This is a genomic window from Streptomyces sp. NPDC006879 (genome assembly GCF_042869595.1).
Taxonomy (GTDB): Bacteria; Actinomycetota; Actinomycetes; order Streptomycetales; family Streptomycetaceae; genus Streptomyces.
Genome location: NZ_JBIAGC010000001.1, coordinates 9,110 through 124,452, shown reverse-complemented (window position 1 = coordinate 124,452; position 115,343 = coordinate 9,110). Strand labels below are relative to the sequence as shown.

Here is a 115,343-nt window from a genome sequence, read left to right as displayed (position 1 = left end):
GGCGAACGAATACTGGTCGAACAGAGTGCGTCGTCGGCCGTGCCTGGCGAGGTCCGCGGTGTACGTCTCCGGGGGGACGTGGATGAGTCGACCTTCACTGCGCCACGCCGCGCCACGCTGGCCCTCGACCGCCGACGTCCAGGCTCGGCGAGCGGCGGGTTGGGAGCCCCTCCCGTTCCGTTCCTTCGTCCTGAAGGTGCACAGTCGGTGCGACCTGGCGTGCGATTACTGCTACATGTACCGGTCCCACGACCAGACTTGGCGGAACCAGCCGCGCACGATGACCCCGGCCACCTTGGATCGCACGAGCGAACGCATAGCCGAGCACCTGTTCGCCCACGGTGTGGAGCGAGCGGGCGTCGTCCTCCACGGAGGTGAGCCGCTCCTCCTCGATGACCACATGCTCGCTCGCACGGTGGACGTGCTGCGAAGCGCCGTCGGCAACACGGCCCGCCTCCACTTCACCCTGCAGACCAACGGTGTCCGCCTCAGCCGTGAACGGCTCGACCTGCTGAGCGGGTTGGACGTACGCATCGGAGTCAGTACCGACGGGGGGCGAGTCGCCCACGACCGCCATCGGCGCGGCGCGGACGGGCGCGGCAGCCACTCCCGGGTCGAGGCGGCACTGGAACTCCTGGGAAGTAGCGCGTACCGCCACCTGTTCGGCATGCTGCTGTGCACCGTCGACCTGCGCAACGACCCGGTACGCACCTACGAGGCCCTGCTCCTCCACCGCCCGCCAGCCGTCGACTTCTGCCTTCCCCTGGGCAACTGGCGCACCCCGCCACCCGGCCTTCACCCAGGTGCACGTGGCACCCCCTACGCCGACTGGTTGTGGGCGGTCTTCCAACGCTGGTACGAAGCGGCCTCCAAGGAAACCTCTGTGCGGCTGCTGGACGACCTCCTGGCCCTACTACTCGGTTCCCGACCTCGGACGGAGGCGCTGGGCCTGTCGCCGGTGCGCTACGCCGTCGTCGAGACGGACGGCTCCCTCGCCCTTGACGACGCCCTGCGCACCGCCTACGAAGGCGCCAGCCACACGGGGCTCGACATCTGGCGGCACGCCTTCGACGTCCTGCTGGAACATCCCGGGGTCGCCGCACGCCAGTGGGGCACCAGCGGACTGTGCGAGACCTGCCGGACGTGTCCTGTGCACCGGATCTGCGGCGGCGGACACTACGCCACCCGATACCGGCACGACACGGGATTCGCGAACCCGAGCGTGTACTGCGCCGACCTGGCAGAGCTGATCGTCCGCGTGCGGGGCCGGCTGCACGCGGACCTGACGGATGTGGTCCGGCGGCCCATGTCCACGGAGGTGATATGACACCGTTGCCGCATCGGATGCCAGGCGCCCTCTTCGACTCGGTCGCTGCCGGCGGCGGCGGGGCCGACGCCTTGCGGCTGCTGGCTCGCGCAGAGCACAGTAGACGGCTGGCCTGCGTGTACGCCGTGACTGCCGCCGCACGTGAGTTCGGAGGTGAGGTGGGCGAGGGAGCCGAGGAGGCCTGGGCCGTGCTTTCGGCGGCAGCCAGCGCGGCCCCCGAGGAGGCAGCGGCCGTACTGGTCCACCCGGCGACCGGGCCCGCCCTCTTCAACGAGCTGGCGCGCCTGATGCGGCCGGATGGGCAGCGGCGCCCGAAGACGACCTGGTTGACGGCCCTGGCCGCGGCCTCGGCGGTCCGCGCGGGGCTGCCCGGGCAGCTGCGATGGGCTGCCAACGGTCCCTGGCTGACCTTGCCCTCCTTGGGCCGGGCGCATTTCCCGAACGCTGGCCGCGGCGCCCGGGCGCAGGTACACACCGACTCGGCCGGCCTGTCCCAGATCACCGTGTCGGGCCCCGCGGGAGCCCATGACTCGGTCGTCGTCCCCGAGTCGCGGTACGGCCGAGTGGGGCGTTGGCACGGGGCCTACCCGCTGACCCCCATGGACAGTGATGTGCGCCTGCTGTTGGACGTCCTCGAACAGCCTCGGTTCCCGCACGCCGCCCCCTACCCTGGAGGTCTTGGTGCGCGGGAAGTCCGCCGGTGGACCACCGTGGCCCAGAACGGCTGCCGGCTCCTACGCGAAGAGCACCCCGAGGCCTTCGCCGAACTGGCGGCCGGGACTCGGCTGCTCGTACCACTGGCAAGACCCAGCCAGGGAATCGTCAGCGGCAGTAGTGAAGAAACGTTCGGCTGCCTGGCACTGTCGCTGCCCGGCAGTGCGGCGGAGTTCGCCGTCACAGTGACGCACGAAATCCAGCACAACAAGTTCTCCGCGGTACTCCACCTCTTCGACCTCTTCGAACCGGGAGGACGAGAAAGGTTCTACGCCCCCTGGCGCCCCGACCCCCGCCCGCTGCTCGGCCTCTTCCACGGTGCTTACGCCCACCTCGGCGTGGCCCACTTCTGGGACCGACGCCGCGAGTCGGAACCTGACCCGGCCCTGCGTACCGCCGCACACATCCAGTTCGCCCGCTGGCGTCTGGCTGCCCGTGAGGCGACGCTCGTGGTCCTGTCCTCGAACCGGCTCACCGACCTCGGCAAACGCTTCGCGGAAACCATGCTGCACAGCCTGGACGCCCTCTGCCGCCGCCGCGTGCCCGCAGTGGCCCAGCGCCGCGCCGAGGCCGCATCCCGCGCCCACCTCGCCGCCTGGCAGCTCCGCAACGGCAACGCCGAACAGATGCTGTCGGCCTGAGGTCGAGCCGGCCAGCCCGCGGCGCCGGCGTCACGGATCCCCTTGGCGCAGTTCGGGTTTCGTCAACTCCCCAGCAGGGCGACCCGTCTTGCCTACTCTGGAACTCCTCGAACCCCTCGGAGGGCACGGACGATAGAGCGGAGCGGACCATGGTCATGAGCAGCGGCGACCGGCGGCGCGTCTGGCTCGCGGGGTTGGCCACCTTGACCGCGATCGCGGGGGTGTTGGCGACACTGTGGGCCACCGAGACCATCGGCGGGGACCGCAACGAGTGCCGGGACCACTCCGTCTGCGGCCACCACAACCGCACCGACTTCGACGGGGACCAGCGCCCCTCAGGACTGAAGGACGGCGAATGAAGGCGCGCCCTTCGTTGGCCGCCCTGCTCCTGGGCCTCTCCTCGATGCTCGCAGGCTGCGCTTCGAACGACTGCTCATCGGGCTCGGTCTGCGGAAACGGCAACGCCATCGGCTCCGCCGTCACCGGCAGTTCCTCGCCCACCGAAGCGTCAGATCCGCTGACCTTCACCGTCGAGGAGAACGACCCATGGGACGCCTGCGACAACGGCCAGGGCATCGTCTTCGACCCGCCGGTGCCAAGACGGGAACTGAGCACCGAACTGGCAGCCAACACATCCGTTGGCACGCCGCAGGAGGCCCGCAGCTACCGTGAGCGCCTCGCGGCCTTCGACGACGGCCACCACGGAACTCCCGCGAACTACACCCTCATCGGTCTCAACGTGCAAGGCACGAGCCGCCGTGCGGTAACCATCAAGGACGTCACCGTCCACCGTCTGACGAGCTTGCCCGTCCCCGCCGGGGCGGTGCGCGTCCAACGCATGGGCGCTTGCGGAGGCGCCAACCTCAACCGCTTCGCCACGGATATCAGCTCCTCCCACCCCGTGCTCACCTTCACGGAAGGGGAAAGCGCGGCGGGAACCATGCGCACGCGCGGGTTTCCAGTGCAGGTCTCGGAGAGCGACCCCGAGAACCTGGTGGTCTTCGCCTATGCGCTCAGGGACTCGCACACCTTCGTGCTCTCCATCGAATGGTCCAGCGAAGGAGTGACGGGTACCACCGAGGTGCGGCGCCACGACGGCAAACCCTTCGCGGTGACCTCGGCCCGGACCGTCGAACAGCTCGGGTACGGCCAGGACGGAGGCTTCGAGTCGCTGGTAGGGATCTTCGACCCCGACAACCCCTTCTGAGGGCTGTGCCGAGGTCCAGCCGGACCGGGGCCCGGGGCTGATGGGCCCGGACGCGGATCGGGCCGCCGGAGACCCGGCATCGGGTCCGGGCATCGAGCGGCGCTCTCGGCCTACCCCTTCGTGGTCGGAGCCGAAAGCCCGGTATAGGCGTCGGGCGCGGCGTCGACGGGAACCCCGGTCGAATCGACGAAACGCGTCAACATGTGGAACCAGGCCATGGTCATGATGGCCTGTGCGGCCCTGTCCTGACTGCCGTAGTGCGCCACCAGTTCCTGCACCTCCGTGGCGTTCAGCTTGGCTCGGGCAGCCATCTCGTCCACCATGTGACACAGCCGTCGGCGCCACGGTGTGAGCCGGTCGAGATCGTCCTCCAGCACTGCCCGACTGTCCTCCTGGGAGAGTCCCACGGTCTGCGCCATGACGAGATGCTGCGGGACCTCGTAGTCCGAATCGTTCTGCTGGAACGTCCGCAGGGCGATGACCTCGCGGTCGGCGCCAGGAATCCACTCCGGCCCGAACATCACCGACAGCAGGGCCTGGTACTCCCGGGCCATGCCAGTTCGAGCGATCATCCGCCACACGTTCAACTGCGGCACCGACCCGAGAAACGCCAACGTCTCCTCATCAAGCTCCGAATCCACCGGCAGGTCGATCTTCGGCAGGTTCTCCGGGCGTAGCGAGGACATGGGTACCCCTGTTCTGAACGTGGTCTGCCGTCCGTACGCACCGGCAAGCGGGCCCGGCGCGGCTCCGCAGGCCGTCCACGGGACGGTGCGGGCCGATCGACCACGCACCAGCCGCCTTCGCGACCAACGGTGCACAGACTGGCCGCCCCATCCGGACGCCCCGCCCCATTGCGCCGTCAGCGGCATGTCACGCGCCACCACTTCAAGCGGATCTCATCCCTGTCGAGAGGCCCCCTCTGCCGACCTCGGCACCCCACCAGGACCGCTCCCCGCCTCGCCCACGTGCCGGTGTCCGCCCGGAGCCGCCGGGGAAGGGTCCGGTATGGCGGCTGGCGCATCGACGATCAGGAGAGCCAGACACCGGCTGCCAGGCTGATGGCGCGACAGACCCCGGAAACGCCAAAGCCGCAGGTGAGATCGTTTCTTCACCTGCGGCTCGCAGTGGGGCGGGTGGGACTCGAACCCACGGCCGACGGATTATGAGTCCGCTGCTCTAACCGGCTGAGCTACCGCCCCTAACGGCGCGTCGCGCACATTTGTGCGCGCCGTCTGCCGCAGCATAGCCGCTCATACGATCTCCTGCTTCGGATGGTCGGCTTCGCCTGCCCATGAGGACTTCACCGCCCCCCTGGGTGGTTCCGGCAAGCGCACGGAATCACACGCACAGGTTGCTCAGCGGGCGGAAAAGGAAAAAGGACCCGCAAGGGGCCCTCCTTCGATGTGCTCCCCCGGCTGGACTCGAACCAGCAACCCTCCGGTTAACAGCCGAATGCTCTGCCAATTGAGCTACAGGGGATCGCGCTCCCCCGACTGGACTCGAACCAGTAACCTGCCGGTTAACAGCCGGCTGCTCTGCCAATTGAGCTACAGGGGATTGCTGCGTTGCACCGAACAGACGCACATCCGGCCTTGCCGGGCGGCGGGTGCTCGTTGCGGGACCTACATTAGCGCAAGCAGGGGGGTGCTCCGCCAATCGGTTCCGCCCCGGGTGATCTCGACCGTCGGCGGGTAGGCGGCCCCGGACGGACTCAGGAAGGGTGGCTGCCATGAGGTACAAGCTCACGTTCGTCGCCGGACTTGCCCTCGGATACGTGGTGGGCACGCGGGCCGGCCGAGAGCGCTACGAGCAGATGAAGAAGTCCCTGCGCGAGCTGTCGCAGAACCCGGCGGTCCGTAACGCTGCCGAGACAGCCGGCCAGCAGGGCCGACAGTTCGCCGGTCGCGCGGCGTCCGCGGTGGGTGAGAAGGCCGGGAGTCTGCCCGGCTCGATCAGCGTCAAGATCACCGCGCTGCGGGAACGCGGACAGAACCTCGATGACGACTGGGGTACCAGCAACACCTGAGTCGTGCGGCAGAATCTCCGGCATGGGGATAGTCGCCGGGCTCGATAGCTCTTCCACCTACACACGCATCGTCGTCTGCGATACCGAGACGGGCGCCGTACTGCGCCAGGGGTACGCACCCCATCCACAGCCGTCGGGCGAGGCTTCGCACCACGAACTCGACCCCCAGGCATGGCTCCTCTCCCTCGGCGAGGCCGCGAGCGGTGGACTGCTGGAGGGTGTCCAGGCCATCGGCGTCTCGGCACAGCAACACGGGTTGCTGCCACTGGACGCTCAGGGAGCCCTGGTGCGTCCCCCGCTCCTCGGCAACGACAAGCGCGCCCAGGTGGCCGCCGCGGACCTGGTCGATGCCCTGGGCGGCCGGACGGCCTGGGCTGAGGCCGTGGGCTGCGTCCCGCAGGCCGCCCAGCCGGTGGCCAAGTTGCGCTGGCTGGCCCGCAACGAACCCGAGGCGGCCCGGCGTACCGCGTTGCTCATGCAGCCCCACGACTGGCTGGTGTGGCAGCTGCTGGGCAGGCCGGCCCGGCGCACCACCGACCGTGGCGCGGCTTCGGGGACCGGGTACTGGTCTGCGGCGACCGGCTCCTACCGTCCTGACCTGGTGGAGCTCGCGCTCGGTCAGCGGGTGGCCCTTCCCGAGGTGCTCGGCCCGGCCGAGCCCGCGGGGAGCACGCCCGAGGGGCTGCTGATCTCTGCTGGAACGGGCGAGACGATGGCCGCTGCACTGGGTCTCGGCCTGGGGCCCGGAGACGTGGTGGTCTCCCTGGGCGCGTCGGGCTCGGTGATGGCCGTGCACCACGAACCGCTCTCCGACCCACACGGAACGATCACCTCCCTGGCCGACGCCACGGGCATGCACCTTCCCGTCGTGTACACCTCCAACGCGGTCCGGGCCCTGCGGGGTACCGCGGAGTTGTTGGGCACCGACCTGGAGGAACTCTCCGATCTGGCCCTGAAATCGACTCCTGGCTCCCATGGCCTGGTGATGCTTCCCTACCTGGAGGGCGAGCGGACCCCCTATCTGCCGCATACCGCGGGCACCCTGAGCGGGATGCGGCGGGACTCGATGAAGCCGGAGCATCTCGCGCGGGCCGCCTTCGAAGGCATGCTCTGCTCACTCGTGGACGCCTTGGACGTACTGCGCGGACGCGGCGTGGAGGTGCGTCGGGTGGTGCTGTTGGGCGCGGCTGCCGATCTCCCGGCGGTGCAGGCGGTGGCCCCGGCGCTGTTCGGGGCACTGGTGGTGGTGCCGGCGCCCGCCGACTACGCGGCGCTCGGCGCGGCACGGCAGGCGGCCTGGGCGTGGGGGGTTGCGCAGGGGACGTTGTCGGCGCAGGGCCCGCCGGTCTGGCAGGTGGCTCCGGCTCAGGTCTTCGACGTGAGTGATGAGGATCTCGCAGTGGGGCAGGCGGTGCGCCAGCAGTACGTGGCTACCCGTGAGCAGTTGCATCCCGGCGCCTTCTGAGGCCCGAACTCGACGGACGACCTCAGTCGAACGGTGCGTTTTGACCGTGCTTTGAGAAAAAGGAGTAAGCACGGCGACTCGATGTGGCCGAAGATGGATTGCCCCCTCGATCTTGCCGACCCGGAGAGCCTGCGCGTGCTCATACGACTCCTACGGACCCATCTGGATCCGTACAAGAAGACGATCGCCGTCCTGGTGCTGCTCCAGTTGCTGCAGACCAGCGCGACGCTCTATCTGCCGACCCTCAACGCGGACATCATCGACCAGGGTGTCGTGAAGGGGGACACCGGCTACATCCTCAGTTTCGGTGCGCTGATGGTCGGTGTCAGCCTGGTGCAGGTGGTCTGCAACGTCGGGGCCGTCTTCTTCGGGGCGCGGACCGCCGCGTCCCTGGGCCGCGATGTCCGGGCCGCCGTGTTCGATCGGGTGCAGAGCTTCTCCGCACGAGAGGTCGGGCAGTTCGGCGCCCCGTCACTGATCACCCGGTCGACCAACGACGTACAGCAGATCCAGATGCTGGTACTGATGGCCTTCACGCTGATGGTGTCGGCGCCGATCATGTGTGTGGGCGGCATCGTCATGGCCCTCGGCTTGGATGTTCAGCTGTCCATGGTGCTGCTGGCTGTCGTGCCGGTGCTCGGGATCTCCGTCACCGTGATCGTGCTCAAGACGCGTCCGCTCTTCCGCCAGATGCAGGAGCGTCTGGACACGGTCAACCGGGTACTGCGCGAGCAGATCACCGGGAACAGGGTGATCCGGGCTTTCGTACGTGACGAGTTCGAGCGCAATCGTTTCGCCCGGGCCAACGACGAGCTGACGGACGTCTCGCTGTCGGCCGGGCGACTGATGGCCCTGATGTTCCCCACGGTGATCCTGGTGGTGAACATCTCCAGTGTCGCCGTGGTCTGGTTCGGTGCTCAGCGCATCGACAGCGGCGGGATGGAGATCGGGGCGCTGACCGCGTTCCTGGCCTATCTGATGCAGATCGTGATGGCCGTGATGATGGCCACCTTCATGTTCATGATGGTGCCCCGGGCCGAGGTCTGCGCCGAACGCATCAAGCAGGTGCTGGACACCAAGTCCAGTGTGGTGCCACCAAGCGAGCCGGTGACACGCCTCGGTACCGGGGGACACCTGGAGCTGCGCGGGGCCGACTTCGGCTACCCGGGTGCGGAGGCCCCGGTGCTGCGCGGGGTCGACCTCGTGGCAGGGCCGGGAGAGACCACTGCCGTGATCGGCTCGACCGGAAGCGGGAAGTCCACCTTGCTGGGCCTGGTTCCCAGGCTTTTCGACGCCACTGGCGGTGAAGTCCTCGTGGGGGGCGTGGACGTGCGCAGGATCGACCCGCAGGTACTTTCCCGCACCGTGGGCTTGGTCCCGCAGAAGCCTTACCTCTTCTCCGGCACGGTGGCCTCCAATCTGCGCTACGGACGGCCCCAGGCGACGGACGAGGAGTTGTGGCGGGCACTTGAGGTAGCCCAAGCCAGGGAGTTCGTGGAGCGGATGGAAGGCGGCCTGGACGCGACGATCGCCCAGGGCGGGACCAACGTGTCCGGCGGCCAGCGCCAGCGACTGGCGATCGCCCGGACCCTGGTGCAGCAGCCGGCGATCTACCTGTTCGACGACTCCTTCTCGGCTCTGGACTATGCGACGGACGCGGCCCTGCGGGCAGCGCTCGGCCGCGAGACCTCGGACGCCACCGTGGTGATCGTCGCCCAGCGGGTGTCGACGATCCGCGAAGCCGACCGCATCGTCGTCCTTGACGAGGGACAGGTGGTGGGCGTGGGCCGGCACCACGAGCTGATGGCGGACAACGAAACCTACCGGGAGATCGTGCTCTCCCAGCTGACGGAGGCGGAAGCCGCATGAGCGGTCCCGGTGGACGCATGATGGCGGGGCCGGCTCAGCGGTCCCTGGACTTCAAGGGATCCAGCAAGCGGCTCCTGCGCATGCTGGCCCGGGACCGCGCCAAGCTGTGGGGCATGGTCCTCGCGGTCTTCGGCAGTGTCGCGATGTCAGTCGTCGGTCCGAAGATCCTGGGTGCGGCCACGGACCTTGTGTTCGCGGGGATCGTGGGACGACAGCTGCCCGCCGGCCTGACCAAGGAACAGGCGCTCCAGGGGTTGCGGGACCGCGGCGAGGGCGGGATGGCGGAGATGCTTTCCGGTACCGCCTTCACACCCGGTCAGGGAATCGACTTCACCGCGGTGGGGCGGGTCGCGCTGTGGGCGGTGGTCGTCTTCACCCTGGCCGGCCTGCTGATGCTGGTGGCGACCCGGGTCTCCAACCTCGTGATCAACGGAGCGATGTACCGGCTGCGTGAGGAGTTGCAGGGGAAGCTCTCACGGCTCCCGCTGTCGTACTTCGACGGTCAAAAACGCGGCGAGGTGCTCAGCCGGGCTACCAACGACATCGACAACATCGGCCAGACCCTGCAGCAGACGATGGGGCAGTTGTTGAACTCGTTGCTCACCATCGTGGGCGTACTGGCGATGATGATCTGGATCTCGCCGCTGTTGGCACTGGTGGCCTTGGTGACGGTTCCGCTGTCGGTGGTTGTCGCCACCCGCATCGGAAAGCGTTCCCAGCCCCACTTCATCGCGCAGTGGAAGTCCACGGGCACCCTCAACGCCCACGTGGAGGAGATGTACTCGGGTCACTCCCTGGTGAAGGTCTTCGGGCGCCAGAAGGAGTCCGCACAGGTGTTCGCCGAGCACAATGAGGAGCTCTTCCGGGCTTCCTTCAAGGCCCAGTTCGTCAGCGGGATCATGCAACCGGTGATGTTGTTCATCTCCAACATCAACTACGTGCTGGTGGCGGTCGTCGGCGGACTGCGGGTGGCCTCCGGCACCCTGTCGATCGGTGACGTCCAGGCGTTCATCCAGTACACCCGACAGTTCTCCATGCCCCTGACCCAGGTGGCCTCGATGGCGAACCTCGTACAGTCGGGCGTGGCGTCCGCCGAGCGGGTCTTCGAACTCCTCGACGCCGCGGAACAAGATCCGGACACCTCCGTTCCGGAACGGCCTGCCGAGTTGAAGGGCCAGGTGACCCTTGACGGCGTCGCCTTCCGCTACACCCCGGACGAGCCGCTGATCGAGAACCTCTCCCTCCAAGTGGAACCGGGCCACACGGTCGCGATCGTCGGACCCACGGGGGCGGGCAAGACCACCCTGGTGAACCTCTTGATGCGGTTCTACGAGGTGACCGGCGGCCGGATCGCTCTCGATGGGGTCGACATCGCCCGGATGACCCGGGAGGAGCTGCGATCCGGCATCGGCATGGTGCTCCAGGACACCTGGCTGTTCGGGGGCACCATCGCGCAGAACATCGCCTACGGAGCGACCCGGGACGTGTCCCGCACCGAGATCGAGGAGGCGGCGCGGGCCGCACACGCCGACAGGTTCATCCGCACGCTGCCCGACGGCTATGACACGGTGCTGGACGATGAGGGCGCCGGAGTCAGCGCCGGCGAGAAGCAACTGATCACGATCGCGCGGGCGTTCCTGTCGGATCCGGTGATCCTGGTGCTGGACGAGGCGACAAGTTCGGTCGACACCCGCACCGAGGTGCTCATCCAGAAGGCGATGGCAAGGCTCTCGCACGGGCGTACGTCCTTCGTGATCGCACACCGGCTCTCCACCATCCGCGACGCGGATGTGATCTTGGTGATGGAGCGCGGGTCCATCGTCGAGCAGGGCACGCACGAGGAACTGTTGGCGGCGGAGGGCGCCTACGCCCGACTGTACGCGGCCCAGTTCGCCCAAGCCGTCGTGGAGGTCGACTGACCTCAGTCGAGGTATCCGCGGAGCTGGTCCGCGAAGGCATGGTCGCGCAGCTTGTTCAGGGTCTTGGACTCGATCTGACGGATCCGCTCACGCGTCACACCGAAGATGCGCCCTATCTCCTCCAAGGTCCGGGGGCGACCGTCCATCAGCCCGTAGCGCAGCTGAACCACCTTGCGCTCGCGCTCTCCAAGGGTGGACAGCACCGCCTCCAGATGTTCGCGCAGGAGGAAGAAGGCAGCCGACTCCACCGGGGAGGCCGCGTCGCCGTCCTCGATGAGGTCTCCCAGGGCGACATCGTCCTCCTCGCCGACCGGTGCGTGCAGGGAGACCGGTTCCTGGGCGAGCCGCAACACCTCGCTGACCCGCTCCGGGGGCAGCCCCAGTTGGGTCGCGACTTCCTCGGAGGTCGGTTCGTAGCCGCGTTCTTGCAGGATGCGGCGTTGGACCCGGACGACCCGGTTGATGAGCTCCACGACGTGGACCGGGACACGGATGGTCCGCGCCTGGTCGGCAAGGGCCCTGGACATCGCCTGGCGGATCCACCAGGTCGCGTAGGTGGAGAATTTGTAGCCGCGTGCGTAGTCGAACTTCTCCACTGCCCTGATCAGGCCCAGGTTTCCCTCCTGGACCAGGTCGAGCATGGTCAGCCCGCGACCCACGTAGCGCTTGGCGACCGAGACGACGAGCCGGAGGTTCGCCTCGATCAGGCGGCGCTTGGCCATCCGGCCGAGGACGACGAGCCGATCGAGGTCCACGGCGAGGAGCGAGTCGAGGTCGGATGCTCCGCTGAGCTTCTCCTCCGCGAAGAGACCTGCTTCGACTCGTCGCGCCAGCTCCACCTCCTCGGCAGCCGTCAGGAGCGGAATCCTGCCTATTTCCCGCAAGTACTGGCGGAAGAGGTCGGCCGAGGGACCACTGGCCTCGGCCCGCGCCGTACGCGGCGCCGGCACCCCCTCGGCCTCGGTGTCCATCGCGACCACCGGTTCGGTTTCGGGGTGCGCTTCGGCTCGGCTCTGCGGGGGCACGACTTCGGGCGTGGTCTGGGTCTGCACGGGGGCGACCTCCAGGACTCCGAGGGCTCAGGCACCGCAACTCAGTGTGGGGGACGACACATGGCTGCTACGAGGGGCGTGCGGGCACTTTCTGAGTCCGGTGCGTGACCGGACGGTTACCCGCTGGACGGGTGCCCCATGCCGCCTAGAACGGTTGTCCCCTCCACTCAGAGGGCCTCGGCACCCCGGTTGCGAAGCGCCTGCCCGTACTGCTGGAGCACCCACAGGTCCTGCTGGACCGCTGCCAGCTGCTGTGAGCTTCCGTGGGAGCCCAGGCGCGCCATGGTGCCCTGGATATCGTGGACACGGCGGTCCACGGCGCGCAGCCGAACCTGCACCAATTGCACGCCCGCATAGGCCTCGTCCACGGTCTTGGCGTGGATCGCCTCGACGGCAAGCTCGGTGATCATGGCTCGGACCGTGTCATTGGGGGCCGCGTCCCGAACCCGCGCGAGGTAGTCGGGTGCGTCCTGACCGGCGCCGCCGGCTTCCGCGATGGCCTGACGGACCGTGGCGTACGGAGGAGCGGTGAACTCGTCGGCTCCATAGGCGTCAAAAGCGGGTGAGACCAACTCAGGGCGCTGGAGCGCCAGCTTGAGCAGTTCGCGCTCGGTGCGATGGGCCGGGCTGCGCAGGTTGAGCGCGGGACCGGCGGGCGGGGTCGCGGCAGCGGACGCCCCGGCGTGCTCCGATCCCCCCGGCCCGCCTTCGCCGCGGGGGCCGCCGGTGCGCTGCGGCGGTGCCGGGCGGCCCCCCCGCTCGCGGGCCCATCGGGCCAACTGAGCCACTCGCTTCACCACGAACTGCTCGTCGCGGACGCCGAGCATCCCGGCGAGCTGGACCGCCGACTCGTGCTGGATCGCGATGTTCTTGATCCCGGCGACGATGGGGGCGGCTTCGTCCAGGGCGGCAGCCCGACCAGCCGGCGTCTCCAGGTTGTGGCGGCGCACGACATGGCGGATGGCGAACTCGAACAGCGGCGTGCGGTTGTCCACCAGCGCGCAAACCGCCCCATCGCCCTCGGCCAGCCGCAGCTCACAGGGGTCCATGCCGCCCGGGGTGATCGCGATGGATGTCTCCGCCGCGAACTTCTGGTCGTCCTCGAAGGCTCGTAGGGCGGCCTTCTGCCCTGCGGCGTCACCGTCGAAGGTGAAGACCACCTCAGCGCTGGCGTTGTCCATCAACAGGCGGCGAAGGATCTTGATGTGGTCACCGCCGAAGGAGGTTCCGCAGGTGGCGATCGCGGTGGTCACTCCGGCGAGGTGGCAGGCCATGACGTCGGTGTAACCCTCGACGACCACGGCCCGGCTGGTCTTCGCGATCTCCTTCTTCGCCAGGTCGATTCCGTAGAGGACCTGGGACTTCTTGTAAATCGCCGTTTCCGGGGTGTTGAGGTACTTCGGTCCGTTGTCGTCCTCGCGCAGTTTGCGTGCGCCGAAGCCGACCACCTCGCCCGTGATGTCGCGGATCGGCCACATCAATCGGCCCCGGAAGCGGTCGATCGGCTTACCGCTACGGCTGTCCTGGGCCAGGCCGGACAGCAGCAGCTCCTTGTCGCTGAATCCCCTGCCCCGGAGGAACCGGGTCAGGTGGTCCCAGCCGGCCGGGCTGTAGCCGACCCCGAAATGTGCCGCTGCGGCCTGGTCGAAGCCGCGTTCCGCCAGGAACCTGCGGCCGATTTCGGCCTCTGGGCTTTCCAGCTGATCGAGGTAGAAGGCAGCGGCGGCCTTATGGGCCTCGACCAGCCGGATGCGCTCACCCCGACCGCTCTGCCCCGGGGTGTAGCCACCCTCTTCGTAGCGCAGGGTGATACCGGCCTGACCGGCCAGACGCTCGACCGCCTCGGAGAACGAGAGGTGGTCGATCTTCATCACGAAGTCGAGGGTGTCCCCGCCCGCCTGGCAACCGAAGCAGTGGTAGAGCCCCTTACTCGGGCTGACCTGGAAGGACGGGGACTTCTCGTCGTGGAAGGGGCACAGGCCCTTGAGGTTGCCACCGCCGGCATTGCGCAGCTGGAGGTATTCGGAAACCACGGCGTCGATCGGGACTGCGTCCCGGACCGCCTTCACGTCGTCGTCGTTGATCCTGCCTGCCACGCGTGAAGTCTACGGTGAGGGACGGACAACGCTCTCGGTCGGCTCCGCCCCTGCCTCGGTGAGCTGCGGCGGGGCGGAGCTCAGATCACTGGCCGAGGTCCTCCAGCGGCACGGAGGGATCGGCCAGCTTCGCCTGGTCCACCCGGGATCCGGAGCGGATGAGGCACTGAATGGGCTCGGTCACACCCCACACGTTGACGTTCATCCCGGCGAGTACCCGGCCCTCAGAGAGCCAGAACGCCACGAACTCCCGCTTACCGGCGTCTCCGCGCACCACCACCTGGTCATAGGACCCGGGGGCGGCGTAGCCCGAGTACTCCATCCCGACGTCGTACTGGTCGGAGAAGAAGTACGGGACACGCTCGTAGGAAACCTCCCGGCCCAGCATGGAGCGGGCAGCAGCCGGCCCGCCGTTGAGCGCGTTCGCCCAGTGCTCCACGCGCAGTCGGCGGCCGAGCAACGGGTGCTCCGCGCAGGCCACGTCACCTGCGGCGAAGACATCGGGGTCGCTGGTGCGCAGGGCGCGGTCCACGGCGATGCCGCCACCTTCCCCCCGGTCCGCGAGCGCCAGGCCCGAGGCCTCGGCGAGCGCCGTGCGGGGGGCCGCACCCACTGCGGCCAGCACCACGTGAGCCGGGTGCTCCTCGTCCTCGTCGGTACGTGCGGCGAGGACCATACCGTCCTGGCCGATGATCTCGGTGAGGCGCGCGCCGAAGCGGAAGCGCACGCCGTGCTCCTGATGGAGCTCGGTGAAGAACTGACCGAGCTCCGGGCCCAGCGCCCCGTGCAGCGGAGTGGGTTCGGGTTCGACCACGGTGACCTCCGCCCCGTACTCGCGTGCCGCTGCCGCGACCTCCAGGCCGATCCAACCGGCCCCGGCGACGACCAGGTGCCCGTTGTCCCGACCGAGGCTGGCCAGTACGCCACGGAGCCGTTCGGCGTGGGCCAGCCGGCGCAGATGGTGCACACCGGCGAGGTCGGTGCCGGGGATGTCCAGCCGGCGCGGTTCGGAGCCGGTGGCCAGGAGTAGCCGGTCGTAGTGCACCACGGCACCGTCACCGAGGATGACCGACTTGCTGGCGCGGTCGATCTGGACGACCGGCTGGCCGAGGTGAAGCTCGATGTCGGCAGCTGCATACCAGGCGGCCTCGTGGACGAAGACGCTGTCCCGATCTTCCTTGCCCAGGAGGTAGCCCTTGGACAGTGCCGGTCGTTCGTACGGATGGTCGAGCTCATCCCCGATCAGGATGACCCGGCCGGTGAAGCCCTCTTCTCTGAGTGCCTGGGCGGCCTTTGCGCCGGCCAGCCCTCCGCCGACGATGACGAATGTCCGGTGTGCGTCGACCACTTGATGCCTCCTCATAACCATTCGGCCACATGCGAGCGTCCCGCACTGAGCCTGCCCCGTGAAGGGGGGATGGCGCGATCAGGTCAGGCCCGGCGAGTCGTGAGCCGGGCGTGCAGCGAGCGCGCCGAGGCGTCGGTCAGCGAGGCGATCTGGTCGACGACTGCGCGTTTGCGCGCCGGCTCGTCGGCCGCCGCGTCGAACAGCGCCCGGAACTGGGGGTCCAAACCCTCTGGGGCCCGTCTGGTGAGGGCCTCGGCCAGTTCGGCCAGGACGATGCGCTGGTCGGCGCGCAGCCGCTCCTGTTCGTCGCGCTGCATGACGTAGAGATCGGCAACCGCCTTGAGGACGGCACTCTCGTTGCGCGCGGTGCGCGGCACCACCAGCTCCGCCGCATAGCGGGTGAGCCGACCAGGGCCGAAGGCCTCTCGGGTCGCGCTCTCGGCGGCCAGGCAGAAACGGCCGATGAGCTGACTGGTGGCGTCCTTCAAGCGGGCCTGGGCAACCGCCGAGCCGTCGTACCCGTGCGGCCACCACGCCTCCCCCATCAACCGGTCCAGGGCGTCTAGCAGCTCCTGCGCGGCCGTGCCGGCCGGTACGTAGCGGCCGATCGCCACCTCGCAGATCTCTTCGCGCTCGGGGTCGGCGAACAAGAGGTTGGGGTCCAGGTGGCCGGCGTGGAGCCCGTCCTCGAAGTCGTGTACGCAGTAGGCGACGTCGTCGGCCCAGTCCATCACCTGTGCTTCGAAGCACTTGCCGTGCGGCGGGGCTCCCCGCCGAAGCCAGTCGAACACCGGGAGGTCGTCCTCATAGACACCGAACTTGACCGACTCGGGATCACTGGGATGGCCACCGCGCGGCCACGGGTACTTGGTGGCCGCGTCGAGGCAGGCACGGGTGAGGTTCAGGCCGACGCTGATCTGCTCGCCACGCTCGCCGGTGACGAACCGCTTGGGTTCGAGCCGGGTGAGCAGGCGCAGCGACTGGGCATTGCCCTCGAAGCCACCGCAGTCCTGGGCGATCTCGTTCAGTGCCGACTCACCGTTGTGTCCGAAGGGTGGGTGCCCCATGTCGTGCGAGAGACAGGCGGCCTCCACAAGATCGGGGTCGCAGCCGAGGGCTGCGCCGAGCTCGCGTCCGACCTGCGCGCATTCGAGTGAGTGCGTGAGCCTGGTGCGTGGGCTGGCATCCCAGTCCTGTGCGCTGACACCCGGGGTGACCACCTGGGTCTTGCCTGCGAGGCGCCGCAGCGCCGCGGAGTGCAACACCCGGGCGCGATCGCGCTGGAAGGCGCTTCTCCCGGGCCGCTTGTCGGGTTCGGCGGCCCACCGCTCGGTGGCGGAGGGGTCGTACGCGGCCGAGTCGGGGAACGGGTCGTGCGTGGCGCCTTCCATGTTGAGACGTTAACCGCAACTGCTGACAATCGGGGGATGTGAGGTGCCTCAGGCCGTGGCCAGTTCCCGCCCGGGCGCCATCGCGGGCTCGCCGACGAGGGCCTGGTCGTAGCGCAGCAGAAGGAGACGGGCCAGGGCAGGGTGAGCGCCGAGGGGCGCGGCAGCGATCCAAGGCGCGGCAGCAGCGCTCTGCGTGGCGAACCGCCCGGGGGCGGTGAAGTAGGAGGCGAGCGCGACGCGATGGTGTCCGCGAGCGGTCAGCGCCCGAACGGCACCTGGGACGGTGGGCGCCGCAGCTGAGGCGAACGCGGGGACGACGGGGACTCCGCCAAGGCGCTCGCTGAGCAGTACCGCGGTGCTGTGCGTGTCAGCAACGGACTGCCGGTCGCGGGAGCCGGCGGCCGCCAGGACCACGGCCGGGCCCCGGCGCCCCGGGCCGGTGGCGGGCCAGCCCGCCTCCGTGAGCCGGTCATGGAGGGCCTCGACGAGCAGCGGGTGGGGTCCAAGCGCGGCGGCCACCTTGATGTGCAGCCAGGGCGCCGCGGCTGCGGCGCGCGGCAGGTCCTGCTTGACGTGGTGGCCACGGCCGAGGAGGAGCGGGACGAGGACGGCCCGGCCGGACGGGAGGGAGGCGAGGGCCTCATCGAGGCGTGGCGCGTTCAGTTCGATGTGTCCCAGGCGGACGGGAAGCTGGGGACGCAGTTCCTGGACCGACTGGAGCAGGGAAGTGACAGTGCGTAGGGCGCGCGGGTCACGACTCCCGTGGGCGACGAGGACGAGGGCCGGTGCCGGGTGCGGGTGAGCGGGCATGCGGGTGCCTTCGTTCGTCGGGTTGGTGGTGGCTGCATCGGGGTGGACCGGGCGGGGGCGCAGACCGCTGAGTTGGGTGCCGAGCTGGGCGGTGATGCTGGTCAGCAGCTCGGCGGTGCTGCCGAGGGCGGGCGGCTCCGTCATGGACCGATCCTGACGGAGCCAGGTTGCGATGCCGTTGCCAGAGAGTGACGGGGGTTTTCCGAGTGCTCACGTCCGCACTCGGGAGGGTGAAAGGTGCCCTGGCCGGAACTTCGGTCACGCGAGGGCCGCATTCATCACAGAGAGTAACGCATTGGCTCGGGCTGACAGCCCGATCGACTTGGAGGTGGTGGCGTGATGGTTGAGCGACGGGGCGCTTCGGTGACCACGAGGCAGCGGGAAGATCAGCCGGATCGGGTGGGACGCTTTGCCGTACCCTGCCCGCTGGAGGAGTCGGAACAGCGATTTCAGGTTGCCCCTCACCACGGTGACGTCACGGTGCTGAGCGGTTCCTGCCTCGTCTGTAACCCGCAGGGCCCATCGGGTGTAACACCGCAGCCGCACGCTGGGCAGCATGCACACCGCGATGCCCCCCACTGCGACCCACTGCCCTTACTGCGCCCTGCAGTGCGGGATGAACCTGCGTCCCGTGCCGGGCGCCGGTGTCGAGGTGGTGGAACGCCCGGACTTCCCGGTCAACCGGGGGGCGCTGTGCGGGAAGGGGCGCACCGCCCCGGAGGTGCTCTCCTCTCGGGTACGCCTGACCGAGCCACTCGTGCGCTCACGGGCCACGGGCCGGCTCGAACCGGCCACCTGGCAGGAGGCCCTCGGGCTGGTGGCCGAAAGCCTGACCCGCACCCGTCAGGCACAGGGAGCGGACGCCGTAGGGGTGTTCGGCGGTGGAGGGCTGACCAACGAGAAGGCCTACGCCCTGGGCAAGTTCGCTCGCGTCGTGCTGGGAACCTCTCAAATCGACTACAACGGCCGCTTCTGCATGTCCTCGGCAGCAGCAGCCCACCAACGTGCTTTCGGCCTCGACCGGGGGCTGCCCTTCCCGCTGGAGGACATTCCCCGCACCGGTTGTGTGATCCTGGTCGGCTCCAACCTCGCCGAAACCATGCCTCCGGCCCTGCGCTACCTCACCGAACTACGGGAAAACGGGGGACGGTTGATCGTTGTCGACCCTCGCCGAACCCGGACCGCGGCACAGGCAGACCTCCACCTGGCCCCGCGACCGGGCACCGATCTCGCGCTGGCCCTCGGACTGCTGCACCTGGTGATCTCAGAGGGCCGCGTAGACGAGGCATTCGTCAAGGAGCGCACCAGCGGCTGGGAAGAGGTTCGGGCCACGGCCATGGCCCACTGGCCGGAGCGAGTGGAACGCATCACCGGAATCCCAGTGCCGCGGCTTCGCGAAGCCGTGCGGATGTTCTGCGCACCGCAGTCCGCGATGGTGCTCACCGCTCGCGGACCGGAGCAACACACCAAGGGCACCGACACTGTCAGTGCCTGGATCAACCTCTGCCTTTCCACCGGCCGCGCCGGGCGCCCCCTGTCCGGCTACGGCTGTCTGACCGGCCAGGGAAACGGACAAGGTGGTCGAGAGCACGGCCAGAAAGCCGACCAACTCCCCGGCTACCGGAAGTTGACCGACCCCGCGGACCGGGCTCATGTGGCCCGCGTCTGGGGCGTGGACCCTGACGACCTCCCCGGACCTGGCCGGAGCGCCTACGAGCTCCTGGACGCCCTGGGAAGCGAGGTGCGCGCTCTGTTGCTCATGGGCTCGAACCCGGTGGTCTCAGCGCCCAGAGCCGGTCACGTCGAGCAGCGACTGCGTTCGCTGGACTTCTTGGCCGTGGCCGACGTGGTGCTCTCCGAGACGGCGGCACTGGCCGATGTGGTGCTCCCCGTCACGCAGTGGGCGGAGGAGACCGGCACCACCACCAACCTCGAAGGGCGGGTGGTGCTGCGCCGACAAGCGGTCGACCCACCACCCGGAGTGCGCAGCGACCTGGAGGTCCTGCACGGCCTGGCAGCTCGAATGGGCTGGGAGAAGGGGTTTCCCACCGATCCACAGGAGGTGTTCGAAGAACTCGGGCTGGCTTCCGCCGGAGGAGCGGCCGACTACTCCGGCATCGACTACGGCCGCATCGACCGAGAAGACGGCATTTTCTGGCCATGTCCAGCACCGACCGATGGAAGAGCGGAACATCCTGGCACTCCGAGGCTGTTCCTCGAACGGTTCGCGACCGACGACGGTCTCGCCCGCTTCATCCCGGTGGAACACCGCGAGGCGGCGGAGGAACCAGATGCCCTCTACCCCGTCCTCCTCACCACCGGCCGCGTGGTCTCCCAGTACCAATCAGGCGCCCAGACCAGGCGGGTGGCAGAGCTCAACGCGGCGGCGCCCGGGCCGTTCGTGGAGCTGCACCCCAGGCTGGCCGAGCGGATCGGAGCGGTTGAGGGCCAACCGCTGGCGGTGGTGTCCCGCCGTGGACGAGCCGTGGCCCCTGCACGGATCACGGACACCATCCGCGCCGACACGGTGTTCATGCCCTTCCACTGGCCAGGGGAGGGCCGAGCGAACTCCTTGACCAATCCTGCACTCGACCCGACCTCCCGCATGCCCGAATTCAAGACCTGCGCGGTACGGGTGGAGCTGGCCGAGGAAGATCAGCAGGCCGCACGGGGCGAATAGCGCAACAGGTGGGCAGAGGGGACCCTGGCGGTTTCCAAGCCGCTCTCAGACCAAGGGGGGCACGGGGAGTCGGGTGTCGATCCGACGAGCCAGCCCCGGGTAGTCAAGGACCATACCCTCGGTGTCGAATTCGATGTCTCGGCGAAAGGTGCCCGATTCGAAGCGGATCAACGCTCCGCTCTCACCCTGCTCAACGGTGGAATACCGTTGCGTAGCAGCCACCACGGACAGTTCGGGCACGCTGACCCACGCCACGAGGAACTCCCGGTCGCCGCCCGAACGGTGCAGCTCATGGCGCAGGACCGGCATCGTGTTGGTCAGGGGGCACAGGCCTAGATCGCAGTCCAGCGCTCCGTCGAGTTGAGGCAGGGGCTCGCCGGCAGCGGTCCACCGACCGGCCTCGTCACGGCGCAATCCGAGTTCCTCGGTGCCGGCGGCCCTCTCCACTGTCACTCTCAGCCGACGGGTCACGAAATCCTCACCGGTCTCCAGCTTGTAGGAAACCCAGTAGGGCTCAGGCCCCGTGCCGACGGCGCGCCCCCGTGCACGCAGGACAGTGCCTTCACGCTCCGTCCAGGCGGTCTCATAACCGCCGGTTGCAACGACTTCCCAGGTAAGGACCCTAGAGACGATCACGTTTTCAGGCTAATCGCTAACCGGTTCCCTCGGGGGGACCTTCTTGTTGCGACAGCCGCCGCGGCGCCCCGCGTACCACTGAGGACTTCCGCGGCGGCTGTCGGCCATACAACCAGTCCCCACCCGGTATCAGCGTCCCTTCGGCTCGGAGCCGCCGCGCGAGGGGTTCCGCAGCCAGGTAGACCCAGGCGAGTACGATGCCGCCTTCCGCCCCCACTACGCGCAGAGCCGACCGGTCGTACAGGTTCTGGGGGTGGCCTGGGCCGTGGTAGTCCTCCAGGCGATCCAGCGCCCGCAGCAGTCCCCCGTAGTGCGCAGGGATGGCGGTGACCAGGTCACCAGCGATCATGGAGGCCCTCGCCCGTACGGCATAGGGGTAGCCGGGGCCCTCGTAGAGAGCCGCGCCGGGAAGACATGCCCGCTCCTCCCGGACGGCCCTGCCGAGCACGTAGCGGTCGTGGTTGACCTGGCCCGGACGCAGGGTCCCGTACACGAAGAAGGGCAGCTCGTTCATCACGAGTTCCGGGCCGTCTCGGCCGCGACCCATTCAAGGTAGTCCGCGCTCCCGTGAACCACGTGGGCGGCAAGGATCTCAGGCGTGTCGTAAGGGTGGGCGGCCAGCAGGTGGGCTTCGAGGTCCGGGTAGCGGGCGGCAACGGTCTTGAAAGTGACCTGCCATTCCTGAGCGGTCTCGACCGCTCCCCGCCAGCGATATACGGAAGTGACCGGTCCGGTGATCTGTGCACAGGCCGCGTATCGCGCCTCGACCGCGCCCGCGGCCAGGTGCCGCGCGGCATCGGTCGAGTCCACGGTGGTGGTGACGGCCAGAACCGTCTGCTCGTCCGGCGTCACGGCACTCTCCTTCGCCTTCGTCGGGTGCTGGCGCACCAGACGGGCGCCCGGTGCAGCGGCCGGCATCGGGAGCCAGGGCGCTCCTCTGATTGTCGGTCGCCCACGGCCGGCTGGTTCATCCACCCCGGGCGTGTCCCCTCACTCGTTCGGCGCCGCGGCACCGAAACGGCCCACGCTCCTCTGGAACAGTGGCGGTGACCTGGCGAAATGCTGGGCTCCGGGGCGTATGACAACTGGTCAAAGGAGCACGTGGAGGTAGGGCCGGGAGGCACCGCTGGCGCTTCCGGTCTTATCTCGACATCAACAGCGCAGAGTTCTCAAGGGAGTGCCCATGCCCCGCCGCACCGTACGCGTCCTCAGTGGCACCCTCCTGAGCGCGTCCCTGCTCCTCGCCGGGTCGGCCGCCTCCCTTGCCGCCCTGAGTCCGCAGGCCCATGCCGGGCAGGACAGTGACCCGGCGGTCGACGTCAGGCCCGTGCTCACCGAGCCGCCGAGCAAGCCGCAGGGCTCAACGCCGGCTGACGCCACCGAGAAGGACCGCCCGGTCGCCGGTACGAAGACCAGCCATGAGTCGACTGCGAGTGGTGGCCGGCTCGAAGTGTTCCCGAGCACGGCGGCCCCCGGCACGACCGTCACCGTCAGCACCACCGGGTGCGGTACGCACGCCAAGGCTGAAGGGGACGCGAGCACCGTGGGTGGGGGTCGTTTCAAACTGACCGCCGGTACCCACAAGGAACTGGTCGTGGGCCAGTTCACGGTTGGTAGGGAGGCTCGGTCGGGTACCCATCGGATCCGTGTGACCTGCCAGGACGGCAAGTCCATGCACGGCGATCTGAGCGTCGCCGACCAGGGCCCGAAGGGGCACGTCCAAACCGGTGTGGGCGGCGGCGCCTCCTCGTCTCCCGATCCCACCAAGATCGCGGCGGGAGCGGCCTTCCTGGCCGTATCCGCCGTCGGCGGTATCCGTCTCCTGCGTCGCCGGGCGAGCGGCACGCGGTGAGCGAGGACCGGCCGCACCGTCGTGCCGGAACCGGTACCGCCCCAGTCGTCCGCCCCGGAGGGCCCCCGAGCCGGGGCGGACGACACGGACCGCGTGCAGTGGGGGGTTGGGGTGCGCGCCCAGACTTCGGACGGGAAACGGTAGGTGATTCCAGTGGGTGAGGGCACCCGTTGCCATGCTGGCCGCGGTGGGCTTCTCGCGATCGCCGCCCTGACCGGTTTCTGGCTCATCAGCAGTGGCGTCGCCGACAGGTCGACGCCACCCCAGCCCTCTTACGCTCAGGCGGGGCATCCTGCGACGGCCGGTGTCGGGCGTGGTTCCAGCATCGCACCGCTGCCAGGCGCCGCCCCGAACCGCATCCGGATCCCGTCGATCGCGGTGGACGCACCACTCACCGGGCTGGGCCTCCAGCCGGACGGGCGCCTACAGGTGCCTCCCACCGGGCGTCCCGAACTCGCCGGCTGGTACCGGGAGGGAACTCCTCCCGGTGCGCGGGGCACTGCCTTGATCGCAGGGCACGTGGACCATTCCGGTGGGCCGGCGGTGTTCTACGCCCTGGGGTCGGTGCGACCCGGCGCGCTGGTCGAGGTGGTGCGGACGGACGGTCGAACAGCGGTGTTCACGGTTGACGCCGTCGAGTCCTTCGAAGCGACGGACTTCCCCGACACGCGCGTCTACGCACCGTCCTCCCGTCCGGAACTACGCCTGATCACCTGCGGGGGTTCCTTCTCTCCACGGGCCGGGTACGGAGGCAACATCGTCGCCTTCGCCCATCTGACGGGTACCTACGGTGGGGCTTGAGGATGCCCACCCGAAGTACGCCCGGAGGTCGGCGCAGCAGCGTATCCCCCTCGAACGTCAGGCGATCCACTGGTCGAAGGCAAGCTTGGCGACGAGCGAGACGACCACGGTCAACAGGACGCCCCGCACGAATCCGCTCCCCTTCTTCAGCGCCGTCCGCGCTCCGGCCATGCTGCCGATCAAGTTGAACAGGGCGAGCAGTCCGGCTAGTTGCCACAACACTGTGCCCTGATAGGCGAACATGGCGAGCGCGCCGCCGTTGGTGCAGACGTTGACGACCTTCGCAGTGGCCGAAGCCGTGACCAGGTCCATGTGCAGGAGGGCGGAGAGGGCCAGCACGAGGAAAGTGCCGGTGCCGGGTCCGAACAGGCCATCGTAGAAGCCCATTCCCAGGCCCGCAAGGGCGATGGCTGCGAGGATCCGCTTCCGGGTGACGGGACCGCCGGGAACAGCGGTCCCGAAGCTCGGTCGAAAGATCACGAAGGCGGCCACGGCCAACAGCACCACCATGATCACCGGCCGGAGCACCTCGCTACTGATACCACCGGCGAAGAACGCCCCGAGCATGGACCCCGCGAGGGCCGCCATGCCGATTCGAACTGCGAGGCGGAGGTCCAGCGGTGCTTTGCGGAGGTAGGTGATGGCGGCGCCCGAAGTTCCGACGATCGCCACGGCCTTGTTCGTACCGAGGACGTAGGAGGGGTGCGCTCCCGGCACCCCGAGTAGCAGGGCGGGTAGAAGCAGTAGCCCACCGCCCCCGACTACCGCGTCGATCCAGCCGGCCGCAGCTGCCGCGAGGCAGAGCGTGATGATCATCGTCAGTGATATGTCGGGCATGATCGTGACCCTATGAAGTTGATGGATGTAACGTCCATGCACTCCCTGGAAACTTGCGCAAGGCTTGAGCTTCGGCCGCCCTGAACACGGTTGCCCGTGACGCCACCGACCGCGCGCAGCCTCACACGGGCACCGGCCCACGATGAGAGGGCAGCGTTCCGCACCGGAAACCGGCGGGATGCCGAGGGGTAACAGCAGACCCGCAGGCTGCGAGCATGACCTCGCAACCACGGGTGGTGGTGATCGGCAGCGGCCTCGCCGGCCTGCGGCTCGCACAACGCACCCTCGCAGCCCAGCCCACCGCTTCGGTGACGGTGCTCGGGGAGGAAAGCCGCCGGCCCTACAACCGGGTGCTCCTCGCCGAGGTCCTGGCCGGCCGGTACGGGCCCGAGGTCACCGAACTCCCCTGGATCGGATCAGCACTGCTCCGGGACGCACGCGCCGTCCGCATCGACCGCACCACCCACACCGTGACCTGCCAGGACGGGCGCGTCATCGGCTACGACCGGCTGGTCCTCGCCACCGGATCGCGGCCGGTACTACCGCCACTGCGCGGCTTGGTCGACACCGAAAGCAGGCAGCTACCCGAAGGGGTCCACTCCTTGTGGACGATGGACGACTGCTTGGCGCTGACCGCGGCCGTCCAGCCGGGCCTACCAACCGTGGTGATCGGCGGGGGCCTGCTGGGCGTCTCCGCAGCCCGGGCACTGGCCGAACGCGGAGCCGAGGTGGTCCTCGCCCAGCAAGGAGACCGCCTGATGGAACGCCAGCTCGACCCAGAGGCTTCAGCGCTGCTGGCCGCCCACCTCACCTCGCTCGGCGTGGAAGTCCACACCGAATGCCGCGCCCGCGGTCTGGTCACTTCGCCCCGCGCGCCCACGCCCGACGACACCGTCCCGTCCGGCACCCGCACCTCCCGCGTCCCCACCGCGGAAGGCACGGGCGCCCGACGGGTCATCGCGGTGGAACTCGCGGACGGCTTCCGTCTGGATGCCGCACTCGTGGTCTTCGCGTGCGGCATCCGCCCCCGCGTCGGGCTGGCCCGGGACGCGGGCCTCGCCGTGCGCGAGGGAATCGTCGTCGACGACGAGCTACGCACCTCCGACCCGGACATCCACGCCATCGGAGACTGCGCCGAGCACCAGGGCCACTCGTACGGTCTCGCCGGTGCGGCACTCGACCAGGCAGACGCCCTGGCGGCCCGACTCGCCACCGGCACCGGGCGCTACGCGGGAACCCGCGCCCTCACCAGGCTGACCTTCAGTGGCGGCGAGCGCGCCCTCGACCTCGCCGCCTTCGGTGAGCCGACTCCCCGACCGGGCGACGACGTACTGCGCCTGACGGACGCCACCCGTGGCACCTACCGGCAGGTGGTGGTCCGTGGTGACCGGCTCGTCGGCGGGGTGCTGCTCGGTGAACTCTCCGCGGTGGGGACGCTGGCCCGCGCCTGGGAGGGCGACCAACCACTTCCGGATTCCCCCGGGAGTCCGCTGCTCCACCTGCTCACCGACGATGGAGGCTCCTGAGATGGCCACCCGCACACCCGCCCCCACCCGTCCCGTCATCCTGCTCATCGGGCACGGCATGGTGGGCCAGCGCTACCTGGAGGCGCTCGCCGAACACGGGGTGCCCGAACGCGCCCGCGTCGTCGTACTGTGCGAGGAGCCCCGGCCTGCCTATGACCGCGTGCATCTCACCTCGTACTTTTCCAAGAGCACGCCCGAGGACCTGTCCGTCACTCCGGACGGCTTCTTGGAGCAACACGGCATCGAGATCCACCTCGACGATCCGGCCATCGCGATCGACCGCGATCTCCGGAGCGTGACGTCCCGATCTGGCCGTGTCTTCCGTTACGACACCCTCGTACTGGCCACGGGCTCTTCGCCCTTCGTACCGCCGGTCCCCGGCAGGGAAGCGCCCGGCTGTTTCGTCTACCGGACCATCGAGGACGTACGCGCCATCGAGGAATACGCGAAGGGCCGTACTCGGGGGGCCGTGGTCGGCGGCGGGCTGCTCGGACTGGAGGCGGCAGGCGCCCTGCAAGGCCTCGGACTGGGCACCCGGGTAGTCGAGTTCGCCCCCCGGTTGATGCCGGTGCAGGTCGACCAGGGTGGTGGTGCGGCCCTCCTGCGCACCATCGAGGGCATGGGGCTGAGCGTGCACACCGGGGTGGGCACGGAGGAGGTGCTCACCGGAGCGGACGGTTCGGTCAACGGGATGCGCCTGTCGGACGGGGCGACGGTCGACACCGATCTGGTCGTCTTCTCGGCGGGTGTCCGGCCCCGTGACCAGTTGGCCCGGGACTGCGGTCTTGCCGTCGGCGAGCGAGGCGGCATCGTGGTGGACGCGCACTGCCGTACCTCCGACCCGGACGTCTACGCGATCGGCGAGTGTGCCCTGGCGTGCGACGGCCGGGTGTACGGCCTGGTCGCCCCGGGCTACGAGATGGCCCTCACGGCAGCAGCCGCGTACGCGCAGGAGGCCGCACCCACCGGGGCGGGGGGCGGGCGCCAGTTCACCGGTGCGGACCTCTCTACCAAGCTCAAACTGCTGGGCGTGGACGTGGCCTCCTTCGGCGATGCGCACGGGACCACCAAAGGCAGCCTGGACGTGGTCTATTCCGATTCCCGGTCCGGGATCTACAAGAAGCTCGTGATGGCCTCCGACGGCCGACTGCTGGGGGGCGTCCTGGTCGGCGAGGCTGACGCCTACGCCCTGTTGCGCCCGCTCACCGGTTCCGTTCCGCCGGCCGCCCCCGAACAACTGGTGCTGCCGGCCGGGGCCGGTGCGCCCGCCGCCCTCGGGCCGTCCTCCCTTCCCGACGAGGCGGTCATCTGCTCCTGTCACAACGTGACCAAGAAGGCCATCGCCGCCTGCACGGACCTTCCCCAGGTCAAGAAGTGCACGAAGGCCGGCACCGGTTGTGGCAGTTGCCTGAAGGTGATCGGCCAACTCCTGCCGGCTCCGGCGGACGAGGGGCTGTGCGGGTGCTTCGGCTACACCCGGGCCGAGCTCTACGAGATCGTCCGCACCCTGCGCATCACCTCCTACGCCCAACTGTTGGACAGCCACGGCCGCGCCCCGGCCCGCGGCGGCGAGGGCTGTGAGATCTGCAAGCCAGCCGTGGCGTCGGTGCTCGCCTCGCTCGCGCCGTCCATCGGCGCAGCCGGCTACGTCCTGGACGGCGAGCAGTCGGCCCTCCAGGACACCAACGACCATCACCTGGCCAATATGCAGCGCAATGGCTCGTACTCGGTGGTCCCCCGCATCCCCGGCGGTGAGATCACCCCCGAGAGGCTGATTGTCATCGGCGAGGTCGCCCGTGACTTCGGGCTGTACACCAAGATCACCGGCGGGCAGCGGATCGACCTCTTCGGGGCCCGCATCGACCAGCTCCCGGCGATCTGGAGTCGGCTGGTCGACGCCGGCTTCGAGTCCGGCCACGCCTACGGGAAGGCACTGCGGACGGTGAAATCCTGCGTGGGACGGACCTGGTGCCGCTACGGGGTGCAGGACAGCGTGCGGATGGCCATCGATCTGGAGTTGCGCTACCGCGGACTGCGGGCCCCGCACAAGCTGAAGTCCGCGGTCTCCGGCTGCGCACGCGAGTGCGCTGAGGCGCAGAGCAAGGACTTCGGCGTCATCGCCACGGCCCAGGGCTGGAACCTGTACGTCGGTGGAAACGGCGGCGCCACACCCCGCCATGCGGACCTGCTGGCGCAGGACCTGAGCGACGAGGAACTGGTGCGGCTCATCGACCGGTTCCTGATGTTCTACATCCGCACCGCCGACCGCTTGGAACGCACGGCCGCTTGGCTGCAACGACTGGAGGGCGGACTGGAGCACCTGCGCGATGTGATCGTGCGGGACTCGCTCGGTCTGTGCGCGGAGTTGGAGGCCATGATGGCCGACCACGTGTCCCACTACCGTGACGAATGGGCGGAGACTCTGAGGGACCCGGATCGGCTGCGCCGCTTCGAGTCCTTCGTGAACGCCCCGGGGGCACCGGATCCGACCGTCCGCTTCGTCCCCGAACGCGACCAGGTCAAACCCGATCTGGAGATCCTCACGCTCAGGCCGCTCGAAGGGAGCTCAGCGCGATGACCTTGGAACTCTGCATGGACGACGACTGGTTCGCGGTATGTGAGGTGACTTGTCTCACGCCGGGCCGCGGGGTGGCGGCCCTCCTCCCCGACGGCACCCAGGCCGCGCTCTTCATGGACCGGTCCGGTCGGGCGTATGCCATCGGCAACCAGGACCCCTTCACCGGAGCGCAGGTCCTCTCCCGCGGTCTGCTGGGGTCCCTCGCCGGACGTCCGTTCGTCGCCTCGCCGCTACTCAAGCAGCGGTTCGACCTGCAGTCGGGACGCTGCCTGGATGATGAGGAGGTGGCGGTGCGGACCTTTCGGATCCGCACCAGCACCGCCGTCTGAAGGCGCCGCCCCGGTCAGCTCTGAGCGGATTCGCCCTGGAGCACTGCCGGGTCCATCCACATGACCTCCCAGTTGTGACCGTCGAGGTCCTCGAAAGCCCGGCCGTACATGAATCCGTGGTCGCTGGCGGGGCGCAGCTCGGCACCGCCGGCGGCCAGCGCCTTCTCTGCGAGTTCGTCCACCTCGGCACGGCTCTCGGCGCTGAGGCAGAGCAGAGCCTCAGTGGTGGCAGCGGTGTCCGCGATGTCCTTGTCGGTGAAGTCCGCGAACCGCTTGTGCGTGAGCAGCATGACGAAGATCGAATCGCTGATCACCATGGATGCGGCGTTGTCGTCGGTGAACTGGGGGTTGAAGGTGTAGCCGAGCTTGCCCCAGAAGTCCTTGGCGGCGTCCAGGTCCTTGACCGGCAGGTTGACGAAGATCTTCGTGGCCATGGTGCCTCTTCCTCTCGTTGCCCGCCCCGAGGCGGTGCTTTCAAGGGGTAGACCGCCGTGCCCGGCACAACTCATCGCGATCCGGCGAACTTTTTCAGGAGCTTCCCCACGACCGTCCTCCTGCCGCCCACCCGTCCAGGGGAGCGCCCTTCCCGCACCCGCACGGCCATCGCCAAGTCGACGCACGTTGACCTGTCGTCAGTCCCCGTCCTCCGGGTTCCTCGGCGCACCACGGCCCGGCGCCGTCCGGCTCCGAGGCCTGCACCTCGCGGACAGCACCTACGAACTCGCCTACGAAGATTCGCTGGTGGCCGGGGGAAGAGCCCCAGCGACGGCGTGGACAACGTCACCGGGTCCAGCTACGGAGACCTACGGCGCGCAGGGTGGCAGCGATCTGGAGATCTGTGGATCACCCAGAACGAGGTGGTGGCGCCGCCCTTCCTCAAGGTGCTCGGCCAGTCCTCCTCCGAGTGGTCGTCCAGGAACACGGTTCAGGAGCCCGCTTTGAGCAATGCGGCACCGAGCGGGGTGACCGTGTGGAGTACGGCGTTCCCGTGCCGCAGGGTGGTCACCAGCCCGGCCTCACGCATCACACAGGCGTGTTGGCTCGCGCTGGCCAGCGACACCCCGGCTCGACGGGCGAGCTCACTGGTGGTGGCACCGTCACCGATGGCCCGCAGCACCACCGAGCGGGTATGTCCCACCAGCTTCCCCAGGCCGCGCAGTCCGTCGCGCGCGCGGCTCGGCTCGGCACCGACCGGCGAGGACGCGTGCTGGGCCGGGTAGACGAGCACCGGCGAGAGTCCCGGATCGTGGAGGGTCACCGCGGTGCGGCGGCAGAAGAAGGAAGGCTGTAGGAGCAGACCCCGCCCGCCGAGTTGGACATCGCGGTCGACCGGATAGTCACACTCCAGGACCGGCGGATTCCACCGCAACATCGGTGGCAAGGAGGCAAGGAGTTCGTCGGCGCCACCGTCGAGGACCGCTCGGCCGCGAGCGGCTCGCTCAGCCTCGACCTGCGCTTGGATGCGCGCCCAGTAAGGCTCGACCGCCGCACGGTGGTAAGCCCTCAGCACGCTCGCCAGCCGGGCCAGGGCGGGCCCCTGCCCGTCGGCTATCTCCCGCAGCCGGGTAGGCTGTTCCTGCTCGGTGGTCAGCAGCGCCAGTTCGGCGCGCAGTCGCTGCGGGCGTGTCTCCCGTAGCGCATCGAGCCCGGCGTCCATCCCGTACTGTCCCTCCATCGGGGTCAGAAAGTCCGGGAAATAACCCCTGCTGGGTATCAATGCACCCAGCAGCCTTGTTTCACCGTTCAACCGGGTACGCGATTCTGTACGCCATTCACCAAACAGCCGAGCATCGCGCCGGTCCCTTATTCGGTGAAAGCTCAGAATGGTTTCCCACAACGCGTCGGGTCTCCCCGCCATCCGTACCCGTGCTAGGTCCACTCCAGTGAAATGGATGCGCAGCACCGAACCCCCACACCTGTGCACTCGCAATGCCCCCGCCCCATGAGTATGCACGCCATCACAGGCCGTCACCACGCCCTTTCAGCCACAGTTGAAACGCCTTTCGTCATCGCCCGGGCAAGCGAAATGCTGTACTCCGCCGGGCACACTCCGGGGCGACCGGAAACGCTCCGCGAAGGCCGTGGGGGGCTTTGCGGGGCCTGGCGGTCGGTCGACTCGGGAAGCGTCGACGTGTCTGGCAGATTGACAGGAGGCGACGGGCGGGTGGGGATCCGCCCGTCGCCTTCTGCTTGAAGTGCCCGAAGTGCTTGAATTCCGGCAGAAATTAAGCGGATACACGCCAGTAACCTCACACAAATGACGTATTCGCGTGTACTGCCGACGTCGCACGGAAGCCATGCAGGCCACCCGAACGCACCGGAGCCGTCGTCGGCCCCGGTGAGGGTTCGGGTAGACCGACGACGGCTCCGGAGTCTGTGGTTAAGCCGGACTCGGCGGCCCCGTCCAGGCTCAGCGACTGTCGGACCCCTTAGCGGCAGCCGCCGCGCGACCGGCCTCAAGTCGGGCGACCGGGATGCGGAACGGCGAGCAGGAGACGTAGTCCAGGCCCACCTCGTGGAAGAAGTGCACCGACTCGGGGTCACCCCCGTGCTCACCGCAGATACCGAGCTTCAGGTCGGGACGGGTGGCCCGGCCTGCTGCGGCGGCGCTCCGCACGAGCGAGCCCACACCATCCTTGTCGATGGTCTCGAACGGCGAGACCCCGAAGATGCCCTTCTCCAGGTACGCGGTGAAGAAGCTCGCCTCCACATCGTCCCGTGAGAAGCCCCACACGGTCTGGGTCAGGTCGTTGGTACCGAACGAGAAGAACTGTGCGGCTTCCGCGATCTGACCGGCCGTGAGCGCGGCACGAGGCAGTTCGATCATCGTGCCGATGGTCAGCTTCAGGGAGGTCCCGGTCGCGGCCTCCACCTCGGCGATGACCTGGTCCGCCTCCTCTCGCACGATCTCCAGCTCCTGGACGGTACCGACCAACGGGATCATGATCTCGGCGCGCGGGTCACCCTTGGCGTTCTTGCGCTCCGCCGCGGCCTCGGCGATCGCGCGGACCTGCATGGCGAACAGCCCCGGAATGACCAGGCCCAGCCGCACCCCGCGCAGCCCCAACATCGGATTCTGCTCGTGCAGCTTGTGAACCGCCTGGAGCAGACGCAGATCGTTCTCGTTGGCGTCCTTGCGGGATTCCGCGAGGGCCACCCGGACCGACAGTTCGGTGATGTCGGGCAGGAACTCGTGCAGCGGCGGGTCGAGCAGCCGCACCGTGACCGGCAGCCCGTCCATGGCCTCGAACAGCTCGACGAAGTCCTTCTTCTGAAGCGGCAGCAGGGCACTGAGCGCCGACTCCCGTTCCGTGTCCGTGTCGGCGAGGATCAGTCGCTCGACCATCTCGCGGCGCTCGCCGAGGAACATGTGCTCGGTGCGGCACAGGCCGATGCCCTGGGCCCCGAAGCGACGCGCACGCAGCGCGTCCTCGGCGTTGTCGGCGTTGGCGCGCACCCGGAGGCGGCGCACCCGGTCCGCGTAGGCCATCACACGATGAACGGCTTGGACCAGCTCGTCGGCATCGTCGGCGCCGGCGTGCATGCGGCCCTCGAAGTACTCGACGACCGGGGAGGGCACGACAGGGACCTCGCCGAGGTACACCTTGCCGGTGGACCCGTCGATCGAGACGACGTCGCCCTCCTCGATGACGGTCCCGTTGACCGTCATCCGGCGACGCTTGGTGTCGACCTCCAACTCCTCGGCGCCACAGACACAGGTCTTGCCCATTCCTCGGGCGACGACCGCGGCATGCGAGGTCTTCCCGCCGCGGGAGGTCAAGATGCCCTCGGCCGCGATCATCCCGTCGAGGTCGTCGGGGTTGGTCTCGCGGCGGATCAAGATGACCTTCTCACCCGAGCGGGACCATTTGACGGCGGTGTAGGAGTCGAAGACCGCCTTGCCGACCGCCGCGCCAGGGGAGGCGGCGATGCCGCGACCGAGCTTCTCGACCTTGGCGGACTCGTCGAAGCGGGGGAACATCAGCTGGGCGAGCTGGGCGCCGGTGACCCGCTGGAGGGCCTCGGCCTCGTCGATCAGCCCCTGGTCGACGAGCTGGGTGGCGATCCGGAAGGCAGCGCCCGCGGTGCGCTTGCCCACCCGGGTCTGGAGCATCCAGAGCTGGCCGCGCTCGATGGTGAACTCGATGTCGCACAGGTCCTTGTAGTGCGTCTCAAGCGTCTCCATGATCGACATGAGCTGGTCGTACGACTTCTTGTCGATCTGCTCCAGATCGGCGAGCGGCACCGTGTTGCGGATGCCGGCGACGACGTCCTCGCCCTGCGCGTTCTGCAGGTAGTCGCCGTAGACGCCCTGGTGGCCGCTGGCGGGGTCGCGGGTGAAGGCGACTCCCGTGCCGGAGTCTGGCCCGAGGTTGCCGAAGACCATGGAGCAGATGTTGACAGCGGTACCGAGGTCGCCGGGGATGCGCTCCTGTCGGCGGTAGAGCTTGGCACGGTCGCCGTTCCACGAATCGAAGACGGCGCGGACTGCGAGATCCATCTGCTCGCGCGGGTCCTGCGGGAAGTCACGGCCGGCTTCCCTGGCGACGATCTTCTTGAAGTGCTTGACGAGCTTCTTGAGGTCAGCGGCATCGAGGTCGGTGTCCACCGTGACCTTCTTGGCCGCCTTGGCCTCGTCCAGAGCGTCCTCGAAGAGCTCTCCGTCGACGCCGAGCACCGTCTTGCCGAACATCTGGACGAGGCGGCGGTAGGAGTCCCAGGCGAAGCGCTCGTCGCCGGACTGCTGAGCCAGCCCCTGCACCGATTCGTCGGAGAGGCCGATGTTCAGCACCGTGTCCATCATGCCGGGCATGGAGAACTTGGCGCCGGAGCGTACGGATACCAGCAGGGGGTCGTCGGACTGCCCGAGTCGCTTGCCCATCCTCCCCTCCAGGGCGTCGAGGTGGGCGCTGACCTCGGCGCGCAGCGCGTCGGGCTCTTCGCCCGATTCGAGGTAGACCCGGCAGGCCTCGGTGGTGATGGTGAAGCCGGGAGGGACCGGCAGGCCGAGGTTGGTCATCTCGGCGAGGTTGGCGCCCTTGCCGCCGAGGAGGTCCTTGAGGTCCCGGTTGCCCTCGGTGAAGTCGTAGACGAACTTCTGCTCTTTGTTCTCCGACACGGGTCTCGACTCCTTGAGGACTCGGTGGCTGCCCTGACGGCGAGGAACATACCCAGATCGAAGGCATCTGGGTACGTCCACTTGGTCGTCATGGGACTGCAACCACCCATCCGCCAGTAGATCGAAAGTAACTCAACGGTAGCCATGCAGAGGCGGAAGGCTTCACCTCCCGAAGGGTGCAGGTGCCCAAGTGACCCATTGCCGCTCACTTGAGCGATGATCGATACAATTGTTTTCAAGTCTTGAACACTCAAAGGGTGGCACCCAGTGCCACCCTTTGAGAAGTGCATCGGAGAATTCCGCGCTCATCTGAGCGCAAGCCCTCGCATGCGTGGCGCATATCACGCCGCTCGTTCAGCCTCCGGACGTATCCAGTTCGGCTTCCTCGCCCACTCCGGCACAGTCGTAGGGGTCCCGCAGCCAACCGTCCGGAAGCACCACGCGGTTGTTTCCCGACGTGCGACCGCGCGGACCGTCCGCCCCGACCGGCCACGGCTGATCCAGGTCCAACTCGCTCAGATGAGCGTCCAACTCGGCCAGCGAAGAAGTCACCGCCAACTTCCGACGCAGCTCGGAGCCGACGGAGAAGCCCTTCAGGTACCAAGCGACGTGCTTGCGGAAGTCGATCACCCCACGCGTCTCGTCACCGATCCACTCCCCCAGCAGCCGCGCATGACGCAGCATGGCCGTCGCGACCTCGCGCATGCCCGGAGCAGTACGCTCCGGGTTCCCCTCGAAGGCTGCGACCAGATCCGCGAAGAGCCAGGGCCTGCCGAGGCAGCCACGGCCGACCACCACTCCGTCGCAGCCCGTCTCCCGCACCATCCGCAGCGCGTCCTCGGCGCACCAGATGTCGCCGTTGCCCAGCACTGGAATCTCCGGGACGTGTTCCTTGAGCCGGGCGATGGCCTCCCAGTCGGCGGTGCCCCCATAGTGCTGAGCAGTGGTGCGGCCGTGCAGGGCTATGGCGGTGACGCCTTCCTCGACGGCGATCCTGCCCGCATCGAGGTACGTGAGGTGGTCCTCGTCGATGCCCTTGCGCATCTTCATGGTGACCGGCAGATCACCGGCACCACAGACCGCCTCGCGCAGGATGGCCCGCAGCAGCGGACGCTTGTAGGGCAGGGCCGACCCCCCGCCCTTGCGCGTGACCTTGGGGACCGGGCAGCCAAAGTTCAAGTCGATGTGGTCGGCCAGGTCCTCCTCCACGATCATCCGAACGGCCTTACCGACGGTTGCGGGATCGACTCCGTACAGCTGGATCGAGCGGGGGGTCTCACTCGGGTCGAAATGGATCAGCTGCATCGTCTTCTCGTTGCGCTCGACCAGCGCCCTCGTAGTGATCATCTCGCTGACGAACAGACCCTTGCCCCCGCTGAATTCACGGCACAGGGTGCGGAACGGAGCATTGGTGATGCCGGCCATGGGGGCGAGCACGACCGGCGGCTGCACCTGGTGCGGGCCGATCATGAGGGCCTGGGGAAGCGTGGACGGGGCGAGCGTGCTCATCCCGCCATTGTCGCATCGTGCTGCGGTGTCCATGGGTTGGTCGTACTGTCCGACCATGGCTGAGCTCGGTAACCGGCAACGCTTCGTGGTCCTGGCGATCTGCTGCATGAGCCTTCTCATCGTCAGCATCGACAACACGGCACTCAACGTCGCCCTGCCCTCGATACGTCGGGAGCTCGGGGCCAGCGTCTCGGGGATGCAGTGGACCATCGACGCCTACACCCTCACTCTCGCCTCGCTGCTGATGCTCTCCGGCTCCACCGCGGACCGGATCGGCCGGCGCAAGGTGTTCACCGCGGGCCTGGTGATCTTCGTCCTCGCCTCGCTGCTCTGCTCCGTGGCGCCGAACCTGGAGTCCCTGGTGGCTTTCCGGGCCCTCCAAGGCGTGGGCGGCTCGATGCTTAACCCGGTGGCGATGTCGATCATCACCAACACCTTCACGGATCCCGCCCAGCGCGCCCGGGCGATCGGCGTATGGGGCGGGGTGATCGGGATCTCCATGGCCGCCGGTCCGCTCGTCGGTGGACTGCTGGTGGACACCCTCGGCTGGCGGTCCATCTTCTGGATCAACCTGCCGATCGGACTCGTCGCCCTCATCTTGACCTGGCGGTTCATCCCCGAGTCGAAGGCTCCGCGCCCCAGGCGCCCGGACCCCGTGGGACAACTGCTGGTAATGGCTCTGCTCGCCTCGGTCACATACGGGATCATCGAGGCGCACGCAGCGGGTTTCGGCTCGGTCCTCATCCTCGGGTGCGCCACCACCGCACTCCTCGCCCTTATCGCGCTCATCCGCTACGAGAGACGCCACCCGGAGCCGCTGATCGACCCTCGGTTCTTCACCAGCGCGCCCTTCAGCGGCGCTGTGGTGATCGCGATCTGTGCCTTCTCCGCTCTCGGTGGCTTCCTCTTCCTCAACACGATCTACCTTCAGGAGGTTCGTGGGCTCTCGGCGATGAACGCCGGTCTGTACATGCTGCCGATGGCCGGGCTGACGCTGGTGCTCGCCCCGCTTTCGGGCCGCGTGGTCGGAAGCCGCGGTCCGCGCGGGCCGTTGCTGGTCGCCGGCGCGGGTATCGCATCCAGCGGTCTGCTGTTCGCCCTCCTGACCGCGGAGACCTCCACCCCCCTGCTGTTTACCGGATACGTGCTATTCGGCATCGGCTTCGGGGTGGTGAACGCTCCAATCACCAATACGGCCGTGACCGGGATGCCCAGGGCCCAGGCCGGGGTCGCCGCCGCTGTCGCTTCGACGAGTCGCCAGACCGGCCAGACCCTCGGAGTCGCACTGATCGGCGCGATCCTGGCAGCCGGGGTGCACTCCGGAGGCGTCGCGCAGGAGTTCACCACGGCGGCGCAACCCGCCTACTGGGTCATCACCGGCTGCGGGCTGCTCGTACTGGTCATGGGCGCTGTCACCACCGGTGCCTGGGGACAACGCACAGCGGCCCGGACCAGCGCCAAGTTCGAGACCCCGAAGCCTCCCACCCTGATAACGAGTGACAGATATTGAAATCTGTCACTCGTCATGCCATGCTGTCTCCATGACTCCCGACGACCGCACCCTCGGCAGTACCGGCCCCACCGTCTCCGCCCTCGGCCTCGGCTGCATGGGCATGTCCGCCCTGTACGGCGAGAGCGACCGCGCCGAGTCCATCGCCACCATCCATGCCGCCCTGGAGGCCGGCATCACCCTCCTGGACACGGGTGACTTCTACGGCATGGGCCACAACGAACTACTGATCCGCGAAGCACTGCAAACGGCCCCGGCGGCCAGTCGGAGCAAGGCGCTCACCAGCGTCAAATTCGGCGCCCTGCGCACGGTCGAGGGGGGCTTCACCGGCTACGACGGCCACCCGGCGGCCGTACGGAACTTCCTGGCCTACTCGCTCCAAAGGCTCGGACTCGACCATATCGACATCTATCGAATCGCCCGAGTGGACCCTGACGTCCCGATCGAAGAAACCATCGGGGCGATGGCCGAGGCGGTCCAGGCCGGCCACATTCGACACATCGGTCTCTCCGAAGTCGGCGCGCACACCATGCGCCGGGCGGCGGCGGTAGCCCCCATCTCGGACCTACAGATCGAATATTCGCTGCTCTCCCGTGGCATAGAGGCGGAGATTTTGCCCACAGCACGGGAGCTGGGCATCGGGATCACCGCATACGGAGTGCTCTCCCGTGGCCTGATCAGTGGCCACTTCACGCGCGACCGGCAACTCTCGGCCGGAGACTTCCGTGGGATGAGCCCCCGCTTCCAAGGCGAGAACCTGCACCACAACCTCGACCTCGTCGACGCACTTCGAAAGGTCGCTACTGCCAACGGAGCCTCGGTCGCGCAGATAGCCATCGCCTGGGTACTCGCCCAGAATGCGCGCCGCGGCCTGGGCATCGTGCCTCTGATCGGAGCCCGTCGAAGGGACCGGCTGGCGGAGGCACTCAGTGCCCTCGACCTCTACCTGGACGACGCCACTCTCGCAGAGATCGAGACAGCCATACCGGCAGGGTCGGCAGCCGGTGAGCGCTACCCCCAGGCGCAGATGGCCCACCTCGACAGCGAGCACTGATCGCCCGGTACCGTCGTGTCATGCCCGCTGAAGCCCTGACACCCGAGCGCATCCTCGAAGCGACGGAGGACGTCCTGCGACGCTACGGCCCGGCGAAAGCCACCGTCGTCGACGTCGCACGCGCCCTAGGGGTGAGCCACGGCAGCGTGTACCGCCACTTCGCCAGCAAGGCGGCGCTGCGCGAGGCCGTAACCAACCGGTGGCTGGGGCGGACGGTCGTGCAGTTGGAGCGGATCACGGAGGGCAGCCTGGATCCGCAGCGCAAGCTCCACGACTGGTTGGCGGCACTCTTCGAGGCCAAACGACACAAGGCCGGCGATGACCCGGAACTCTTCGCCACATACACGGTGCTTCTGGCCGAGAACAGTTCGGTGGTGGAGGCACACCTGGCCGAGTTGGTCGAGCAACTCGGCGAGATCGTGGGTGAGGGTGTGACTGCGGGAGCATTCCAAGCACCGGATGTGGCGTCCACAGCCCGGGCAATCTTCGATGCCACCGGTCGGTTCCACGACCCCCAGTACGCGGCCGAATGGTCGCGCCCCGAGATCGGCGCCGAGTTCGAGGCCGTCGCCAGCCTCGTGGTCCGCGGGTTGCGGGCCTGATCTCTTCACCCAACGAGCGCCGCCAACTGCTGGGCTGGAGTGCCCTGGAGCCTGGCCGCCGCCCACCGTCCCGGATGGGTTCCTGGCCACAGCGGGCTCTGCCAGGGGAACCTCGTGCCTGAAGCCTTCGCACCAACGCTACGCACTACCGAGCCCACCGGCTCAAAGGCAGCAACCGTGCCGGGTAGGACGTTCACCCTTGGTTTCAACGTCGCCGCTCCGATCCTCACCTACCACGCACTCACCGATCACAGCTGTAGCAAGTTCGCCGCCCTGATCACCAGACGCGCCGCCTGTGCTGGACAACCTCATCCATCTCGTCTGGCGTCGGAAGCTGGACGAGTTCGCCCTGGTCACCTCGCGATCCTGACGATCACGGCCGCGGTTTCCCCGGCGGGCACCCACACCGCCCGCGCTTTCGCGTCGCGACTGAGGCCAAGGCTGAGCGGGCAGGCGCACGCGGCGGGCCGGACACCACAGACTCCCCCGCTCTTGCAGTGCGTACAAGCACCATTGGTCCGGCGCGCAGTTGTGCACGCCGGACCAATGATCGTCACAGGGCTCCGGGACCGCGCTGGATCAGCACCGAACCCGGCAGGGTCAGGACCGAGGCTCAGCAGCCGAGGAGACGGCCACCGAGGTAGGACTGAATCTGGTCCAGCGAGACCCGCTCCTGCTTCATCGTGTCGCGCTCGCGCACGGTCACCGCGTTGTCGTCGAGCGTGTCGAAGTCAACGGTGACGCAGAACGGGGTGCCGATCTCGTCCTGACGACGGTAGCGGCGACCGATGGCGCCCGCGTCATCGAACTCGATGTTCCAGTTCTTACGCAGGTCCGTCGCCAGGCCCTTGGCCTTCGGCGAAAGCTGCGGGTTCCGGGAGAGCGGCAGCACGGCGACCTTGACCGGAGCCAGACGCGGGTCAAGGCGCATCACGGTGCGCTTCTCCATGACGCCCTTGGCGTTCGGGGCCTCGTCCTCGATGTATGCGTCGAGCATGAAGGCGAGCATCGCGCGGTTCACACCGGCCGCGGGCTCGATCACGTACGGCGTCCAGCGCTCCCCGGCCTCCTGGTCAAAGTACGACAGGTCCTGGCCGGAGGCTTCCGAGTGGGACTTCAGGTCGAAGTCGGTGCGGTTGGCCACGCCCTCCAGCTCGGAGAACTCACTGCCACCGAAGTTGAAGCGGTACTCGATGTCCGCGGTGCGCTTCGAGTAGTGGGAGAGCTTCTCCTTCGGGTGGTCGTACCAGCGGATGTTCTCCTCGCGCAGACCGAGGTCGCGGTACCAGTTCCAGCGCTGCTCCATCCAGTACTCGTGCCACTGCTCGTCCTCACCCGGCTTGACGAAGAACTCCATCTCCATCTGCTCGAACTCGCGGGTGCGGAAGATGAAGTTGCCCGGAGTGATCTCGTTCCGGAAGGACTTACCCATCTGCGCGATGCCGAACGGCGGCTTCTTACGGGAAGTCTGCTGCACCTGGGCGAAGTTGGTGAAGATGCCCTGGGCGGTCTCGGGGCGCAGGTAGGCCTTGGAGCCGGTGTCCTGGGTGGGGCCAAGGTGGGTCTCCAGCATGCCGGAGAACTGCTTGGGCTCGGTGAACTGGCCCTTGTTGCCGCAGTTGGGGCAGTTGATATCGGCAAGGCCGTTCTCGGGGAGGCGGCCGTGCTTGGCCTCGTACGCCTCCTCCAGGTGGTCGGCGCGGTGGCGCTTGTGGCATGCGGTGCACTCGGTAAGCGGGTCCGAGAAGGTGGCGACGTGACCGGAGGCCACCCACACCTCGGGGGCCAGGATCACGGAGGAGTCGATACCGACGACATCCTCGCGGGAGGTGACCATCGCGCGCCACCACTGGCGCTTGATGTTCTCCTTGAGCTCGACACCCAGCGGCCCGTAGTCCCAGGCGGCACGCTGACCACCGTAGATCTCGCTGCACGGGTAGACGAAGCCACGGCGCTTGCTGAGGCTGACGATGGTCTCGATCTTGTCGGCCACGGTGCTCTCTTCATTACGAGGACGAACGGCGAATGCTTCAGATTACCGGCGCGCGCACCCCCCGTTTCAAATCTGAGCTTGTTGACAATCGTTTCCACTTTTGTTGAAAATGACTGTCATGAACGTACGAGGCCTCATACCCACCGCCGCCCTCGCCGGAGCCGTCGCGCTCGCCGCGACCACCCTCTCCGCTTGCTCGGACTCCGCGGCGACCGATCGGGCCGAGGGCAAGGTTGACGTGGTGGCGTCGTTCTATCCGATGGAGTTCCTCGCCCGGGAGATCGGCAAGGACCACGTCTCGGTGACCGGGCTGACCAAGCCGGGCGTGGAGCCGCACGACCTGGAGATCACCCCCAAGCAGACCGCCCGTCTCAGCGAGGCCGACCTCGTCCTCTACCTGAAGGGACTCCAACCCGCCGTCGACGAGGCCGTTGCGCAGTCCGGCGCGCACACCGCCGTGGACGCCGCACAGCTCACCACGTTGGAGGCCCATGGCGACGGTGGCCACGACCACGAGAGCGGCGAGCACGACGGGCACGATCACGGCAACACCGGCAAGGACCCGCACATCTGGCTGGACCCCACGAAGTACCGCGAGGTGGCCCGGGGCGTCGAATCCGCCCTCACCAAGGCCGACCCGCAGCACGCCGACGCGTACCGGAAGAACGCCGACGCACTGGTCGGCAGGCTGACCTCGCTGGACAAGGACTTCCAGGAAGGCTTGAAGGACGCAGGCACCCGCACCTTCATCACCACCCACGCCGCGTTCGGCTACCTCGCCGAACGCTACGGCCTGGACCAGGAGAGCATATCCGGCATCGACCCCGAATCCGAGCCCAGCCCGGCGCGGATGAAGGAGCTCCAGTCCCTGGCCCGCGAAGAGAAGGTCACCACCGTCTTCTTCGAGACCCTCGCCAGCGACAAGACCGCGAAGTCGCTGGCCGCGGACACCGGTCTGAGGACGGATGTCCTGGACCCGCTGGAGGGAATCACGGACGCCTCCCAGGGCGCTGACTACTTCGAGGTCATGCGGTCCAACCTCAAGAACCTCCAGAAGGCGCTCGGCGCGAAGTGACGGAAACAGCGACAACGGAGGCGCGAGCGATGGCCAGCCGCGGCGGATCCCCGCAACAGAGCGACCAACCCGTCATATCCATGCGGTCAGTCACTGCCGCCCTCGGATCCCGCCCCGTGCTGCGCGGCGTCGACCTGCGGGTGGCGCGCGGTGAGGTCGTTGCGCTGCTCGGCGCCAACGGGTCGGGGAAGTCGACCGCCGTGCGGGCCGTGGTGGGGCAGGTACCGCTCAGCGGCGGAGAGATATCCCTGTTCGGCACGGACCAGAAGCGCTTTCGCTCCTGGTCGCGGGTCGGATACGTACCGCAGCGCACCACAGCCGCCAGCGGCGTCCCAGCGACCGTCCGGGAAGTCGTCTCCGCCGGGCGCCTGGCCCGCAGCCGCTTCGGAATGCTGGGCCGGGCCGACCGGGCCGCCGTGACCCGAGCCCTGGCCCTGGTCGACATGGGCCAGCACGCCGAGTCCTCGGTCAACGCGTTGTCCGGTGGCCAGCACCAGCGGGTGCTGATCGCCCGCGCACTCGCCGGCGAACCCGAGCTGCTGATCATGGATGAGCCGATGGCCGGAGTGGACCTGGCCAACCAGGAAGTACTGGCCGCCGCGGTGCGGGAGCAGGTCTCCGCCGGCACCACCGTGCTGCTGGTCCTGCACGAGCTCGGCCCACTGGAGCCGCTGATAGACCGGGCCGTGGTGCTGCGGGACGGCTGCGTCGTACACGACGGAGCCCCACCGGAAGCGGTGGGGCAACACGCGCTGCCCGGCCACGACCACGTACACCCGCATGCGGCTCATGACGCCGAACCCATCCGGACGGGACTGCTGAGCTGATGGACCTCCTCAACTACGCCTTCATGCAGCGGGCCCTGCTCGCCGCCGCACTGGTTGGCATCACCGCACCTGCCATCGGCACCTACCTGGTCCAGCGTCGACAGGCGGTCATGGGAGACGGCATCGGCCACGTCGCCATGACCGGCGTCGCCCTCGGTTTCCTGCTCAACGCCAGCCCTGTGTGGACCGCCACCCTGGTCGCCGTCCTCGGCGCCGTCGGGATGGAATGGATCCGCTCCCGTGGCAGGACCAGCGGTGACATCGCGCTGGCCCTGCTCTTCTACGGCGGTCTGGCCGGCGGCGTCATGATCATCAACTTGGCACCGGGCGGCTCCACGTCCAACCTGACCAGCTACCTCTTCGGTTCGATCACCACCGTCTCGACGGCGGACGTCACCGCCGTGGTGGTGCTGGCGGCCTTCGTCATCGCGGTGACCATCGGACTGCGCCGACAGCTGTTCGCCGTCTGTCAGGACGAGGAGTTCGCCCGGGTCACCGGCCTCCCGGTGCGGGCGCTGAACCTGCTGATCGCCGTCACCGCGGCCGTCACCGTCACCGTCGCCATGCGCATCGTCGGCCTCCTGCTGGTGAGCGCCATGATGGTGATCCCGGTCGCGGCTGCCCAGCGGGTCACCCGCGGGTTCACCACCACCTTGGCCCTGTCCATTGCCATCGGCGTGAGCGTCTCCCTGACGGGTACGGTCACGACGTACTACATCGACGCGCCCTCGGGCGGCACCATCGTGCTACTGGCCATCGCGGTGTTCCTCGTGATGTCGCTGGTCTCGGCTCCGCTGGCAGGCAAACGGGCCCGCGCCGCCCAGTCCGCCGAGACGGTGTGCACACGCGATGACGTGAAGGTGTGAGGCGCCGGGCGCCTGGCACAATGGCCGCACGGCCGATCTGAGGAGGAACCGGTGGCGACTGCCCCTGGCGAGACGAATACCGCGCCAGTACGAGGCCGATCGACCAGACAGCGGGCCGCGGTGGCGGCGGCGCTCGACGAGGTGGACGAGTTCCGCAGCGCGCAGGAGCTGCACGACATGCTCAAACACCGGGGCGCCTCCGTGGGCCTGACCACCGTCTACCGCACCCTTCAATCGCTCGCTGACGCCGGTGAAGTCGACGTGCTGCGTACCAGCGACGGGGAGTCGGTCTACCGCCGGTGCTCCACCGGCGAGCACCACCACCACCTGGTCTGTCGGATGTGCGGCAAGGCCGTCGAGGTCGAGGGCCCGGCCGTGGAGAAGTGGGCCGACGCCATCGCGGCCGAGCACGGTTTCGTCAACGTCGCGCACACCGTGGAGATCTTCGGCACCTGCGCCGACTGCGCCGCCAAGGACTGAGCAGGTAAGAGTGGGCCCCGACCGGAAGGAGGCTTCTGGTCGGGGCCCACTCGCGATCCGGATGCTCGCTACTGCTGGGGGATCTGGACTTCGTTCGGCAGTGCCCCACCGAAGCGGCGGTCACGCTGGGCGTACTCGTAGCAGGCCCGCCAGAGGTCACGGCGGTCGAAGTCCGGCCACAGCACGTCCTGGAAGACCATCTCCGCGTAGCTGCTCTGCCAGATCAGGTAGTTGGACGTCCGCATCTCGCCACTGGGCCGCAGGAAAAGGTCCACGTCCGGCATATCGGGGTAGTACAGGTACTTGGCGAAGGTCTTCTCGTTGACCTTCGCCGGGTCCAGGCGGCCGGCGGCAACATCGCGTGCGATCGCCTGAGCGGCGTCGGCGATCTCTGCCCGACCACCGTAGTTGACGCAGAAGTACAAGGTCATCGCGTCGTTGTCGACGGTCTGCTCCTGGGCGATCTGGAGCTCTTGGACCACCGACTTCCACATCTTCGGCATCCTGCCGACCCAGCGGATCCGAATGCCGAGCTCGTTCATCTCGTCACGGCGGCGGCGGATGACATCGCGGTTGAAGTTCATCAGGAAGCGGACCTCTTCCGGAGAGCGCTTCCAGTTCTCGGTGGAGAAGGCATAGAGGGAGAGGTTCTTCACGCCCATTTCCAGGCAGCCCTTGAGCACGTCGAGGACGACACCCTCGCCGACCTTGTGCCCCTCGGTGCGCGGCAGACCCCGGTCCTTGGCCCAGCGGCCGTTGCCGTCCATGACGATCGCGACGTGGCCCGGCAGCAACTCGCCGGGGATCTTCGGCGGACGCTCTCCGGACGGATGCGGCTCGGGCAGTTTGTAGTCCCGGCGGGCGCGTCCCAGGATCCCGCGTCGTGCCATATCGCCTCGCTCCTTATTTCTCTACGTAACGCAAGGAGCGTAGCCCGCGCTCCAGATGCCAGTGCAGGTAGGCGGAGACCAGACCGCTGCCTTCCCGCACGTACCGAGGCTCGGCGGCGTCCGCGGTGTCCCAGTCTCCAGTCAGCAGGGCGCTGAGCAGTCTGACGGCTTCCGCCGATGGTACGACGCTGCCCGGCACCCGGCAGTCGCCGCATATGACCCCGCCGGCCGCCATCGAGAAGTGTCGGTTCGGCCCGTGGATCCCGCACTTCGCGCAGTCGTCGAAGCTCGGCGCGTAGCCGTTGACGGCGAGCGAGCGCAGGAGGAAGGCGTCGAGGATCAGGTGTGGCTCGTGCTCGCCGCGGGAGAGCGTGCGCAGTGCTCCGACCAACAGGAGGTACTGCTGGACCGCGGGCTCACCCTCCTGGTCGGTGAACCGTTCGGCGGTCTCCAGCATCGCGGTGCCCGCGGTGTAGCGGGCATAGTCGCTGACGATCCCCCCGCCGTAGGGGGCGATGATCTCGGTCTGGGTGCACAGCGGAAGGCTGCGTCCGACCAGTTCGCTTCCGCGCGCGAAGAACTGCACGTCGACGTGGGAGAACGGCTCCAGTCGGGCACCGAACTTCGACTTGGTCCGCCGCACCCCGCGGGCCACCGCCCGCACCCGACCGTGTCCACGGGTCAGGATCGTGATGATGCGGTCCGCCTCACCCAGCTTCTGGGTGCGCAGCACGATGCCGTCGTCGCGGAACAGACTCATGCCACTCATTCTCGCCCACCGAATGCCCCGGCGGTCTCCACGGGGCGCTCGGACCGGCTCGCCGGAGGGCAGCGCCGATCGGGACCGGTCAGGACGGTGTACGGGCGGCTGCCAACAGCCGGGCCACCTCCTCCGTGCCCAGGTGCAGGGCGTTGCCGATGGTGGCGAGGGCCTCGTGCTCCGCCGGCAGGTAGGGGCCGTCGGCGAGAGCGATCCGGGCGCCCTGGAGGAGCAGCGACTCCCGGCCGACTGGAGCCAGATGCCCGGTGAGGGGTTCCAGGGCCTCGTGGAGTTCGATGGAGAGCGCCACGGATCGCAGGTCCTCGGGGAAGCGCTCGGTCCCGGCCGCGAGCCCTTCGGCGAGGGCGGTCAGTTGCTCGCTGGTGGCGTCCTCGAAGCCGGCCGCCCGTACGGCGCTGGTCGCGGCCGAGACCGCGGTGCGGGATCCGGTGCCGCCAGCTGTGAGCACGGCGAGGGCGATGGTGTGCACGGCGTCGCGGAGCATGCTGGCGAACCGGGTGGTGGTCGGCTGGTCCAACACCTCGGGGGCATAGCGTTCGTGGCAAGCACCGCATTCGACGACCGGGCCGGCCAGGCCGCGGGGCAGCAGGGGAACGCCCAACAGGGCGAACCGACGGCGTCCGGTGCGGCGCCGGTAGTTGCGGTCCCCTCCGCAGGCGGGGCAGAAGAACTCACCGTCACTGTCCGTGCTCCAGGTGATGCGAATGCCGCAGAACCTAATCCTTCGTCCGGTCCGACCCCGAGCAGGGAGCACGGTCCACCTCCGCAACATTTCGGCAACATCGCCGCGCTGGCGTGATGTTAACCACATCCACGGTGTCGCGTCAGTCCTGTGACGAGACAACTCCGTGGCGTGCGCGTGCACATGGCCGAAGAACACCGCGGCATCGACGGCGCCACGCCCTGCAACGGGAGCGCCCCGCCCCCGCCGGAGCGGGAGGCGGGGCGCGGGGAGAGAGGACGCCGTACCGGGTGGTGTCAGCGACCGGCGCGGTTGACGGCGGAGATGACGGCCTTGAGGGAGGCGCGTGTCGTGTTGGCGTCGATACCGATGCCCCACAGGACCCGACCGTCGATGGCGCACTCGATGTACGAGGCGGCCTGCGCGGAGGCTCCCTCACTCATGGTGTGCTCGGTGTAGTCCAGCAGTCGGGCGTCGACGCCGATGCCGGCCAGCGCGTCGAAGAAGGCCGAAATCGGACCGTTGCCACTGCCGGCCAGGACGGTTTCGGCCCCGTCGACCACGGCCTCCACCGTCAGGGTGTCCGTGCCGTCCTTATCGGTGGTGGTCTGGCCGGAGCGCAGTTGGATGCGGCCCCAGGCGTTCTCCGGGTTGGGCAGGTACTCGTCCTGGAAGACGGACCAGATCGCCTTGGGGGTGACCTCGCCGCCCTCGGCATCGGTCTTGGCCTGAATGATCCGCGAGAACTCGATCTGCATGCGCCGCGGCAGGTCCAGTTTGTGGTCGTTCTTCAGCACGTAGGCGATTCCGCCCTTGCCGGACTGCGAGTTGACCCGGATGACCGCCTCGTAGGAGCGGCCGACGTCCTTGGGGTCGATGGGCAGGTAGGGCACCGCCCACTCGATCTCGTCCACTGTCTTGCCCTGGGCTGCCGCATCGGCCTCCATGGCGTCGAAGCCCTTCTTGATGGCGTCCTGGTGGGAGCCGGAGAAGGCGGTGTAGACCAGATCGCCCGCGTAGGGGTGGCGCGGGTGGACCTCCATCTGGTTGCAGTACTCGGAGGTCCGGCGGACCTCGTCGATCTGCGAGAAGTCGATCTGCGGGTCGACGCCCTGCGAGAACAGGTTCATGCCCAGCGTGACCAGGTCCACGTTGCCGGTGCGCTCGCCCTGGCCGAACAGGCAGCCCTCGATCCGGTCGGCGCCGGCCATGATGGCCAGTTCCGCGGCGGCGACCGCCGTTCCGCGATCGTTGTGCGGGTGGACGGACAGGCAGACGTACTCGCGCCGAGTGAGGTTGCGGGCCATCCACTCGAAGCGGTCCGCATGGGTGGAGGGCGTGGACCGCTCGACCGTGGCGGGCAGGTTCAGGATGATCTCGCGGCCCTCTTCGGGCTGCCATACGTCACAGACCGCTTCGCAAACCTCCAGAGCGAAGTCCAGCTCGGTGTCGGTGAAGATCTCCGGGCTGTACTGGTAGCCGAAGGTGGTCTCCGGCCCCAGGATCTTCTCCGCGTACTCCATCACCAGGCGGGTGCCGTCGACGGCGATCTGCTTGATGTCTTCCTTGGAGCCGCGGAAGACGACCCGGCGGAAGGTGGGGGCGGTCGCGTTGTACAGGTGCACCGTGGCCCGGTGGGCGCCCCGCAGGGACTCCACGGTGCGCTCGATCAGGTCCTCACGGGCCTGTGTCAGCACGGAGATGGTGACGTCCTCGGGGATCGCGCCCTCTTCGATGATGGAGCGTACGAAGTTGAAGTCGGTCTCGCCCGAGGAGGGGAAGCCGACCTCGATCTCCTTGTAGCCCATGCGCACCAGCAGGTCGAACATCTCACGCTTGCGGGCCGGGGACATCGGGTCGATCAGCGCCTGATTGCCGTCGCGCAGGTCCGTGGACAGCCAGCGGGGGGCCTTGGTGATCCGTTGGTTCGGCCAGGTGCGGTCGGCGATGTCCACCTGCTCGTACACGCCGTACTTGTGGACCGGCATGCCGGAGGGTCGCTGGTGGTGGGTCGCGTTGGTGACGGGCGTGGGGCGGCCGACCGAGGTGGGCTGGGACATGACGTGGGGCTCCTCGAGAGTCCGTGGGTATCCGCGGAAAGGTCCGCTGGGACGGCCGACGGTGAATCCGCAACACCAGACTCCGCGGGGAGGGGGTCGGCCTACGACTACAGGCCCTCGCCGCGGCAGCTAAGGAGAAGCAGCCCGAAACGCATGATGGACGGCAGCCTAGCCGAGCCGTTCCGTCCTGTGAGGACCCGTATCAGCATGCGGGACCGCAGTGTCCGATTTGCATGTTATGTGATGCACGCCTCGATGAGGTGTTTGATATCCATTCGATCCGTCAACCTGAACTCGCGAGTTTCAGACACTCGAATGAATCATGGTTGCACCTAGTGACAGAGGCGTGACCCAGTGCCACATTGCCGGGCATGGATTCCGCCAACCGCCATCCCGTCTTCTGCACCATCGTCCCTCCCCACCTCCTCGACCGAATCGCCCAGGCCCAGCGGTCGGACTGGGCCGGGATCGGCCGGAGGACCTTGATCACCGACGCCGCCCAGCGCACCGCCCGGCGGCTGACAACCGTCGTCGGGGCCGCCCCCACCCTGACGGCCGCACCCCTCGTGGACAAGCCACAGCGGACCGTCCACGACGCCGAACACGGCCTGCGGCTGCCCGGCCGTATCGTGCGCTGCGAAGGCTCCGAGCCCGGCCAGGACGCATCCGCGAACCGCGCCTACAGCGGACTCGGCGCAACCTTCGAGTTGTTCCTCAACGCCTTCGGCCGCAACTCGATCGACGGCGACGGCCTCCCGCTGATCGCCACCGTCCACTACGACGAGAACTACGCCAACGCCTTCTGGAACGGCGAGCAGATGGTCTTCGGCGACGGTGACGGAGAGCTCTTCCTCGACTTCACGGTCCCGGTGGACGTCATCGGACACGAGCTCGCCCACGGTGTCACCCAGTACACGGCGAACCTGGAGTACTTCCGCCAGCCGGGCGCCCTCAACGAATCGATGTCGGACGTCTTCGGCTCCCTGATCAAGCAGTACACGCTCGACCAGAGCGCCACCGAGGCGGACTGGCTCATCGGAGCCGGGCTGCTGGGACCGGAGGTCACGGGTGTCGCCCTTCGCTCGATGAAGGCCCCGGGCACCGCCTACGACGACGACGTCCTCGGCAAGGACCCACAACCGGCAACGATGGACGACTACGTCTACACCGGCCGGGACAACGGCGGTGTCCACATCAACTCGGGCATCCCCAACCACGCCTTCTACTTGCTGGCGACCGAGCTCGGCGGCAAGGCGTGGGAGCGGGCGGGGCAGATCTGGTACGACGCCCTCGCGGGCGGGCAACTGCGCCAGAGGGCCTCCTTCGCGGACTTCGCACGGCTGACCGTGGCCGCCGCGGTGGCTCGCTACGGCGAGGGCGAGGAACTCCGGGCGCTGATGAAGGCATGGTCCACCGTGGGTGTGCCGACGAGCTGAGCGAGGTAGGAGACCTCCCATGCGCATCGAAGTACGCCGCACGGGCGGTTTCGCGGGTATCGAACGCCGGGCCGAGGTGGAGACCGCGGACCGGCCGGACGCAGACGAATGGCTGGCGCTCGCCGAGCGGGCGCTGGCCCCGGCAGACGTGGACGCGCCCGGCGGACGGGTGGGAGTGCCGGACGGCTTCTCGTACACGATCACCGTGGGTGGGCGAACGGTGCACTGCGCGGACCCGCATCTCACCCAGGCCCAGAGACAGTTGATCTCACGGGTACTCAAAGAGGGTGCCTGAGCAGCTGTCAGGGTGCTTGTATGAGCCTGTGACGACCTCCTCAATCGACCGGCTGGAACAGCTGGAGCAGTACTACGACAGTGTCCCGCGCCGTGGTGGCGCGCGGGCTGAGGACTTCGGCCCGCTGACCCTCTTCGTCCAGGAGGGCAGTGGCTGGCCCTACTACGCCCGCCCCACACCGGGCACCGCCGCGACGGTGACGAGCGCCGATGTCGAACGGGTCCTGGCCCGGCAACGCGCACTCGGCATACCCGAGGCCTTCGAGTGGGTGGACGAGACGACACCGACGCTGCGCGCCGCCGCGGAAGCCAGCGGTCTTACGGTCCACGCACACCCGCTGATGATCCTGGATCCCGAGGTCGCGCCGGCACGACCACATCCGGCAGTCCGCATGCTGGATCCCGGCGATCCCTTTCTGCACGCAGCCCTCACCGTTCCACAGCTGGCCTTCGCCGCCCCCGGCACGGCCACCGGTCCCGTCGGCACCGCCGAACTGGCCACCCGCATGACCGAGGACCTCGGCAACGGGCGCACCACATACGTCTCCGCGCGGCTGGCAGCCGGCAGCACCGCTGTCGCCGCCTACATAGAGGACGGCACCGTACTGTCCTCCGGCCAGCACCAGCCGGTCGGTAGGGTCTGCGAGATCGTCGGTATCGGCACGCTCCCCGCCGCGCGCCGCCGAGGGCTGGCGCTGGCAGTGACCTCGGCCCTGGTCAGCGATGCCCGGGCGAGGGGAATGGAGACCGTCTTCCTGTCCGCGGGGGACGAGGATGTGGCCCGGATATACGCGCGAGCGGGTTTCCGCCGGGTGGGAACGGCCCTGATCGCGGAGCCCGCCGCCCCCTGAGGCGCCCCGACGGACGCCAGCGGTCGCCCCGGGGTGGGGCGAAGCCCATGGGCCGCACGACACGACGGAGGTCCAGGGCCCGGTCCTGGAACGGTCTAGAAGCCGAGCTTGCGCAACTGCTTGGGGTCTCGCTGCCAGTCCTTGGCGACCTTGACGTGCAGGTCCAGGAAGACGGGTGTACCGAGCAGGGCTTCGATGTGCTTGCGCGACTTCATCCCCACTTCCTTGAGCCGCGAGCCCTTCGGGCCGATGATGATGCCCTTCTGACTGGGCCGCTCGATGTACACGTTCGCATGGATGTCCAGGAGCGGCCGGTCCTTGGGGCGGTTCTCCCGGGGCAACATCTCCTCCACCACCACCGCGATGGAGTGCGGCAGCTCATCACGGACGCCTTCCAACGCCGCCTCACGGATGAGCTCGGCGACCATCACCATCTCGGGCTCGTCGGTGAGATCGCCCTCGGGGTAGAGCGGCGGGCTCTGCGGGAGCATCGGTGCGATCAGATCCGCGAGGAGCTGGACCTGCTGGTCACCGACGGCCGAAACAGGCACGATCTCGGCCCACTCGATGCCCAGTTCGGTCCCCAGCTGGGAGACCGCCAGCAGTTGCTCGGCCAGCGTCTTGGAGTCGACCAGGTCGGTCTTGGTGACGATGGCGATCTTGGGGGTCTTCTTGATCCCGGCGAGCTCCTTGGCGATGAACTTGTCACCGGGGCCCAGCTTCTGGTCAGCGGGCAGACAGAAGCCGATGACGTCCACTTCGGCCCAGGTGGTCCGCACGACGTCGTTGAGGCGCTCACCGAGCAGGGTGCGCGGCTTGTGCAGGCCCGGGGTGTCGACGAGCACCAGCTGGGCGTCCGGACGGTGGACGATGCCGCGCACGGTGTGTCGGGTGGTCTGCGGCCGGTTGGAGGTGATCGCCACCTTCTGGCCGACCAGAGCATTCGTCAGGGTCGACTTGCCCGCGTTGGGTCGGCCGACGAAGCAGGCGAAGCCCGCGCGGTGCGGGGCCGGCTGCGGCACTTCGGTGCGGGACGAGGAGGATCGATCGCTCATGTGGGCCATTCTCCCCGATGACGCCGCCGACGCCGACCAGCACCGCCACCCGCCCGGCGCGGTGGCCTGCGCGGGTACGGCGCGGGACCTGCGGTACGGGCTCAGCCCGCCGGCGTCTGCGAGCGCAGGGCGCCGTCGGCCCCGGCGAGCAGGACGGGGGTGTCCGGACCACCGAGGTCACGGACCGCAGCGCGGTCGCAGGCCGCGGGGGACGTGGCCTCGGTGACCACCGCGGCAGCCTCCAGCGACTGCGCGCCGCTGGCCACCGCCATGGCGACGGCGGTCTGCAACGCCGTCAGTTTCAGGGAGTCCAGGTCCACGGTGCCGGCGACGTAGGTGCGGCCCGTCTCGTCACGCACGGCCGCGCCCTCGGCCACCCCGTTACGGGCGCGGGCGCTGCGGGCCAATGTGATGATCTTGCGGTCCTCGGGGTCCAGCCCCGTGCTTTCGGTCATGCCCCGAGCATAAGGAGCGTCTCGGCGGGCCCGCGCAGTGGCCTACGCTGCGGCCCGCCGAGACGCCCTCCCCTCCGACCCCGTCAAGGTAGAACCAAGGCTAGGGGTTAGATTTCCTCAACTTCAAAGGCTGCGGTGAACTATGACCTTGATCTCGATGGTCGCCGTCATGTAGAGGGTGGTCACTCCCGGTCCAGTCGGAGCCGCTCCGCCCGCGGCAGACCGGCCACCACGAGGTCATAGCTGTCTTCGATCAGCTCCCGCACCAGAGCAGCCGGGAGCTGGTCCACAGTGACCGTGTTCCAATGCCGCTTGTTCATGTGCCAGCCCGGTGCGATGGCCTCGTACTGGATGCGCAGTTGAACCGCCAGGTCCGGATCACACTTCAGGTTCACTTTCAACGGCCGCGCGTCCAGCGCCGAGAGCGCGAACATCTTGCCCTGCACCTTGAAGACGGAGGTCTCGGAGTCGAAGGGGAACTCCTCCACCGCAGCAGTGCGGGCCAGACAGAAGGAGCGCAGCTCGGCCGGGGTCATCCGAGCTCCCCCGGGCCGGCGGAAGTGATCTCGTCCGATTCACCGGCAGGCTCCACCAAAACCGTGACGATCTTGTTCCGACGGCCCGCGGGGGCTTCCGCAGTCAGGCGCAGCGCGCGCCCGTCCGGCAACTCCACCTCCGCGCCGGCACCCGCGATGGGCACCCGCCCCAGAGCCTTGGCCAGCAGTCCGCCGACCGTCTCCACGTCCTCGTCGTCGAAGTCCTCCAGGCCGAACAGCTCTCCCAGATCCGTGATGTCAAGGCGCGAAGTGACGCGGTAACGGTCGTCCCCCAACTCCTCCACGGGCGGCAGCTCCCGGTCGTACTCGTCGGTGATCTCACCGACGATCTCCTCCAGGATGTCCTCGATGGTGACGATTCCGGCCGTGCCCCCGTACTCGTCGATGACCACCGCCACGTGGTTGCGGACCTGCTGCATCTCCCGCAGCAGGTCACCAGCGTTCTTGGTGTCGGGCACGAACACGGCCGGCCGCATCGCCGTGGAGACCAGGTCGGCCTCGGCCCCCCGGTTGATGTGCGTCTTACGCACCAGGTCCTTCAGATACACCATGCCGACGATGTCGTCCTCGTTCTCCCCGGTCACCGGTATCCGCGAGAACCCCGAACGCAGCGCCAGCGTGGTGGCCTGCCGGATCGTCTTGAAGCGTTCGATGCAGATGAGGTCGGTGCGCGGCACCATCACCTCGCGCACCAGGGTGTCCCCGAGTTCGAAGACCGAGTGCACCATCCGGCGCTCCTCGTCCTCGATCAGCGACTCCTGCTCGGCCAGGTCAACCATGGCGCGCAGTTCCGCCTCCGAGGCGAACGGGCCCTTGCGGAAGCCCTTGCCGGGCGTGAGCGCGTTGCCGATGAGGATCAGCAGCTGAGGTACCGGCCCCATCACCCGGGCGAGCGGCACCAGGGCGTAGGCCGCCGCCGTCGCGGTGTTCAAGGGATGCTGACGACCGATGGTGCGCGGGGACACCCCCACCGCGACGTACGACACCAGCACCATCACCACGATCGCCACCAGCAGCGCGGTCCAGTTGTCGCCGATCTCGTCCAGACACACGTAGGTGACGAGCACCCCCGCGGCCATTTCGCAGGCCACCCGGACCAGCAGGGCCACGTTGAGGTAGCGGGTGGGGTCGGAGGCTACCTGGGCCAGCTTCGCGCTTCCGCGCCGGCCGGAGCGAACCGCCTCGGCTGCCCGGAAACTGGAGACTCGGGCGATGCCCGCCTCGGCGCATGCGGCCAGCCAGGCGACGATGACCAGCAGCACCGCCCCGGTGATCAGCTGCGGGGCGTTCACGAGACGGTCGGGGCGGGCGAGGGACCGGTCATGCCGCGCTCGGCGCGCCAGCCGTCCACGATGGCCGCCTGGAGTCCGAACATCTCGGTCTTCTCCTCCGGCTCCTCGTGGTCGTACCCGAGAAGGTGCAGCACTCCATGAACGGTCAGGAGCTGGAGCTCCTCGTCCATGGAGTGCCCCGTCGGAGCGTCCTGGCCCTGCTTGGTGGCCACCTCTGGGCAGAGCACGATGTCACCGAGGAGCCCCTGCGGGGGCTCCTCCTCGTCCTTCGACGGCGGACGTAGCTCGTCCATCGGGAAGGACATGACGTCGGTGGGGCCGGGCAGGTCCATCCACTGGATGTGCAACTGCTCCATCGCCTCGGCGTCGACGACGATCACCGAGAGCTCGGACAGCGGGTGGATCCGCATCCGGGCGAGCGCGTAGCGGGCGATGTCGAGGATCGCCTGCTCGTCGACCTCGGTTCCGGACTCGTTGTTGACGTCGATCGACATGGTGCGCTTTTGCTACTTCCCGTTTCGGCTGTCGTACTGCTCGTACGCGTCGACGATACGGCCGACGAGCTTGTGCCGTACGACATCCTGCGAGGTGAGGCGGGAGAAGTGGACATCCTGGACGCCTTCCAGGATGTCCTGGACCTGACGTAGGCCCGACTTGGTGCCACCGGGCAGGTCGACCTGGGTGATGTCGCCGGTGATGACGATCTTCGAGTCGAAGCCCAGCCTGGTGAGGAACATCTTCATCTGCTCGGGGCTGGTGTTCTGAGCCTCGTCCAGAATGATGAAGGCGTCGTTCAGCGTCCGACCGCGCATGTACGCCAGCGGCGCGACCTCGATCGTGCCCGCGGCCATCAGCCGCGGGATGGAGTCGCCGTCGAGCATGTCGTGCAGCGCGTCGTACAGCGGACGCAGGTAGGGGTCGATCTTCTCGTAGAGCGTGCCCGGCAGGAATCCCAGGCGCTCACCGGCCTCCACCGCGGGCCTGGTCAAGATGATGCGGGTGACCTGCTTGGACTGCAGGGCCTGCACCGCCTTGGCCATGGCCAGATAGGTCTTGCCGGTACCAGCGGGCCCGATGCCGAAGACGATCGTGTGCTTGTCGATGGCGTCCACATAGCGCTTCTGGTTCAGCGTCTTGGGACGGATGGTGCGCCCTCGGTTGGAGAGGATGTTCTGGGTGAGGACCTCGGCCGGGGTTTCCTGAGGTCCTTCACCGTTCTCGCTCGCCTTCAGCATGGCGATCGAGCGTTCCACGGCGTCCTCCGTCATTGGCTGGCCAGTGCGCAGCACCAGCATCATCTCGTCGAACAGGCGTTGGATCAGTGCGACTTCCGTCGCCTCTCCGATCGCACTGACCTGGTTGCCCCGTACATGGATGTCGGCCTGCGGAAACGCCTTCTCTATCACGCGCAGCAGGGCGTCACCCGAACCGAGCACCGTCACCATCGGGTGCTTGGCCGGGACGGTGAAATGGGCTCGCGCCTGCCCTGGCGCGGGGGTGTGGGCTGTCGGTGTCTGAGTCATGGGCCGGCTCTGTGGCCTGCACATACCTCCCGTTGCGGGGGTCGCCGCTCGACCGCCTCTGGAATGTCAAGCGTACGACGCCGCGCCGACCAGGCCGAGAGGTTTTCCCCGCGGTCCCCGAACTCGCTTCAGGCCGTGTGACGAAATCCGATGGTGGGCACGGCGCGACGGCGGGGCCAGGGTCGAGACCGCGACGGAAGCAGCTCCTCCAAGAACGCGTAGTGGCGCAACGGCCGGGGAACGCCGCCCGGCCGAGCGGTCAACGCCCGCCACCACTGGGCCACCTCCTCCCAACCGGGTGCGGAGAGGGAACCTCCGAACTCCTGCACCGAGAGCGCGGCGGTCAGACAGGCGAAGGCCAATCGATCGGCCAACGGCCAGCCCGCCAGGGTCCCGGTGAGGAAGCCCGCGACGAACACGTCGCCCGCCCCGGTCGGATCCAGGGCTTCCACCGTGATCCCCGGGACCTCGGCGCTCGCACCACTGCCGGCGTCCACCGCGTAGGCGCCCTGGGCGCCCATCGTGACCACGGCGAGCGGCACCACCTCCGCAAGGGCGCGGGCGGCGGCCCGCGGACACTCGGTGCGGGTGTAGCGCATCGCCTCGTCGGCATTGGGCAAGAACGCCTCGCAGTGGGCGAGGTCGCCGAGCGCGCCCAAGTCCCAGCGTCCCGTCTCGTCCCAGCCCACGTCGGCGAAGACCTTCGCCCCGCGACGGGCCGCGGCGGCGATCCACTCCTCCTGCCGGCCGGGTGCCAGCGAGGCCACCGCCGCGCGTGCCCGCGGCGGGCACTGCGGGAACGGGTCGGGGCCGGCGGGCGGTGGTGCCTCATGCCCGTGCGAGACCATGGTGCGCTCGCCCTCGTAGGCCATGGAAACCGTCACCGGGGAGTGCCAGCCGGGAACCGTGCGCGACATTCCCAGGTCGATCCCCTCGCCCTGCTCCAAAGCGTCCCAGCAGTACTCGCCGTAGTGGTCGTCACCGAACGCGGCGGCAAGGGAAGTGCGCAGACCGAGACGGGCCAGTGCAGTGGCCATGTTGGCCACGCCGCCGGGGCTCTGCCCCATCCCGCGGGCCCAGGACTCGGTGCCCCGCACCGGCGCCGAGTCCAGTCCGGTGAAGATGATGTCGAGGAAGACCGTGCCGGTCAGGAAGACGTCGCAGTCCGGGTCCAGCGGGGCGCGCACAGAGCCGAGGGGGTCGAGGTCCATCCGGCCCTCCTGCTGCACTGGCTGTCCTTCGAAGCTGGTCACGGCATGCTCCCGGTCATGGTGCGGCGCTACGGGAGCACACGGGCGCGGCACACCGCGGGCACGGGCGCTCCCCCTCTCAGGTTGACGCAAACCCAGTGTGTCCCACCTGACCGCCAAAGCCCCTTCCGGGCGGGATCAGCCGCCCGGCGGACGCCCGCTCAGCGGGCCGTGCCGGCAGCGGCCGGCCGCTGCCGCTTGGGGAGCGGCACGTGCATCAGGTCGGCCGCGATCGTCAGCTCCCCTTCGAAACCGGCCGCCCTCGCCTGACGCTCGAACTCGGCGGGGTCGTTGTACCGCTGGGAGAAGTGCGTCAACACCAGGTGGCGCACCCCCGCGTCACGGGCGGCCCCCGCCGCCTGGCCTGCACTGAGGTGCCCGTGCTCGGTGGCCAGTGCCACGTCCTCGTCCAGGAAGGTGGATTCGATGACCAGCATGTCCACGCCCTCAGCGAGGGCGTGGACACCCTCGCAAAGGCGGGTGTCCATGACGAAGGCGAAACTCTGCCCCGGGCGGTGCTCACTGACCTCTTCGAGGCCGATGCCGTTCCAGGACCCCTCGCGCTGGATGCGCCCCACGTCCGGCCCCCGCACACCGTGCCGGGCAAGCAGGTCGGGGCGCATCCGGCGGCTGTCGGGTTCGGTGATGCGGTAGCCGAACGACTCAACCGGGTGGTCGAGCCGTTGGGCGTGGAGCGCGTAGGACGACCCGGTGGCCAGCAGGCCGCCCTCGGTCACCGGCGCCTGCCCCAGTGGGACGGTCTCGCGGTAGGCCGTCGCGTAGCGCAGCCGGTCGAAGAAGACCTGGCCACTGGCCGGGTAGTGAACCGCGACCGGGTGCGGCACCCGGTCGAGGTTGATCCGTTGGATCACCCCGGCCAGTCCGAGGCTGTGATCCCCGTGGAAGTGCGTGATGCAGATGCGGTTGATGTCGTGGGCGGCGACACCGGCCCGCAACATCTGGCGCTGGGTGCCCTCGCCTGGGTCGAAGAGGAACCCCTCGCCGTCCCAGCGAAGGAGATAGCCGTTGTGGTTCCGGTGCCGGGTGGGAACCTGGCTGGCGGTGCCGAGGACCACGAACTCACGTGCGGACACGGTGCGTCACCCGTTCTCTGATGCTGTGTTGGACCAGTGCCGCCCGGATGCCAAGGCTCCGCCCGCACCGCCTCGATCGCGCTTCACTACCCGGGCGGCCACTGGAGGCCGCGGCCACCCAACACATGGGCGTGCGCATGGAACACGGTCTGGCCGGCCCCCGCGCCCGTGTTGAAGACGACCCGGAATCCGCTGCCGTCGATCTTCTCCTCGGCTGCCACCTCACCGGCCTCACGCAGAACGTCCGCAGCGAGCGTCGGCTCGGCGGAGGCCAGCGAGGCGGCGTCCGCGTAGTGCGCCTTCGGAATCACCAGGATGTGTGTGGGTGCCTGGGGGTTGATATCGCGGAAGGCGACGGTCGTCGCGGTCTCCCGCACGACCGTGGCGGGCACCTCCCCAGTGACGATCTTGCAGAACAGGCAATCGGCCTGCGGTTCCCCTGCCATGGGCTTCGCCTCTCGTGCCGGTGATCGGTAACGGCATGGTAGCGGCCCCGGGCGCCCCCGCCGGGCGCCGGTCGGCTCCTCAGGACCAGCGGCCGGTACGAGCCAGCACGACGGCGACTGCGGCCGTCCCCGCGGTGGAGGTACGCAGGACCGAGCGCCCCAACCGGTAGGGGCGGGCGCCTGCTTCGGCGAAGATCGCGAGCTCCTGCGGAGAGACGCCTCCCTCGGGGCCGACGACCAGCACGATCGAACCCGAGGAGGGCAGTTCGGCAGTGGCGAGCGCCTCGGAGGGGGCTTCGCGGTCCTCGTGAAGCACCACCGCGAGGTCCGCCGACGCCAGCAGTGTCGCCACCTGCTTGGTGGTCATCGCCGACGCGACCTCGGGAAAACGCACCCGACGCGACTGTTTGCCCGCCTCCCGAGCGGTGCTGCGCCATTTGGCGAGTGCCTTGACGCCTCGGTCCCCACGCCACTGGGTGATGCAACGGGCCGCCTGCCAGGGCACGATCGCATCGACGCCCGTCTCCGTCATGGTCTCCACGGCCAGTTCACCGCGGTCGCCCTTGGGGAGGGCCTGGACGACGGTGACCCGCGGCCCGGGCTCGGCGTCCTCGGTGCGTGCCTGGAGATCCGTCAAGACCAGTCGGTCCTTGCCCTCCGCCGACCGCACCACGCCCTCGGCCCAGCGTCCAAGGCCATCGGTGAGCACCACGGGCTCGCCGGGCTCCAGCCGCTTCACGGACACCGCGTGTCGCCCCTCGGGGCCGTCCAGGACGAAGTCCGGGCCGTCCGGGACCCGTTCCACGACGAACACCGGTGCGGTCATGATCCACTCTCCGTCAGCAGGGTGCCCTGTGCTTCGGCGAGTTCCGCCGCCAGCACCTCCACGAGCTGCGCGGCTGGAAGTTCCCGGGCCAACCGGTGGCCCTGCCCCGCCCACAGTGCCATGGCCTGCGGGTCACCGGCGGCAGCCGCGGCCTTGCGCAGCGCCGAAGTCAGGTGGTGCACCTGGGGGTAGGCGGCCGGCGCGTACGGGCCGTGCTCGCGGATGAAGCGGTTGACCAGGCCCCGGGCCGGGCGCCCGGAGAAAGCTCTGGTGAGCTCGGTGCGGACGAACATGGGGTCCGTCAGCGCCTTCTTGTGCAGGGGATGAGCGCCCGATTCGGGGCAGACCAGGAAAGCGGTGCCCAGTTGTGCGGACTCCGCTCCGGCGGCGAGCACGGCGGCGATCTGCGCGCCGCGCATCAGCCCGCCGGCAGCGATGATCGGCAACCCGACCGATTCCCGCACCTGGGCCACCAGCGACAGCAGGCCGAGTCCCGCACCGGCACCGTCGTTCTGCGGATCGTCACGGTGGGTGGACTGGTGTCCGCCCGCCTCGATCCCCTGCACGCACACGGCGGACGCCCCGGCCGCCTGAGCAGCCCGTGCCTCCTCGACATCGGTGACCGTGACGATGGTGAGCGTGCCCGCCGCGGCGAAGGCGTCCAGTACGGACGGGTCGGGACAACCGAAGGTGAAGGAGACCACCGGCACCGGATCTTCGAGGAGGATCGCCAGTTTCGCCTCGAAGCCGTCGTCGCCACCCACGGAATCAGGCGCGCCGAGCGCCGTCTGGTACCACTTGGCCTCGCCGGCGAGCTGCGCGGCGTAGACCTCGACGGCAACCGGGTCCACGGCCGCGTTCTGCGGCATGAAGACGTTGACGCCGAAGGGGCGGGCGGTCAGCCCGCGCATCAGCTTGATCTCCTGGTACATGCCGTCGGCCGTCTTGTAGCCGGCTGCCAGGAAGCCCAGTCCGCCCGCGCCTGACACGGCGGCGGCGAGCTGGGGGCGCGAAGCGCCACCCGCCATGGGCGCCTGTACGACCGGATACCGGGAGAGATCGCTCAGAGCGGAGGACATGCCCTGCATCGTGCCACGTCCCCCGCGCGCCGCCGAATCGGGGCGTTCATGGCCCAGGGGGCCCAACCCGGCGGCCGATGGGGGCGGTGTCCTCAGTGCAAAGACGCCGGCGGCGGCCCGACGGGTCATCCCCGCAGGCCGCCGCCGGTTCAGGAACCCACGGGCGCCGCTCAGCGCCCGTTGAAGGCGTCCTTCAGTCGGGAGAACAAGCCCTGCTGGCCGGGCTGGAACTGACCCAGGGGCCGTTCTTCGCCACGCAGTTTGGCCAGTTGGCGCAGCAGGTCCTCCTGCTGCGGGTCGAGCTTGCTCGGGGTCTGCACCTCGACATGCACGATCAGGTCGCCGCGACCACCACCGCGCAGGTGGGTGACTCCGCGGCCGTGCAGCGGGATCGACTGACCGGACTGGGTGCCCGGCCGCACGTCGATCTCCTCTACGCCGTCCAGGGTCTCCAGGGGGCACTTGGTGCCCAGCGCGGCTGCCGTCATCGGGATGGTGACCGTGCAGTGCAGATCGTCGCCCCGCCGCTGGAACACCGAGTGCGGCAACTCGTGGATCTCGACGTAGAGGTCACCGGCAGGACCACCACCCGGGCCGACTTCGCCCTCGCCCGCGAGTTGGATGCGGGTGCCGTTGTCGACGCCGGCCGGGATCTTGACCGTGAGCGTGCGGCGGGAGCGGGTGCGACCGTCGCCCGCGCACTCGGGGCAGGGGGTCGGAACGACCGTGCCGAACCCCTGGCACTGCGGGCAGGGGCGGGAGGTCATGACCTGGCCCAGGAAGGACCGCGTCACCTGCGACACTTCACCGCGACCGCGACACATGTCACAGGTCTGGGCGGAGGTCCCGGGGGCAGCACCCTCACCGGAGCAAGTGGTGCACACCACAGCGGTGTCGACCTGGATGTCCTTCGTGGTGCCGAAGGCCGCCTCGTTCAGGTCGATCTCCAGCCGGATCATGGCGTCCTGGCCGCGCCGCGTCCGCGAGCGCGGCCCACGCTGGGAGGCCGTGCCGAAGAAGGCGTCCATGATGTCCGAGAAGTTTCCGAAGCCACCCGCACCGAACCCGCCGGCGCCACCGCCGCCGCCGGAGGAGGACAGCGGGTCGCCGCCGAGGTCGTAGACCTGCTTCTTCTGCGGGTCCGACAGCACCTCGTAGGCGGCGTTGATCTCCTTGAAACGCTCCTGCGTCTTGGGATCAGGGTTCACATCCGGATGCAGCTCGCGGGCAAGCCGCCGGAAGGCCTTCTTGATCTCGTCCTGCGATGCGTCGCGGCGTACGCCAAGTACGGCGTAGTAGTCGGTGGCCACTTACGACTCCGCCAGGATCTGTCCGACGTAACGTGCCACTGCGCGTACCGCTCCCATCGTTCCGGGGTAGTCCATGCGGGTCGGTCCGACCACGCCGAGTTTGGCGACTGCCTCGTCGCCCGAACCGTAACCGACCGAGACCACCGAAGTGGAGTTCAGGCCCTCGTGGGCGTTCTCATGGCCGATACGTACGGTCATTCCCGACTCCTTGGCCTCGCCGAGCAACTTCAGGAGCACGACCTGCTCCTCAAGTGCCTCCAGCACCGGCCTGATCGTCAGGGGGAAATCGTGTCCGAAGCGGGTCAGGTTGGCGGTACCGCCGATCATCAACCGCTCCTCGGTCTCCTCCACCAGCGTCTCCAGGAGAGTCGCGAGCACGGTGGAGACCGTAGCCCGGTCCTCCGTATCGAAGGACTCGGGCAGGTCTTGCACCAGTTGTGGGACGTCGGCGAAGCGACGGCCCACGACCCGGCTGTTGAGCCGGGCCCGCAGATCGGCCATCGAGGTGTCGGAGAACGGCGCCGGGCAGTCCACCAGCCGCTGCTCCACCCGTCCGGTGTCCGTGATCAGGACGAGCATCAGCCGGGCCGGGGCCAACGACAACAGCTCGACGTGACGCACGGTGGAACGAGTCAGGCTCGGGTACTGCACGACGGCGACCTGCCGGGTCAGCTGCGCGAGCAGCCGGACCGTGCGACCGACGACGTCATCGAGGTCGACCGCACCGTCGAGGAAGTTGTGGATGGCGCGCCGCTCGGGGGTGGACAGCGGCTTGACGCCCGCCAACCGGTCGACGAACAGACGGTAGCCCTTGTCCGTGGGGATGCGCCCCGCGCTGGTGTGCGGCTGGGCGATGTAGCCCTCGTCCTCCAGTACGGCCATGTCGTTGCGCACCGTGGCGGGCGAGACGCCCAGCCGGTGCCGCTCGGTGAGCGCCTTGGAGCCCACCGGCTCCTCGGTCCCGACGTAGTCCTGGACGATCGCGCGCAACACTTCGAGTCTGCGTTCGCTGAGCATCGCGCGCACCTCCACCTTGACGTCTTGATTCTGCCGGGCAACCACCTGTCGGAACCTGCCAGCCGATCCACTCACCCGATCCGCGTTCCTGGCACTCTGTGCGGGCGAGTGCCAGCGATCCCCCGGCCAGTGTACGGCGGGGTGGTACGCCCGTAGCAAGGGCGGCCCACCCCGACATCGCGCAACGTACCTCGCGGCGGCGACTCCCGAGGGGCAGCGGGCTGCCGCGTTGGTCTAGCGTCTCGGTATGGACGTGCGTTGGGAAGAGGCCGGCTGGGAGCGGCTCGGCAGCAGGGTCGGCAGGCGCCGCCTACCGGGCTGGGACTGCACCGTCGGGCTGGTCGTGGGGGACGCGGCGGTGTTGCTGGTGGACGCGGGGAGTTCGCTGCGCGAGGGGGCCGAGCTGCGCACCCAGACCCAGTGGATGCTCGCCGGTCCAGGGACGGATGAGGGCGTCGCCACCACCCCCCGGGGACCCGGGAGAGTGACGCACCTCGCACTGACCCACGCCCATTTCGACCACGTCCTGGGCGCCGCGGCCTTCGCCGGTGTCGAGGTGTACGGGGCCGTGGGGCTCGACCGGCTGCTCGACGCCGACCGTGACGTCCTGCGCGAGGACGCGGTGCGACACGGTCTGGCGCCCACCGACGCCTCCGAGGCGGTGGATTTGATGGTGTTGCCCCAACACCTGGTCTCCGGCGAATGGACCCTGGAACTCGGCGGCGTCCAAGTCCTGCTGGCCAATGTGGGTCCGGGCCACACCGGCCACGACCTCGCGGTTCTGGTCCCCGGCCACGCGAGCACCGACCGCGAGGTGGTCTTCTGCGGTGACCTCGTCGAGGAGTCGGGAGAGCCACAGGCCGGCCCGGACGCGGTCCCCCAGCAGTGGCCGGCCGCCCTGGAGCGGCTCGTGGCCCTCGGCGGGGAGGAAGCGCTCTACGTGCCCGGGCACGGGGCTGTGGTGGACGCTGCCTTCGTGCGCACCCAGCGGGAGAACCTCGCCGAGCGGTTCGCCCCGGGCCTGCCGGCCACCACTGGGACCCCGCCCCTCCCGTAGTCTGTGCCGGATGCGCGAGTACTCACCGGACCTGACCCCCGCGTGGAAGCGGACCCGCCCGGTGCCGGAGGTGCCTGCCGACCCCGACCTGGTCGTGGAGGAGGTGGCCACCGGCTTCTGCGGGGCGGTGGTGAGCTGCGAAGGCGGCACCGTCACCCTTGAGGACCGGTTTGGTAAACACCGGGTCTTCCCACTGGAACCACGCGGATTCCTCCTGGAAGGCGCCCCGGTCACTTTGGTCCGCCCGGTCCGGGCCCCGGCCCGCCCCACCCGCACCGCCTCCGGGTCCATCGCGGTGCCCGTCGCCCGCGCCCGGGTGGCCCGCGCCGGCCGCATCTACGTCGAGGGACGTCACGACGCCGAACTGGTGGAGAAGGTCTGGGGCGACGACCTGCGCGTCGAAGGCGTCGTCGTGGAGTACCTGGAGGGCGTCGACGACCTACCTGCGATCGTCGACGAGTTCGCCCCCGGCCCGCGAGCCAGGCTGGGCGTGCTGGTCGACCATCTGGTGCCCGGCTCCAAGGAGTCCCGTATCGCCGCGCAGGTCTCGGACGCCGACGTCCTGGTCCTCGGACACCCCTACGTCGACGTCTGGCAGGCCGTGAAACCGTCCGCTCTGGCCATCCCCGCCTGGCCGGTGGTGCCCCCTGGTCAGGACTGGAAGCGCGGCGTCTGCACGGCCCTCGGTTGGCCCTCCCACACCGGAGCGGCCTGGCAGCACGTCCTGTCCCGGGTCGGTTCCTACCGGGACCTGGAGCCGGCGCTGTTGGGCGCTGTGGAACAGCTCATCGACTTCGTCACCGCACCGGCCTAAGGGCTGTCCCGTAATCCCCGGTGGATCAGCGCACGGCGTCAGATGCGGTGCATCGCAAGGCGGAGGGGCGAACCCATACTGGGCGTATTCGGGCGTTCCGACAACGCAGCGAGGTGCCGTAGCTGTCGCCGTGCGCCCGCCGGGGACTACGGGACAGCCCTTAGCGGGCCTGGCGCCGCCCCCTTCGCACCGCCCGGGACGCGCGGAGCAGCGGCGGGCCGACAACCGCGTATCGCCGGCGTGAGGGGACGTCCAGGAGTTCAGTCCACCAGGTCGCGGACCACCGCATCGGCCAGTAGCCGCCCACGTAGCGTCAGGACGGCTCGCCCCTCGGCGAACGGGCCCGGGGACAGCAGGCCGTCGGCAAGTGCCCGGTCGGCCGCGGCCCGGCCGGCCGCGGCCAGCAGGGTCAGCGGGCAGCCGTCCACCAGACGCAACTCCAGCAGGACCCGCTCGACCCGGCGGTCCTGCGCGCTCAGCACCTCGCGACCGGCGCCGGGCGAGCGGTTCTCGGTGAGCGCCTGCGCGTAGGCGCCGGGGTGCTTGACGTTCCACCAGCGCACCCCGCCCACGTGGCTGTGAGCGCCCGGACCCGCACCCCACCAGTCGGCGCCCCGCCAGTACAGCTCGTTGTGCAGGCATCGGCCGGCCTTGGAGGTGGCCCAGTTGGAGACCTCGTACCAGGAGAAGCCCGCGGCGGCGAGGGCTTCGTCCGCGATCAGGTAGCGGTCCGCGTGGACGTCGTCGTCCGTCATCGGCACCTCACCGCGTCGGATCCGGCGGGCCAGTTGCGTACCTTCCTCCACGATCAGCGCATAGGCGGACACGTGGTCCGGTCCGGCGCCGATCGCCGCGTCGAGGGACGCCCGCCAGTCCTCGTCCGACTCGCCAGGGGTCCCGTAGATCAAGTCGAGGTTGACGTGCTCGAATCCGGCGGAGCGCGCCTCGGCCACGCAGGCTTCGGGGCGCCCCGGGGTGTGCGTGCGGTCCAAGATCTTCAGGACGTGCTGCTTGGCGCTCTGCATCCCGAAGGAGACACGGTTGAAGCCGCCCGCACGCAGTTCGGCGAGGTAGCGCGGGTCCACGGACTCCGGGTTCGCCTCGGTGGTCACCTCGGCATCGGGGGCCAGGCCGAACTCGTCCCGGATGGCCGCCAGCATCCGCACCAGGTCCCCGGCGGGCAGGAGGGTGGGCGTACCGCCTCCGACGAAGACGGTGCGCACTTCGCGCGGGTCGTCACCGAGGACCTTGCGGGCCAGGCGCACCTCCTCGACGAGGGTGCCGGCGTAGTTGTCCCGGGACGCCAGGGCCCCGCCCGAACCGCGCAACTCGGTTGCGGTGTACGTGTTGAAGTCGCAGTACCCGCAGCGGGTCGCGCAGTACGGCACGTGCAGGTAGAACCCGAGGGGCCGCTCCCGCGCGTCCTTGAGGGCGTGGAACGGCAGCGCCCCGTCATCGGGTACGGGCTCACCATCGGGCAGTACGGAAGGCATGCGCCCATTGTCCCGTACGCTCGGGGTGAGCCGGCCAGCCGAGCACTCCCGACGGTCAGTCCTCGCGGGTTCCCGCGTACATCTCGTCGATGAGGTGCTTGAACTCACGCTCGACCACCGGTCGCTTGAGCTTGAGGCTGGGCGTGAGCTCCCCGTGCTCGACGTCGAGGTCGCGCGGCAGCAACTGGAACTTCTTGATCGTCTGCCAGCGCTGCAGACCTTCGTTGAGGGTGTTCACATAGCCCTGGATCAGCTCCCGGGTCTGCGTGCTCGTCGACACGTCCGCGTAGCTGGCGCCACCCATGCCGTGGTCGGCCGCCCAGGCGAGGATCGCCGGCTCGTCGAGGGCGATCAGCGCCGTGCAGAAGTTCCGGTCGGCTCCGTGCACCAGGATGTTGGAGACGAACGGGCAGACCGCCTTGAACTGGCCCTCGACCTCCGCGGGCGAGATGTACTTGCCGCCCGAGGTCTTGATGAGGTCCTTCTTGCGGTCGGTGATCCGCAGGTAGCCGTCGGCGGAGAGTTCTCCGATATCACCGGTGTGGAACCAACCGTCCGTCTCCAACACCTCCGCGGTCTTCTCCGGCAAACCGTGGTAGCCCTCCATGATGCCGGGGCCTCGCAAGAGGATCTCGCCGTCGTCTGCGATCCGCACCTCGGTGCCGGGCAGCGGTTTGCCCACGGTGCCGGTGCGGTAAGCCTCGCCGGGGTTCACGAAGGAGGCGGCGCTGGACTCCGTCAGGCCGTAGCCCTCCAGGATGTGGATGCCGGCGCCGGAGAAGAAGTAGCCGATCTCCGGGGAGAGAGCGGCCGAGCCGGAGACCGCGGCGCGCAGCCGGCCGCCGAAGGCCTCCCGGAGCTTGGCGTAGACGAGCGCATCGGCGACCTTGTGCCGGGCGCTGAGGCCGAACGGGGCGCTGGCCGTACCGGTCCGCCGGAAGTTGTCCTGGGTGACCTTGGCGTACTCACGAGCCACTCCAGCAGCCCATTGGAAGATCTTGTACTTGGCGCCGCCCCCGGCTCGCGCCTTGGCGGCGACGCCGTTGTAGACCTTCTCGAAGATCCGTGGGACCGCGGCCATGTAGGTCGGCTGGACCACCGGAAGATTCTCGATGATCTTGTCGACCCGGCCGTCGACGGCAGTGACGTGACCGACCTCGATCTGGCCCGAGGTCAACACCTTGCCGAAGACATGGGCGAGCGGTAGCCACAGGTACTGCACGTCGTCGCCGGTGACCAGCCCGGTGGCCGCGATCGCCTTCGCCATGTACGACCAGTTGTCGTGCGGAAGCCGCACGCCCTTGGGGCGGCCGGTGGTTCCCGAGGTGTAGATCAATGTGGCCAGCTGGTCGGCGGTGATGGCGCTGACGCGCTCCTTGACCGCTTCCGGATGCAGGCTCAGATACTCGGCGCCCCTGGCCTCGAGCTCCGCGAGGGACAGCACCCAACCCTCCGGGTCACCGTCGGCGGCGACGGCGTCCGCGGCCTCCAGGACGATCACGTGAGCCAGGTCAGGGAGGTCCCCACGACGCTCACGGGCCTTCGCGAGCTGCTCGGCGTCCTCCGCGATCAGCACCCTGCTGTCGGAGTCCTCCAGGATGAAGGCCGACTCCTCCGCGTTGGTGCTCGGGTAGATGGTCGTCGTGGCGGCTCCCGCACACATCACGCCGAGGTCAGCGAGGATCCACTCCACCCGGGTGCTGGAGGCCAAGGCGACCCGCTCTTCGGAACGCAGCCCCAGACTCACCAGACCCGCGGCGATGGCGAAAACCCGCTCCGCCGCCTGCCCCCAGCTCAGCGACTTCCACTCGTCCGGACCCTGACCGGACGCAGCCGGTACGGGGTACCGGTAGGCCTCGGCATCTGGGGTAGCTGCGACCCGCTCAAGGAAGAGTGCCGCCACGGTGGGCGGACGGTTCTCGATCAAGGTCTGTGTGTCGCTCACGACATCCTCCGGACCAACGCGGCGTTCCGCCTCGTACGTGGGACTGGCTGGTTGCTTAACTTGCGAGTAACCATCGAGCAGTGATCAGGGTAGAGGCCGCCCGGCCGGTTCGTAAGGGTCCGCGGGCTGCCGCTTGGTAACGAACCAGACCCGACCCGGCACGACGTGAGGGGGGGGGCGCCCCCCCCCCGCGCGGGGCCCCCCCCCCCCCCCCCCCCCCCCCCCCCCCCCCCCGCCCCCCCGCCCCCCCCCCCCCCCCCCCCCCCCCCCCCCCCCCCCCACCACGGACTGCCCAAGGCCCGCACGGATGGCTACTTCTTCGCCTTTCCACCGGATTCGTCGCTGGAGAGCACCGCGATAAAGGCTTCCTGGGGGACCTCGACGGAGCCCACCATCTTCATCCGCTTCTTGCCCTCCTTCTGCTTCTCCAGCAGCTTCCGCTTACGGGAGATGTCACCGCCGTAACACTTGGCGAGGACGTCCTTGCGGATGGCCCTGATGGTTTCCCGAGCGATCACCCGCGAACCGATCGCCGCCTGGATGGGGACCTCGAACGCCTGCCGCGGGATGAGCTCGCGCAGCTTGGCGACCAGACGCACACCATAGGCGTAGGCGGCGTCCTTGTGAGTGACCGCGGAGAAGGCGTCGACCTTGTCTCCGTGCAGCAGGATGTCGACCTTGACCAGGCTGGAGGACTGCTCGCCGGTGGGCTCGTAGTCCAACGAGGCGTACCCGCGGGTCTTGGACTTCAGCTGGTCGAAGAAGTCGAAGACGATCTCGGCGAGCGGCAGGGTGTAACGGATCTCGACTCGGTCCTCGGACAGGTAGTCCATGCCGAGGAGGGTGCCGCGACGGGTCTGGCACAGCTCCATGATGGCGCCGATGAACTCACTGGGCGCGAGGATCGTGGCACGCACCACCGGCTCGAACACGTCCGAGATCTTGCCCTCGGGGAACTCGCTCGGATTGGTGACCGTGACTTCCTTGCCGTCTTCCATGACCACGCGGTACACGACGTTGGGGGCGGTGGCGATCAGGTCGAGGCCGAACTCACGCTCCAGCCGCTCCCGGACGACGTCCAGATGCAGCAGGCCCAGGAAGCCGACTCGGAAGCCGAAGCCGAGGGCCGCGGAGGTCTCCGGCTCGTACACCAGCGCGGCATCGTTGAGCTGGAGCTTGTCCAGCGCCTCACGCAGGTCGGGATAGTCGGAGCCGTCCAGCGGATACAGGCCGGAGAAGACCATCGGCTTCGGGTCCTTGTATCCGCCCAGCGGCTCGGTGGCCCCCTTGTGGAGGCTGGTGATGGTGTCACCCACCTTGGACTGGCGGACGTCCTTCACACCGGTGATCAGGTAGCCCACCTCGCCCACGCCCAGGCCGTCGGCGGCGGTCATCTCCGGAGAGGAGACACCGATCTCCAGCAGTTCGTGGGTGGCCCCTGTGGACATCATCCTGATGCGCTCACGCTTGTTGAGCTGGCCATCGACCACTCGGACATAGGTCACGACGCCCCGGTAGGAGTCGTAGACCGAGTCGAAGATCATCGCGCGGGCGGGGGCGTCGGCAACACCCACCGGAGCGGGGACGGTGGCCACCACCTTGTCGAGCAGGGTGTCGACCCCGACCCCCGTCTTGGCGGACACCCTCAGAACGTCCTCGGGCTGGCAGCCGACCAGGTTCGCGAGTTCCTCAGCGAACTTCTCCGGCTGCGCGGCCGGCAAGTCGATCTTGTTCAGTACCGGGACGATCGCCAGGTCGTTCTCCATCGCCAGATACAGATTGGCGAGCGTCTGGGCCTCGATGCCCTGGGCGGCGTCCACCAGCAAGATCGTGCCTTCGCACGCGGCGAGGGAACGCGAGACCTCGTAGGTGAAGTCCACGTGCCCGGGAGTGTCGATCATGTTGAGGACATGGGTCTTGCCCTGGCCCTCGCCACTCGTGGGCGCCCAGGGCAGACGGACCGCCTGGGACTTGATGGTGATGCCGCGCTCACGCTCGATGTCCATGCGGTCGAGGTACTGGGCACGCATCTGCCGCTGCTCGACGACGCCGGTCAGCTGGAGCATCCGGTCGGCGAGCGTCGACTTGCCGTGGTCGATGTGCGCGATGATGCAGAAATTGCGGATCAGCGCCGGGTCGGTACGGCTCGGCTCGGGCACGTTGCTGGGGGTCGCGGGCACGCAGGGTCCTGATTCTTGAGACGCGAGCGCGAAGACTCGGGTCGATGTCGGATCGATACGCAGGCCCCCATGCTCCCATGGCCAGGCCAGTGCGACCGGTTTGGGCCGGTCGGAGCGTGGCTGGTAGCCTGAACAGCTGTGCCTCGTGTGCCCTCTCAGCCACGGGACGCAATCCGAAGATCAACCCCTGAACCTGAAAAGGCTCTTTCGTGGCGAACATCAAGTCCCAGATCAAGCGGAACAAGACGAACGAGAAGGCGCGCCTGCGCAACAAGGCCGTCAAGTCCTCGCTCAAGACCGCTATCCGCAAGGCCCGCGAGGCTGTCGCCGCCGGCGACGTCGAGAAGGCCACCGTTGCCGCCCGCGCCGCTTCGCGCGCGCTCGACAAGGCCGTCTCGAAGGGTGTCATCCACAAGAACGCCGCCGCCAACAAGAAGTCGGCGCTGGCCACCAAGGTTGCCACCCTTCAGGGCTGAGCACTGATGTGATCGCCGGGACGGACCCAGCGGGCCCTCTCTTCCGCTCCTGACCGGCACTCCGCGCCGTACACGAAGCGTTCGCCACGCGGGTACGGCGCACCCCGCGTGAACCCAAGACCCCGGTCCCCCCTTCCCCAGGGGGCGGCCGGGGTCTTCGGCGTGCCATCGACCCCGCGGCGGGGCTGTTCAGGACCCGGGGTTTGCTCAGTGGGCTTCGCGGCGGGTCCGAGCAGCACGAGCCACCGAGACCACGGCCTTCTCCAGGGCGTATTCGGGATCGTCACCGCCGCCCTTGACCCCTGCATCGGCCTCCGCAATGGCACGCAGCGCCACTGAAACGCCCTCTGCCGACCAACCCCGCATCTGTTGGCGTACCCGGTCGATCTTCCAGGGCGGCATCCCGAGGTCCCGCGCAAGATCCCCAGGGCGGGCTCCGCGGGGCGCTGAGGCCAGCTTCCCGATCGCCCGCACAGCCTGCGAGAGTGCACTGGTGATCAGTACGGGTGCCACCCCGGTCGACAGTGACCAGCGCAGTGCCTCCAGGGCGTCCGCCACCCGGCCCTCCACGGCTCGGTCGGCGACGGTGAAGCTCGACGCCTCGGCCCGGCCGGTGTAGTAACGAGCAACGACGGCCTCGTCGATGGTGCCCTCGACATCGGCACACAACTGCGCCACCGCGCTGGCCAGCTCCCGCAGGTCACTACCGATGGCGTCGACCAGTGCCTGTCCCGCCTCCGGGGTCGCCGAACGCCCCAGCCCTCGGAACTCCGAACGCACGAAGGCCAGCCGGTCCGCGGGCTTGGTCATCTTCGGGCAGGCGACTTCCCGGGCTCCAGCCTTGCGCGCGGCGTCCAGCAGTCCCTTCCCCTTTGCCCCACCCGCGTGGAGCAACACCAAGGTGATCTCTTCCACGGGGGCGGTCAGGTACGCCTTGACGTCTTTGATCGTGTCAGCCGACAGGTCCTGGGCACTGCGCACGACCACCACCTTGCGCTCTGCGAAAAGTGAGGGGCTGGTCAGCTCCGCCAGGGTGCCGGGCTGAAGCTGCTCGGGAGCGAGATCGCGCACATCGGTGTCGGCGTCCGCCGCCCTGGCCGCCGCCACCACCTCCCGCACGGCGCGGTCAAGCAGCAGGTCCTCCTGGCCCACCGCGAGGGTGAGGGGAGCGAGGAGGTCGTCGGTGGAGTTCTTCCTGGTGGCCATCGCCGACCAGCATCCCACGCCGCACTGACAACGCCCCGCCCCGGGAGGCCAACCGCGCCCGTACCGGACAATGGTGCGGTGAACGAACGACACGTGCTGGTCCTGCCCGACCGCGACACCGCGCAAGACGTCGCCGAGGAGCTGGCGGACCGCTTCGGGGTCACCCAGGAGCCCCAGCTGGTCCGCGATGCACTCGCCGGAGAGGACGACGCGGAGGACGCCCAATGGCTGGTGGTGGTCGAAGACCCGGGGCGGCGGCTGGACCCCCGCCTGCTGGACTCCTTCGCAGCCGAGTACGAGGGCTGGCTGGAGGCCGACTAGGTGCCTGACCGGAAGGGCTTGACCCCAAGGCCAACCGCGTCCGGCTCAGGCATCGGCCACGTACGGGAGACTGCGGTGTGTGCCACAACGCGGCGAAATGCCCTTGTGGGCCCCGCCCCGCAAACCGTCACCCCATCCAGTCGCCCCGCCAGCTGGCCTCCAGCCCCCGCGCTCAGCCTTTGCGAACGATCTGGATATCGAGTTCCACCATGATGCTCGGCCCCATTGCCGCCATGCCCTGTGCCACCGCCGAGACCCCGATGAGGCCGTAGTCCGCGCGTTGGAGTTCCACCGAGGCCCGGCAGGCCGCCCGGGGCTCCCCGTCCGACCCTGAGCCAAGCCCCAGGTACTCGGTGTCGAGGGTGACCGATCGGCTGACTCCACGCAGGGTGAGCGTTCCCGGTACCGCCCAGCGGGTGCCACCACGGTGGATGAAGCGCTCACTGTGGAACTCGACTCTCGGCTGCCGCACGGCATCCAGGAACTCATGAGACCGCAAGTACTCGTCCCTCATGTGAAACCCGGTGTCGATTCCCGCCGCATCGATGATCACCTGTATGGAGGAGGACTCCATGTGGTCGGCGATGCGTACCGCGCCAGCGAAGGTGTTGAATCTGCCGTGGAGACGGGCCAACCCGGTGTGGTGGGCGGTGAAGCGGATTGCGGAATGCGTCGGCTCCATCTCCCAGTGGCCGGGGGCCGGCAACAGAGGCGGATCCACGGACTGGAGCACGATCTCGGCCGGCTCCGCCGGTCCGTCCTCGCTGACCTGGACACCTCCCGCATGCGCGGCGTAACCCTCAGCCGAGATCTCTATCCGGTAGGGCCCGGCCGGCACCGTGGCGATGAGGCAACCGAAAGGATCGGTCTGTCCGCGAAGGACCAGTCGACCGATGGGATCGGTCACCTCGTAGCGGGCCTGTCGCAGCAGCTCTCCCTGCGGCCCCGCCACCCGGCAACTCAACACACCAGCAGTTGGCGGTAGCGCCAGCTCCAGCGTCTGAACCGAGCCCGCGCTGCTCGCCGTCTCGCTCCCCCGTCGACGACCGAACATCTTTCACACACCCCCGTGGTGACTGGTTGACATTTCTTTTACCTTTCGCGGTGAGGCATTCGATCACTGATGGCGCGTCAGGGCAAACAGGGCCCGCCCCCTTCCACTGAGCGCGATGGCACCGTCCGTGTCCGTGCGCAGCACCCGGGTACCCGACGCCTTCAGCGCGGCCAACGTGCTGGCCGCGGGATGGCCGTACGGGTTTCCCGCGCCGACCGGGATTACTGCCACACGTGGGCGCAACCTCTCCAAGAGGGCGGGCTCCTGGTGGGCGGAGCCGTGATGGGCCACCTTCAGCACATCCACCCGGCCCAGCTCGGGATGTGCCCGCAACAACCCTTGCTGTCCACCCGGTTCCAGGTCACCCAAGAGCAGGAGCTGGAGGCCAGCGGTGCGGACCAGGAGCGTGACACTGGCGTCGTTGGCCGTCGTTGGCTGCGGAACGGGCCCGACGGCGGGCGGCGGCCAGAGCACCTGCCAGTCCAGGGCGCCGATTCGCCGCCGCTCCCCCGGTCGGGCGGGACGAACCGGGACTTGCGCGGCCGTCGCCGTACGACGAACGAGGGCGGCCTGCGCTTGGGGTTCTTCGAGTACGGCGGTTTGGATCAAACCCACACTGCGGTTGCGCAGCACACCCCCGAGACCTGCCACATGGTCGGCGTGGAAATGGGTGAGGAGCAACAAGGGCACCCGGATGACGCCCAGCGCACGCAGACAGCGGTCGACGAGCACCGGATCGGGGCCCGCATCGACCACCACGGCCGTGCCGGGGCCCACGGCGATCACCGCCGCGTCCCCCTGTCCCACGTCGCATTGCGCGTATCGCCACTGCGCCGGCGGCCAGCCAAGGACGGACCTACTGAGCGGCTCCGGACGAAGCACCGCCAGCAGCAGGAGAACAGCCAGGGTGGCCGCACTCCACGGATGGTGGGCCAGCCGCCGGGCCGAGGTCAGTGCCACCACGGCCAGCAGGGCCAGGAGGAATCCGCCAAGGGCTCCGCCGGGCCAGTCGATCCCGGCGCCGGGCAGGTCGGCGCCCACGCGGGCAACACCTGCGATCCAGCTGGCCGGCAGGCCTGCGCCGCGGGCCAGCAGTTCGGCCACGGGCATCGCCACCGGCGCCACGGCCAGGGAGGCGAACCCGAGCACCGTGGCCGGCCCGGCCGCGAACTCGGCGAGCAGGTTGCACGGAACCGCGACCAGGCTGACCCGGGCGGCGAACATCGCCACCACCGGAGCACACACCGCCTGCGCCGCGAGGGCCGCGGCCAGCGCGTCAGCCCACCGCGGCGCCAAGCCTCGGCGGTGTAGGGCGTCGCTCCACCGGGGAGCCAACACAAGGAGTGCTGCGGTGGCCAGGACGGAGAGGACGAACCCGTAGCTCCTGGAGAGCCAGGGGTCGTAAAGGACGAGCAGCAGGGCGGCCGAGGCGAGCGCGGGAACGAGCGAGCGCCGGCGTCCGGTGCCGATGGCCAGCAGGGCGACGGCGCCGCAGGCAGCAGCTCGCAGCACGCTGGGCTCAGGTCGGCACACGATCACGAAGGCGAGCGTCAAGGCACCACCGCACAGAGCTGTGCCCCGAAGCGACAACCCGAACCACCGGGCGAGACCACGCCGCTCAGCCCGCATGGCCCTACCCGGCGGACCGAGCAGTACGGTCAGCACGATGGTGAGGTTGGAACCGCTCACTGCCAGCAGATGGAGCAGGTCGGTGGCGAGGAAGGCTTCGAAGAGGTCGGGGGGTACCCGGGATGTGTCGCCGACCACCAGCCCGGGAAGCAGTGCCCGGGCATCTGGGGGGAGGTCCTTGCTCGCCTCCAGCAGGCCGGCTCGCAGGCGGCCGGCCAGGCGCTGCACCAGATTCGGCGCGTCCGTCACCTCGGGCTGGTCGCTCGCGGGCACTCGCAGTACTGCCGCCACGGGTCCACCGGCCTCCGCCGGAGCCAGCCGCCCGGTGATCCGCACATGGGTGGAAGGAAGCAGTCGGGACCACTCGGGGTGCCGGGCGATCAAGAGGACCGGGGCCCGGGTGGCGGTGCCCGCGGCTGCACCCGGCCGAGCCACCACTATCACCTCGGCCGGCAGCACAAACGTCGTCGAGCCCCCACCGGATCGGGCGCGGCGGGCATCTGCGGTCACCTCCAGTACAGCGGTGATCTGAGCGTGCTGCCTGGCGAGTTCGGGAACCGGACCACGACGGACCTCAGCTGCGTGCAGGCCGGCCACACCCGCCCCGGCGGCTGCGCACAGCAGGGCAGCGGCGATCGCCGTGCCCTTGGCCTGGCGCTCCAAGTGCCTGGGTCCGGCGTGCGATCGAGAGCGGCCATGGAGGTGGAGCACGGTGGCGCCCGCGGTGGTGCACGCGCCCACGCCGGCCAGGATCCACGGAGTGGGGGCTTCGAGAGCCCAAGCGGCAGCGGCCCAGACCGAGAGGGCGGGGCAGACCAGTCTCAGATCCGTGGGGCCTTCCCGGTGTACCGGCTCGCTCGGGGAAGGACATGTCGAGCCGATGGACGTCGCCGGGGCAGGGGCCGCCCTCATGGCCTCACCAACGCGCGCAGTTCGGCGAACCTGCGCTCGCCGATTCCGGCCACCTGCCGCAGCTCTTCGACGCTGCGGAAGCCGCCACGCTCCGTGCGGAACTCCACGATGTTGCGGGCCAGTACCGGGCCGACGCCGGGGAGGGCATCGAGCTGTTCCACGGTGGCCGTGTTGAGGCCGAGGGGGCCCGCCGGTGATGCACCCGCGACCGCGGTCCCGCCCTGCCCGCCGGAGGCCAAGCCGTCCACACCGACCAGGACCTGCTCTCCGTCGCCGAGCAGCCGAGCGCGGTTGAGCTGAGTGATGTCCGCTCCGGGCGTCACCCCGCCGGCAGCGTCGATCGCATCACCCACCCGGGCGCCAGCAGGAAGTCGGTGCAGACCGGGATCGCGCACCTTGCCGCTGACGTCGACGACGATCCGGGGCGCGGCGCCCGGAGAGCTTGCCGTGGGGAGAGGTGGGGCCTGGCCCGCCGAGACGACCTCGGGGGCCGGCACCGGGACCGGCACCGATCGACCGGAGAAGAGGTGGTAGCCGGCGAACACCGCTGCGGCTACCAGGACCACGGTCAGTGCGGCCAACGATCGCGGTTCGAGGCCGCATCTCAGCTGTACCCACAGGGGCGTTCGCTCCCACAGGCCGACCCAGCGGGAAGGCAGCCGGCGATCCGGAACGGCGCCGCCCGGCGGGGACAGGGCCGCCGCGGCCGACGTCCCCCCACGGTCCCTGGCTCCTGGCTCCCCGCTCGGGGGTGCCGGTGGGCCGCTACTCGGCGTCTGTGGGGTCGCCGAGCCGAGCAGCGCCTCGGCACGGCGCAGCGCTGCCGCGGGGGGTTCCTGCCGGAGGCGGCCGGGACGGGCCCGCAGGGATGGCGAGGACCTCCACCGCCCGTCGCGACCGGGCCGAGTGTGGTGCCTGGACCTGACGTCGGATGCGGGGGCACGCCCCGGTCCGCTGGTTGCGTGCCGTGATCGAAGAGCCATGAACCCGACGTTAGGGACCCCTGGCGCCTCAGACCGGGACTACTCAACTTCGGTGGAAATCCGGCGCGTTGTGGATAACCCAGCTATCCGATCGGGTGACTACTTGTCTGATGTTGACGCCCGGCGGTGGCGGTCAGCGTGGTGAGACCACGACGGCCAGCAGACCCGGCCCGGTGTGTGCTCCGATCACTGCCCCCACCTCGCTCGTGTGGAGCTCTACCAGACCCGGTACCCGTTCCCGCAGTCGCTGCGCCAAGCGCTCTGCCCGTTCGGGCGCCGCGAGATGGTGCACGGCGACATCGACGTCAGCTGCCCCGGCCCGCTCCACGGCCAGCTCCTCCAGCCGGGCGATGGCTTTGGACGCCGTGCGCACCTTCTCCAACGGTCCGATCCGCCCGCCTTCCAACTGCAGGAGGGGTTTGACCGCCAGCGCGGAGCCCAGGAGCGCCTGAGCGGCCCCGATACGGCCCCCTCGGCGGAGGTATTCCAGGGTGTCGACGTAGAAGAACGCGGACATCGCGGCGGCCCGCTTCTCGGCGGCGGCCACGGCTTCGTCCAGGGTGCCACCTGCTTCTGCGCTCTGGGCCGCGGCGAGAGCGCAGAAGCCGAGAGCCATCGCCACCATGCCGGTGTCCACGACCCGCACCGGCACCGGGGCCTGCTCGGCGGCGAGGCGGGCCGCGTCATAGGTGCCGGAGAATTCGGCCGACAGGTGGAGGGAGACGATGCCTCGCGCTCCGCGCTCGGCGGCGGCGCGGTAGGCGCGGGCGAAGTCCTCGGGGCTCGGCCGCGAGGTCGTGACGGGGCGGCGCTTTTGGAGCGCGAGGGCCAGGGAACGGGCCGAGATCTCGGTGCCCTCCTCCAGCGCCTCGTCGCCAAGCACCACGGTCAACGGAACGGAGGTGATGTCGTGCCGCTGCATCTCCCCGACCGGTAGGTAGGCCGTGGAGTCAGTGACGATCGCGACAGGGCATGACATGAGGCGGAGGTTACCCGTAGCTGCAGGTGGATCGCAGTCGGGCCCCCTGGCCGCGCTGCATCGAGGTGACCGCCACCGCTGCGGCACCGGGCGCGCAGGCGCTGCGGCTCAGGTGGTGCCCTCGGGGCGGGGCGTCTTCTGCCAGGAGTACCCGCCGAGGGCGGGCCCCTCGCCAGACCCCTCGATCGACCGTGGAACGGCCGGCCCGGCGTTCTCCTCGGGAGCGGCGGGGCCTGCGGGTGCTGGCCCCTCAGGGGTGTCCAGGTCAGCCCAGGACACCCCACCACCGGGATCCTTGGACCAGTCCCGCAAAGCGCCGGATTCCACCTCGATCTGGGCGCTCAGCGCGCTCAGGTCATCCTCGGCGAATCGCCGTGCCCGGTCCCGGACCGCCCAGCGCAGCGAGTCGGCGGAGCCGGTGATCTGCTTGGTGCGTTTGGCCAGCTCTGGCAGGCGTTCGGAGATCCGGTCCTTGTCGGGATCGCCCTCCAGCCGCCTGAGCTCCTCGTCGAGCTCGTGTCCGTGGTGGTTGAGCCGTTCGAAGAGGGCGATGGACTCCGACAGTGAGCTGTCTTGCTGGAGCCCGGTGTAGAGCGCTTCCTGGGTGGCACGCATGGACATCCGCAGATCCAGTCTCAGCTGGGCCAGACTGCCGCTGACCCCGACCTGACCGAGGCTGCGGGCGCGCAGGGTGGTGTCCTCGACCGTCCGACGGGCGTGGTGGAGCGTACGGTCGACACCGCGCTTGGCGGCCGTGACCGCCTTGACCGTGACGAAGACGCCCAGGCCCAAGAGCGCGAACAGGACCATCAGCGGCATGATGATCAACGCGGCTTCCATGGGTGCCCCTCCTCCCCAGCTGCTTCCTACTCCCACCGTAAACGGAGCGGGCAGGCTAGAGGTTCCAAAGGAACCCCCAACCTGCCCGTACGGGGAAACCCTCACCCCCGTGAAGCACCTGGATGGTGCAGTTATGCGGGAACGATGTTGACCAGCTTCGGTGCCCGCACGATCACCTTGCGAATGTCTGCGCCGCTCAGTGCGGCCACCACGGCCGCGTCGGCGAGGGCCAGCTTCTCCAGCTCGTCCTCGGCGATCGACGGGGACACCTCCAGACGTGCCCGCACCTTGCCCTTGATCTGCACCACACAGGTGACGGCTTCGTCGACGACATAAGCCGGATCGGCCACCGGGAAGTCCTGGTGGACCACTGACTCGGCGTGCCCCAGACGGTGCCACAGCTCCTCGGCGATGTGCGGGGCCAGGGGCGCGATCAGCAGGACCAGCCGTTCCGCGACCGAACGCTCCAGGGGCTTGCCGGCCTTGGTCAGGAAGTTGTTCAACTCCGTGATCTTGGCGATGGCCGTGTTGAAACGGAGGCCGGTCAGGTCGCCCGCGACGCTGTCGATCGCCTTGTGGAGGGCACGCAGGGTGTCCTCGCCCGGCTCGGCGTCGACCACGGTGACGGCGCCCGTCTCCTCGTCGACGATGTTGCGCCACATTCGCTGGAGCAGCCGGTACTGGCCCACCACGGCCCGGGTGTCCCAGGGGCGCGAGACGTCCAGGGGGCCCATCGCCATCTCGTACAGGCGCAACGTGTCGGCCCCGTACTCCTGGCAGATCTCGTCCGGGGTGACCGCGTTCTTCAGGGACTTGCCCATCTTGCCGTGTTCGCGACGAACCGGCTCTCCCTGGTGGAAGTAGGCGCCCTCGCGTTCCTCCACCTCCGCCGCCGGGACGTACACGCCGCGTGCGTCGGTGTAGGCGTAGGCCTGGATCATGCCCTGGTTGAACAGCTTGTGGAACGGTTCGGCCGAGGAGACGTGCCCCAGGTCGAAGAGCACCTTGGACCAGAAGCGCGCGTACAGCAGGTGCAGTACCGCGTGTTCGGCCCCGCCGACGTACAGGTCGACGCCGCCGTGCGGCTGCCCCTCGCGCGGACCCATCCAGTACCGCTCGATCTCGGGGTCGACGAGGCGGTCCGCGTTGTGCGGATCCAGATAGCGCAGCTCGTACCAGCAGGAACCAGCCCAGTTGGGCATCGTGTTGGTCTCTCGACGGTAAGTCTTCAGACCGTCACCGAGGTCCAACTCGACGTTGACCCAGTCCTCGCGGCGCGAGAGGGGCGTCTCCGGCTTGGAGTCGGCGTCGTCGGGCTCGAAGGTGCGCGGCGAGTAGTCCTCCACCTCCGGCAGTTCCAGCGGCAGCATCGACTCCGGCAGAGCGTGGGCGACCCCGTCCTCGTCATAGACGATCGGGAAGGGCTCGCCCCAGTACCGCTGGCGGCTGAACAACCAGTCACGCAGACGGAAGTTGACCGTGCCCTCCCCGACGCCCTGCTGCATCAGCCACTCGGTGATGGCGGCCTTGGCCTCCGGAACGCTCAGGCCGTCGAGAATGACTCCGGGGCCAGCCGAGTCGACCAGCTTCGCGTCGCCGGAGACGAAGGCGTCTTCCCAGCTTGTCGGGTCGGTGCCCCGGTCGTCCGAGGGGGCGACCACGCAGCGCATCGGCAGTTCGAAGGCCCGCGCGAAAGCGAAGTCACGGCTGTCGTGGGCCGGCACGGCCATGATGGCGCCAGTTCCGTAGCCCATCAGCACGTAGTCCGCGATGAAGACCGGTACCGGCTCGCCACTGACCGGGTTCACCGCGTAGGCACCGGTGAAGACGCCGGTCTTCTCCTTGGCGTCCGCCTGCCGCTCCACGTCGGACTTGGCGGCGGAGAAGGCCCGGTAGGAGGCCACCGCGTCTGCCGGGGTGGCGTGGCCACCGGTCCACACGTCGTGCGTGCCCTGCGGCCACTGGGCGGGGATGATCGAGTCGACCAGGTCGTGCTCGGGCGCCAACACCATGTACGTCGCGCCGAACAGCGTGTCGGGGCGGGTGGTGAAGACGGTGATGGCCTCTCCCTCGCCGACCGCGAAGTCGACACGGGCACCCTCACTGCGTCCGATCCAGTTGCGCTGCTGGAGTTTGATGGCCTCGGGCCAGTCCAGGGCGTCCAGGTCGTCAAGCAGGCGGTCGGCGTAGGCGGTGATGCGCATGTTCCACTGGCTCAGCCGCGCCTTGAAGACGGGGAAGTTGCCGCGCTCGGACCGGCCGTCGGCGGTGACTTCCTCGTTGGCCAGCACGGTGCCAAGCCCCGGGCACCAGTTCACGGGCGCGTCGGAGGCGTACGCGAGGCGGTACTCGCCCAGGACCGCCGCGCGCTCCACCGCGCTCAGGTCGTTCCACGCCCTCCCACCGGGCACCTCACGGGAGCCGTCGGCGAAGGAGGCCACCAGCTCGTCGATCGGACGCGCGCGCTTCGCCTCGCCGTCGTACCAGGAGTTGTAGATCTGCAGGAAGATCCACTGGGTCCACTTGTAGTAGTCCGGGTCGATGGTCGCGAAGGAACGGCGCTTGTCGTGGCCCAGTCCCAGCCGGCGCAGCTGCGCCTTCATGTTCTCGATGTTCGCCTCGGTGGACACCCGCGGATGGGTGCCGGTCTGCACGGCGTACTGCTCGGCGGGCAGGCCGAAGGCGTCGAACCCCAGTGTGTGCAGCACGTTGTGGCCGGACATCCGCTGGTGACGGGCGTAGACGTCCGTTGCGATGTACCCCAGGGGGTGGCCGACGTGGAGCCCCGCACCCGAGGGGTACGGGAACATGTCCATGATGAACTTCTTGGGCTTGGCGACCAGCTGCGGGTCCCCGGCCAGGTCGCCCTTGGGGTTGGGCGCCTCGTACGTGCCCGCCGCGTCCCAGGCGTCCTGCCAGCGTGCCTCGATGTCGGCGGCCACGGCAGCCGTGTAACGGTGCGCCTCGGCCGCCTCGGGCGCCGGGGAATTCGTCTCGCTCATGATTCTGGAAGCTCCATCGATCGTCTCTGCCGTCGGTTTCCGCGCTCAAACGAAAAAGCCCCTCGCACAGGAGGGGGCGCCGCGCCGAGTCCGACCAGGTCCGTCCATGTGGACCGGTCGGTGCTGTTCAGCGCGGCTCGGTAAGCAGAAGGCGTACGGCACGCATGGCGTCAGGGTACCGCAGCGCCGATGACGACTGCACGGACGACCGCACAACGAGAAGTGGGCCATCCGAATCGGATGGCCCACCTACTCACTGTGGAGCTAAGGAGAATTGAACTCCTGACCTCCTGCATGCCATGCAGGCGCTCTACCAACTGAGCTATAGCCCCTTGCCTGGATGCCCCCGGTCTTCCCTGGCCAGTCTCGCTGGCCGGTTCCCCCGGCGACGTCCCAAACATTACACGCTGATGCGCCCGCTCCCAAAATCGCGCTGCACCACGGGCTTCCAGCCCCCGCACCAGCCCGAACCCGGGGCAGGAGGACTGACACGCAGCGCCTGGAAGGGGAAGGGGTCAGGCCCGGGCGAAGGAGTAGAAGCGTTTGAGCGTGCAGTGCTCGTCAAGGAGCCGGCCGTAGATCGGCTCTCCCTCAAGCTCACGGTAGGTCTCGATCGGGTCGCCTTTTATGATCAACGCCCGCGCGCATTCTTCGCACCAGTACTGGTAGTCGGGATTGACCGGATCCATGTCCCGAACGATCGGCGTGCCGCTGTCGCACCAATCGCACCGCCGCCGGTGTGCACCCATGCGTCAGCGACTCCCTCCCTGTTCGGGCCGTCGTCTCCCCCTCCGGCTGTCCGATTCTGCCATGACCTGCTGTGGCAGGTCAGCCGCGACCGTGCAGTCGACCCCGCTGGTTGCCACCCGATGGGCGGGGGGCGGCGCATTGGGCACGCCCCCCTCCACGCGAGCCAACGCCAAGAATCCCGCCCCCTGTTGGGGACGGGATTCTTCGAATGTGGAGCTAAGGAGAATTGAACTCCTGACCTCCTGCATGCCATGCAGGCGCTCTACCAACTGAGCTATAGCCCCGCTCTCCGCTTGCGCTTCCCGCAGTTCCCTGCGCTCCGCGTTGCGAACAAGAAGAACTCTAGCCTGCGATCAGCCGGAAAGTGAAATCAGGGCCGGCGAGGTCCTCCGCCGGTTCCTCAGTCGTCGTCACCGAGCACCGGTACGGGCAGAGTGCCCGCATTGTGCTCCAGCAGCCGCCAGCCGCGGGCTCCTTCACCGAGCACCGACCAGCAGCAATTAGACAGGCCGCCCAAACCCTCCCAATCGTGCGGTTGCAGGCCGAGGAGCCGCCCGATGGTGGTGCGGATGGTACCGCCGTGGCTCACCACCACCAGGGTGCCGCTCTCGCCGAGTCGCGCCGCGTGGCGCAGCACTACCGGGGCGGCACGGTCGGCGACTTCGGTTTCCAGTTCCCCACCGCCGCGGCGTACCGGCTCGCCGCGCTTCCACGCCGCGTACTGCTCGCCGTACTTCGCGAGGATCTCCTCATGGGTGAGCCCCTGCCATTCGCCTGCGTAGGTCTCACGCAAGTCAGCGTCGTGCTCGACCGGCAGCCCCGTGATGGCGGCCAGCTCGGCGGCCGTCGCGGCGGCCCGCCGCAAGTCGGAGGAGACGATGGCAGCCGGCTGTAGCGAGGCGAGCAACCGGGCGGCCCGACGGGCCTGGGCCACTCCGGTCCCGGTGAGCTCGATGTCGGTCGAGCCTTGGAATCGTCGTTCCAGGTTCCACGCGGTCTGGCCGTGCCGCCACAGAATGATCTTGCGGCTGGTGCCGCTCCGGGCGGCGCTCAGAACTCACCGTCCAACTCGTCCTCACCCGCTGCCGCACGCAGCTTGGCGTGTTCCTCGGCCTTGCCGCGCGTCTGGATCGCGTCCTCGGGAAGCGGCAGCTCGGGGCAGTCCTTCCACAGTCGCTCCAGCGCGTAGAACACCCGCTCTTCGCTGTGCTGGACGTGCACGACGATGTCCACGTAGTCGAGCAGGATCCAGCGGGCGTCCCGGTCCCCCTCGCGGCGCACCGGCTTAGCGCCGAGTTCCTTGAGCAGGCGCTCCTCGATCTCGTCGACGATCGACTTGACCTGACGGTCGTTGGGGGCCGAGGCCAGCAGGAAGGCGTCGGTGATGGAGAGCACGTCGCTGACGTCGTAGGCGATGATGTCGTGCGCGAGCCGGTCGGCAGCCGCCTGTGCGGCGGCGTTGATGAGCTCGATGGAGCGGTCGGTGGCGGTCACTAGCCATGCTTTCGGGTCGGGTGGCAGATCACCTCCAGGGTCTCACGTACCGCCGGTCCCGCTCGCGCATTTGTCCGCCGGGCGGCCAAGGACCCCGGGACGGGGGCCCCTGGCCAGCTACCGGGGCACCTCGTAGTCCTGGCCCAGGACCACTGTGACCTCGGCGTTCAGCCCTCCGGCAGCCTTGCCCACGGCACTCTCCGGGAGCCCCAGCGTCTTCGCCACATCCACGGCTCGCTCGCGCTGGGCGTCGTCCGCGTAGGTGATTCGCGTGCTGGCCGCAGCAGTCGCCTTGCCTCCGTCGACGAAGGTGTAGCCACCATTGAGCAGGGCCGCACGGGCGTGGCTGGCCGCCTTCTCGTCACCACTGGCGTCCTTGAGCCCGACCCGGACCGCCGCGCCCGGCTCCGGATTCTTCACCGCTCCGCCGAGCAGGTCCTTGACCAAACCGCCGGTGGCCGCCTCCGTGAGGGCGCCGTCCTCGACCGGGAGCGCTTCGGTGCGGTAGTCCCCGACCTTGGCGTGCTCGGCGAGCTTGGCCAGTGAAGCCCCGAGGTCCTTCTCCGTCAGGGAGGGATCGAGGATCTGGGCGAGGGTCTCAATCGTGACCGTCATGGACTTCGGGTCATCGGGCAGCTTCCGGAGCACTCCGTACATGACCCGACCGAACCGGTCCAACTGCTTGGTCTCGGGTTCGCCGGAAGCCCGGTAGGTGGCGTAGGCGACCGCCATCGAACCGTTGAGGGTCTGCTTCTCGCCCTTCGGGACGCCGGGCCGCTTGGCCTTGCGGTCCTCGGGAACGGCGACGTCGGTGTCGACTTCGATGCCGCCCACCATTTCGACCAGGTTCTCCAGGTACGGGGTGTCGAGCCGCCAGGTGCCGCCGATCTCCGTACCCAGCAGTGTGTCCAGCGACTCCCTGGTACCGGCCAGGCCGTCCTCGCCCACTGACTTGCCAAGGGTGGTGACCTCGCCGTCCTCCCCCGTGACCCGCAGGGAGTTGGGCAGCAGGACGGTGGCGCCCTGTTGGGCGGTGGCATTGTCCACGAGCAGCGCGGTGGAGGTGCCGCCCGCCTTGGTGTGGTGCAGGTGCACGACGATCATGGCCCGCTTCTGTGGTCCGCCTGCCGTCGCGCTCTTGCCCTCGGTCTCACCGCCGAGTCCGGGCAACCGGTCGGTCAGGAAGAGGTAGCCCAGGCCACCGATGACGAACAGGGCGAGCACCACGATCAACGCGACCACGCGGTTGCGACCGCGACGTCGCGCCTCTTCCCGCCGTTCGCTGCGGCTTTCGGTGAACTTGAGCCAGTCGATGACGTCCTCGGCGCCCTCGTCGGGCTCCTCCAGGAAGGAGAACTGCTCGGTGCGGTAGTCCGGGGTGGGTTTGCGCTGGCCCGGCAGCGAGCCGGTCGCCTCCGCCTCGGTCGGTTCCGGGGCCGGCTCGGGCTGAGCTTCCTCCTGCGGGTGATAGCCGGAGTGCTCGGGTGCCTGCTGCTGGGGGATCCACTGCTGCTGGGTCTGCTGCGGGACCTGCGGGTATGTGCCGGTGGAGGCCTGGTGGGCGTAGGAGTCCGGGGAGTAGGCATCGTAGGAGCCGGTGGCCTGGCCGTACTCCTGCTGCGGATGTCCCTGGCCGTAGCCCTGCTGTGGTGGCGGTGCCTGCTGCGGCTGGCCGTAGGCGTCGTAGCCGTACCCGGCCTGCGGCTGCTGCGCCGCCTGCTGATAGGGGTCGTGGCTCTGCACGGGTACCGGTCCGTACACGGGTTGCCCGTAGGCGTCGTAGCCGATGAGTTGCTGCTCGGGCGCGGCGTACGGGTCGTACGGACCTTGCTGCGGGTACAGGTTTCCTCGCTCGTCCACCGGTGCCCCTCTCTTGTGGAACCTCAGTTGCCCCGGTACAGCGAACACTTGTCGATGTAGCGCACGACGCCGTCGGGCACCAGGTACCAGACCGGATCGCCCACCGCGACCCGCCCCCGGCAGTCCGTGGACGAGATCGCGAGGGCCGGCACCTCGACCAGGGAGACGCCGCCCTCGGGCAGCCCGGCGTCGGTGAGGACGTGACCGGGGCGGGTGACTCCGATGAAGTGGGCGAGCGAGAAGAGTTCCTCGCCGTCGCGCCACGTCAGGATCTGGGAGAGGGCGTCGGCGCCGGTGATGAAGAAGAGGTCCGCATCGCGGTGTATCGCCCTCAGGTCCCGGAGGGTGTCGATGGTGTACGTGGGCCCGCCCCGGTCGATCTCGATCCGGCTGACCGAGAACTGCGGGTTGGAGGCAGTCGCGATGACCGTCATCAGATAGCGGTCCTCGGCAGGGGAGACCTCCTTGTGGGCCTTCTGCCACGGCTGCCCGGTCGGCACGAACACCACCTCGTCGAGGTGGAAATGAGCGGCCACCTCACTGGCGGCCACCAGATGTCCGTGATGGATCGGGTCGAACGTCCCGCCCATCACGCCGATGCGGCGCTTAACCGGACCGGTAGGCACTTCCTGCTCTCCCATGCGTGCAGAGCCTACTGGCCCGGCGCTGCGGGCTGATCTCGGCGTCCCCGGACTCAGCGGTCGCGGTTGAGACGGGTGGTGATCCACAGCAGGAGCAGCAGGGCGAGGAGGGCGCCGCCGCCGGTCAGGTACGGGCTCAGGCTGTCGTGGTTGCCACCGTGCTCGCCGCCCTCGGAGGCGAGGGTGACCAAGTCGTGGGCGGTAGTCATGAGGCTCATCAGGCAGGTACCTATCGGTGTCGGGAGACCGTCGTCGGGAAACCGTCGGGCACATCGTATGCGGGCGGTGCGGGCACGCTCACGCCGACTCATGCGTTGTCGTAACGACACGGCTCACGAAAGGCGGGGGAGGACCATGACGGACACAGATCGAGACGGCTTGCCCGAGCGTAACCGCAGGAGGTTCCCGGGCATCTCGTCCCGGGCGTACGAGCATCCGGCGGACCGTTCGGCGCTGGTGGCCCTGCGCAAGCTGAGCGGATTCGACACCGTGTTCAAGGCGCTGAGCGGGCTACTGCCCGAGCGCAGTCTGCGGCTGCTCTTCCTCTCGAACTCCGTACGGGTGAGCGAGGCCCAGTTCGCCCACCTGCACACCATGCTGCGGGACGCCTGCGACATCCTGGACCTGGAGAGGGTCCCGCAGATGTACGTCCAGCAGGATCCGAGTCCCAATGCGATGTGTATCGGCCTGGACGAGCCGATCATCGTGGTGACCACCGGGCTGGTCGAACTGCTCGACGAAGAGGAGATGCGCGCCGTTGTCGGTCACGAGGTGGGGCACGCGCTGTCCGGCCACGCCGTGTACCGGACGATCCTGCTGTTCCTGACGAACCTGGCGCTGCGGGTGGCGTGGATCCCGCTGGGGAATGTCGCGATCATGTCGATCGTGACGGCACTGCGGGAGTGGTTCCGCAAGTCCGAACTGTCCGCGGACCGGGCCGGCCTCCTCGTGGGACAGGACATACAGGCTTCGATGCGCGGCCTGATGAAGATCGCCGGTGGCAACCACCTCCACGAGATGAACGTCGACGCCTTCCTCGCCCAGGCGGAGGAGTACGAATCCAGCGGCGACCTCCGCGATTCCGTACTGAAGATCCTCAACGTGCTGCCTCGGACCCACCCCTTCACCACGGTGCGGGCCGCCGAGCTCAAGAAGTGGGCGCAGAGCCGCGACTACCAGCGGATCATGGACGGGCACTATCCACGGCGCGAGGAGGACAAGGACACCTCGGTGACGGAGTCCTTCCGCCAATCGGCTTCGCACTACGCCGACTCGGTGCGCACCAGCAGCGATCCCCTGATGAAGCTCGTCGGTGACATCGCCGGTGGGGCCGGCGACCTCGGGGGCAAGCTCCGGGAGAAGTTCACGGGGTCGTCGGGGAAGGGCTCGGATTCGCAGCAGAGCTAGCGAGGGCACCGCAGAATCCGGCCGTGCCGTGGCCGCTGCCGACCGCATAGGGGTCACTGGTCTCGGCGCGGTCGGCGGTGACGCCCTCGCCGGCGAGCAGCGGACGGAACCAGCTTCCAGCTTCCTTGCCGCAGGCGTGCGGGCCCGCCTGGACGAAGGCCGAGCGCACCTCGGTCCGGCGCGCCTGTACATCGTCTCGGTCAAAGCGCAGCCGCAGCTCGCGGCGGACCGTGAAGAGGGAGGCTGAGGAGTTGGACGCATCCCGTCCCATGGGGCGCACCGCATAGACGAACACGTGGTCGGTGGTCACTTCCAGAGCGCCGGGTTCGACTTCGGCGTAGGACAGCGTGCCCTGGACCCGCACCAGGGGATCGGCGAGTTCGGTGGTCCTCGGATCGAAGCGGACCAACCATCCGGTGGCCGGCTGCGACCCGGCCGCAGCGGGGGCGGTCAAGCTCCGGTCGTACTGCTCCTGCTGGTCCGGATCGATCAGCAGGCGGAGGTTCCGTGAGGGGGTGCCGCTGAGCGCCCGCGGTTCAAGGCCCGACTGCACCAGGTAGTCCTTGGCCGTGGACAGCGCGGTGGCCACCTGGGTGGCGGTGAAGTGCTCCGTACGCCGCGCCGGCGGCAGGGAGATCCCGGCCGCGCCCGCCCGGAATTCGGCTGCCGGACCGGCTCGGAACAAGTCGGCGGGCGTCCCACCGGGCACTGCTGCGGCGGCGAGCGGAACCACCGTGGCGTCGAGCGGTTCGGCGCGCCGGACAGGCGGGGGTGCGTACGGGTGCCGCAACCCGGTCCAGACCAGGGCTCCGAAGGCGAGGGCGATCAGGAGGACGAGAAGCAGACCGCCTCGCGAGCTGCGGGCCGTCGGGCTGGTGGTGGGCCGGCCGGCGGCCCATACCGGACGACTGCGCACCGCTCGGGTGTGCTCGCCCATGCGCTCCTGAGCTGAGAACTCCTGAAGTCGGGCAGCTTTGACGAAGGACTCGTCGAAGACCACCGAGCGGTACTCGTCGTCGCCCGGCGTCGCTGCGCCCTCGGATGTCCCGTCGGGTGGATCTCCTGGTGCCGCCATGGCTTCTCCCGCCCAATGAGAAGCACCCTCCACGGAGAGGGGTTCACACCTTCAGGGTTGGTTTCCTCAGGTGCCCCTAAACGCGCCCGGGTCATTCTTCGGTGCAGTTTCACGCCGGAGAGCCCACACGCCCATCAGCACGCGGCCGGTCACGGCTGAGCCGGGGCTCCCGGCAGGGCCGGTGCGAAGGGCTCCGCGAAGGCCGTCGGCCGGGCCGGAGTACCGCCCTGCCCTGCCTCCGCTCCGGCGTCCACGCCGGTGGTGGCGGGCGGCGGCGCCTGGTCGCCACGGTCCTCAGAAGCCCGGTAGACCGCGGTGAAGGCGAGGGCGACCATGCCGACACCCATGATGATGGCAAGCACCCAGGCCACCGACCGGTGCCAGCGACCCTGCCCACGGTAGGGGCGCAGCGCGCCACCGTAGATCCCGTACGGGCCACAACCCTCGCCGGCTCCGAACTCGTAGGCTTCCGGACCGGCGGCACCGTGGCCGCGAGGCCGGTGTCCCCCGTCGAAGTACTCGTCCTCGGGACCCACCCCCGAGGAGAACGCCGCCGCCGATCGGGCCGCTTCGGCCTCGGCTGCCTCCGCCCACGCCTGGGCGGAGGCGAGCTGCCGCTCGGCGGCTGATGGTTCAAGGAATCGGGCGCCGCGGACGAAGTCCTCGTCGAACACCACGGAGGCGAAGTCCTCTTCCGCGCCTCCGCGGTCGTCGTCGGGCTCCCAGTCGTCCTGGAACGCCTTGCCCCCCACGTCGTCCGGCACGAGCCCAGCGTAGTGCCGAGAGGGGGCTTTGGGCAGGGACTGCGGCAAATCAGCCCCCTCCCTTCGCACCCTTCGTCGCGTCGACGAAGACGAATGGTTACCGAACGTGACCGTCGCCGGTGACGATGTACTTGGTCGAGGTCAGCTCGGGAAGCCCCATGGGACCGCGTGCGTGCAGCTTCTGGGTGGAGATTCCGATCTCCGCACCGAACCCGAACTGGCCACCGTCCGTGAACCTGGTGGACGCGTTGACGGCAACCGTGGTCGAGTCGACCAGTTGGGTGAAGCGGCGAGCGGCAGCCTGTGAGGTGGTCACGATGGCCTCGGTGTGACCGGAGGTCCAACGGCGGATGTGCTCGACCGCGTCTTGCAGCGAGTCGACGACACCGGCGGCGATGTCGTACGACAGGTACTCGGCAGCCCAGTCCTCGTCGGTGGCGGGCACCGCGGTGACCTTGGTGGCCTCGGCCGCGGCCAGCACACGGGCGTCACCGTGCACGGTCACGCCGGCTTCGGCGAGCGCTTCCAGTGCGAGCGGGAGGAAGGCATCCGCGACGTCTGCGTGCACCAGCAGGGTCTCGGCGGCGTTGCAGACACTGGGGCGCTGCGCCTTGGAATTGATGAGGATGTCCACAGCCATGGTCAGGTCGGCCTGCGCGTCCACGTAGACGTGGCAGTTGCCCGTACCGGTCTCGATGACCGGGACGGTGGACTCTTCCACCACGGTGCGGATCAGCGAGGCGCCACCCCGCGGGATAAGCACGTCGACCAGTCCACGAGCCCGCATCAGATCGCGCACCGAGTCCCGGGACTCGCCCGGCACCAGTTGGACGGTGTCCGCGGGCAGCCCGGCAGCCTCGACGGCCTCGCGCAGGACGGCCACCAGGGCTGTGTTCGAGGCGTGGGCGGAGGAGGAACCGCGCAGCAGGACGGCGTTACCGGACTTGAGGCAGAGCGCGGCGGCATCCACGGTGACGCCCGGCCGGGCTTCGTAGATGATCCCGACGACGCCCAGCGGCACGCGGACCTGTCTCAGGTCGATGCCGTTGGGCAGAGTGGACCCACGAACCACTTCGCCGACCGGGTCCGGCAGGGCAGCCACTGCGCGGACATCGGCGGCGATCGCCGCGACCCGCTGCGGCGTGAGGGTCAACCGGTCGATGACGGTCTCGCTGGTGTCGGTCTCCCGCGCCTTCGCGACATCCACGGCGTTGGCCTCGACGATCTCGGCCGTCCGGGTCTCCAGGGCGTCGGCGATCGCCCGGAGCGCCGCGTCCTTCACGGAGCGGGGCAGGGGGGCGATCCCGGCCGCGGCGGTTCGGGCGCGTCGCGCGGTGGCAAGGACGGGGGAGGTCGCGTCGGCGGAGGAGAGCGAGGTCATGGGTGCAGGGTAGTCCCCAGCCACCCCGGCCCGGTCCAGGGTTCCGTCTCGCGAGACACCCGGGCCGGCGCTCTCCGGCGCCCGCGGGACGCGGCCCGCACCGGCCCGGTCAGTACGGGTGGACGCCGACCGGGCTGGCCGGGGGCGGGCCGTAGCCCTCGGCGATCCGCAGGTGGTAGGTGGCCCGGTCGATGACCTCAAGGCCGACGATCTCCCAGGGCGGCAACTTGGCCGTCTGCCGGTGCTCGCCCCACAGACGCAGGGCAACGGCCGCCGCGTCGTGCAGGTCCCGCGCCTCCTCCCAGTAGCGGATCTCCGCGTGGTCCTCGGCGTACCTGCTGGTGAGCAGGAAGGGGTGGTCGTGTGCGAGCTGTTCCAGCCCCCGCCTGATCTCGACGAGCGGGGTCCGCTCGCCGGACACGCTCAAGGTGATGTGCCACAGCCGGGACTCCTCGGCCGCCGCGGCACGGACCCCGACTGTCGCAGTGTCCGTCACGCTCACGCTGGACAGCGCACGCTCGGCCGTCCCACGGGGGGTTGCCCCCGGGCGCGCTCGTCTCACCGGCGGCCTCCTGATCGAACGGTCAGTCCCTGTGTGGTCGTGGTGCTGCCATCTACTCTGCGCGGCGCCCGCGGTCCAGCAGGCCGCAGGCTCCCCGCCCGCGGTCACTCCCGGTCCTGAAGTGCCGCGGTCCTGCACATCCCTCGCAACAAAGTGGAGCAGTGATCGGCCCGGCATGTGACGGTTTTGCCGAACCTCAGGGCTGGAGCAGGACGAGGTCATCACGGTGTACGACCTCGCGTTCGTACTCGGGCCCCAGCTCGCGGGCCAGTTCCCGGGTGGAGCGCCCGAGGAGCCGCGGCAGTTCCCGAGCGTCGAAGTTCACCAGTCCGCGTGCCACCGCCCGCCCTGCGGTATCACGGAGTTCGACCGGGTCACCGGCGACGAATTCGCCCTCGACGGCGGCGATTCCGGCGGGCAGGAGTGAACTTCCCCGAGCGGTGACCGCCTCGACCGCTCCAGCGTCCAGCACCAGGTGCCCCTGCGGGGTGGATGCGTGCTGTAGCCACAGCAGCCGGTCGGCGGAGCGGCGCCCGGTGGCGTGGAAGTAGGTGCCGGTCGCTCCCGCAGCGAGGGCGTCCGCGGCCTGGCTCGCGGAGGTGAGCACCACCGGAACACCCGCCGCGGCAGCGATCCGGGCGGCTTCGACCTTGGTGACCATGCCGCCGGTGCCCACGCCCGCCTTGCCCGCGCTGCCGATCGACACGTGCGCGATGTCGGCGGGGCCGCGCACCTCGTCGATCCGTGCGCTGCCAGGCAGCGACGGGTCGCCGTCGTACAGCCCGTCCACGTCGGAGAGCAACACCAGGAGGTCGGCCCGCACCAGGTGGGCGACGAGCGCGGCCAGCCGGTCGTTGTCACCGAAGCGGATCTCATCCGTGGCGACGGTGTCGTTCTCGTTGACGACCGGTAGCGCGCCCATCGCCAGGAGCTGGTCCAAGGTGCGGTACGCGTTGCGGTAGTGGGCCCTACGACTGGTGTCGTCGGTCGTGAGCAACACCTGACCGACTCGCACCCCGTACCGGGCGAATGAGGCGGTGTAGCGGGCGACCAGGAGCCCCTGGCCGACGCTGGCCGCAGCCTGCTGGCGAGCCAGGTCCTTGGGCCGGCGGGCCAGACCCAGCGGGGCGAGCCCGGCGGCGATGGCTCCGCTGGACACCAGGACGATCTCCTTGTCCCCGGGGCCGCGCACCTTCGCGAGGACGTCGACGAGCGCATCCACCCGGTCTGCGTCCAGTCCTCCGGACGCCGTGGTCAGGGAGGAGGAACCGACCTTGACCACGATTCTCCGGGCATCGAGCACACCCTGCCTTGCCGCTGACACGTCGATCCCCTATCCCACTGCGTCCCGCCACTGGCCTTCGCCTTCAATTTACGGGGTGCGGACCAGCGACCGCCCCCGCATTTCACAGCGTGGACCGTCGGCCACCACCCGCGCCCGCCCGTGACCTCCCCCGCGGTCGCGTGGGCGGTGGTCCCGTTCGCGTGAATCCGCTGCCGCCCCATGTCCCTGGCCTGGCACCGCGCGTTGACCAACGAGCCGTCCCAGCGTCACCCCCGCGTCACCGGAACTGCTTGGAGCCCCGGCTCGTGAACCCCCTGCAACTCCTCGCCCCCACGGTCCTCACCGCGTCCTTCGGGATGCAGGTCGTCGGCGCGCTCACCCCCGATGCGGGCCTGCTCGTCACCTCCACCCTGACCGGACTGGCCGCGGACATCTCCCTGCACCGCTGGCAGCGCGGCATGGTGAGCATCTTCTCCAGGATCCGCGCCGATGTGACGGTGCGTCAGGTCCTGCGGGACTTCCTGCTCGTGTCCGGGCTCCTGGCGATGGGCGACCAGTACGCGAGCGCCTCCACCCTCCCGCTGGTCTTCGGCCTGCTCCTCTTCTACGCCCTGCACTTCGCGGCTCAGGGCGTGGCAGCCCTGGTGAGGCGCACCCGCACCCTGCCGGTGGTGACCCGCAACGTGGACACGGCGGGGCTGCGACTGAACCCCGCTCCACCCGCGCTGCTGTTGCGCCACGCCGGGCCCCGGATGCTCTGGTACTGCCTGCCCAGCACCGCGGGGCTGTTGGTGGCCGCCGTACTGGGGGTTCCGCATTTCGCCGCAGGCGGCATCGCCCTGTCCGTCGGACTGGCGGCGACCGCGCTGTGCGAGCTGTTGCTGCACCTGTTGCCCTCCCGCCGGCCGGCGACCGAGGCCGAGGTGCTCGCCTGGTTCGACCGCTGGCTCGCCGACTACCGACCGACGGTGGCGATGTACTTCTCCGGCGGTGCCGCCTCCGCCTACCAGGCGAACATGTGGCTGGGGCCGCTCGCCTCCCTCGGTGGACGCCCGGTGATCGTGCTCCGGGAACGCTTCATGGTGCAGAAGATCGCGGCGACCGACGTCCCCATCGTCTGCATCCCCAAGGTGGCCCACCTGATGCGACTGGAACACTCCACACTGCGCGTGATGCTGCACCCCGCGAACTCCGGCAAGACCTCTCAGGTGCTGCGGATTCCCACGATCAAGCACGCCTTCATCAACCACGGTGAGAGCGACAAGCTCTCCAGCTGCAACCCGTACGCGAAGGCCTACGACGAGGTGTGGGTGGCCGGGCCGGCTGCGCGCCAGCGCTACGCTCAGGCCGAAGTGGGGGTTGACGACAAGGACATCGTGGAGATCGGCCGCCCCCAGTTGGAGTCGATCGCGCCCTTCTCCGGTCCGCCCGCCGACCAGAAGGTCACCGTGCTCTACGCCCCGACCTGGGAGGGCTGGACCGAGGACCCCGGCAACACCTCCGTGCTGCTCGCCGGAGAAAACCTGGTGCGGGCTCTCCTCGCCGACCCCGGGGTACGGGTGTTGTACAAGCCGCATCCGATGACTGGTTCGGTGGATCCGAAGGCGGCGGCGGCCGATCAGCGGATCAGGGCCTTGATCCGCGAAGCCAACGCACGTCGTGGCCCCGCCCGCACCCCCGGTCGGGCCGCCCAGGCGGAGCTGGCCCGCCGTACCGCCGAGCTGGACGCCGTCGCCTCCGCCGTCTTCCCCGCCGACGCGGACGGCGCCGAACGGATGCGGCTTCAGGGCGCGCCGGTCGCCGACCACGCGCTTGCCGTGGAGGAAGCGACCGCGGCGTGGGAAGCCGCCTACTGGGATGCTCAGGAAGACGGCGGGCACCAGGTCTGCACCGGCCCGCGGCCGGCGCTGTACTCCTGCTTCAACGAGGCGGACCTGTTGATCAGCGATGTCTCCAGCGTCGTGTCGGACTTCCTGGCCAGTGGGAAGCCCTACGCGGTGGCGAACACCACTGGCCTGTCCTCGGCGGAGTTCCGTGAGGCCTGTCCGACGGTACGGGCAGCGGTGATTCTGAGCCCGGACGCCGCTGAGGTTCCGGCAATGCTGGAGTCCGTTCGGAACCCGGAGAAGGACTCCATGCGCGAGGCCCGCGCAGAGTTGAAGGAGTACCTGCTCGGCCCGGACCAGCCGTCTTCGGCGGTGCGCTTTCGGCGGGCCGTGACGGAGTTGAGCAACCGCGCGGGCATCCACCGGGCGCGGATGCTGGCGCGCGGGGACGCGGTCATCCCCGCGCAGTCGGCGACCGAACGTCAGGGTGCGGCCCGGCCGGCCTCCAGGCAGTGACGGGGCTCCGCGCCCGCGTCAGCGGACCCGGACCCGCATCGGGGGAGCCGGGTCAGCCCGCGGCGCGGTCGGTCAGTTCGGCTCGGAAGCGCAGGCATTCCTGGTAGGAGGGGAGCAGCCCCTGCTCGGCCGCCTCGGCCAGCGCGGGGGCCGCCTCGTCCTTCGCGGACAGCTCGAAGTGTTCGACCGGCCACTCGATGCCGATGGCGGGGTCGAGGGGGTGGATGCCCCGTTCGCGGGTGGGTGCGTAGCCCTCGGAGCAGAGGTAGGCGACGGTGGCGTCGTCGGTGAGCGCGCAGAACCCGTGGCCGAGACCCTCGGAGAGGTAGACGGCGGCCCGCTCCTCCTCGTCGAGGCGGACGCCCTCCCACTGGCCGAAGGTGGGAGAGCCGACCCGGATGTCCACGATCACGTCGAGCACGGCGCCGCGTACGCAGGTGACGTACTTGGCCTGACCGGGCGGCACGTCGGCGAAGTGGATGCCGCGGAGGACGCCCGCGGCGGAGACCGACATGTTGGCCTGCTTGAGCCCGAGCGGATGCCCGACGGCCTCGGTGAGCGCATCGGCCTTGTACCACTCCAGGAAGAGGCCCCTGGCGTCACCGTGCTGCTGCGGGACGATCTTCCAGGCGCCTTCTACGGAAAGCGGGCTGACCTTCATGATGCGGCGGAGCCTTTCGTCAGTTCCCGTGCTTGAGGAGTTCGAGGAGGTAGTCGCCGTATCCGCTCTTGGTGAGCGGTTCGGCCAGGGCACGCACCTGGGCGTCGTCGATGAACCCGGCCCGCCAGGCAGCCTCTTCCAGGCACCCGATCTTCAGGCCCTGGCGTTCCTCGACGACCCGGACGTATTCGGAGGCCTGGACCAAGGACTGGAAGGTTCCGGTGTCCAGCCAGACGGTCCCGCGGTCAAGGACGGAGACGTGGAGTTCGCCGCGCTCCAGGTAGTGACGGTTGACGTCGGTGATTTCCAGTTCCCCGCGGGCGCTGGGCTCAAGCTCTTTGGCGATCTTGACGACTCGACTGTCGTAGAAGTAGAGGCCGGGTACCGCGTAGCGCGACTTGGGCTGGGCGGGCTTCTCCTCGATGGAGCGGGCCTTGCCATGCTCGTCGAAATCGACCACCCCGTAGGCGGTCGGGTCGGAGACCGCGTGGGCGAAGACCACACCGCCCTCGGGCTGGCGGAACCGGGCCAGCTGCCTGCCCAGACCCACGCCGTGGAAGATGTTGTCGCCGAGGATGAGGGCGACGGGCTCGTCGCCGATGAAGTCCTCGCCGATGACGAAGGCCTCCGCGATCCCCGCGGGGCGGTCCTGCGTGGCGAACTTGATGTCCAGGCCGAAATCGGACCCGTCCCCGAGCAGACGCTCGAACTGCGGGCGTTCTTCGGGCCCGGTGATCACCAGGATCTCGCGGATTCCGGCCATCACCATGGTCGACAGCGGGTAATAGATCATGGGCTTGTCGAATACCGGCATGAGCTGCTTGGACACCGCTCGGGTGATCGGCCACAGTCGGGAGCCGGTACCGCCGGCCAACACAATTCCACGCATGGCCCCAGAGACTACCGAACGGGCGGCGGCGAACAGCGCCGTATGGGGAATGGCCGGGGGTTCCCGGTCCCGCCAGTACAGTGGTGGACCTTATGAACATTCTTGTCACCGGCGGCGCCGGGTTCATCGGATCACAGTTCGTACGCGCACTGCTCCTGGGCGATCTGCCGTCGGGGGCAGGTGCCCAGGTCACCGTCCTGGACAACCTGACGTACTCGGGAAACCAGGCCAATCTGGCTCCGGTCGCCGACCGGAGCGGCTACACCTTCGTACAGGGCGACATCCGTGACGGCGCGACCGTCGACGAGGTGATGCGCGGCCAGGACGTGGTCGTCCACTTCGCGGCCGAGTCGCACGTGGACCGTTCCATCAACGACGCCTCACCGTTCGTGACCACCAACGTGCTGGGCACCCAGGTGCTGCTGGACGCTGCCAAGCGGCACGGCGTGGGGCGCTTCGTACACGTCTCCACCGACGAGGTCTACGGCTCCATCGCCGAAGGATCGTGGACCGAGGACTGGCCGTTGGCCCCCAACTCCCCGTACTCGGCCTCCAAGGCCGGATCGGACCTGCTGGCCCTGTCCTACCACCGCACCCACGGAATGGACGTGGTGGTCACCCGCTGCTCCAACAACTACGGGCACTACCACTTCCCCGAGAAGATGATCCCGCTGTTCACCACCAACCTGCTGGACGGCCGGAAGGTCCCGCTCTACGGCGAGGGCCTGAACATCCGCGACTGGCTGCACGTCTCGGACCACTGCCGGGGCATCGAGATGGTGCTGCGCGGTGGCCGGGCGGGCGAGGTCTACCACATCGGTGGAGGCACCGAGGTGACCAACAAGGAGCTGACGGCCATGCTCCTGGACGCCTGCGGAGCCGGCTGGGAGATGGTCGAGCACGTCGAGGACCGCAAGGGGCACGACCTGCGCTACTCCCTGTCGATCGCCAAGATCCAGGAGGAACTGGGCTACATGCCCGAGGTGTCCTTCGCGGACGGCCTCGCGGCCACCGTGCAGTGGTACCGGGACAACCGCTCCTGGTGGGAACCACTGAAGGAAAAGGCGGCCCTGCCCTCATGAGCTGGTTGATCACGGGTGCCGGCGGCATGCTCGGCCGGGACCTCACCGAGGTGCTGCTCGCCCGAGGAGTCGAGGTCACGGCCCTGACCCGCACAGAGTTGGACATCACCGACCCCGCTGCGGTGCGTTCCGCCGTGGCGGGCCACGAGGTGGTACTGAACGCCGCCGCGTGGACGGACGTGGACGGCGCCGAAACCGATGAGGCCGCAGCCACCAGGATCAACGGCGACGGACCGCGCCAGCTGGCGAGGGCCTGCGCCGAGCAGCCCGGCACCGTACTGATCCAGGTCTCCACCGACTACGTGTTCCCCGGTGACGCCGGGCAGCCCTACCGTCACGACGCCCCTACCTCACCAGTCAACGCGTACGGCCGTAGCAAACTGGCCGGCGAACAGGCCGTGGCCGAAGTGCTGCCCGAGCGCGGCTACACCGTCCGCACGGCCTGGCTGTACGGCGCACACGGACGGAACTTCGTCTCCACGATGCTGGGCCTGGCCGAGCAGCGCGAGACCCTGGACGTGGTCGATGACCAGCGGGGTCAGCCCACCTGGACGCGGGCGCTGTCCGCCCAGCTGGCCGACCTTGGCGTGGCGGCCCTGGCGGGGCGGGCCCCGGCCGGGGCCTACCACGGCACCGCCACCGACACCGCCACCTGGTACGACCTGGCCCGCGCGGCCTTCGAGCTCACCGGGCTCGACCCGGAGCGGATCCGCCCGACCACCTCGGAGAAGTTCGTACGGCCCGCCAAGCGGCCGGCGTACAGCGTGCTCGACCACGGTCGGTGGGCGGACGCCGGCGTCCCCGTACAACCCCACTGGCGCGTACAGCTGAACGAGGCCCTCCAGTCGATGAAGGCGGGACGGCCGCAAGCGTGAGCGTGCTGGAACGGATCAGCACCGCACTCCCCCAGGGCACCGCCTTCGTCGGCGCCGGCACCGCGGTCCTCGGCGTGGCGAGCTATGTGCACCTGGCCGCCGCCGGCCACACGCTGAGCGTGGACCAGATGGCGAGCTTCTCGGTGCTGTGGACGGTGGTCTTCTCGATCGGGCTGGGACTGTTCTTCCCGGTCGAGCAGGAGATCACCCGGATCGTCGCGGCCCGCGTGGTGCGCGGGGACGGGGCCCGACCTGCGCTCCGGCGCGGCGCGGCCCTGTCCTTCGGACTGCTCCTCGTGGTGCTGCTCCCCCTCGCGCTGTTCCGGCAGCAGATCGCGGAGGCCTTCTTCAACGGTGACGACCGCCTGGTCCTCGCCCTCGGCGGCGCCTTCACCGCTTTGGCGGTGGCCCATGTCACCCGTGGCGTGCTCGCCGGGTTGGGCGAGTTCCGGACGTACGGCGTGCAGCTGGGCCTGGACGGCCTCCTGCGCATCCTGTTGTCCGCGGCGCTCGCGGTGGCCGGGGTCGAGTCGGGCTTCGCCTTCGCCCTGGTCCTGACGGCTGCGCCGCTGATGGCCGTGGCCGCAACGATCCGGCCGGTGTTCCGTCGGTCACTGCCGGGGCCGGTGACCCGGTGGTCGGAGTTGGTGCAGCACCTGGGGCTGTTGGTGGGTTCCACCCTGCTGGCCCAGCTGATGGTCAACATCGCGGTCATCAGCACCAAACTGATCGCGACCAACGAGGACGAGCTGGTCACCGCGCTCCTGGCGGCTCTGGTCCTGGCTCGGGTGCCGTTGTTCGTGTTCGGTGCTTTCCAGGTCTCCCTGCTGGCTGGACTCGCCTCGACGGCTGCGGAGGGTGACGCGGCGGGCTACCGGAGGTTGCTCCTGCGTGCGGCCGGTGTCACGGCCGGCTTGGGTGCGGCCGGCGGGTTGGGCGCGGTGGCACTGGGCCCGGCACTGCTCCCCGCGGTGTTCGGAGCGCCGGACATCCTGGGGCCGGCCGACTTCGCCTGGCTGGCCCTGGGCACCACCGCGTACATGCTGGCCATGGTGCTCGGCCAGGCCCTGCTGACCAGTGGTGGAGCGCGCCAGCAACTGCTGTGCTGGGTGGTCGGAACAGCGGTCCTGGTGGCCGTTACGTTCAGTACGCTCGCGCTCCGCAGCAAGGTGGAGATCGCCTACGCGGCCGGCTCGCTGGCGGTCGCCGTTTGCATGTCACTTGCTCTTCGCTCTCGTGTAGCCTACCGGGCAGTGTCCGTATGAAAACGATCGGCTTTTCGTCACGCTCCGCAGCGCTCCGCGCGCGGAGCGCGGGCTTCGTTCCGGGCCGCCCGCCCAACAGGGCGCAGCTCGCCCGGGAGGACAAGAAGAGTAGACAGGCACCCTTTATGAGTTATCCGATAGGCCGGGGTTCAGCGTGAAACTGTGGATGCTGACTTCGGTCACCGGAGTCATTCTGGTCGTGTGCATCGCGGAGCTGCTACGCCGACGCAAGCTCAAGGAGAAGTACGCGGCCTTGTGGGTGGCCACCGGGCTGGTGATCATCCCGCTCGGCTTCTTCCCCTTCCTCCTCGACTCGGTCGCGAAGGCCGTCGGCGTCGCGTCCGGCGTCAGCCTGATCCTGTTCCTGAGCGTGGCCTTCCTGTTCTTCGTGTGTCTCCAGCTCAGCTGGGAGGTCGGCCACCTGGAGGAGGAGAGCCGCACGCTCGCCGAGGAAGTAGCGCTGCTGCGGATCGACCTTGACGAGTTGAAGGCGGCTGATGGGCGCGAGGCAGCACGGACGGGGTCCCAAGATGATCGACGGTAAGCGCGTACTGATCATCATGCCCGCGTGGAACGAAGCGGGCTGTGTCGCCGACGTGGTCAAGGACGTCTCCTCCACGCTACCCGGGGCCGACGTGCTGGTCGTCGACGACGGATCCCGCGACGGCACCGCCGAAGAGGCCCGCTCCGCCGGAGCCACCGTGCTTCAGCTTCCCTACAACCTGGGCGTCGGCGGCGCCATGCGCCTGGGCTACCGCTACGCGCAGGACCGCGGCTACGACGTGGCCATCCAGATCGACGCGGACGGCCAGCACGACCCCCGCAACGTACCCGAGCTGCTGACCCGCCTGGGCAAGAGCGACCTGGTCATCGGCGCCCGTTTCGCTGGGACGGGTGCCTACGAGGTCCGCGGCCCCCGCAAGTGGGCCATGGTGGTGCTCGCCTTCTGGCTGTCAAGACTGGCCGGCACCACGCTCACCGACGTCACCTCCGGCTTCCGTGCCTGCGGCCGGGACCTGATCGACGTGTTCGCGCGGTGGTACCCGGTGGAGTACCTGGGAGACACGGTGGAGTCAACCATCGCCGTGGTGCGCGCCGGCTACAAGGTGGAGCAGGTACCGGTCACCATGCGTCCCCGGGTCGCCGGCACACCGAGCCAGTCGCCATGGCGTGCGACGCTCTACCTGGGCCGGATCGGCATGATCTTGTTGCTCGCGCTCAGCCGGCGTGCGCAGCTGGGCCCGAAGGGCAGGAAGTGAACGTGGTGGGCACCATCGACATCATGCTGCCGCACTACGGCGACACCGCCCTGATGCAGCTAGCGGTGCGCAGCGTGCTGGCACAGACCGACCCCGACTGGCGCCTGACCGTGGTGGACGACGGTCAGGAAGAGGGGGTACCACAGTGGTTCGCCGCACTCGGCGACGACCGGGTGCGGTATCAGCGCAACGAACGCAACCTGGGGATCACCGGGAACTTCCGCAAGTGCGTGGAACTGGTCGAGGCCGAGTACTTCACGATGCTCGGCAGCGACGACCTGCTGTTGCCGAACTACGTGGCGACGCTGCGGGCTGCCATCACCGCCCGCCCCAAGGCGGCCATGTACCAGCCCGGCGTGCAGGTCATAGACGAGAACGGGGCCGTTTGCAGCAGTCTGGTCGACGAGGTCAAGCGCAGGCTCTACGCGCCCCGGACCGACGGCCGACGGACGCTCTCCGGCGAGGACCTGGCCGCGAACCTGCTCGCCGGGAACTGGCTGTACTTCCCGTCGATCGCTTGGCGCTCAGACATCGTCAAGGAGGTCAACTTCCGGGAGGACCTCTCGGTCATCCAGGACCTCGCCCTGGTCGTCGAGCTGATCCGGCGCGGCGAGGAACTCGTGGTCGATCCGGCCGTGTGCTTCCAGTACCGGCGCCACTCGGGCAGCCTCTCCGCGAGCGAGGCGGGAACCGGGAAGCGCTTCGCGGAGGCCCGCCGCTTCTTCCTGGAGACCGCAGAGACGATGCAGGCCCAGGGCTGGCCCAAGGCCGCCAGGGCGGCCCGTCGGCACCTGTCGATGCGGCTCCACGCGTTGACCATGGTCCCGGGTGCGCTGCGCAAGCGGCAGACGAGTACCGTGCGGACACTGCTGAGCTACGCACTCGGCAAGAATCAGCACTCCACGCCCACCGGGCCGTGAGCGGCACCCCCTGCCCTCAGCCCCTTCGTAATCCGGCTGGTTACCCCATATGAAATCTTCGCAAGCTGCTTCGCGGTCCCACACGCCTCGGTTCAGCATCATCGTGCCGACGTACAAGGTCGAGGCGTACCTGCGTGACTGCCTCGACTCCGTCCTGGAGCAGTCCTTCGAGGACTACGAGCTGATCGTCGTCAACGACTGCTCGCCGGACGGTTGCGCTGAGATCATCAACGAGTACGCCGCCGCGGACCGCCGCGTCCTGCCCCTGCACCTGGAGCAGAACGTCGGGCTCGGCCGCGCCCGCAACGAGGGCATGGCCCGCGCCACCGGCGAGTACCTGCTCTTCCTCGACAGCGACGACTCCTTCCTGCCGGGTTCCCTCCAGGCCATCGCACAGAGCATCGACGAGGCCGAGAACCCGGACCTCGTCGTCTTCGACTACGTGCGGACCCACTGGGACGGCCGAATCACAGCGAACTCCCGAGCAGACGTGCTCGCTGACGCACCGGCGGGCGCCTTCACGCTCGACGAGCACCCTGGCCTGCTCGATCTGCTCCAGGTGGCGTGGAACAAGGCCTACCGGCGCGAGTTCATCGAGGAGTGGGGATTCCTCTTTCCGCCCGGCTACTACGAGGACACGCCGTGGACCTACCCGGTACTCATCGCGGCGGCGCGCATCTCGGTCCTCAACCGGGTCTGCGTCTACTACCGGCAGCGGCGGCAGGGCAGCATTCTGCACAGCACCAGCCGCAAGCACTTCGACATCTTCGAACAGTACGAGCGGGTCTTCACGTTCCTGACGGAGAACCCCCAGTTCGACCAGTGGCGCTCCCTGCTCTATGACCGCATGATGACGCACTTCCGAGTGGTCGAGTCCTCTCCCGGTCGTCTCCCCGCCGACGCCCGCGCCGAGTTCCGCGCCCGCCGACTCGAAGACGAGCGCCTCTACCGTCCGGCGGACTACGTGGAGGCCCCTCAGGCCAAGGTGCCCCTGGTGCGCCGTGGTGCGCGTCGACTGCCCGGACCTCTGCTGGGTGCGGCGCGCCGTGCCTACTCGGCGGCCCGTGGAACCCGCAGCAGCGCGGGCAAGCTGAAGAAGGTCACCCGCAAGGCCGTGCTGGAGACCTACTACCGGGCACAGTGCGCGCTGCCGGTGGAGAAGGACCTGGCGGTCTTCGCCGCCTACTGGGACACCGACTACTCCTGCAACCCGGCCGCAGTCCACGAGAAGCTCCTCGAACTTGCCCCCGAGATGCGTACCGTGTGGGTACTGCGCCCCGGTGCCCGCCGCCGCCCGCCGGCCGGTACCGAAGTGGTCCACCCCGGTTCCTTCGGGTTCTGGCGCGCCATGGCACGCGGCGCGTTCTTCGTGAACAACGTGAACTTCCCCGACCGGGTGGTCAAGCGGCCGGGCCAGGTCTACCTCCAGACCCACCACGGCACCCCGCTCAAGCGGATGGGTGTGGACCTCGCGGAGTTCCCGGCGGCCCGGCGGACGATGAGCCTGCGGCGGCTGATGAAGCGGGTGGACCGCTGGGACTACAGCCTGTCTTCGAACAGCTTCTCCACCGCGGTGTGGGAGCGGGCGTATCCGGCCGAGTTCACTTCTCTGGAATACGGATATCCGCGCAATGACGCCCTGGTCAACGCGACCCCCGAGCAGACCCGGGCGGCGCGTGAAAGCCTCGGCATCCCCGAGGACTCCACGGTGGTGCTGTACGCGCCGACGCACCGGGACTACCGGCAGAGCCCGCAGCCGATGCTCGACCTCGAACTGCTCGCCCAGAGCCTGGGTAGCGGCTTCACCGTGCTGTCGCGCACGCACTACTTCTACCTGAACGCGGCCTTGCCGGCCGCACAGTCGGGCAGTGCGCGGATAGTCGACGTCAGTCGCCACCCCCGGGTGGAGGAGCTCTACCTGGCAGCCGACTGCCTGCTCACCGACTATTCGTCACTGATGTTCGACTACGCGCTGCTGGACCGCCCCATCGTGATTTTCGCCAACGACTGGGAGACGTACCAAGCCGCCCGCGGCACCTACTTCGATATCCACGTCGAATCGCCCGGCCCCGTCGTGGCAACCGAAAGTGACCTTTCGAACGTCTTCCTCTCGGGACGCTGGTCGGACGACGACTCCGCCAAGTCCCGCGCCACGTTCCGCAAGCGCTTCTGCGAGTTCGATGACGGATTCGCCGCAGAGCGTGTGGTACGCAAGGTGTTTCTAGAGCAGGACGGTATACCGCCGGTGGGAACGTCCACCGAGCGCCAGCTCCCTCGCGGGCAGAACTAGAAACACCGTCCTACATGAGCCGGGGCTGAACACCCCGGCTCACGGAATAGCGAAAGGAAAGGGTAGTTACTCGATGCCTCCCCGCCTGTCAGTGATCGTCCCGGTCTACAACGTGGAACTTTTCCTGGACGAATGCCTGCAGTCGCTCGTCGACCAGACCTTCACCGACTGGGAGGCCGTGGTCGTCGATGACGGCTCGACCGACGGGAGCCTGGCCATCGCCCAGCGTTGGGCGGCCGAGGACGAGCGCATCCGAGTGGTGGAGCAGAAGAACCAGGGACTGGGTCCGGCCCGCAACACCGGCGTCGCCCACCTGTCCGAAGGCACCGAGTTCATCGCGTTCGTCGACAGCGACGACATCGTCCTCCCGCAGGCGTACGAACACTGCATCGCCAGCTTGGACAGCACTGGCTCGGACTTCGTCTCCGGCAACGTGAACCTACTCAAGGCCGGTGAGGTGCTTCCCTCACCGCTGCACGAACGGCGCCTGGCCCAGTCCCGCAGCCAGACCCACATCTCCCGGGACAAGGGGCTGATCTACGACCGGACCGCCTGGAACAAGGTTTTCCGCCGGTCGTTCTGGGACACTCACGCCTTCGCCTTCCCCGGCATCTTCTACGAGGACGCACCGGTCACCCTGCCGGCGCACTTCCAGGCGAAGTCCGTGGACGTGCTGGGTGAACCGATCTACCTGTGGCGCCAGCGGACCGGCGGAGCCCCCTCGATCACCCAGCGCCGTACCGAGCCGGTCAACGTCCGCGACCGGATCCGTTCCTGCGACTCGGTCAGCCGCTTCCTGGCCTCCCAACCCGGAGCCGAATACCGTGCCCACAAGCGCTGGTACGACGAGATCTTCCTGACTACCGAGCTGCCACTGTTCATGGGCGTACTCGACGAGGCGGGCCCCGAGTTCCACCACGAGTTCCTGTCGAACGCCGCCGACTACCTCCAGCGGGTGGACCGCGAACTGCTGGCCACCCTGCCTGCGGCGCTGCGCATCAAGTGCCACCTGATCGCGCACGGAAAACTGGCCGAGCTGCTGGAGATGCTCGCGTACGAACGGGAGACCGGCAAGATCGTTCCGGTGGTCCGTCAGGGCCTCAGGCACTTCGCCGAGTACCCGATGCTGGCGCATCTGGACATTCCCCGCAATGTGCTGCGCGTCGACGCGGAGTTCACCGCCCGGGCCCGGGCGCTGGAGACGGTTTGGGTCAACGGCCGTCTACAAATCAGCGGCTACGCGTACATCCGCAACCTGGAGACCACACCGCCCGGTCCCGCCCTGCGGGTGGCGATGCTCCGGGAGAAGGGCAGCAAGCGAACCGTCCTGATGCGGCCCAAGCGGACCAGGGAGCCCAAGGCCACCCAGTGGTCAGGACAGGCCCTGCAGGACTACGACTGGTCCGGCTTCGTCCTCGACCTCGATCCGGAACGGCTCAAGGGCCGTGGAGGTTGGCGCGAGGGCACCTGGCAGCTCACCATGGCCACCGGCCTGGTGGGACGTCCGCGGCGCTCCCGGGTACGGGTCGGCGAGACAGGATCCGGTGAATCGCCCGAGCAGTTCTGGGTGGAGGACGACGTCCGTATCGTCCCCTTTGCCGCGGCCAAACACCTCTACGTGCGGGTCGAGCGGGTCCGTGCGCTGCTGACCGGCCACCAGGTGGTCGAGGGCGCACTGGAGCTGACCGGCCTGCTGGGTCACGAGGCCGCAGAGGACTCCGAGCAACGCCTGCGGCTGACGGAGAGCAGCTCCGAGACGGTGCACCAGTACCCGGTGGTCCTCCAGGGCTCAGCGGGCAAGCGCCGCAAGTTCGCCGTCCGGATTCCGCTCGCCGACCTCGACCTGCCCGCCGGCTCGTACGAGAACGACGAGCAGACCGCGACCTGGGCAGCCGAGCTCGTCCTGGGCGACGGCAGCGAGCACCCGGTGGCCGTCGACGGCAGCGACGAGGACCTCACCGCCCAGTACCCGGTCAGCTGCGAAACGGCCGTCGCCTGGGGCGGGCGGGTCCTCGCTGTCACGGGCAACGCCTCGGGACGGCTCCAGCTGCGCAGTCAACCCGTACAGCCGTTCGTCGAAGCGGCCTCCGTCTCGGCGGACGGTACCGTCACGCTGGAGGGGGCCATGCCCCTGTGCGGCGACGAAGCGGTGGAGTTGGTGCTCCGCCACAGTCGCCACTCCGAGGAGCACAGCTACCCGGTGACGATCACCGAGGGCGCCCTGCGGGCGCAGTTCCAGCCGGTCCCCGACTCCTTCAGCGAGGTCCCATTGCGCCAAGGGCGCTGGTACCTCTTCCTGCGCTCGCTCTCCGGGGCGAACGAGGTGCCGGTGCGCATCGCCGCTGCCGCCCGAGCGGCGCTGCCCCTCCAGTTCTCCGCACGTGGCCGCGTCTACAAACTGAACCACCGCTTCTACGACCGGCTGCACATCGAGGCGGTCCCCGACCTGGCACCTGACGAGCTGGGCTGGTACCGCCAGCGGCAGCTCCGCACCGGTCTGTACGCGCGCTCACGCAACGCGCCGCTCACCGACACCGTGCTGTACGCGACCTTCTCGGGCCGCCAGTACTCCGACTCGCCACGCGCCGTCTACGAGGAACTGGTGCGCCAGGGCTCCGCCCTGGAACATGTGTGGGTCGTGGAGGACAAGCGCGCCGAGGTACCCGAGGGCGTCAAGGTGATCCGCCGCTGGAGCCGCGAGTGGTACGAGGCCCTGGGCCGCAGCCGCTACATCGTCACCAACACGCATATCCCGCACTGGGTGCGCCGCCGCGACGGACAGGTCATCGTCCAGACCTGGCACGGCACTCCGCTCAAGCGGATCGGCCACGACATCGACGGTGTGCAGTTCGCAGACCGCAAGTACCTGAGCAAGGTCGCCGAGGAGACCCCGAACTGGAGCTTCCTGGTCTCACCGAACCGCTTCTCGACCCCGATCATGAAGCGGGCCTTCAAGTACGAGGGCGAGGTCCTTGAGTCCGGCTATCCGCGCAACGACGTCCTGCTGGCGGGCGACACCACGGAGCGTGCCCGTGCGGTGCGCGCCAGGATCGGCCTCCCCGAGGGCAAGAAGGTCGTCCTGTACGCGCCGACCTGGCGCGACGACCAGTTCTACCAGGCGGGCAACTACAAGTTCGATCTCCGCCTGGACCTGCGCAAGGCCTCCGCACAGCTCGGCGAGGACCATGTTCTGCTGGTCCGCAAGCACTCCAACATCGTCGACGCGGTCCCGGGCGCCGGCGACGGCTTCGTCTTCGACGTCTCCAGCTATCCCGACATCGCCGAGCTGTTCCTGATCACCGACGTCCTGGTCACCGACTACTCCTCGCTGATGTTCGACTTCGCGAACACCGGCCGGCCGATGCTGTTCTTCACCTATGACCTCGGCTACTACCGGGACCAGCTCCGCGGTTTCTACTTCGACTTCGAGGAGAAGGCTCCCGGACCACTGATCCTGGAGTCGGACGCGCTGATCGAGGCACTGCGCGACGTGGACCACATCAGTCGACGCTACAGCGAGGCCTACGCCGAGTTCCGCCGGATGTTCTGCGACCTCGACGACGGCCACGCGGCCGAGCGGGTCGTCACCCGGATGCTGGAGCTGGGACAGCCGAACAGCCTCCCCGTCACCGAGCCCGCGGAGCAGCGTTGAAAGCCCCGAACATCCCCGTCCTGAGCGAGCGGATGGCGAAGATCCCGCCCGAACGGCGTCTCGCCCTAGCGGTGTACGCCACCACCCAACTGGTCCTGTTGATCTGGTGGCTGGCCTTCTACCCCGGGGGGATGAGCTACGACTCGATCTCCTACGTCTGGCACGTCACCACCGGGCACTGGATGTCCAACCACTCGGTCGCCTACGACGGCCTGGTGTGGCTCTCCCTCAACCTGACCGGTGACCTGGCCGCCCTGACCTTCCTGCAGACCGTGGCCATGGCGGCGACGCTGGCCTACGCGGCAGGCACGCTCAGGGAGTTCGGAGTCCGCGGGCGCTGGGCGGCCCTGGCGGCGCTCGCCTGCACGGTCCTGCCCTCCGTCGGCGTCTTCACGGTCTACGTGTGGAAGGACGTCCCGTTCACCATCGGTGCGGTCCTCGCCTTCGCCGCCGCGGGGAGGCTGGCGCGGCGGCGCATCGCGGGCACGGAGGCGGTGCGCGACCGGGCGTTCCGCCGACATGTCGGCTTGCTGTTCCTCGGCTTCCTCGCCATGGCCCTGTTCCGCAACAACGGCCTCCTGGTCGCCCTCGCCGCCGCCCCGCTGCTGTTGATCGTCCTCCCGAAGATGCGCCGCTGGCTGCTGGCAGCCACAGTGATCCCGGTGGTCACCGCCGCTACCTTGAACCTGGGCATCTACCCGGCGCTCGGAGTCAAGACGCCGACCAAGGACCAGGTGTACGCCTTCAACTACGCGGACATCGCGGTGGCCTACGGCAGCAAGCCCGACACGTTCACCAAAGCCGACACCGAGCTGATGGCCAAGGTGGCCCCCTTGGAGCACTGGGGGGGGAAGGCCGCCAACTGCTACAACGCCGACTGGGCAATGCAGAAACCGATGGACCGCTCAGCCGCCGAGAAGCACAACGAGGAGCTGCTGGAGCTGTGGGGCCGGATCCTCAAGCGGACCCCTGACGCGATCCTCGACGCCCGCATCTGCCGTGCACACATCGCCTGGGCGATCTTCCCAGGTCCGGCGGAACTGAACGGCAACACCTTGATCTCGGTTCCCACCGTGCCCGCCGACCTCTTCGGCTGGGCGGAGTGGAACCCCCAGATGCGCGACAGCCCCTACCGGCCCCTGTTGAAGATCCGCCCGGTGTCACAGGAGCTGCACGACGTCGCCTACTTCGCCTGGAAGGCAAGTCGGGTGCCACAGTTGGACTGGCTGCTCTACCGGGGGGCCATCTGGTGCTACGCGGCCTACGCCATCGTGATCGCCTTCAGCCGCCGCAACCGGCAGCCGGCCGCGCTCGCTCTGCTGGCGCTACCGCTGGCACTCCAGCTGACCGTCCTGGCGGCCAATCCCGCCCCGCTGTTCCGGTACATGGTGGCCCCGATCTTCATCGGTCTGCTGTTGGTGCCGCTGTTGGGCGCGAAGCCCCGTTTCGGCCAGCGTTCCGCGGCCCCCCGGGGCAGCGAGCCGGTCTCTCGTGACCGCCCCGAGCCGGAGGCCGAACGTGCTTCCGTAAGCGTTTCCTGACCCCGCAGCGGGGCGAAGTCCACCCGCCGAAGGACAGCGCCAGGAGCATCTTCCCGGGGCCGTGACCTCGGCGCCCGGGCACCGGACGTGCGGCCGGAGGGCGGTAGAAGCGGAGAACCGGTTCTACCGCCCTCGCTGTTCTCGCAGGTCAAGATGGTTAACCACGGGCGGTTTGACGCTTCTTGGGCAAGCAGCCTACTTTGACGGTCTTCCCAGCCAGACGGAGAGTCACCCCGCACATGAACCTCATACGGAAGGCCGTGATCCCGGCCGCCGGCCTCGGCACCCGGTTCCTCCCCGCGACCAAAGCCACCCCCAAGGAAATGCTGCCGGTCGTAGACAAACCGGCCATCCAGTACGTGGTGGAGGAAGCAGTCGCCGCGGGGCTCTCGGACGTCCTCATGGTGACGGGCCGCAACAAGCGCCCGCTGGAGGACCACTTCGACCGGAACTACGAGCTGGAATCGGCGCTGACCCGCAAGGGCGACTCCGAACGTCTTGCCAAGGTGCAGGAGTCCAGCGATCTGGCCACCATGCACTACGTCCGCCAGGGCGACCCCAAGGGCCTCGGCCATGCCGTCCTGTGCGCGGAGCCGCACGTCGGCGACGAGCCCTTCGCCGTACTCCTCGGCGATGACCTCATCGACCCCCGGGACCCGCTCCTCGCCCGCATGGTCGAGATCCAGGAGCGCGAGGGCGGATCCGTCGTCGCGCTCATGGAGGTCTCGCCCGCACAGATCCACCAGTACGGCTGCGCTGCCGTCGAGGCAACCGGCGAGGGCGACGTCGTACGCATCAACGGGCTGGTCGAGAAGCCCGGCCCCGGCGAGGCGCCCTCCAACCTGGCCGTCATCGGCCGCTACGTCCTGGACCCGGCGGTCTTCGGCGTACTGCGCACCACCGAGCCCGGACGCGGCGGGGAGATCCAGCTCACCGACGCACTCCAACTCCTGGCCGCGGACGAGAAGATCGGCGGCCCAGTGCACGGGGTCGTCTTCAAGGGGCGGCGCTACGACACCGGCGATCGCGGTGACTACCTGCGGGCCATCGTGCGCCTCGCCTGCGAGCGCGAAGACCTCGGCCCCGACTTCAAGGCATGGCTGCGCGACTACGTCGAGCAGGAGTGCCGCTGAGCCCGGTTTGACCGGTAGCTGAGGCACCCGTAATCTTGTCCATCGGCGTGTTTTCATCCACGCCCACCCCTGAGCACCTCCCTTCCGCTTCTGCGGGAGAGGCCGCTCGTCCGATCCCGGATTCACCGCGGGCCCAGGCCCGCGTGGGCGGCTGGCATCAGGGGATCCGTTCCGAGCGAGAGTGAGATCCGCGTGTACGCCATCGTGCGCAGCGGTGGTCGCCAGCACAAGGTTGCTGTCGGCGACATCGTTGAGGTTGACAAGATTTCCACTGCCAAGGTTGGCGACACGGTCGAGCTCTCGACCCTGCTCGTTGTCGACGGCGACGCCGTGACCAGCGACCCCTGGGTCCTGGCCGGCATCAAGGTCCAGGCCGAGGTCGTGGACCACCACAAGGGCGCGAAGATCGACATCCTTCGCTACAAGAACAAGACCGGCTACCGCCGTCGCCAGGGTCACCGCCAGCAGTACACGGCGATCAAGGTCACCGGTATCCCCACGGCTGCGAAGTAAGGGACTGAGACATGGCACACAAGAAGGGCGCATCGTCCACTCGGAACGGTCGCGACTCCAACGCTCAGCGGCTCGGCGTCAAGCGCTTCGGCGGCCAGACCGTCAACGCCGGTGAGATCCTGGTCCGCCAGCGCGGCACCCACTTCCACCCGGGTGCGGGCGTCGGCCGTGGCGGCGACGACACGCTGTTCGCACTGCAGGCCGGTGCCGTGCAGTTCGGCACGCACCGTGGCCGCAAGGTCGTGAACATCGTTCCGGTCGCCTGATCCCAGGCACCGTACAGCGGTAGTTCCTCGCGAGGGCGGACCTCACTTCCCGTACGGGAAGCGGGTCCGCCTTCGCCGTGTTACGAGTAAGACAACCCGAATTCCCCCATTCTGGAGGCACCACCATGACCACCTTCGTGGACCGCGTCGAGTTGCACGTCGCCGCGGGTAACGGAGGCCACGGCTGCGCCTCCGTACACCGGGAGAAGTTCAAACCGCTGGGTGGCCCCGACGGCGGCAACGGCGGTCGCGGCGGCGACGTGATCCTCGTGGTCGAGCAGTCGATCACCACGCTGCTGGACTATCACCACAGCCCGCACCGCAAGGCCACCAACGGCAAGCCCGGAGAGGGCGGCAACCGTTCCGGAAAGGACGGGCAGGACCTGGTCCTCCCCGTTCCCGACGGCACCGTCGTCCTCGACAAGCAGGGCAACCTGCTCGCGGACCTCGTGGGCCAGGGCACCACCTACATCGCCGCCGAAGGCGGTCGCGGTGGCCTCGGCAACGCGGCACTGGCCTCCGCCCGCCGCAAGGCCCCCGGCTTCGCGCTGCTCGGCGAGCCCGGCCGTTCCGGCGACATCGTGCTGGAGCTCAAGACCGTCGCCGACGTGGCCCTCGTCGGCTACCCCAGCGCCGGCAAGTCCTCGCTGATCTCGGTCCTGAGCGCCGCCAAGCCGAAGATCGCGGACTACCCGTTCACCACTCTGGTGCCCAACCTCGGTGTGGTCACCGCCGGCTCCACCGTCTACACGATCGCGGACGTCCCGGGCCTGATCCCCGGCGCCAGCCAGGGCAAGGGCCTCGGCCTGGAGTTCCTGCGCCACGTGGAGCGCTGCTCCGTGCTCGTGCACGTGCTGGACACCGCCACGCTGGAGTCCGACCGCGACCCGGTCTCCGACCTCGACGTCATCGAGGAGGAGCTCAAGAGCTACGGCGGCCTGGAGAAGCGCCCCCGGATCATCGTTCTGAACAAGATCGACATCCCGGACGGGCAGGACCTGGCCGACATGATCCGTCCCGACCTGGAAGAGCGCGGCTACAAGGTCTTCGAGGTGTCCGCGGTGGCCCGCACCGGCCTGAAGGAGCTGTCCTTCGCCCTGGCCGAGATCGTTTCGAAGGCTCGGGCCCGCAAGCCCAAGGAAGAGGCGACCCGGATCGTCATCCGGCCCAAGGCCGTCGACGACACCGGCTTCACCGTCACGTTCGAGGAAGAGGCGGGCGTCTACCGGGTGCGCGGCGAGAAGCCGGAGCGCTGGGTGCGCCAGACGGACTTCAACAACGACGAGGCCGTCGGCTACCTGGCCGACCGCCTCAACCGCCTCGGTGTCGAGGACGCGCTGATGAAGGCCGGCGCACACGCCGGGGACGGCGTGGCGATCGGCGCCGAGGAGAACGCGGTGGTCTTCGACTGGGAGCCGACCATGATGGCCGGCGCCGAAATGCTCGGCCGCCGCGGCGAGGACCACCGCATGGAGGCCCCGCGGCCGGCTGCGCAACGTCGCCGGGACCGCTCAGCGGAGCACGACGAGGCGCAGCAGGCCTTCGACGAGTTCAAGCCCTTCTAGGGGCACGGACCTGCTCGTCCACCGGTCCGGTCACCGGGGGGAACCGGACCGGGACGGGGCGGGTCTTAGGTCCTGTCGTGAAGTACTGCCGATCAGGCGGGCTTGGACGACAGGACCCGGCCGGTGGGTGCGCAGCACACCTCCTGCCCGCCGCGGCCAAAGGCAACCAACGAAACGACCGGGAGCACGGGCGCAGATGACGTATCTGATCACGGGTGGGGCCGGCTACATCGGAGCCCATGTGACACGGGCAATGACACGGGCCGGGCAGCGGGCGGTCGTCCTCGACGACCTGTCGACGGGCGACGCGAACCGGGTCCCCGAGGGCGTTCCGCTTGTCATCGGCTCCACCCTGGACCGCGACTTGTTGAACCGCACGATCGCCGAGCACGGCGTGAGCGGTGTGGTGCACCTCGCGGCCAAGAAGCAGGTCGGCGAGTCCGTGGAGCTGCCGCTGCACTACTACCGCGAGAACGTCATCGGCCTCACCGTCCTCCTGGAGGCGGTGGCCGCAGCCGGGGTGCGCAGCTTCCTCTTCTCCTCCTCCGCCGCCGTCTACGGCATGCCCGACGTGGACATGGTCCGGGAGGACACGCCCTGCCTGCCACTCAGCCCGTACGGCGAGACCAAACTGGCCGGTGAATGGCTGGTGCGCGCCACCGGGGCCGCGCACGGCATCGCCACGGCCAACCTGCGCTACTTCAACGTGGCGGGCGCGGCCACGCCGGAACTCGCGGACGTGGGCATCTTCAACCTGGTGCCGATGGTCTTCGAAAAGTTGGAGAACGGTCGGTCCCCGCTCGTCTTCGGCGACGACTACCCGACCGCGGACGGCACCTGCGTACGCGACTACATCCACGTGGAGGACCTGGCCGAGGCACACGTGGCCGCCGCCTTGCGCCTGACCGAATGGGCTGCGGCCGGCGCTCCCCGTGACCTCACGGTCAACATCGGGCGCGGCCAAGGCGTGTCGGTGCGCGAGATGGTGGATCTGATCAGCGAGATCACCGGTATCGAGCGGTCCCCGGAGATCGCGCCGCGTCGCGCCGGTGACCCGGCCCGGGTGGTGGCCGCGGCTGACCGCATCCATGACGAACTCGGCTGGAAGGCCCAGCACGACGCGCGGGCAATGATCAGCTCTGCCTGGGCGGGCTGGCGCCATCTGCGGGACGCCTGACGGTACTGTCCAAAGCCCCTGGCCCAGGTGCAGCTGACCCAACTCACCCACGGCTGGCGCGAAGCTCGCAGGACGGCGAATGACGGCGAAGCCCCCCGGACCTGAAGCTGGTCCGGGGGGCTTCGCCGTGTCTCACCACGAGGGAAGCGGCGGGGTCACTCTCCGGTCGACTCCGTCACCGAGGGCAGCGAAGGCTGCTCCGCCGCGGCGGTCTTCTTCGTCGCCTTCTTCGCCGTCGCCTTCTTGGCCGTGGTCGCCTTCTTGGCCGCAGTCGTCTTCTTCGCCGCGGTGGTCTTCTTGGCCGCTGCCTTCTTGGCCGTGGTCGTCTTCTTCGCCGCGGTGGTCTTCTTGGCCGCGGTCTTGCGGACCGCCTTCTTCACCGGAGCGGACTCCTCGGTCGCCGGCTCGGGCTCAGCCACCGGCGCAGGCTGAGCCTGGCTGGTCACGACCACGACGGCCTCCTCGGTCCCGGCCGGGGAACCGGCCGGAGCAGTGGCCTTGCGGGTCGCCCGACGACGAACCCGGGGTGCCGGCTCAGGCTCGGCCGGGGCCTCAGCCACCGGCTCGGCCTCCACCACCGGCTCGGGCCCAGGCTCAACCACCACAGGAGCCGCCTCGACAGCCTCCACCGCCTTCGGCGAACCAGCCGGCGCCGACACCTTACGCGTCGCCCGACGACGAACCCGGGGTGCCGGCTCAGGCTCGGCCGGGGCCTCAGCCACCGGCTCGGCCTCCACCACCGGCTCGGGCCCAGGCTCAACCA

99 protein-coding genes, 5 tRNA genes and 1 pseudogene are annotated in these 115,343 nt (G+C 68.9%); 44 read left to right on the top strand and 61 right to left on the bottom strand.

Annotated features, from left to right (window positions below; genetic code table 11):
- Positions 1-82 precede the first annotated feature (82 nt).
- The 4 genes from ACFYMC_RS00575 to ACFYMC_RS00560 all read left to right on the top strand — a co-directional run bounded on the left by ACFYMC_RS00575 (position 83) and on the right by ACFYMC_RS00560 (position 3,889).
- Positions 83-1,327: an FxsB family cyclophane-forming radical SAM/SPASM peptide maturase gene (locus tag ACFYMC_RS00575; RefSeq protein ID WP_388516598.1), complete on the top strand. Its 1,245-nt coding sequence runs from the start codon at positions 83-85 to the stop codon at positions 1,325-1,327.
- On the top strand, positions 1,324-2,682 hold the full coding sequence (locus ACFYMC_RS00570) for an aKG-HExxH-type peptide beta-hydroxylase (RefSeq protein ID WP_388516596.1): 1,359 nt from the start codon (positions 1,324-1,326) through the stop codon (positions 2,680-2,682). The genes ACFYMC_RS00575 and ACFYMC_RS00570 overlap by 4 nt, the downstream gene beginning before the upstream one ends.
- A 149-nt stretch (positions 2,683-2,831) precedes the next feature.
- A complete protein-coding gene (locus ACFYMC_RS00565; RefSeq protein WP_388516593.1) occupies positions 2,832-3,041 on the top strand; it encodes a hypothetical protein in 210 nt (69 codons plus the stop codon).
- Positions 3,038-3,889, top strand: a complete 852-nt coding sequence (locus ACFYMC_RS00560) for a hypothetical protein (protein WP_388516591.1) — start codon at positions 3,038-3,040, stop codon at positions 3,887-3,889. The genes ACFYMC_RS00565 and ACFYMC_RS00560 overlap by 4 nt, the downstream gene beginning before the upstream one ends.
- Positions 3,890-3,999: 110 nt before the next feature.
- Here the strand turns inward: ACFYMC_RS00560 and ACFYMC_RS00555 are convergent, their stop codons facing one another.
- The 4 genes from ACFYMC_RS00555 to ACFYMC_RS00540 form a co-directional block, all read right to left on the bottom strand.
- Positions 4,000-4,575, bottom strand: a complete 576-nt coding sequence (locus ACFYMC_RS00555) for a carboxymuconolactone decarboxylase family protein (protein ID WP_388516588.1) — start codon at positions 4,573-4,575, stop codon at positions 4,000-4,002.
- Positions 4,576-5,017: 442 nt separating this feature from the next.
- Positions 5,018-5,091, bottom strand: a tRNA-Ile gene (locus tag ACFYMC_RS00550).
- Between the two features lie 207 nt (positions 5,092-5,298).
- A tRNA-Asn gene (locus ACFYMC_RS00545) sits at positions 5,299-5,371 on the bottom strand.
- A gap of 5 nt (positions 5,372-5,376) precedes the next feature.
- Positions 5,377-5,449: transfer RNA gene (locus ACFYMC_RS00540), tRNA-Asn, on the bottom strand.
- Between the two features lie 172 nt (positions 5,450-5,621).
- Between ACFYMC_RS00540 and ACFYMC_RS00535 the strand changes: the two genes are divergently transcribed.
- The 4 genes from ACFYMC_RS00535 (at position 5,622) to ACFYMC_RS00520 (ending at position 11,171) form a co-directional block, all read left to right on the top strand.
- Positions 5,622-5,918, top strand: coding sequence for a YtxH domain-containing protein (locus ACFYMC_RS00535; protein ID WP_388516586.1), 297 nt, complete (start codon positions 5,622-5,624; stop codon positions 5,916-5,918).
- Between the two features lie 22 nt (positions 5,919-5,940).
- Positions 5,941-7,383, top strand: coding sequence for an FGGY family carbohydrate kinase (locus ACFYMC_RS00530; protein WP_388516584.1), 1,443 nt, complete (start codon positions 5,941-5,943; stop codon positions 7,381-7,383).
- A gap of 135 nt (positions 7,384-7,518) precedes the next feature.
- Entirely contained in the window at positions 7,519-9,252 is a 1,734-nt protein-coding gene (locus ACFYMC_RS00525; RefSeq protein ID WP_388517046.1) for an ABC transporter ATP-binding protein, read from the top strand.
- Complete coding sequence (locus ACFYMC_RS00520; RefSeq protein WP_388516581.1) at positions 9,249-11,171, top strand: ABC transporter ATP-binding protein; 1,923 nt, start codon at positions 9,249-9,251, stop codon at positions 11,169-11,171. Before ACFYMC_RS00525 ends, ACFYMC_RS00520 begins: the two co-directional genes overlap by 4 nt.
- A 2-nt stretch (positions 11,172-11,173) precedes the next feature.
- Here ACFYMC_RS00520 and ACFYMC_RS00515 read toward each other — a convergent pair whose 3' ends face one another.
- From ACFYMC_RS00515 to ACFYMC_RS00495, 5 genes are all read right to left on the bottom strand, one after another.
- Complete coding sequence (locus ACFYMC_RS00515) at positions 11,174-12,238, bottom strand: RNA polymerase sigma factor (protein WP_388517042.1); 1,065 nt, start codon at positions 12,236-12,238, stop codon at positions 11,174-11,176.
- A 152-nt stretch (positions 12,239-12,390) separates the two neighbouring features.
- A complete protein-coding gene (gene dnaG, locus ACFYMC_RS00510; RefSeq protein WP_388516577.1) occupies positions 12,391-14,319 on the bottom strand; it encodes a DNA primase in 1,929 nt (642 codons plus the stop codon).
- 85 nt (positions 14,320-14,404) lie between these two features.
- Complete coding sequence (locus ACFYMC_RS00505) at positions 14,405-15,667, bottom strand: NAD(P)/FAD-dependent oxidoreductase (RefSeq protein WP_388516574.1); 1,263 nt, start codon at positions 15,665-15,667, stop codon at positions 14,405-14,407.
- 83 nt (positions 15,668-15,750) lie between these two features.
- Positions 15,751-17,058 carry a deoxyguanosinetriphosphate triphosphohydrolase gene (locus ACFYMC_RS00500; protein WP_388516572.1) on the bottom strand — a complete coding sequence of 436 codons (1,308 nt, stop codon included), beginning with the start codon at positions 17,056-17,058 and terminating at the stop codon, positions 15,751-15,753.
- Positions 17,059-17,106: 48 nt separating this feature from the next.
- Positions 17,107-18,012, bottom strand: a complete 906-nt coding sequence (locus ACFYMC_RS00495) for a sirohydrochlorin chelatase (RefSeq protein WP_388516569.1) — start codon at positions 18,010-18,012, stop codon at positions 17,107-17,109.
- A gap of 412 nt (positions 18,013-18,424) precedes the next feature.
- Here ACFYMC_RS00495 and ACFYMC_RS00490 point away from each other — a divergent pair, with 412 nt between their 5' ends.
- Entirely contained in the window at positions 18,425-20,548 is a 2,124-nt protein-coding gene (locus tag ACFYMC_RS00490) for a molybdopterin oxidoreductase family protein (protein WP_388516566.1), read from the top strand.
- Positions 20,549-20,593: 45 nt separating this feature from the next.
- On the opposite strand, the gene ACFYMC_RS00485 is transcribed toward ACFYMC_RS00490, so the two are convergent.
- The 3 genes from ACFYMC_RS00485 to cutA are packed head-to-tail and all read right to left on the bottom strand — an operon-like array spanning position 20,594 to position 22,102.
- Positions 20,594-21,184, bottom strand: coding sequence for a putative glycolipid-binding domain-containing protein (locus ACFYMC_RS00485; RefSeq protein WP_388516563.1), 591 nt, complete (start codon positions 21,182-21,184; stop codon positions 20,594-20,596).
- A gap of 16 nt (positions 21,185-21,200) precedes the next feature.
- Entirely contained in the window at positions 21,201-21,698 is a 498-nt protein-coding gene (locus tag ACFYMC_RS00480; protein ID WP_388516560.1) for a gamma-glutamylcyclotransferase family protein, read from the bottom strand.
- Positions 21,698-22,102, bottom strand: a complete 405-nt coding sequence (cutA, locus tag ACFYMC_RS00475) for a divalent-cation tolerance protein CutA (protein ID WP_388516557.1) — start codon at positions 22,100-22,102, stop codon at positions 21,698-21,700. Before cutA ends, ACFYMC_RS00480 begins: the two co-directional genes overlap by 1 nt.
- Positions 22,103-22,367: 265 nt before the next feature.
- On the opposite strand from cutA, the gene ACFYMC_RS00470 reads away from it, so the two are divergent.
- Together ACFYMC_RS00470 and ACFYMC_RS00465 are read left to right on the top strand one after the other, a co-directional pair.
- A complete protein-coding gene (locus ACFYMC_RS00470) occupies positions 22,368-23,036 on the top strand; it encodes a hypothetical protein (RefSeq protein ID WP_388516554.1) in 669 nt (222 codons plus the stop codon).
- Between the two features lie 153 nt (positions 23,037-23,189).
- A complete protein-coding gene (locus ACFYMC_RS00465; RefSeq protein WP_388516552.1) occupies positions 23,190-23,837 on the top strand; it encodes a class F sortase in 648 nt (215 codons plus the stop codon).
- Between the two features lie 57 nt (positions 23,838-23,894).
- Here ACFYMC_RS00465 and ACFYMC_RS00460 read toward each other — a convergent pair whose 3' ends face one another.
- Entirely contained in the window at positions 23,895-24,674 is a 780-nt protein-coding gene (locus ACFYMC_RS00460) for a sulfite exporter TauE/SafE family protein (RefSeq protein WP_388516549.1), read from the bottom strand.
- Positions 24,675-24,889: 215 nt separating this feature from the next.
- On the opposite strand from ACFYMC_RS00460, the gene ACFYMC_RS00455 reads away from it, so the two are divergent.
- The 3 genes from ACFYMC_RS00455 to nirD are packed head-to-tail and all read left to right on the top strand — an operon-like array spanning position 24,890 to position 29,107.
- Complete coding sequence (locus ACFYMC_RS00455) at positions 24,890-26,200, top strand: NAD(P)/FAD-dependent oxidoreductase (protein ID WP_388516546.1); 1,311 nt, start codon at positions 24,890-24,892, stop codon at positions 26,198-26,200.
- A gap of 1 nt (position 26,201) precedes the next feature.
- The gene (gene nirB, locus ACFYMC_RS00450) at positions 26,202-28,778 is read left to right on the top strand and encodes a nitrite reductase large subunit NirB (protein WP_388516544.1); all 2,577 of its coding nucleotides are present in this window, start codon (positions 26,202-26,204) and stop codon (positions 28,776-28,778) included.
- Complete coding sequence (gene nirD, locus ACFYMC_RS00445) at positions 28,775-29,107, top strand: nitrite reductase small subunit NirD (RefSeq protein ID WP_388516542.1); 333 nt, start codon at positions 28,775-28,777, stop codon at positions 29,105-29,107. Before nirB ends, nirD begins: the two co-directional genes overlap by 4 nt.
- A gap of 14 nt (positions 29,108-29,121) precedes the next feature.
- Here the strand turns inward: nirD and ACFYMC_RS00440 are convergent, their stop codons facing one another.
- From ACFYMC_RS00440 to dusB, 4 genes are all read right to left on the bottom strand, one after another.
- Positions 29,122-29,541: a VOC family protein gene (locus ACFYMC_RS00440; RefSeq protein WP_388516539.1), complete on the bottom strand. Its 420-nt coding sequence runs from the start codon at positions 29,539-29,541 to the stop codon at positions 29,122-29,124.
- A 491-nt stretch (positions 29,542-30,032) separates the two neighbouring features.
- Positions 30,033-31,010, bottom strand: coding sequence for a helix-turn-helix domain-containing protein (locus tag ACFYMC_RS00435; RefSeq protein ID WP_388516536.1), 978 nt, complete (start codon positions 31,008-31,010; stop codon positions 30,033-30,035).
- Positions 31,011-31,517: 507 nt separating this feature from the next.
- On the bottom strand, positions 31,518-34,226 hold the full coding sequence (gene ppdK / locus ACFYMC_RS00430; RefSeq protein ID WP_388516533.1) for a pyruvate, phosphate dikinase: 2,709 nt from the start codon (positions 34,224-34,226) through the stop codon (positions 31,518-31,520).
- A 354-nt stretch (positions 34,227-34,580) separates the two neighbouring features.
- Entirely contained in the window at positions 34,581-35,735 is a 1,155-nt protein-coding gene (dusB, locus tag ACFYMC_RS00425; RefSeq protein ID WP_388516530.1) for a tRNA dihydrouridine synthase DusB, read from the bottom strand.
- A 55-nt stretch (positions 35,736-35,790) separates the two neighbouring features.
- Between dusB and ACFYMC_RS00420 the strand changes: the two genes are divergently transcribed.
- From ACFYMC_RS00420 to ACFYMC_RS00410, 3 genes are read left to right on the top strand one after another with little or no spacing between them, the layout of a single operon-like run.
- On the top strand, positions 35,791-37,245 hold the full coding sequence (locus ACFYMC_RS00420) for an MFS transporter (RefSeq protein ID WP_388516527.1): 1,455 nt from the start codon (positions 35,791-35,793) through the stop codon (positions 37,243-37,245).
- Between the two features lie 31 nt (positions 37,246-37,276).
- Positions 37,277-38,299, top strand: coding sequence for an aldo/keto reductase (locus ACFYMC_RS00415; RefSeq protein ID WP_388516524.1), 1,023 nt, complete (start codon positions 37,277-37,279; stop codon positions 38,297-38,299).
- 20 nt (positions 38,300-38,319) lie between these two features.
- Positions 38,320-38,901, top strand: a complete 582-nt coding sequence (locus tag ACFYMC_RS00410; protein ID WP_388516521.1) for a TetR family transcriptional regulator — start codon at positions 38,320-38,322, stop codon at positions 38,899-38,901.
- A gap of 613 nt (positions 38,902-39,514) precedes the next feature.
- Here the strand turns inward: ACFYMC_RS00410 and ACFYMC_RS00405 are convergent.
- Entirely contained in the window at positions 39,515-40,894 is a 1,380-nt protein-coding gene (locus ACFYMC_RS00405; protein WP_388516519.1) for a glycine--tRNA ligase, read from the bottom strand.
- Between the two features lie 118 nt (positions 40,895-41,012).
- Here ACFYMC_RS00405 and ACFYMC_RS00400 point away from each other — a divergent pair, with 118 nt between their 5' ends.
- From ACFYMC_RS00400 to ACFYMC_RS00385, 4 genes are read left to right on the top strand one after another with little or no spacing between them, the layout of a single operon-like run.
- Positions 41,013-41,969 carry a metal ABC transporter substrate-binding protein gene (locus ACFYMC_RS00400; RefSeq protein WP_388516516.1) on the top strand — a complete coding sequence of 319 codons (957 nt, stop codon included), beginning with the start codon at positions 41,013-41,015 and terminating at the stop codon, positions 41,967-41,969.
- Between the two features lie 29 nt (positions 41,970-41,998).
- Positions 41,999-42,796, top strand: a complete 798-nt coding sequence (locus ACFYMC_RS00395) for a metal ABC transporter ATP-binding protein (RefSeq protein ID WP_388516513.1) — start codon at positions 41,999-42,001, stop codon at positions 42,794-42,796.
- Entirely contained in the window at positions 42,796-43,662 is an 867-nt protein-coding gene (locus ACFYMC_RS00390; protein ID WP_388516510.1) for a metal ABC transporter permease, read from the top strand. Before ACFYMC_RS00395 ends, ACFYMC_RS00390 begins: the two co-directional genes overlap by 1 nt.
- A 51-nt stretch (positions 43,663-43,713) precedes the next feature.
- A complete protein-coding gene (locus ACFYMC_RS00385) occupies positions 43,714-44,142 on the top strand; it encodes a Fur family transcriptional regulator (RefSeq protein WP_388516507.1) in 429 nt (142 codons plus the stop codon).
- Between the two features lie 68 nt (positions 44,143-44,210).
- Here the strand turns inward: ACFYMC_RS00385 and ACFYMC_RS00380 are convergent, their stop codons facing one another.
- From ACFYMC_RS00380 to leuA, 4 genes are all read right to left on the bottom strand, one after another.
- A complete protein-coding gene (locus ACFYMC_RS00380; RefSeq protein ID WP_388516505.1) occupies positions 44,211-45,032 on the bottom strand; it encodes an isoprenyl transferase in 822 nt (273 codons plus the stop codon).
- Positions 45,033-45,045: 13 nt separating this feature from the next.
- Complete coding sequence (gene recO, locus ACFYMC_RS00375; RefSeq protein WP_388516502.1) at positions 45,046-45,792, bottom strand: DNA repair protein RecO; 747 nt, start codon at positions 45,790-45,792, stop codon at positions 45,046-45,048.
- Between the two features lie 88 nt (positions 45,793-45,880).
- Entirely contained in the window at positions 45,881-46,567 is a 687-nt protein-coding gene (locus ACFYMC_RS00370) for a TerB family tellurite resistance protein (RefSeq protein ID WP_388516499.1), read from the bottom strand.
- A 224-nt stretch (positions 46,568-46,791) separates the two neighbouring features.
- Positions 46,792-48,555, bottom strand: coding sequence for a 2-isopropylmalate synthase (leuA, locus tag ACFYMC_RS00365; RefSeq protein ID WP_388516496.1), 1,764 nt, complete (start codon positions 48,553-48,555; stop codon positions 46,792-46,794).
- A gap of 371 nt (positions 48,556-48,926) precedes the next feature.
- On the opposite strand from leuA, the gene ACFYMC_RS00360 reads away from it, so the two are divergent.
- From ACFYMC_RS00360 to ACFYMC_RS00350, 3 genes are read left to right on the top strand one after another with little or no spacing between them, the layout of a single operon-like run.
- On the top strand, positions 48,927-49,991 hold the full coding sequence (locus ACFYMC_RS00360; protein ID WP_388516493.1) for a M4 family metallopeptidase: 1,065 nt from the start codon (positions 48,927-48,929) through the stop codon (positions 49,989-49,991).
- 19 nt (positions 49,992-50,010) lie between these two features.
- Positions 50,011-50,286 (top strand): protealysin inhibitor emfourin, encoded by a 276-nt coding sequence (locus ACFYMC_RS00355; protein ID WP_388516490.1) that lies wholly within the window; start codon positions 50,011-50,013, stop codon positions 50,284-50,286.
- 28 nt (positions 50,287-50,314) lie between these two features.
- The gene (locus ACFYMC_RS00350) at positions 50,315-51,136 is read left to right on the top strand and encodes a GNAT family N-acetyltransferase (RefSeq protein WP_388516487.1); all 822 of its coding nucleotides are present in this window, start codon (positions 50,315-50,317) and stop codon (positions 51,134-51,136) included.
- A gap of 95 nt (positions 51,137-51,231) precedes the next feature.
- On the opposite strand, the gene era is transcribed toward ACFYMC_RS00350, so the two are convergent.
- The 13 genes from era to hrcA form a co-directional block, all read right to left on the bottom strand.
- Complete coding sequence (gene era / locus ACFYMC_RS00345) at positions 51,232-52,200, bottom strand: GTPase Era (protein WP_388516485.1); 969 nt, start codon at positions 52,198-52,200, stop codon at positions 51,232-51,234.
- 92 nt (positions 52,201-52,292) lie between these two features.
- Positions 52,293-52,646, bottom strand: a complete 354-nt coding sequence (locus tag ACFYMC_RS00340) for a cytidine deaminase (protein ID WP_388516482.1) — start codon at positions 52,644-52,646, stop codon at positions 52,293-52,295.
- 182 nt (positions 52,647-52,828) lie between these two features.
- The gene (locus tag ACFYMC_RS00335; protein ID WP_388516480.1) at positions 52,829-53,182 is read right to left on the bottom strand and encodes an MmcQ/YjbR family DNA-binding protein; all 354 of its coding nucleotides are present in this window, start codon (positions 53,180-53,182) and stop codon (positions 52,829-52,831) included.
- Positions 53,179-54,495, bottom strand: a complete 1,317-nt coding sequence (locus ACFYMC_RS00330) for a hemolysin family protein (RefSeq protein ID WP_388516478.1) — start codon at positions 54,493-54,495, stop codon at positions 53,179-53,181. The genes ACFYMC_RS00335 and ACFYMC_RS00330 overlap by 4 nt, the downstream gene beginning before the upstream one ends.
- Complete coding sequence (gene ybeY, locus ACFYMC_RS00325; protein ID WP_388516476.1) at positions 54,492-54,989, bottom strand: rRNA maturation RNase YbeY; 498 nt, start codon at positions 54,987-54,989, stop codon at positions 54,492-54,494. The genes ACFYMC_RS00330 and ybeY overlap by 4 nt, the downstream gene beginning before the upstream one ends.
- Positions 54,990-55,001: 12 nt before the next feature.
- Positions 55,002-56,018 carry a PhoH family protein gene (locus ACFYMC_RS00320; protein ID WP_388516473.1) on the bottom strand — a complete coding sequence of 339 codons (1,017 nt, stop codon included), beginning with the start codon at positions 56,016-56,018 and terminating at the stop codon, positions 55,002-55,004.
- A 128-nt stretch (positions 56,019-56,146) separates the two neighbouring features.
- A complete protein-coding gene (locus ACFYMC_RS00315; RefSeq protein ID WP_388517039.1) occupies positions 56,147-57,229 on the bottom strand; it encodes a carbohydrate kinase family protein in 1,083 nt (360 codons plus the stop codon).
- Between the two features lie 200 nt (positions 57,230-57,429).
- Complete coding sequence (locus tag ACFYMC_RS00310; RefSeq protein ID WP_388516471.1) at positions 57,430-58,362, bottom strand: ribonuclease Z; 933 nt, start codon at positions 58,360-58,362, stop codon at positions 57,430-57,432.
- An 86-nt stretch (positions 58,363-58,448) separates the two neighbouring features.
- On the bottom strand, positions 58,449-58,808 hold the full coding sequence (locus ACFYMC_RS00305) for a histidine triad nucleotide-binding protein (protein ID WP_388516468.1): 360 nt from the start codon (positions 58,806-58,808) through the stop codon (positions 58,449-58,451).
- 79 nt (positions 58,809-58,887) lie between these two features.
- Positions 58,888-59,634: a 16S rRNA (uracil(1498)-N(3))-methyltransferase gene (locus tag ACFYMC_RS00300; RefSeq protein ID WP_388516465.1), complete on the bottom strand. Its 747-nt coding sequence runs from the start codon at positions 59,632-59,634 to the stop codon at positions 58,888-58,890.
- The gene (locus ACFYMC_RS00295; RefSeq protein WP_388516463.1) at positions 59,631-60,713 is read right to left on the bottom strand and encodes a nitronate monooxygenase; all 1,083 of its coding nucleotides are present in this window, start codon (positions 60,711-60,713) and stop codon (positions 59,631-59,633) included. The genes ACFYMC_RS00300 and ACFYMC_RS00295 overlap by 4 nt, the downstream gene beginning before the upstream one ends.
- Positions 60,714-60,883: 170 nt before the next feature.
- Positions 60,884-62,023, bottom strand: coding sequence for a molecular chaperone DnaJ (gene dnaJ, locus ACFYMC_RS00290; protein ID WP_388516461.1), 1,140 nt, complete (start codon positions 62,021-62,023; stop codon positions 60,884-60,886).
- Complete coding sequence (hrcA, locus tag ACFYMC_RS00285) at positions 62,024-63,040, bottom strand: heat-inducible transcriptional repressor HrcA (protein ID WP_388517036.1); 1,017 nt, start codon at positions 63,038-63,040, stop codon at positions 62,024-62,026.
- Between the two features lie 247 nt (positions 63,041-63,287).
- On the opposite strand from hrcA, the gene ACFYMC_RS00280 reads away from it, so the two are divergent.
- Both ACFYMC_RS00280 and ACFYMC_RS00275 read left to right on the top strand, forming a co-directional pair.
- Positions 63,288-64,097 (top strand): MBL fold metallo-hydrolase, encoded by an 810-nt coding sequence (locus tag ACFYMC_RS00280; protein WP_388516458.1) that lies wholly within the window; start codon positions 63,288-63,290, stop codon positions 64,095-64,097.
- 10 nt (positions 64,098-64,107) lie between these two features.
- Positions 64,108-64,911: a DUF3097 domain-containing protein gene (locus ACFYMC_RS00275; protein WP_388516456.1), complete on the top strand. Its 804-nt coding sequence runs from the start codon at positions 64,108-64,110 to the stop codon at positions 64,909-64,911.
- Positions 64,912-65,171: 260 nt separating this feature from the next.
- Here ACFYMC_RS00275 and hemW read toward each other — a convergent pair whose 3' ends face one another.
- The 3 genes from hemW to lepA all read right to left on the bottom strand — a co-directional run bounded on the left by hemW (position 65,172) and on the right by lepA (position 70,529).
- Positions 65,172-66,404, bottom strand: coding sequence for a radical SAM family heme chaperone HemW (hemW, locus tag ACFYMC_RS00270; protein ID WP_388516453.1), 1,233 nt, complete (start codon positions 66,402-66,404; stop codon positions 65,172-65,174).
- Positions 66,405-66,459: 55 nt separating this feature from the next.
- The gene (locus ACFYMC_RS00265) at positions 66,460-68,349 is read right to left on the bottom strand and encodes an AMP-dependent synthetase/ligase (protein ID WP_388516450.1); all 1,890 of its coding nucleotides are present in this window, start codon (positions 68,347-68,349) and stop codon (positions 66,460-66,462) included.
- 311 nt (positions 68,350-68,660) lie between these two features.
- The gene (gene lepA, locus ACFYMC_RS00260) at positions 68,661-70,529 is read right to left on the bottom strand and encodes a translation elongation factor 4 (protein WP_388516447.1); all 1,869 of its coding nucleotides are present in this window, start codon (positions 70,527-70,529) and stop codon (positions 68,661-68,663) included.
- A 209-nt stretch (positions 70,530-70,738) separates the two neighbouring features.
- Here lepA and rpsT point away from each other — a divergent pair, with 209 nt between their 5' ends.
- Positions 70,739-71,005 (top strand): 30S ribosomal protein S20, encoded by a 267-nt coding sequence (gene rpsT / locus ACFYMC_RS00255; RefSeq protein WP_388516444.1) that lies wholly within the window; start codon positions 70,739-70,741, stop codon positions 71,003-71,005.
- Positions 71,006-71,212: 207 nt separating this feature from the next.
- Here the strand turns inward: rpsT and holA are convergent, their stop codons facing one another.
- The gene (holA, locus tag ACFYMC_RS00250; RefSeq protein WP_388516441.1) at positions 71,213-72,211 is read right to left on the bottom strand and encodes a DNA polymerase III subunit delta; all 999 of its coding nucleotides are present in this window, start codon (positions 72,209-72,211) and stop codon (positions 71,213-71,215) included.
- A 93-nt stretch (positions 72,212-72,304) separates the two neighbouring features.
- Here holA and ACFYMC_RS00245 point away from each other — a divergent pair, with 93 nt between their 5' ends.
- Complete coding sequence (locus ACFYMC_RS00245; protein WP_388517033.1) at positions 72,305-72,532, top strand: hypothetical protein; 228 nt, start codon at positions 72,305-72,307, stop codon at positions 72,530-72,532.
- A gap of 172 nt (positions 72,533-72,704) precedes the next feature.
- Here ACFYMC_RS00245 and ACFYMC_RS00240 read toward each other — a convergent pair whose 3' ends face one another.
- The 14 genes from ACFYMC_RS00240 to ACFYMC_RS00175 all read right to left on the bottom strand — a co-directional run bounded on the left by ACFYMC_RS00240 (position 72,705) and on the right by ACFYMC_RS00175 (position 86,894).
- On the bottom strand, positions 72,705-73,586 hold the full coding sequence (locus ACFYMC_RS00240) for a YceI family protein (protein ID WP_388516438.1): 882 nt from the start codon (positions 73,584-73,586) through the stop codon (positions 72,705-72,707).
- Between the two features lie 63 nt (positions 73,587-73,649).
- Positions 73,650-76,127: a ComEC/Rec2 family competence protein gene (locus tag ACFYMC_RS00235; protein WP_388516435.1), complete on the bottom strand. Its 2,478-nt coding sequence runs from the start codon at positions 76,125-76,127 to the stop codon at positions 73,650-73,652.
- Positions 76,124-76,708, bottom strand: coding sequence for a helix-hairpin-helix domain-containing protein (locus ACFYMC_RS00230; RefSeq protein ID WP_388516432.1), 585 nt, complete (start codon positions 76,706-76,708; stop codon positions 76,124-76,126). The genes ACFYMC_RS00235 and ACFYMC_RS00230 overlap by 4 nt, the downstream gene beginning before the upstream one ends.
- Positions 76,709-77,243: 535 nt before the next feature.
- Positions 77,244-78,089 (bottom strand): DegV family protein, encoded by an 846-nt coding sequence (locus tag ACFYMC_RS00225; RefSeq protein WP_388516429.1) that lies wholly within the window; start codon positions 78,087-78,089, stop codon positions 77,244-77,246.
- Positions 78,090-78,197: 108 nt separating this feature from the next.
- On the bottom strand, positions 78,198-78,929 hold the full coding sequence (locus ACFYMC_RS00220; protein WP_388516426.1) for a hypothetical protein: 732 nt from the start codon (positions 78,927-78,929) through the stop codon (positions 78,198-78,200).
- Between the two features lie 131 nt (positions 78,930-79,060).
- Positions 79,061-81,931, bottom strand: coding sequence for a leucine--tRNA ligase (gene leuS / locus ACFYMC_RS00215; protein WP_388516423.1), 2,871 nt, complete (start codon positions 81,929-81,931; stop codon positions 79,061-79,063).
- A 259-nt stretch (positions 81,932-82,190) separates the two neighbouring features.
- Positions 82,191-82,263 (bottom strand) — tRNA-Ala (locus ACFYMC_RS00210).
- Positions 82,264-82,446: 183 nt separating this feature from the next.
- Positions 82,447-82,680, bottom strand: coding sequence for a hypothetical protein (locus tag ACFYMC_RS00205; RefSeq protein WP_388516420.1), 234 nt, complete (start codon positions 82,678-82,680; stop codon positions 82,447-82,449).
- 212 nt (positions 82,681-82,892) lie between these two features.
- Positions 82,893-82,965: transfer RNA gene (locus tag ACFYMC_RS00200), tRNA-Ala, on the bottom strand.
- A 116-nt stretch (positions 82,966-83,081) separates the two neighbouring features.
- Positions 83,082-83,735, bottom strand: a complete 654-nt coding sequence (locus ACFYMC_RS00195) for a histidine phosphatase family protein (protein ID WP_388517030.1) — start codon at positions 83,733-83,735, stop codon at positions 83,082-83,084.
- Positions 83,732-84,175, bottom strand: coding sequence for a ribosome silencing factor (gene rsfS / locus ACFYMC_RS00190; RefSeq protein WP_388516417.1), 444 nt, complete (start codon positions 84,173-84,175; stop codon positions 83,732-83,734). The genes ACFYMC_RS00195 and rsfS overlap by 4 nt, the downstream gene beginning before the upstream one ends.
- Positions 84,176-84,292: 117 nt before the next feature.
- Positions 84,293-86,017, bottom strand: a complete 1,725-nt coding sequence (locus ACFYMC_RS00185; protein WP_388517027.1) for an LCP family protein — start codon at positions 86,015-86,017, stop codon at positions 84,293-84,295.
- A 41-nt stretch (positions 86,018-86,058) separates the two neighbouring features.
- Positions 86,059-86,676 (bottom strand): nicotinate-nucleotide adenylyltransferase, encoded by a 618-nt coding sequence (gene nadD, locus ACFYMC_RS00180; protein ID WP_388516414.1) that lies wholly within the window; start codon positions 86,674-86,676, stop codon positions 86,059-86,061.
- A 53-nt stretch (positions 86,677-86,729) separates the two neighbouring features.
- On the bottom strand, positions 86,730-86,894 hold the full coding sequence (locus ACFYMC_RS00175; protein ID WP_388516411.1) for a hypothetical protein: 165 nt from the start codon (positions 86,892-86,894) through the stop codon (positions 86,730-86,732).
- A gap of 136 nt (positions 86,895-87,030) precedes the next feature.
- Here ACFYMC_RS00175 and ACFYMC_RS00170 point away from each other — a divergent pair, with 136 nt between their 5' ends.
- Entirely contained in the window at positions 87,031-88,083 is a 1,053-nt protein-coding gene (locus ACFYMC_RS00170; protein ID WP_388516408.1) for a M48 family metallopeptidase, read from the top strand.
- On the opposite strand, the gene ACFYMC_RS00165 is transcribed toward ACFYMC_RS00170, so the two are convergent.
- The 5 genes from ACFYMC_RS00165 to proB all read right to left on the bottom strand — a co-directional run bounded on the left by ACFYMC_RS00165 (position 88,040) and on the right by proB (position 93,189).
- Positions 88,040-89,158, bottom strand: coding sequence for a hypothetical protein (locus tag ACFYMC_RS00165; protein ID WP_388516405.1), 1,119 nt, complete (start codon positions 89,156-89,158; stop codon positions 88,040-88,042). The two genes, ACFYMC_RS00170 and ACFYMC_RS00165, sit on opposite strands and share 44 nt — an antisense overlap.
- Positions 89,159-89,307: 149 nt before the next feature.
- On the bottom strand, positions 89,308-89,922 hold the full coding sequence (locus ACFYMC_RS00160; protein ID WP_388516402.1) for a hypothetical protein: 615 nt from the start codon (positions 89,920-89,922) through the stop codon (positions 89,308-89,310).
- A gap of 97 nt (positions 89,923-90,019) precedes the next feature.
- A complete protein-coding gene (locus ACFYMC_RS00155; RefSeq protein ID WP_388516399.1) occupies positions 90,020-91,303 on the bottom strand; it encodes a glutamate-5-semialdehyde dehydrogenase in 1,284 nt (427 codons plus the stop codon).
- Between the two features lie 109 nt (positions 91,304-91,412).
- Positions 91,413-91,805: a hypothetical protein gene (locus ACFYMC_RS00150; RefSeq protein ID WP_388516396.1), complete on the bottom strand. Its 393-nt coding sequence runs from the start codon at positions 91,803-91,805 to the stop codon at positions 91,413-91,415.
- 256 nt (positions 91,806-92,061) lie between these two features.
- Positions 92,062-93,189, bottom strand: coding sequence for a glutamate 5-kinase (gene proB / locus ACFYMC_RS00145; protein ID WP_388516393.1), 1,128 nt, complete (start codon positions 93,187-93,189; stop codon positions 92,062-92,064).
- Between the two features lie 317 nt (positions 93,190-93,506).
- Between proB and ACFYMC_RS00140 the strand changes: the two genes are divergently transcribed.
- Positions 93,507-95,492: a hypothetical protein gene (locus ACFYMC_RS00140; protein ID WP_388517024.1), complete on the top strand. Its 1,986-nt coding sequence runs from the start codon at positions 93,507-93,509 to the stop codon at positions 95,490-95,492.
- A gap of 52 nt (positions 95,493-95,544) precedes the next feature.
- On the opposite strand, the gene rfbC is transcribed toward ACFYMC_RS00140, so the two are convergent.
- Positions 95,545-96,153 carry a dTDP-4-dehydrorhamnose 3,5-epimerase gene (gene rfbC / locus ACFYMC_RS00135; protein WP_388516390.1) on the bottom strand — a complete coding sequence of 203 codons (609 nt, stop codon included), beginning with the start codon at positions 96,151-96,153 and terminating at the stop codon, positions 95,545-95,547.
- 19 nt (positions 96,154-96,172) lie between these two features.
- Positions 96,173-97,042 carry a glucose-1-phosphate thymidylyltransferase RfbA gene (rfbA, locus tag ACFYMC_RS00130; RefSeq protein ID WP_388516387.1) on the bottom strand — a complete coding sequence of 290 codons (870 nt, stop codon included), beginning with the start codon at positions 97,040-97,042 and terminating at the stop codon, positions 96,173-96,175.
- A gap of 92 nt (positions 97,043-97,134) precedes the next feature.
- On the opposite strand from rfbA, the gene rfbB reads away from it, so the two are divergent.
- The 14 genes from rfbB to galE all read left to right on the top strand — a co-directional run bounded on the left by rfbB (position 97,135) and on the right by galE (position 114,580).
- Positions 97,135-98,124 carry a dTDP-glucose 4,6-dehydratase gene (gene rfbB, locus ACFYMC_RS00125; RefSeq protein ID WP_388516384.1) on the top strand — a complete coding sequence of 330 codons (990 nt, stop codon included), beginning with the start codon at positions 97,135-97,137 and terminating at the stop codon, positions 98,122-98,124.
- Complete coding sequence (gene rfbD, locus ACFYMC_RS00120; protein ID WP_388516381.1) at positions 98,121-98,999, top strand: dTDP-4-dehydrorhamnose reductase; 879 nt, start codon at positions 98,121-98,123, stop codon at positions 98,997-98,999. The genes rfbB and rfbD overlap by 4 nt, the downstream gene beginning before the upstream one ends.
- Positions 98,996-100,264 carry a hypothetical protein gene (locus ACFYMC_RS00115; protein ID WP_388516378.1) on the top strand — a complete coding sequence of 423 codons (1,269 nt, stop codon included), beginning with the start codon at positions 98,996-98,998 and terminating at the stop codon, positions 100,262-100,264. The genes rfbD and ACFYMC_RS00115 overlap by 4 nt, the downstream gene beginning before the upstream one ends.
- Before the next feature lie 154 nt (positions 100,265-100,418).
- The gene (locus tag ACFYMC_RS00110) at positions 100,419-100,808 is read left to right on the top strand and encodes a DUF2304 domain-containing protein (RefSeq protein ID WP_388516375.1); all 390 of its coding nucleotides are present in this window, start codon (positions 100,419-100,421) and stop codon (positions 100,806-100,808) included.
- Positions 100,795-101,523 carry a glycosyltransferase family 2 protein gene (locus ACFYMC_RS00105; protein ID WP_388516372.1) on the top strand — a complete coding sequence of 243 codons (729 nt, stop codon included), beginning with the start codon at positions 100,795-100,797 and terminating at the stop codon, positions 101,521-101,523. Before ACFYMC_RS00110 ends, ACFYMC_RS00105 begins: the two co-directional genes overlap by 14 nt.
- A gap of 2 nt (positions 101,524-101,525) precedes the next feature.
- The gene (locus tag ACFYMC_RS00100; RefSeq protein WP_388516369.1) at positions 101,526-102,443 is read left to right on the top strand and encodes a glycosyltransferase family 2 protein; all 918 of its coding nucleotides are present in this window, start codon (positions 101,526-101,528) and stop codon (positions 102,441-102,443) included.
- A 49-nt stretch (positions 102,444-102,492) separates the two neighbouring features.
- The gene (locus ACFYMC_RS00095; protein ID WP_388516366.1) at positions 102,493-104,733 is read left to right on the top strand and encodes a CDP-glycerol glycerophosphotransferase family protein; all 2,241 of its coding nucleotides are present in this window, start codon (positions 102,493-102,495) and stop codon (positions 104,731-104,733) included.
- A gap of 73 nt (positions 104,734-104,806) precedes the next feature.
- Positions 104,807-108,385: a CDP-glycerol glycerophosphotransferase family protein gene (locus ACFYMC_RS00090; protein ID WP_388516363.1), complete on the top strand. Its 3,579-nt coding sequence runs from the start codon at positions 104,807-104,809 to the stop codon at positions 108,383-108,385.
- Positions 108,382-109,926, top strand: coding sequence for a DUF6020 family protein (locus ACFYMC_RS00085; protein ID WP_388516360.1), 1,545 nt, complete (start codon positions 108,382-108,384; stop codon positions 109,924-109,926). Before ACFYMC_RS00090 ends, ACFYMC_RS00085 begins: the two co-directional genes overlap by 4 nt.
- Before the next feature lie 239 nt (positions 109,927-110,165).
- A complete protein-coding gene (gene galU / locus ACFYMC_RS00080) occupies positions 110,166-111,059 on the top strand; it encodes a UTP--glucose-1-phosphate uridylyltransferase GalU (protein ID WP_388516357.1) in 894 nt (297 codons plus the stop codon).
- 192 nt (positions 111,060-111,251) lie between these two features.
- Positions 111,252-111,572: a 50S ribosomal protein L21 gene (gene rplU / locus ACFYMC_RS00075; RefSeq protein ID WP_045947825.1), complete on the top strand. Its 321-nt coding sequence runs from the start codon at positions 111,252-111,254 to the stop codon at positions 111,570-111,572.
- Positions 111,573-111,583: 11 nt separating this feature from the next.
- Complete coding sequence (gene rpmA, locus ACFYMC_RS00070) at positions 111,584-111,838, top strand: 50S ribosomal protein L27 (protein WP_049715810.1); 255 nt, start codon at positions 111,584-111,586, stop codon at positions 111,836-111,838.
- Positions 111,839-111,963: 125 nt separating this feature from the next.
- Positions 111,964-113,403 (top strand): GTPase ObgE, encoded by a 1,440-nt coding sequence (obgE, locus tag ACFYMC_RS00065; protein WP_388516352.1) that lies wholly within the window; start codon positions 111,964-111,966, stop codon positions 113,401-113,403.
- 196 nt (positions 113,404-113,599) lie between these two features.
- Positions 113,600-114,580 (top strand): UDP-glucose 4-epimerase GalE, encoded by a 981-nt coding sequence (gene galE / locus ACFYMC_RS00060; protein WP_388516349.1) that lies wholly within the window; start codon positions 113,600-113,602, stop codon positions 114,578-114,580.
- Positions 114,581-114,735: 155 nt separating this feature from the next.
- On the opposite strand, the pseudogene ACFYMC_RS00055 reads toward galE, so the two are convergent.
- A pseudogene (locus ACFYMC_RS00055) lies at positions 114,736-115,343 on the bottom strand (ribonuclease E/G); the annotation flags it as partial.

What these genes read in the sequence shown, in the direction of transcription:
- ACFYMC_RS00575 (WP_388516598.1), top strand. Translation starts at nt 83, where the DNA reads ATGAGTCGACCTTCACTGCGCCACGCCGCGCCACGCTGGCCCTCGACC.
- ACFYMC_RS00570 (WP_388516596.1), top strand. Translation starts at nt 1,324, where the DNA reads ATGACACCGTTGCCGCATCGGATGCCAGGCGCCCTCTTCGACTCGGTC.
- ACFYMC_RS00565 (WP_388516593.1), top strand. Translation starts at nt 2,832, where the DNA reads ATGGTCATGAGCAGCGGCGACCGGCGGCGCGTCTGGCTCGCGGGGTTG.
- ACFYMC_RS00560 (WP_388516591.1), top strand. Translation starts at nt 3,038, where the DNA reads ATGAAGGCGCGCCCTTCGTTGGCCGCCCTGCTCCTGGGCCTCTCCTCG.
- ACFYMC_RS00555 (WP_388516588.1), bottom strand. Translation starts at nt 4,575, where the DNA reads ATGTCCTCGCTACGCCCGGAGAACCTGCCGAAGATCGACCTGCCGGTG.
- ACFYMC_RS00535 (WP_388516586.1), top strand. Translation starts at nt 5,622, where the DNA reads ATGAGGTACAAGCTCACGTTCGTCGCCGGACTTGCCCTCGGATACGTG.
- ACFYMC_RS00530 (WP_388516584.1), top strand. Translation starts at nt 5,941, where the DNA reads ATGGGGATAGTCGCCGGGCTCGATAGCTCTTCCACCTACACACGCATC.
- ACFYMC_RS00520 (WP_388516581.1), top strand. Translation starts at nt 9,249, where the DNA reads ATGAGCGGTCCCGGTGGACGCATGATGGCGGGGCCGGCTCAGCGGTCC.
- ACFYMC_RS00500 (WP_388516572.1), bottom strand. Translation starts at nt 17,058, where the DNA reads ATGGAAGGCGCCACGCACGACCCGTTCCCCGACTCGGCCGCGTACGAC.
- ACFYMC_RS00495 (WP_388516569.1), bottom strand. Translation starts at nt 18,012, where the DNA reads ATGACGGAGCCGCCCGCCCTCGGCAGCACCGCCGAGCTGCTGACCAGC.
- ACFYMC_RS00490 (WP_388516566.1), top strand. Translation starts at nt 18,425, where the DNA reads ATGCACACCGCGATGCCCCCCACTGCGACCCACTGCCCTTACTGCGCC.
- ACFYMC_RS00480 (WP_388516560.1), bottom strand. Translation starts at nt 21,698, where the DNA reads ATGAACGAGCTGCCCTTCTTCGTGTACGGGACCCTGCGTCCGGGCCAG.
- cutA (WP_388516557.1), bottom strand. Translation starts at nt 22,102, where the DNA reads ATGCCGGCCGCTGCACCGGGCGCCCGTCTGGTGCGCCAGCACCCGACG.
- ACFYMC_RS00470 (WP_388516554.1), top strand. Translation starts at nt 22,368, where the DNA reads ATGCCCCGCCGCACCGTACGCGTCCTCAGTGGCACCCTCCTGAGCGCG.
- ACFYMC_RS00460 (WP_388516549.1), bottom strand. Translation starts at nt 24,674, where the DNA reads ATGCCCGACATATCACTGACGATGATCATCACGCTCTGCCTCGCGGCA.
- ACFYMC_RS00455 (WP_388516546.1), top strand. Translation starts at nt 24,890, where the DNA reads ATGACCTCGCAACCACGGGTGGTGGTGATCGGCAGCGGCCTCGCCGGC.
- nirB (WP_388516544.1), top strand. Translation starts at nt 26,202, where the DNA reads ATGGCCACCCGCACACCCGCCCCCACCCGTCCCGTCATCCTGCTCATC.
- nirD (WP_388516542.1), top strand. Translation starts at nt 28,775, where the DNA reads ATGACCTTGGAACTCTGCATGGACGACGACTGGTTCGCGGTATGTGAG.
- ACFYMC_RS00440 (WP_388516539.1), bottom strand. Translation starts at nt 29,541, where the DNA reads ATGGCCACGAAGATCTTCGTCAACCTGCCGGTCAAGGACCTGGACGCC.
- dusB (WP_388516530.1), bottom strand. Translation starts at nt 35,735, where the DNA reads ATGAGCACGCTCGCCCCGTCCACGCTTCCCCAGGCCCTCATGATCGGC.
- ACFYMC_RS00420 (WP_388516527.1), top strand. Translation starts at nt 35,791, where the DNA reads ATGGCTGAGCTCGGTAACCGGCAACGCTTCGTGGTCCTGGCGATCTGC.
- ACFYMC_RS00415 (WP_388516524.1), top strand. Translation starts at nt 37,277, where the DNA reads ATGACTCCCGACGACCGCACCCTCGGCAGTACCGGCCCCACCGTCTCC.
- ACFYMC_RS00410 (WP_388516521.1), top strand. Translation starts at nt 38,320, where the DNA reads ATGCCCGCTGAAGCCCTGACACCCGAGCGCATCCTCGAAGCGACGGAG.
- ACFYMC_RS00400 (WP_388516516.1), top strand. Translation starts at nt 41,013, where the DNA reads ATGAACGTACGAGGCCTCATACCCACCGCCGCCCTCGCCGGAGCCGTC.
- ACFYMC_RS00395 (WP_388516513.1), top strand. Translation starts at nt 41,999, where the DNA reads ATGGCCAGCCGCGGCGGATCCCCGCAACAGAGCGACCAACCCGTCATA.
- ACFYMC_RS00390 (WP_388516510.1), top strand. Translation starts at nt 42,796, where the DNA reads ATGGACCTCCTCAACTACGCCTTCATGCAGCGGGCCCTGCTCGCCGCC.
- ACFYMC_RS00380 (WP_388516505.1), bottom strand. Translation starts at nt 45,032, where the DNA reads ATGGCACGACGCGGGATCCTGGGACGCGCCCGCCGGGACTACAAACTG.
- recO (WP_388516502.1), bottom strand. Translation starts at nt 45,792, where the DNA reads ATGAGTCTGTTCCGCGACGACGGCATCGTGCTGCGCACCCAGAAGCTG.
- leuA (WP_388516496.1), bottom strand. Translation starts at nt 48,555, where the DNA reads ATGTCCCAGCCCACCTCGGTCGGCCGCCCCACGCCCGTCACCAACGCG.
- ACFYMC_RS00360 (WP_388516493.1), top strand. Translation starts at nt 48,927, where the DNA reads ATGGATTCCGCCAACCGCCATCCCGTCTTCTGCACCATCGTCCCTCCC.
- ACFYMC_RS00355 (WP_388516490.1), top strand. Translation starts at nt 50,011, where the DNA reads ATGCGCATCGAAGTACGCCGCACGGGCGGTTTCGCGGGTATCGAACGC.
- era (WP_388516485.1), bottom strand. Translation starts at nt 52,200, where the DNA reads ATGGCCCACATGAGCGATCGATCCTCCTCGTCCCGCACCGAAGTGCCG.
- ACFYMC_RS00340 (WP_388516482.1), bottom strand. Translation starts at nt 52,646, where the DNA reads ATGACCGAAAGCACGGGGCTGGACCCCGAGGACCGCAAGATCATCACA.
- ACFYMC_RS00335 (WP_388516480.1), bottom strand. Translation starts at nt 53,182, where the DNA reads ATGACCCCGGCCGAGCTGCGCTCCTTCTGTCTGGCCCGCACTGCTGCG.
- ybeY (WP_388516476.1), bottom strand. Translation starts at nt 54,989, where the DNA reads ATGTCGATCGACGTCAACAACGAGTCCGGAACCGAGGTCGACGAGCAG.
- ACFYMC_RS00320 (WP_388516473.1), bottom strand. Translation starts at nt 56,018, where the DNA reads ATGACTCAGACACCGACAGCCCACACCCCCGCGCCAGGGCAGGCGCGA.
- ACFYMC_RS00315 (WP_388517039.1), bottom strand. Translation starts at nt 57,229, where the DNA reads ATGGACCTCGACCCCCTCGGCTCTGTGCGCGCCCCGCTGGACCCGGAC.
- ACFYMC_RS00305 (WP_388516468.1), bottom strand. Translation starts at nt 58,808, where the DNA reads ATGGCAGGGGAACCGCAGGCCGATTGCCTGTTCTGCAAGATCGTCACT.
- ACFYMC_RS00300 (WP_388516465.1), bottom strand. Translation starts at nt 59,634, where the DNA reads ATGACCGCACCGGTGTTCGTCGTGGAACGGGTCCCGGACGGCCCGGAC.
- ACFYMC_RS00295 (WP_388516463.1), bottom strand. Translation starts at nt 60,713, where the DNA reads ATGTCCTCCGCTCTGAGCGATCTCTCCCGGTATCCGGTCGTACAGGCG.
- hrcA (WP_388517036.1), bottom strand. Translation starts at nt 63,040, where the DNA reads ATGCTCAGCGAACGCAGACTCGAAGTGTTGCGCGCGATCGTCCAGGAC.
- ACFYMC_RS00280 (WP_388516458.1), top strand. Translation starts at nt 63,288, where the DNA reads ATGGACGTGCGTTGGGAAGAGGCCGGCTGGGAGCGGCTCGGCAGCAGG.
- ACFYMC_RS00275 (WP_388516456.1), top strand. Translation starts at nt 64,108, where the DNA reads ATGCGCGAGTACTCACCGGACCTGACCCCCGCGTGGAAGCGGACCCGC.
- hemW (WP_388516453.1), bottom strand. Translation starts at nt 66,404, where the DNA reads ATGCCTTCCGTACTGCCCGATGGTGAGCCCGTACCCGATGACGGGGCG.
- holA (WP_388516441.1), bottom strand. Translation starts at nt 72,211, where the DNA reads ATGGCCACCAGGAAGAACTCCACCGACGACCTCCTCGCTCCCCTCACC.
- ACFYMC_RS00240 (WP_388516438.1), bottom strand. Translation starts at nt 73,586, where the DNA reads ATGTTCGGTCGTCGACGGGGGAGCGAGACGGCGAGCAGCGCGGGCTCG.
- ACFYMC_RS00235 (WP_388516435.1), bottom strand. Translation starts at nt 76,127, where the DNA reads ATGAGGGCGGCCCCTGCCCCGGCGACGTCCATCGGCTCGACATGTCCT.
- ACFYMC_RS00225 (WP_388516429.1), bottom strand. Translation starts at nt 78,089, where the DNA reads ATGTCATGCCCTGTCGCGATCGTCACTGACTCCACGGCCTACCTACCG.
- ACFYMC_RS00220 (WP_388516426.1), bottom strand. Translation starts at nt 78,929, where the DNA reads ATGGAAGCCGCGTTGATCATCATGCCGCTGATGGTCCTGTTCGCGCTC.
- leuS (WP_388516423.1), bottom strand. Translation starts at nt 81,931, where the DNA reads ATGAGCGAGACGAATTCCCCGGCGCCCGAGGCGGCCGAGGCGCACCGT.
- ACFYMC_RS00205 (WP_388516420.1), bottom strand. Translation starts at nt 82,680, where the DNA reads ATGGGTGCACACCGGCGGCGGTGCGATTGGTGCGACAGCGGCACGCCG.
- nadD (WP_388516414.1), bottom strand. Translation starts at nt 86,676, where the DNA reads ATGGGAGAGCAGGAAGTGCCTACCGGTCCGGTTAAGCGCCGCATCGGC.
- ACFYMC_RS00175 (WP_388516411.1), bottom strand. Translation starts at nt 86,894, where the DNA reads ATGAGCCTCATGACTACCGCCCACGACTTGGTCACCCTCGCCTCCGAG.
- ACFYMC_RS00170 (WP_388516408.1), top strand. Translation starts at nt 87,031, where the DNA reads ATGACGGACACAGATCGAGACGGCTTGCCCGAGCGTAACCGCAGGAGG.
- ACFYMC_RS00165 (WP_388516405.1), bottom strand. Translation starts at nt 89,158, where the DNA reads ATGGCGGCACCAGGAGATCCACCCGACGGGACATCCGAGGGCGCAGCG.
- ACFYMC_RS00155 (WP_388516399.1), bottom strand. Translation starts at nt 91,303, where the DNA reads ATGACCTCGCTCTCCTCCGCCGACGCGACCTCCCCCGTCCTTGCCACC.
- ACFYMC_RS00140 (WP_388517024.1), top strand. Translation starts at nt 93,507, where the DNA reads ATGCAGGTCGTCGGCGCGCTCACCCCCGATGCGGGCCTGCTCGTCACC.
- rfbC (WP_388516390.1), bottom strand. Translation starts at nt 96,153, where the DNA reads ATGAAGGTCAGCCCGCTTTCCGTAGAAGGCGCCTGGAAGATCGTCCCG.
- rfbA (WP_388516387.1), bottom strand. Translation starts at nt 97,042, where the DNA reads ATGCGTGGAATTGTGTTGGCCGGCGGTACCGGCTCCCGACTGTGGCCG.
- rfbB (WP_388516384.1), top strand. Translation starts at nt 97,135, where the DNA reads ATGAACATTCTTGTCACCGGCGGCGCCGGGTTCATCGGATCACAGTTC.
- rfbD (WP_388516381.1), top strand. Translation starts at nt 98,121, where the DNA reads ATGAGCTGGTTGATCACGGGTGCCGGCGGCATGCTCGGCCGGGACCTC.
- ACFYMC_RS00105 (WP_388516372.1), top strand. Translation starts at nt 100,795, where the DNA reads ATGATCGACGGTAAGCGCGTACTGATCATCATGCCCGCGTGGAACGAA.
- ACFYMC_RS00095 (WP_388516366.1), top strand. Translation starts at nt 102,493, where the DNA reads ATGAAATCTTCGCAAGCTGCTTCGCGGTCCCACACGCCTCGGTTCAGC.
- ACFYMC_RS00090 (WP_388516363.1), top strand. Translation starts at nt 104,807, where the DNA reads ATGCCTCCCCGCCTGTCAGTGATCGTCCCGGTCTACAACGTGGAACTT.
- galU (WP_388516357.1), top strand. Translation starts at nt 110,166, where the DNA reads ATGAACCTCATACGGAAGGCCGTGATCCCGGCCGCCGGCCTCGGCACC.
- rpmA (WP_049715810.1), top strand. Translation starts at nt 111,584, where the DNA reads ATGGCACACAAGAAGGGCGCATCGTCCACTCGGAACGGTCGCGACTCC.
- obgE (WP_388516352.1), top strand. Translation starts at nt 111,964, where the DNA reads ATGACCACCTTCGTGGACCGCGTCGAGTTGCACGTCGCCGCGGGTAAC.
- galE (WP_388516349.1), top strand. Translation starts at nt 113,600, where the DNA reads ATGACGTATCTGATCACGGGTGGGGCCGGCTACATCGGAGCCCATGTG.